This is a genomic window from Arthrobacter sp. SLBN-100, from assembly GCF_006715305.1.
Classification (GTDB): domain Bacteria; phylum Actinomycetota; class Actinomycetes; order Actinomycetales; family Micrococcaceae; genus Arthrobacter.
The window spans coordinates 3944586-4058106 of sequence record NZ_VFMY01000001.1 but is presented as its reverse complement, the minus strand read 5'-3'; the positions used below and the strand labels follow the sequence as shown (position 1 = coordinate 4058106).

Below are 113521 nucleotides of genomic sequence, written 5' to 3'. Positions count from 1 at the left end.
TGCCCGGTCAAAGGAAATCTCCTCGAGAAGCTTTCCCACGATTGAACTGGACGCGGTGGTTGAAGCATCCAATTAGGTTCTGCCTATTTGTGGCGAGCCTCGGGCGGTTCTGAGGCGCGATCAAGATTCTCGCAGTTTTGTCCAAGGAACCGGATTTCTGACATTTTCCCAGAACATAATTGCTTCTATCACGCTATTGGGGAAAGCGAAGATGCTGGTGTCTGTCGACTGGGTCGGTGTACCGAACCTGAAGTCCGCGCTCCACGCTGGATTTCCTCCAAACGCGTCCATCACCGCACCCCGCACGCTTGGCATCGCACCTCGGTCAGGTGTCCTATGGAAGGACTCTCATGAGCCAGCAACCCTACACCGCCCCCTATCCCCCAAACTACGGCTATGGCCAGCCGCCGATAAGCAACAAATCGTTCCTAACGGCCTGGCTGCTCTCACTGCTCGTCGGAGTCTTCGGCGTGGACCGCTTTTACCTGGGCAAAGTGGGGACCGGCATCCTGAAACTGGTCACCCTTGGTGGCTTCGGTATCTGGGCCCTAGTTGACCTCATCCTGATTCTCACGAACAAAATGAGGGATAAGCAGGGTCTTCCGCTGGAAGGCTACGACAGGCACAGGAAGACCGCCCTGATTGTCACCGGCGTCGTCATTCTCCTGAGCGTCGTCGTCAACTCGGCCCGGGCGGGCTCTACCCCTTCGTCTGCTCCCGCTGCCTCCACTCCCAAGGTCGCCACTGCAGCTCAGACCGCATCTGCCACACCAACACCAACCAAAGATCCGGCCGTCGTTGCTGCTGAAGCTGAAGCCTCTGCAAAAGCCAAAGCCGAAGCTGATGCTGCAGCTAAAGCAAAAGCGGAAGCTGACGCAGCTGCTAAGGCTGAGGCCGATGCGGCGGCTAAGGCAAAAGCAGAAGCTGAGACGGCTGCCAAGGCCAAGGCTGAGGCGGACGCCGCAGCAGCTAAAGCTGCTGCGGAGGCTGAGGCTGAGGCTGCTGCCAAGAAGGGGACGATCAGCCAGCAGAACGCTCTGCGCAAAGCTGCGAGTTACCTCGATTTCACGGCCTTCTCCCGCACTAGCCTGATCCATCAACTGGAGTTCGAGAAGTTTTCAACAGATGACGCTACGTGGGCGTCGGACCGCGTCAGCGTCGACTGGAACGAGCAGGCAGCCAAGAAAGCCAAGAGCTACCTTGAATTCACTTCCTTCTCACGTTCCGGCTTGGTCGAGCAACTGCTCTATGAGGGCTTCACCCCGGAACAGGCCGAGTATGGCGTGAGCACGACCGGCCTCTAGTGGTCGGCCCGGACCTGACGGAGCAAGCACACCGCTGCATTCAAGGCCATTAGACCCCTGGGCGCTGTCCAGGAGCCCATAACCGACTTGCGAATTCCATCTCCGGCTAAGTCTCGAGCTCAAAAGCCCCCGGCATGGGGCATCAATTTTTCGAAACCATCAAGGGGGAATCAGTTTGAAACTCACTACAATCTTTGCCAGCGGCGCGCTCCTGTGCTTGACCCTTTCCAGCTGCGCTGCGGGGTCGCCGCAGGCAGCCCCTGCCGTCACCCATACAGTGACGCAAACGGCCACAGCAACGGTCACAGCAACTGCAACAGTTACGGCCACTGCGACAGTTACAGCTGAACCCGCAGCACCCGCCGCTGTAGCGGCCCCAGCGCCTGCTGCGGCCATTCCGGCAACCGCTGTTATCCCAGCCAACGTCGCCGGGATGAATGCGGAAGCACTCGACGATGAACTTACAGCCCTCGGCTTCAAGAAAGTTATCTACAACTCTGACACCGGAAAGACAGTCCTGCTGCTCAGCAATTGGACGGTTACGGGAATCGACAACGCCGGGGCAGAACAGGCATTGGAAAAGGCAGTAGTAGTCCACGTAACGAAGTAGTTGCAAGTGAAAAACTCGCAACTACCACCACAGCTTTGGGGGAACCATGAGCAATGAATACCAACTCGCCGACGGCTCGCCACGCTACGGGCACCGGACCGCGGCAACGGCAGGCGAGCACACAACGCCAGCCATTACTGCATCCATCGAAGAAGCAGCAGGTGGCGCTGCAAAACTAAGCCTGGATGCTTTGGCCGCCGCCATGGATCGCCGCCTGAGAAGCGCCTGGGCGGACATACCGGCCCCGGCCGTGGAGGCACTGCGGGACGACAACCCGGAGGAACTGGCCGCCGCGCGCGCCCTCGTGCGGATTCACCTCGGCTCGCAGCGGCAATGGCGCATCAAAGCACAGGCTGTCCGGGATAAACAGTTGGCTGGAACAATGGCCAGGCGTAAGGCGGCGGGCCGTGCCCAGGAAATCCTGGCACTTCGGTTAGGGCTGATGGCTGCACTGATTGGCCCGCCCGCGTTCATCGTAGCCACAAATCCGGACGACATTCTGAAGCTCCTCATCGTCGGCGCTGTTTGCATCGCCACCGCCCTTGTAGGCGGGCATTTCCTGACCTGCCGGGCCCGGGTGCCGGTCATGCCGAACATCCGTGGTCCCTGGCTGAAAGAGCTCCGGGAAGACGTTGTGAACGCGACCCTCGTGGCCATTCTGCAGAACAAGGGGACCCCCGTGGATCCTGACGCTGCAGCGGCTGCCCGTCGGGGCTGGGCAAGCATCAAGGCCGCGTCCGGGGCCGCGGACCTGGTGCATTCCTAATTCCCCGGCGCCGCCTCCGCTGTCGCACCAAGTCATTAGGCATTCAGGGAGGCAACCCTGCCGCACCAAGCCAGCGGACCGCCGTCGTACCTTACGACGGCGGCCGCTGGCTCAGGTGCCTAACTCCCCTACTGCCCCGGGGCGCGGTAGGACGGCGTCTTCTTGGCGGCTTCGTCGAGGTCTTCCACGGTCAGAAGCGGCTTCAGGCGGACGTTGACGTTTCCGGTCGAATTGATCAGCAGTGACAGTGCTGCAGCACTTGCATCGTCCGGCGCCTCAAAAACGCCAAGGACGTCGTAATAACCAAAAGCGTAATAGAAGCTCTCCAGCGTTCCCCCTACGGAACTGAGCGCCTCCTTCAAAGCCTCGCGCCGCTTGGTGCCACCTTCCTGCATAAGCCCCTTGACGCCCTGGCCCACGTACGTCGCTTCAAACAGATACTTCGGCATGGTCTTTCCTTCCCTGGATCCCTAACACGGGGTTCCGCGGCCATCCGGAAGGCACCCGCGGCGCCGGGGTACGTTTGCTGCAGGATGACGTCCACCAGAATCCTCCTCACCTGGCTCCCTGGCCGTGCAGGAGCGGCCCAGATCCGGCCCCTATCCCGTGGAAACGGGGTGATCACCCCGCTACCGCAGACGTTATTCCTCGGGCACCAGGCAGTCAATAAGCGGGGATACCGGGGGCAGCCCCCTTCAGAGCACCGCACATTCAGACTGCATGCCTGATGACGTCCGAACATGTCGAGCAGCAGCTACCCCTCGCAGGCCACTCCGTCCCCATCGCCGTCGAGCCCCAAGCGGTACCCGGCGGAACCGGCGTACAGCGGCGCAGCTCCGGCGGCCACCACCTCCGCACAGTTGGCGTAGTAGAGGGGCGCAGGGGCTGCCGGCTCCGCGGCAGCCGGCGCCAACCGGCCCGGGCAGCCGGCGAGGCTGCCGGCGATCGCGTCGTGCTCAGCCTGCGTCACCCACAGGCTTTACCGCACTTTCACGGACACCTGCCGCGCGACGTACTCGCACCGGAAGCCCTTGTTCGGCGGCAGCCAGGTGGCGGCGTCGCCGTCGCCCTTTTTCTGGTTGGTGGGACCATCGGTCGCCTGCAGGTTCAGCGGGTCGTTCGCGAGCGCCGTCCGCTGCTCGGTGGACAGCTGCTGGGCGCCCTTCTGCCAGGCGTCACTCAGGGGCCACAACATGGTCGATCTGCACGGCACTGCTGGTGGTGGTGCCGCGGACGAAGTTGATGGTGGTGCCCGTGTAGGGATCCGCCAGGACGCCTGTCTTGACTGTGCACGGGACACTGTTGGCGTACATCACCTCGGTGAGGTCCCGTACCCCGTCTTGGGTGCGCGGCCCTTGACCAGGAGGGCGGCCAGCAGGTCCCCCGCCTCTGTAGCCACGGCAGGGTGGGCGACCATCGCCGTTTCTTCCAGGGTTTCAGAAGCAACTGCCGGCACACGCCCGCCGAAAAGGGCCAGCACAGCGGACAGGACGACGGCGGCCGCCCCGCCTCTCGCAGGCGGGGTGCGGTGTTGCTCCGGACAAGGACGTGTAGTTGGACATGCAGTTCCCCAGGTTGTGTGCACCATGTTTTGAGGGCGTCAGTGAACAATGTCTGTTCACGCCGGGGTAGAGCCTATTGCCCGGCATCGGCAAAAAGTGCCACTTTTGGCGGAACTAGGTTGATTCTTCCCGACTCCTGCGCTGATCCTGCGCCGCGCAGGAGGACAACCTGCACCTGCCCGGCTGCTGCCGGCGCGGCGGACCCCGGCCGCGCTTGCGCCGGCTGATGCAGCTGCCAGGCTCCGGCAGGAAGTTTCAGCCGGCCGGCTCAGCCCCGACGCTGCGGACACCGTGCTCGTGGCGGCCGGCCAGCAGCCCCACCACCCACCTGCCCCTCCGGCCGGGCTCTCACGCCCAGGGAAGTGGAAATCCTCTGCGTGCCGTGCCGTGGAACGACTCCGGCCGAGATTCTGGAGCAGCTGCAGGTGGCCGTTCCCGCGGGTTCCCCCACGCCGCGTCCTAAGATGAGGCATGGACTTCGCGGACACGCTGTGGACGGTTTTGGGGGCCGGGCTGATTCTGTTGATGCTCGCCGATGTCTTCCACACGCTTCTCTATCCGCACGGTTCCGGCCCTGCGGGACGCGCGATCATGCGTGGAGTTTGGCTCCTGACGAAAAAACTGCGCGGCCGGGCATCCTCCGTTGCGGCGCCGCTGGCAATGGCTGCTGTCATCGCCGCCTGGGCAAGCCTGGCTGCCATCGGCTGGGCGCTGCTGTACCTGCCCCACCTGCCGGACGGTTTTGTGTACGGACCCGGAGTTCCCCGGCGGGGGGACTTTGCCGAAGCGCTCTACGTCTCGGTTGTCACTCTTTCCACCGTGGGGTTCGGCGAGATCGTGGCCGCCGGTCCGCTGCTCAGGCTGGTCTCCGGCTTTCAGGCCATCACCGGATTCGGGCTGCTGACCGCGACGGTCACCTGGATCCTGCAGACATATCCTGCCCTTAACCGCCGCCGGGCTCTCGCCCACCAGCTGAACCTGTTCCGGGAGGCGGCAGGACCCGAGGGCCTGTCCGCTTTGGAACCCGGCCATGCCGCTGGGCTGCTGGAGTCGATGGCCGCGAACGTGGCCACCGCCAGCATAGATCTGCTGGCGTTCCACGAAACCTATTACTTCCGCGAAGTGGATCAGCGGGGTTCCCTGCCCGCCACTGTCGCCTACGCCCAGGAGCTGGCATCCCAGGCCGAGCAGAGCCAAAACCAGGAGCTCAGGTTTGCCGGACGGATGCTGCACGCGGCGCTGGACGGACTCGCGGACGTCCTTCGCGGCAGATTCGGACATTCCGGAACAACCTCTTCGGACGTGTTCGGCAGCTACGAGCTGCACCACCGGAACCGGCGGGCGGGGGAACCGGACGCGTGACGCCATCGCATGTTTTCTGTTGTGCCTCCTGGTTGTCGGCGTGCAGCGCCCGGTCCTACCTGGCTAACGTGGTAGGAATGGCGTCATCGCGCCCTCGCCGGCAGGAAGGCGGCTATCCCCCCTCCGGCCCACCCTCCGGATGAGCCTTCGCGGCGTTCTATTGCTGCCGTCAGCGTTGCTTCAGGGCTGGACGGTAGGCACGAGCTTGTAGGCGAAGCGGGCCTCCACACCATCGGGCGGGCTCATTCCCAGGTCTGCCCCCTCAGCAGGCAGCAGCACCGGCGCCTTGAAAACCTGCCCATCGCAAGGGACCTGCGTCGAGGCGAGAACTTCAGCACCTGCCGTGGTGGATACTGACAACTCTGCGGCGGGTGGTCCTTCGCAAAGGAATAGCAGTTCGTACTGGCCCGGTCCGGCGAGGAGTGTTCCGATGGTGGTGTTCGCCCTGTTGGCGCCGCTCAACTCGCCGGGCAAATGCGGCTGCAACTGCTTCGAGGACCACTCTGAGAAGTCGGCCATCTCCGATGCCCTGCGGTCCTGATTGGGCTGGACCCTGACCCCGGTGGCGGCCGGCCTGCCCGTCGGCGGGACAACGCTGATGGTGACGGGGCCTCCGCCGTGCCGCATGAACCGCTCCAAGCTGGAGTCGCACTCAAAGCTCGACGCTTCCGGTATCCCTTCGCTCTTTACGATGGTGAGCTTTGCCCCGTAGACGCCGGCACACGCGCCCGTGACCATATAGTCACCGCCAGGACAACGAAAAGCTCCCCGGCGGGCTCCGCCTCCGACGGCATGCCGGGATCCGACAAGGGGGCCCCGAGCATCCGCGCCACTTCTTCGGCGTTTTGCTCGAAGGACCGGGGCTGCAGTGTTGCTGACGCCGAAGAAAGCTGCGGCTGTGCCCCTCATCCGGGCCGGTGTATTCGCACCCCGCGAGCGCCAGAACAACGGCGGCCACAACAAACAGGACCCTGACACACCGAGCCCGCATCCCCCCATGAGCTGACATAGCCCCGAGTCTATGGCCTCCCGATCCGAGCATTGCCAGACGTTGAGCGTCAGGTTCCCAACAGGCGCCCCCAGGAGAGTTCTGGAGCTCAGGAGGCGGACTCTTTGGCCGTCAGCCGCTCAGTCGCATACTTGTTGACGCGAGAACCCTGGCCACAAACTCTTGGTCGTCCGGCGCCCAATGAACCGAGTAACGGTACGGCACCACCGGGACAGGGCGGCAGCTGCTTTTCGAGTGGACATCTGCTCCTCCTCGCTGCTCTCAACGTGCATCATGGGCGCGCAGCAAGACATCAGGTGCCGCAGTTAGTGTGCGATGGCATCGTCGACCAATCGCGTCCGTAAGCCGATCCTTCACCGGGCACTGCGGGCAGCCGCCTCCAGCTTGCGGAAAATGACGGTTGAATCGAGTCATCATGGCGGTTCCTCGGTCTCGTTTGAGGAACCTTTTGCGGGGCATCTCACCACGCTCTGGGAGTGGTTTTTCAGCCACATGGGGGTTGGAGCCCTGGCGAACCGGCGGGGATGACCACAGTTGCCGGCGGCGGGTATTCCGGTCCGTTCCGGTTGCACCTGAAAGCGCGTTCATGGCCTTAGTGCCTACTCCTTGTGTCCGCTGATGGCTGGGCGTAACGTGCCCACCACAACCGTTGGAGGCCCGCATGTCAGTGCTGCTACGCCGCGCTGTAGCCTCGGCATCGATCTTGTCGCTCGGACTACTCGGGCCCGTCGGCCTCTCGGCGTGCACCTACGACGAGCCCTCCCCCGCACCAACTACGGAGGCTGGCACGGTCGCACCGCTGCAGGAGGGTGTCGACACCCACGCCGGCACGTACCTCGTCACCAGCTTCACTGAGCCTTTCGAGATCACCGTCCCAGACGGCTGGCATCCTGGCGACGGCGGGGTCTACAGCCCGCCCAATGACGACCCGGATCACCCGGATGAAGGTGCGGTCTTCGTGGCTTGGTGGCCCGCCAACTATGTGGCGACGGACGCATGTGCGTGGCAGGGCGCGCTCGTCAAGCTGGATCCGTCGGCTGAGGCCTTCGTCGAGGCGATGACGGCGCAGACGTCAACGGCGAGCACCCCTCCCGTCAAGGTCGTGGTGGGTGATTACTCCGGCTTCGAGTTCGACCACTCCGTCGAGGGCGACGTGGACATCGCAGCCTGCGACGGGGGCAAGTTTTGCGTCCACTCAAAAGACGCATACGGATGCTCACGCTGGTACTCGACTCAGAATGAACGCGAAACCTATCGGGTGGTCGACCTGAATGGCCAGCGCGCTGTGATCTGGGTGGCCCAATTCCGCCCACCCATGAATCCGGAGCTGATGAGAGAGGCACTCGCCGTCTTCGACTCGATTGTGTTTAAGTCCGACAAGTGAACGGCTGATGCGATAGACAATCCCGCCAGCGGGCGCCGCCCCCTCCTCTTGTCATTTTCAGAAGCCGACTGCACACAAAATCCCGCTGAATTCCGGAGTTTGTTCAGACGGGCTGTGATCAGTGACCGGGGGCTCCTGTCCACAAGTGCCCGTTTGGTCAGCACTCCTTGTCACAATCCGCGACATCAATTTGTCTCGAAACCTTGACGTTTCGAGACGTGGAGGTTTCGAGCCAACGAGCCAGGTGGGGAACCCTTTGCAGCACCGTGCCCTCAGGGGATCGTTTACCGGGCAGCGACTGTCGCGGTGCACTCTCGTCTCGTCTCCTTGCCCGATCGGCATCAGCGATCGCAGAAGGGTCGAACGAGCGCGAGGTCGGCGTCGACTCGCCACAGCCCGTCGAAGCCCCAGCTATTGATGCCCTCCAAGTCAACCTCATTAACGATGCGGACCGCGAGGTCGCGTAGGGAGCGGGCCAGCCGGGCGTACTCCAGATGGGTGAGGTTAAGCCCCTTGGAGCCATAAGCGTGTAGGAAGCGCACCGCCTCGGTCCCGCACAAGGCGGCGAACAGGTCGTGCTCGCGCGGCGCCAGCATCGCGTGGCCCCAGTCAAGCAGTGCCGCGACGCGTCCGCCGCCATCGACTAGAACATTGTGTGGGAGTACATCGTGATGACAGACGACGTGGAGCACCTCAATGGTGCGTGCCCGTTCGATCGCTGCTTCGAGCCTGTCGACGTTGGCCATGACCTCGTCGCGGCGATCGCCGATCCAGGGATGGTCTCGTCGGTCGCGCAGTGCCTCGATGCACCACTCGTCCATATCGGTCTTGGGCAGGTCGAGGTCGGTGATCTCGTGTACGGCACGCATCGCACGTGCGATCGATTCAGCATCGCCCCACGTTGCTTGCCGGCCGTCAATGAAAGGGAACAGCGCGTAGTGCCGGCCATCGTGCGCGGCGGTGTAGGAGTTATCCAGCGCTTGCTGCGCCGCGGGTACAGGTATGCCTCGCGCCGCCAGCTCAGCGGTTTTAGACCTGTGACTGTTAACGTCGTTTGGCGGTTATTTCGCAGCCTAAAGTGGCGGTTCTCCGGCAGTTGATGCGCTGGCCGGACGCCATACCTTGGTGCCATTCTCCTCCGTTGTCCTGAAAGTGCGCTCCGACCAGCGGATCAGCACATGTTGCCGAGGGTGATTTGCGCGATATCCACGATTTCCGCGTCCAACCGGTTTTCTCCACCTTCGACGTACGGGGCGGGCGGATAGGTGATGGCTATGCTCACTTGGCGATTGCCGTCGGCGCTGGTCATGGAGGCGGTGCCGTACCCGAGGATGTCGCCCGGGTGGCCGAAGGCGAAGCCGTTCGTGCAGGCGTCGTTCCAGCGCCACAGGCCCAGTCCGTAGAAGGAAGCGTCAGCTCCTTTCATCTCGTCAACGGTGGCTGGCTTCAGGAGTTCGCCCCGCATTAGTGCCCTGTAGAACGTGTTCAGGTCCGAAACGGTGGAAACGATACCGCCCGACGGTGAGCCAATTTGGTACGCGGGGTATGTAACATCCACTTGCTTGGCGTCTATGAGTAGGTAACCGTGGGCCATGTTCGGGGGTGGCGGTCCAGCCACTGTCATGGACGTCCCCTTCAATCCCAGTGGCTCACTGATATCCGTCTTTATGACGTCGCCGATGGGTCGCCCCCGAAGCTTTTCCACCAGCATTCCCAGCGCAACGTAGTTCGAGTGTAGCAAAAGCCAAGGGCCGGCTCCGAGGGAAACAACCGAAGCTCTCGAAAGCCCAGGAAGCGCACCTCGTTAGCCTCCACCAGGGCAGGGTGCACACCACGACCGAGATCGCCGAACTATTCCGCATCGCCCGTTCTACGGTCTACCGCGCCATCCAACGAGCAACGGCAACGCCGGCGAAATGACAAATAGCGCCGCAAAAAGACCGCCATTTATCGCCGAAAATCACACCGGTGAAGGTTCCTCAAACGCGGCATAGTAGCGTCGCGGTCGGCTACCGGCTAACGGGACAGGTTGCGGGCGGGCCCCTTTCGGGATGTGATCATGCCCGTCCCTCCGCCCCATCGCAGTTTTCCGCGGTGCGTAGGATCCGCTGCGAAGGGCGCGAGGAAACCATTTACAGTCTCCAGGAGGTAACGTTCTTTGGCTAACTCCTTGCGGAAGACGGGCTGTGCTGTTTGTCTGATACTCATCTGATTGATGGATGGGGGTCCAAGGTGGAAGCGTCAAAATTGTCAACGACGACGATGCGTACCGGGATAGCCCTGGCTGTAATCGCTGCCATATTGGTAGTGATGAGCCCGCTCATCATTGGTAATTTCGGCACCCCTACATTCGTAGGGGACGCACCCGTGGCAATACTGGTCACGACGATCTACCTGCTAGCCCCAGTCGTGTGCGTCCTATTCTCTGCGGTCTTGATTGCAGCTTCTCTCATCATGCGCCACGCTGAAGCGCTGAAAATAGATTCTCTGACTGGACGCTAGAGGCGCGGTGAGGGATCATCACCGGTTGCAGCAGTGGAGCCGCGTTAGCAATTTACGGCGCCGTGACCGGGTCCCCTCGTGGTACGTACTAAGAGTCCTAATCGTTCTATTCGGCGCGATCGCGTTGTGGGTGACTCAGGCATCTCTCCACTCGCGATCGCCGCGGACGCCGGCTTAGGTGAAGCGCATTTTTCGGCCGTACTCGCTGGCCGGACTACCCTGGACTTCCTTCGGGAGCTCTCAAGAACCGACTAGCCGACGCGACCGGGGCCAAGAGCGTGAATATGTTCTGTTTCGCTAAAGGTTCCCCATAAGCGGCAGGCGGCTACCTTGTTCAGCGTGCGTAGATGCCCGGGTGAACATCGGAGTGGTGAACAACAAGCGTTTCCAAGCGGGGATCATCTAGGAGTGCCGAAATGCATTCTTGGGAACCAGCGACGTAGACCGAATCAGCATCAGGAACATTTCCCGCTCGGGAGGAAGGACTACCACCGGGGCACGGGTGAGCTCCTCCCGAATGTCCGAGTAACCGGTCCAGACGGCGAAGAGGCATCTATCGGGTGACGTCGTATGGCGACCGAGAACGTCTGCCAAAGCCGTCGCAACCTCGTAGTCGAGGGTTCCGAAATCGACGTTGATCTTCTCACCGGTTTTGGCTGCGTAGTCCAGGCATAGGCGATCCCCGGTGGCGGTGGCGTCCAGGGGAATGCCCAACCCCTGGGCAGCGGTGGCCCATGAAAGTTTCCGTCCGGCGGCGCCGACCAAAGGGTTTAGAACACGAACAACTGCAGGAAAAGTCTCTGGCACAAAGGTGCCCACGAGAAGCGGAGGGCCCGGAAAACCTCGGGCAAGCCAATCGGCAAAAGATCCCGAGCCGGCAGGAGCCAAACGTGCTTGCATGTACCTGCTCCCAATCGGTCTGAGACGTCCTTGGTCGATCAGGGATCACCATAGCGGTTGAACCCCGCCGCTGCTTGGGAGTTTCCCGCTGGAGGTTCCTCAAAAGGGGCGCAGAAGCGTCGCGGCAACCCTCTCTCTAACGGGCCGCGATTCCGCCAGCTCCTCATTTAGCTAGCGGCGACAGGAAGCTGCTGGAGATGCTCAACTCCTGGCTGGCTAGGGGACTAATCCGGAATTCACGGCACCGGGACTCACACTTAATGAAAGGGAAGCTGTGCGCCCTGCTGGAAAGGCAAGACTCCTTGGGTGGGCGTGATGGTGAACCAGTCACCGCCCTGCTCGGCCGCAAAGATGATGACTCTCTGATTGGGATCGAGCGGATCGCCCTCCGGGTAGGTCTCGCCTACAGTGCAGGTCGGGGGCATGGAGGAGATCCGGAGGTTCCCGTCTCCGGGGTCCCCTTTGAGTACCTGCTCGACTTCAACAAGGTGGGTCGTGGCCTTGTAACCGTAAATGCTGGTCTCACCAGCCCGGCTTACAGACTTTCCGATGAGCACCATGCCGGCGTTGTCGTATTGGTCTTGAGGGGTCTCGAACCGGACCCAGTCAACGCACGTTATGGGGCCACTGCTTGATACGGGCCCACCACTCGCTACGGGACCACTACTCGGTACCGGGCCACCACTTGGAACGTCGCCGCACCCGCTTCCAAGAAGAGACACCAAAAGCCCTACCTGCGCTACCGCTACAAGCTTCCCCATGACATCAAGCTACGCGCAGCCGAAAATTCGCACTACTTACTCCTTCCAATTGGAATCGAAACGAGACCGCCTATCCCTGAAAGCCAGGGTGTTCCCTGTGATTGAGCCCGCCCGAGACCACCCGGTGAACGAAGACTATGCTCACACCATGAAGCCACGTGGCGTATTCCTGCTTGCCATAGCCGTGATTGCCACTGCGGGTGCATTCGCTGGAATGCTCGGCAGCGTCCCCCGGGCCTGCCCCGCAATCGGCTACGCCTACGTCGGTGATGTGGAGCTGTCATTTTCCATTCCACCGGCGTCGGTGGCGGCTTGCATGGGCGAGGGATGCATTCCCGAGCAGGTGAGAAAAAACCCGGAGGGAAAATGGCTCGTTCCGCAGTCCCCGCCATACCTGTACCCGCCCGTTAGCGTCACTTCTATTCACGTGGAAGCCCTGGCCACTGCAGGTGACCACATAGCCCGCACTCTGCCGATAGAAACGGAATCAACCGGAGAGCACCCCTTCGGGACCGGGTGCGGCGGACCCTTCAAGTTCAAGCCTGTACAAGTGAGCTTTAGCTGACATCACCGACCTCGCGGAAGTGACGAGCGTGGGAACGCGATTACCTCCCGCGGCGCTGCCGCGCCTCTGGGAACGAGGGCACTGCAGCTGGTCCGAGTAGGGCATTTCTCCCCTGTGCACCGCCCGACGCCGGGACTATCGTGATCGGCATCAGCGTCTACCGCCGTCAAGGAGCCGTCATGGCCGGGTTTGTGCAGATCATCGAATTCAAGACCTCCCGCATCAAGGAGATCGAAGAGCTGGGCCGTCCCTCAAGAACCGAGGGAAGCACTCCGGCCACCTTCCGCCGCATTATTGCCACGGCGGACAGGGACCACCCCGGGACCTTTTTCACCATCGTCGACTTCGATTCCTTCGACTCGGCGATGGAGAATTCCGGCCGGCCGGAAACGTCGGAGTTCGCGGCCAAGATGGCGGCGCTGTGCGACGGACCCGTGATCTTCCACAATCTGGATGTTATGTGGGAGGACACCGGAGACGGTGCGGCCAACGGCTAGGAGCAGGACATGGCCTCGGAAAATCCGGAGCCGGACGGCGCCGGTTCGGGCCTCGTTGTTGATCTCAGCCAGCTGGCATCAGCGTCGCTGGCCACCGTAGGCGGCAAGGCCCTCAACCTCGGCCGGCTTGCCGCTGCTGGCTTCCCGGTTCCGCCTGGTTTCTGCCTGACCACAGCCGGCTACGGCAAGGCCGCGCCCAAAGAAATGGACGTCGCCGCCGCCCGCCTGGACGGGGTTGAACTGGACGGGGTTGAACTGGACGGGGCGGAAGGCCTGGACGCGGCGGAAAGGTCCGACGGCGGACGCGGACTACCGGACGAAGACCGGAACCACCTCGCGCGGCGGGCACGTGAGGCTGTGTTGGCAGCGCCGGTGCCGCCCGACGTAGAGGCCGCCGTCCGCGATGCCTACGCCGCGATGGGCAGCGGGCCGGTGGCGGTGCGGTCCTCCGCCACCGCCGAAGACCTGCCCTTTGCCAGCTTCGCCGGGCAGCAGGACTCCTTCATGGACGTGGCGGGAGGTGACGCCGTCGTCGAAGCCGTCCGGCGCTGCTGGGCCTCCCTCTGGACCGACCGGGCGGTGGCCTACCGAACAACGAACGGGATCAGCCACCGCGAGGTGGGGCTCGCCGTCGTCATTCAACGCATGGTGGACGCCGCCACGGCCGGGGTGCTGTTCACCGCCAACCCGGTGACCGGCACCCGGACCGAGTCAGCCATTGATGCCAGTCCCGGCCCGGGACAGGAGGTGGTGTCCGGCGCCGTGAACCCGGACCATTTCGTGGTGGAGACGGCACGGGGCCGAGTCCTGCAGCAGCCAAAGGGCCGGGCACCCAGCCTGACTGGGGCGCAGCTTCGCGAGCTGACCTCCCTCGGTGACGCCGCCCAGCGGCTTTTCGGCGCGCCCCAGGACGTGGAATGGGTGATCGACGGCGGCGGCAAGGCCTGGCTGACCCAGTCGCGGCCCATCACCACGCTGTACCCGCTGCCGGATGACGACCCGTTCAACGGGCAGACCGGCACGGACGGGACGGCCGGTGCAGCCAGCGGCGCGGATACCCGCATCTATCTGTGCGGCACCCTGCTGCAGGGCCTCACCCGCCCCATCACACCAATGGGACTCTCCGTCCTGAGCCGCATGCGGGGCAACAACAAGGGGCCGTGGAAATACGCGAACCCGGGACTGCGCATGTACGTGGAGCTGACCCCGATTCTCCGCAACAAGTCCGGCCGGCGGGCGCTGGCGAGAATGCTGCCGCTCGCGGACGGACGGTCAGCCGCCCTCCTCCCCGCCCTCCTGGACGACCCGCGGTTCAGCGTTGTCCGGCCTCCCCGTAAGAAATCCGGCCGAAAGGGCAACACCGCCTCCGCCGGCAAGGGATCCAAGGGCGCCGAAGGCACCCAGAGCCTGGGCCTGTTCTTAGGGCTCCTGCCCGCCATGGTCCGGGCCCTGCTGTGGCCGGACCGGGAACTGCGGAGGGCGCGGCGGTACCAGGACCGGCTGGCAGCCCGGCTGGTCCTCCCCCTGCCGGCAACTGCCGCCGGTCGGCTCCAGCACACTGAAGAGATCCTGGCCACCACGGTCAACGGGCTGATCCAGTCCACGCTGCCGGCTCCGTCCGTGGGATACCTGATGCTGGCCGCGGCCCGCAGGCTGCTGCGCGGAATCGCCGAGCCGCGTGAACTTGAAGCTGTCCTTCGCGGGCTTCCCCACAACGTGACCACCATGATGGACCTGGAGTTGTGGCCCCTGGCGGTGTCCCTGGGCAGTGATGAGGAGGCCCGCCGGGCGTTTATGGAACTAAAGCCAGGAGAGCTGGCTGCCCGCTACCGGGCGGGCACGCTGCCCGCCAGCGCCCAATCCGGGCTGCAGGCGTTCCTGTCGGAATACGGCCACCGGGCCGTGGCGGAGATCGACCTGGGCATGCCGAGGTGGTCCGAGGAGCCGGACCACATCCTGGGAATGATCTCGAACTATCTCCGGGTGGAGGATCCCGGACAGGCGCCGGACCGCCAGTTCGCCAGGGCGGCAGAGCATGCGGAGGCCCGGATCGGCGAGCTGGTGGAGCGTGCCGGGACAAAGAGCCGGCTGCGGGGGCGCCTGGTGGCGCTGTGCCTGCGCCGGACACGGCAGCTCGCCGGCCTGCGGGAACTGCCCAAGTTCTGCATCGTGCTCGTGATGGCGGAGATGCACCGGCAGCTGACGGAGGTCGGCGCCGAACTGGTGCAGAACGGAACCATCGACGCCGCCGGTGACGTGTTCTTCCTCGACTTCGACGAACTGCGTGTGGGACTGCGCGGGGCGGACCTGAAGGGAATCGTCTCCCGCCGCCGTCGGCTGTACGACGTCGAACTCCGCCGGCGGCGCGTACCGCGCCTTCTGCTCTCGGACGGCACGGACGTCGAGGCTGCCGTCATGGCGGCGGCGGCCGCCCTGCCCCAACAGACTGCCGCAGACAGCCTGACAGGGACGCCGGCTTCCGCGGGCACCGCCACCGGGAAGGCCAGGGTGATCATGGATCCGGTGGGCGCCCACCTGGAACCCGGGGAAATCCTGGTGGCCCCCTCCAGTGATCCCGGCTGGACGCCGCTGTTCATGACGGCAGGCGCCCTGGTGATGGAGATGGGTGGAGTGATATCGCACGGAGCGGTGGTGGCCCGCGAGTACGGCATCCCTGCAGTGGTGGGGGTTGCGGACGCCACCACGCGGCTGCGCGATGGCCAGAGCATCACGGTGGACGGGGCCGCCGGAACCGTCACGTGGTGACGGCCCTGCGTTCGGCTTTGCCGCCCGGCCTTCCACTAATCGAACAGGAAAGCCGGACCTGGCATCCGACGCGAACACCGGCTCCCTAAGAGCTACTCCTGCATTCCGGGCTGCACTGGAACAAAATCAAGCTTGTTGCCGGAGTTCGTCCGGCCCGCAGGCGTCCTGGAGTATCCGCGCGCATCAAGATCATTCTTCGCGCGGAATTCGGCGAGGGCTGCATCGTAGGCCTTGTTCAGGGCCAGGCCTGAGAACTCGCCGCTGCTGCCGTCAGTGAAGTTGATCCTGATGCGGACGCTGTTGGGGAAGTGCCGGTTCATCCGGATAAAGCCTTCTGCGTCCTGCTGGAGGGTAATCAAGGAACTCTGCTTTCGTTGGGGACCAACCTCCAGTTTGACGCACAGTGCGGCGTTTTCCACAAATTCGGCAGTACGTTTTCCCAGCCACCAATGAGACGGCCAAGTGGACTAACACCAGCGCTTTGTGCGACACTTCACAGGTTTTGGTGTGGTGTGCGCCACTATGTCCACCCGACGGCGCGCATCACCAAACCGCATCACCCACGCTCTTCATGGAGGGAACCCACACTTATGAGCGATGCTTTATCAGCCATCAACAGCGTGATCTGGAGCGACTGGCTCGTCTATCTCTGCCTCGCCACCGGCGTCTACTTCTCCGTCCGTACCCGCTTCCTGCAGGTCCGGCACGTCAAGGGGATGTTCCAGCAGCTGGTCCACGGTGAGAAGTCCGCGTCGGGCGTCTCCTCGTTCCAGGCCCTGGCCATGTCCCTGTCCGGCCGCGTCGGCACCGGCAACGTCGCCGGCGTCGCCACCGCGATCGCCTTTGGAGGGCCGGGCGCCCTGTTCTGGATGTGGGCCGTCGCCTTCCTGGGCGCGTCCACGTCGTTTATCGAGTCGACCCTCGGCCAGATCTACAAGACCCGTGACCCGCTGAGCGGCGAGTACCGCGGCGGCCCGGCCTACTACTTCTCCCGCGCCTTCGCCCACACCAAGGGCGCCGGCTTCTTCAAGGTCTACGGCTACGTCTTCGCAGCCGTGACCGTGCTGGCCTGCGGCGTCCTGATGCCGGGCGTCCAGACCAACTCCATGGCCACCGCGATCAGCGGCGCCTGGACCCTCCCGCCGTGGGCCGTGGCCGTCGGCTCCGTCATCGTCCTGGCGCTCGTCGTCATGGGCGGTGTGAAGCGCATCGCCAGCGTTGCGGCGTTCGTCGTGCCGTTCATGGCCGCCGGCTACATCATCCTCGCCCTGATCGTCGTCGTCATCAACGCCGCCCAGCTGCCGGGGATCCTCGCGCTGGTGTTGCGGAGCGCCTTCGGCATGGACTCGGCCCTCGGTGCCATCATCGGCCTGGCCGTGATGTGGGGCGTCAAGCGCGGCGTCTACTCGAACGAGGCAGGCCAGGGAACGGGCCCGCACGCCGCGGCCGCCGCGGAAGTTTCACACCCGGCCAAGCAGGGCCTGGTCCAGGCCTTCGCGGTCTACATCGACACCCTGTTCGTGTGCTCGGCCACCGGCTTCCTGATCCTCTCCACGGGCGCCTACCGCGTCTTCTCGGGCGGCAGCGAAGACGGCGAGGTCCTCGCCGAGGGCGGCCTGCTGTCCGCGTCCGCCGTGGTCGGGCCCCAGTATGTGCAGACCGGATTCGACTCCGTCTTCCCCGGCGTCGGGGCCGCGTTCATTGCGATCACGCTGGTCTTCTTTTGCCTGACTACTGTCATCGCGTACTACTACATGGCGGAGACCAACCTGCGCTTCCTGGTCGGCAACTCGTCGAGCAAGATGATCCCCGGTGTCCGGACCAGCGTCGGCCGCGCAACCACTATCGCCCTGCAGGTGGCGATCCTGGTCGCCGCTGCGTATGGCTGCGTGAACACGGCCACCGACGCGTGGGTGATGGGCGATATCGGCGTCGGTCTCATGGCGTGGCTGAACATTGTCGGCATCCTCATCCTGCAGAAGCCCGCCTTCAAGGCGCTCAAGGACTTCGAGCGGCAGCAGAAGCTCGGCCTCGACCCGGTCTTCGACCCCAGGCCCCTCGGCATCACCGGGGCCACCTTCTGGGAGTCCTACAAGCCGGCCGAGCGCGAGAAGGAATCCGCCCGCGTCTAGTGCCGCCGGCCACCGTGCGCCGCGCCGTTCACGCGGCGCACGGTGGCACCCGCTCCGGACGTGCGAAGGTGGGCTGCTGTAGCCAAGTAAGCCGACGGCGTAGGACGATTTCAGGGACCGCCCGGCCGGGAACCATAGTGCTCGGCCAGCCTTGCCAGTCCCTCATCAAGCGAGACGGCGGGTGCCCAGTTGAGGAGTTCCCGGGTCTCGCGCTGGTCGAACCAGTGGGCGGTGGAGAGCTGCTCGGCGAGGAACCTGGTCATCGGCGGCTCCTCTTTCCGCCCGGCCAAGCTCCAGAGCTTCTGCGCCACCGCTCCCGCCGCCCGCGCCACCCGGCCCGGCACGGACCACGACGGCGCGGGGACGCCTCCCGCGGCGCAGATGCCTGCCAGCAGCTCACCCACCGGGCGGGGCTCGCCGTTGCTCACAACGAGGGCCCTGCCATGTACGTGTTCCATCCGGTGCAGCGCGGCGACGATGGCCGCGGCGGCATTGTCCACGTAGGTGGTGTCGATGAGGGCAGCGCCGGCGTCGAGCAGCGGCAGGCGGCCCAGGCTGGCACGTGCCAGTACCCGTTCCACCAGCTGGGTGTCCCCCGGGCCCCAGACAATGTGAGGGCGTACCGCTGCGACCCGGAAGTCCGGAACATCCGCGGCCAATGCCAGCAGCTCCGCCTCGGCCTTGGTGCGCGAGTATTCGCCGTGCGCGTGCTCCGGGTCAGCCGGCTCCGCACCCAGTCCGGCGATGGCGGCGCCGGAATTGGCCACGGACGGGGAGGACACGAACACCACGTCCCGTACCCCGGCCGCCCAGGCGGCCTGGAGCAGGCCGCGCGTCCCTTCGACGTTCACCTCATCGAACTCCGCGGCCCGGCCCGTGAAAGAAACTTTCGCGGCCAGGTGGATGATTCCTTCTGCGCCTTCGACTGCCCGCCGGAGCGCTTCACCGTCCGAGAGGGACCCGCAGAAGTCCGTGGCGCCGTCGACTCCTGACGGACGGCGCTGGAAAGTCGCCACATCGTGGCCCTGGCCTACCAGCAGCCGGGCCACTTCTCCCCCGAGCAGGCCGCTGGCGCCGGTGACGAGGACCCTCATGGCTTTCCTGGGCGGCCGCCGGCCAGCACCCGTGAAGCCCAGCGGGACAGCCGGCTCCTGTCGATCTTGGCGTTGTGCCGGATGTCCGTGGGCTGTACGGGGACCATGAGCACGGCGGAGACATGAACCCCTGCCTTCAGGGCCGCCTTGCGGACATCGCCGGCCAGCTGCGGCGCGGCAGGGCCGGCTTTGCGGGCGGGAGGGACTGTCTCGACGACGGCGACCACAGCCTGGGTGCCAGCCGGTCCGACCCCGGCGATCGCCGCCAGCCGGACACTGTCCAAACGTTCGATGGCCTGTTCGGCGCCAACCGGCGTCACCACCGCGCCAGGCGTCGTGACCACGTGGGCCAGGCGCCCCTCCACCCAGAGCCGGCCGGCAGCGTCGAAATGCCCCACATCACCGGTGCGGTGCCAGCCGGGCAGGCTGGTGCTCTCCCACTGGAGCAGCCAGAGCCTGTCGTACGCTTCCTTGACGTGGGGGGCGCTGACCAGGATCTCGCCGGTAACACCCGCCTCCGTCACGGGCTGGGACCCGGGCGCGGTGCCGTCCGCAGCCATAGGAACGACGGCCACGCGGGCGCCGTGCACCGGCCACCCGACACACACGCCGTTGCCTGCTCCCGGCACGGTGCCGGCGGCAGCATCGGCGCCGGCGGCCTGGATTTGTTCGAGGCTGATGTCGGTGACCGGCAGCGCCTCAGTCATCCCGTACGGGGTGTGCAGCGACGCCCGGGGCAGCAGCCGCTGCACTTCCGCCAGCAGCGGTTCCGGCACGGGCGCGCCGGCGGACAGCAGCAGCTCGACGCTTCCCAAGGCTTGGTGCCCCACAGCGCTCAAGCCATCCCTGGTGGCAAGCACGTTCCGCAGCGCCGCCGGCGAGGCGAAGACCACCGTGGCGTCTATCGCCGCCGCCGCGTTGGCGAGCGCGCTGGCCGTCAAGGTACGGGGCGCCGTGACGTCCATGGCCGGCGTCACCGAAACCGCTCCGAGCGCCGGTCCCAGCAAGGCGAACGGGGCGAAGCCTGCCACCAGCCTGGCGCCGGGACGGATCCCGAAGGTTTCGGCCACCGTGTCCCGCATCGCCGCCAGCTGCCGGTGCGTATAGAGCACGCCCTTGGCCGGGCCGGTGGAACCGGATGTGAAGAGTACGGCGGCCGGGGCCTCCGGATCCGCTCTGTCCGGCTGCTGTCCTAGGCTGCGGCCCGCACCGGAACGGGCCAGGGCGGCGAGGGAGGTCTCAACTCCCAGCATTCGACGGCGGGCGGCCGGCAGGTCCCGCACGCTGATCCGCCGTCCCGGCCAGCCCAGCACCGAGGCGGCCGCCAGCGCCTTGTCGATTCCGATCAGGAAATCGGGCGTGGCGCCTTTCACGGCGCGGCTCAAGCCCCTGGTTCCCAGTCCGGCGTCGGCCACGACCACCACGGCGCCCAGCCGCAGGCAGGCATAGAGGGCAACGGTGAGGTCCACGCCGGGCGGAACCATCAGGCTCACCCGGCTGCCGCTTCCCACTCCGGCGTCCCGCAGCCCCGCGGCGAGGTCCAGGATGTTCCGGTCCAACTGCTGCCAGCTGAGCGAGCGGGCGGTTGTGCCGTCCGGCGCCATTTCCGCGACGGCAATATCCCCGCCCTCCGGCCCTGCCGCCTGCTCGCGGAGCAGGTCCCACAGGGGCCGGAATTCCGCCGGCTGTGGTTCGGCCGGATGATTCATCCCCTGGCCACCGGTGGCTTCCGCTTTCGGGGATTCGCCTTGGCTGGCATCCACGTTTCCGGCGAGCCACTGGAAGACCGGTGCGGCAATGTTCCGGTCTTCCGCCACGAGATGGCCGGCGCCTTCGAAGCGGTGCACCTCGGCATGCGGAAGCCGGGCGATGAGGTCCTTGAGGTACCGGTCCGAAAAGATGGGATCCCGGGGGCCCCAGAGCATCAGCGCCGGGACCCGCAGCCCGCGCAGCCCTTCCGCCACGCCGCTGAGCGCCGGGAAGCTGGGGTGGGACGCGTCCACGGGAATGTCCGCCACAAAGTTCCCCACCCCGGCCCGGCGGTCGGCTCCGCGGTAGGGGGCCATGTAGGCCTTGCGGATCTCGGCGGGCAGGGGCGGCTTTGCCAGCGAGTGCGTCACCCGCAGAAAGCCGTCCGACGTCGTGGTTCCCCACCGGTGCACGGCGGGGTGCAGGGCAAGCCGGAGGGCCGGCGGGATTCCCGACCCGGAGGGCTGGTGGACGGCTGTGTTCGTCAGGACCACCCCGGCAAGGTGCTGCGGGTGCGCCAGCGCCCAGCCCAGGCTGATCACGCCGCCCCAGTCGTGGCCCACCGTAACCACCGGCCCGTCCAGGCCGAGTGTATCTGTCAGGTCACCCAGGTCGTTGATCCGGTCCGCCAGGCGGCGCAAGGTGCCGGTCCGCTCCGAGTAGCCCATGTCCAGCTGGTCCACGGCGACGACGCGCCACGGGTGGGCCGGATCCGATCCGGCTGCCAGCAGCGTCCGCCACAGGTAGGACCAGGTGGGGTTGCCGTGCACGCATAGCAGGGTACCGGCGGGAGCCAGGCCGAGGCGGGTGAGCTGGGCACCGTTGTCCAGGAGGTGCCAGCGGCGCACTGTTCCTGGCGCATCGGCGTCGGAGGTGGAAGGCACATCGATTTCGCGCGACCATTCCGGATCGACGCCGGCCCAGTCGCCGATCACCAAACGATTTCCAGCATGGCGGTGTTCAGCCCGGATCCCACGCCCATGCAGAGGACCCGGTCCCCCGTTTCAAGGGATTGTGCTTCGGCCGCGAGGGTCATGGGGAGGGAGGCCGGGCCTACATTGCCCCAGTGCGGGAACGTGATGGGCACCTTGGCTGGGTCAAGGTCGATGGCGTCGATGATGGCCTGCGTGTAGGCATTGCTCACTTGGTGTGTGACGTAACGGTCCATGGCGGCCCAGTCCCACTCCGGCCGGGCTTCGTGCCAGGCGTCGACGACGAGCTGGAGGCCGCCGTCGAGCAGGCCTTTTGTGTCGGTGGCCATGCCGTCAATGCCGCCCACGCACAACTCATGGTGTTCGGTGCCGGCGCGCATCACACCTCCCACGATCCGGTGCGCACCGGGGTGCTGGTCCGCCGGGCCCAGGACGGCGGCGGCAGCTCCGGAACCCAGGGTGAGGGTGGCGAACTCCCGGTTGAAGTCCTCGCGCGTGGTCTCGGGCCGCTGGAGACGGGCCAGCGTGGCCTCCTGCGTGGCCTCGGCATCCTCGGCGTTGACGATCACCGCGTACCTGATCTGGCCGGAGTCGATCATGCTGGCCGCCAACGTCAGGCCGTTCACGAATCCCAGGCAGGCGTTGGCCAGGTCGAAGTTCATGGCCGACGACGGCAGGCCGAGTCCGTGGTGGATCTTCACCGCGACGGACGGTTCAAGGTTCCGCCGTGTCACAGAGGTGTTGATCAGCAGGCCGACGTCTGACGCTTCGATGCCGGCTTCGGCCAGGGCCTTTGCGCCTGCTTCGGCGGCAGCATCATCGAACGACGTCCCGGCCGCCCACCAGCGGCGGTGCGTTACGCCGGCGACGCGCTCGAGCAGCCGGGGCGGGAACTTGAGCCGCTGCAGGGTCGAAGCCAACCTGCGGTCGAAGTCCGTAGAACTCACGATCCTCGGAGCCTCGACACTGCTCACCGAAAGCAGCGCAGTGTTGCTATGCCGGAAAGTTGCGTTTCCTGCCAATTCAAGCCCCTGTTCGTTTCCGTCCTGCATTCATGCGGTGACTGTACCCATAAGCACAAGTTCAAAGCTTAACTATGCTGGTGCGCACCCCGTATCCTGCATATTTCCCTCGCCAAGGTCCGCGCCCGCCTGACCAGCCGGTAGCCAACAGACTGAAACACCAATGGTAAGCATGCTTAGGATGATATAGCCGCTTCGGTGGGCCACCAACCGGAAGCCAATAATGAAGAAAGCCCCTCGGGAGGGGCTTTCGACGGATAGGGCAGCAGTGCTGATAGGCGGAGCGGGAAGCAGCGCTACACACGGGCAGGCTCTCAATGGTGGACACCCGGCCTATGGCCTCAAAGGCGAAGTCCACGCCGCCGTAGTTTCCTGCAGGTAGGAGGGCACATCCATCTGGTCAGCGCCGAGCGTCACGGTGGCACCAAGTTCTGCTGCTTTGGCGAGTTTCTCGTCGTGAATCCGCTACACCATCACCCGCGGCGCCCTGAGTCATGTTGCACAAAAGAGTGCCCCCACCCTTGAGGATGGGGGCACTGCATTGGGCTTGGGGTGGTTGGTCCTTCAGCCGACCAGGGTGGTGATGAGCCGAATGGAGGAGGCGATGATGGCGATGAGGCCGATGGCGGCGAAGAGGTTGTGCCACCACTTGTTGCGGAGCTCCCCCATGACGGCGGTCTTATTGGCCATGATGACGATCAGGACGCCCAGCAGGGGTGCGATGAGGACTGTGAGGGATTGGGCGATGACGATCAGTCCGACCGGTGAGGACTGGAAGGACAGGGTGATGATGAGGCCGAAGGCCAGGATCATTGCGGTGACGATGCGGGCTGCGGGTGATCCAGCTTTGGCCCCCCGACCCATGGCGTCTGAAAGCATGGTGCCGCCGGCGGTGGCGTTGGCGATCATGGACGAGAAGGCGGCGCCGGAGAGGCCGAGGGCGAACACCGTCGCACCAATGGGGCCTGCCAGGGGCGTGAAGATGGAGGCGAGGGCGTTGATGGTTCCGGCTTCGGCCCCGGTTTTGCCGAGGACGGCGGCGGCGACCATGATGACGAGGGCGGTCATGATGCCGGGGGCGACAATGCCGGGGATCGTGTCGACGAGGGTGATGTCGCGGTAGTCGGCGCGGGTGCGGCGGTGTTCCTTGACGCCGTAGGAGGTGTAAAAGGCGGCGTTGATGGAGAAGTTGGTGCCCACGAGTGCCACAATGAGGATTTCGCTGCCGGCGGGCAGTTGCGGGACCAAGCCTTCCATCGACCGGTACCAGTCCGGCTGGGCGACGACGGTGCTGGCAATGAAGGCCACGCCCATGAGGACGACGATAACCAGGAGTGCTTTTTCGACGATTCCGTAGACGTTCTTGAAGGCCAGGACAAAACCGACGGCGGCGGTGCAGACGACGGTCCACAGCACCGGGGAGCCCCCGAAGATCAGTGACAGCCCCAGCCCTGATCCGACGGCGTTGCCCACGGAGAACATGAGTGTGATGCCGAAGACGCCGAACCCGGCAAGGATGCCGACAGGTTTGCCGAGGTGTTCCTTGATCGAGGTGATCAGGGAGGTGGGTGTGGCGATCCCGAGGCGGACGCTCATGTCGGTGAAGAAGATCATGAGGATCGTTGATACTGCGATGACCCAGACCAGGGTGTAGTCGAACCGGCTTCCGGCCTGCACGGCGGTGGTCAGGTTTCCGGGACCGAACTGCCAGGCACCGACCACGAACGCCGGGCCCATGAGGGCAAGGTAGCCCAGGAAGGTGCGGTGCTTTTTCGTGCTGCCTTCGGCCGGGTGTCCTTGATGGGTTGCCATCTGCTCCTCCCTGGTTCCGGGGTGGGTGATGGTCTTATTCTGCTGCTCGCGCATCGGCGAGTCCTCCTTATACAGCGACATTGCTGGGCCGTCTATGACCGGGGTGGAGAGTAAAGAGTTGGGCACGGGTGGCGGGCGGTGGCCCGCCACCCGTGAGGATCCGGGGAAGCAGGGATCAGGCGCTGACGGTGACCTTGCCGATGTTTGCGGCGGCGAAGGCTTCCGCAATTTCGGTATCGGCGCCCTCTGGCAGGGGCAGGAGCGGGGTGCGCACCGTGGCGTGGTCCAGAATGCCGCGGTTCACGAGGCCCCACTTCAAGGCGACGGTGCCCTCCATGTGGGACCCGCGGTGGTAGACGTTCTTGGTCACCGGGAGCAGCCGCTCGTGAATGGCGTGGGCACGCGGGTAGTCCTGCGCCTTGCCGGCTTCGATCAGTTCGACGAGGAGTTCGGGGGCGATGTTGCCGTAGCCGACGAGCAGACCGTCGACATCGAACATCGTCGGCAGGAGGTACTCGTCATGGCAGGACAGCACCTGCAGCTCGGGGTACGCGGCGCGCAGCGCGGGGATCTCGGTGTACCACCGGCGCATGTTCCGGACACCGTTCTTCGTGGCAAAGACGCCCTCCTGGCCAGCGATCTCCAGCTGAGTGTCGAGGTCGTAGGTCGCCTTGGTGTTGTCGGGGTACTGGAACAGGATCAGCGGCAGACCGGACTCTTCATAGATCTCCTTGTAGCGCGACTGCGGCGCGCCATTCTGGTATCCGAAGCGCAGCCACCCGTGCGAGGGGTAGACGAGACCAGCTGACGCGCCGGCCTCGACGGCCTTCTTTGCCTCGAGGGCCGCGGTCTTGTTGCCCTCCTTCGTGATGCCCGCCACGACCGGCACACGGCCGTCGGTCGACGCCACGAACGCGCGAATAACGTCCAGCTGTTCCTCTTCGGTAAGGAACGTGCCTTCGCCGGCGTGCCCCAGGACGACGAGGCTCTTCACGCCCTCAATCGATCCCAGCCACGAACCCAGACGCTGGATCGCAGCGAAGTCGACAGCGCCATCTTCGGTGAACGGGGTGACAGGTGCGGGGCTGAGTCCGCGGAGATCGATGGTCATTGGAGCTACCTCATGTCTTCTTTGATGGTGGGTAGTCCCGCTATGATGAGAACGTTTGCGGGAACGTTTTCAATATTGCAACGTGTCCCACCTCACTGTCAAGGGAACGTTTGCAAAAAGGAGGAATAGAGTGTCTGTTACGCCCCTTTTGAAGAGGAGAACCGCCATGGAACCGGCCGTCCCCGGCACTATCGTCACACTCAAGGACGTTGCCGCCGCCAGCGGAGTGAGCATCTCTACCGCCAGCCGTGCCCTGGATGAACGCACGACGTCGCGTTCCGCCGCCGCAGCCCACGTCAGGAAAGTGGCCGAGGAACTCGGCTACCGCCGGAACTCCTTCGCCTCAAGCCTGCGCCGGGGCGAGACGCGGACCCTTGGCGTGCTCGTGCCGCGGCTCAGTGACACCGTCATGGCGCTGATGTTCGAAGAACTTGAACGTGCCGCAGCGGACCGCGGCTACTTCGCGATGGTTGCCACCAGCGGCGATGACCCGGAGGACGAACGCCGCGCAGCGGAGACCCTGCTGGACCGCAACGTGGACGGGCTGATCCTGGCCACGGCCCGGCTCGACGACGAACTTCCGAACATGCTGCGCCAGCGCAATGTGGCGCACGCCCTGGTGCTGCGCACCGATGGGGTCAGCCCGTCCGCACTTGGTGATGACGAGGTGGGCGGCTATCTTGCCGTGCGCCACCTCATTGATCTTGGCCACCGGGACATCGCCGTGGTGACCGGCCCGTCCTTCACCTCCACCGGGACCACCCGCCTTGCCGGCGCCCTCAGGGCCATGGAGGAAGCGGACATCAAGCCCCCGGAAGAATGGCTCATCGTCGCCGGCTACGGCATCGAGAACGGGTTCTCCGCGGGGGAAACCTTGCTGGCGCAGGACGAACGGCGCCCCACCGCCGTGTTCGCAGCCAACGACAACCTGGCCATGGGCATCATCGCCGCAGCACACCGATTCCACGTCAGTGTGGGCGAAGAGTTGGCACTGGTCGGCTATAACGACATACCACTATCCTCCCGGCTCTCAACCCCGCTGTCGTCCGTCCACGTCCCGCTGGACCAGATCGCCGGCAACGCGATCGACCTCATCGTGAACCCTGGCAGGGAACCAAAAATCCGGAGATCCATGCCCACCCTCATACCCCGCGAATCGAGTGGTTCACCGAGGCACGCGGCATCACGCGTGCTCAAGTAATCCAGACGCAACCAGATCTGGGAAGAACTGCGGACCTAAACCTGTGGCCGGCTGATCCAGGCAGTGCCACTATGTTGGAACCAGTTCACTCCAGGCGCCCCTTCCCGGGCAGCGAGGACGCGCGGTCATGACCTTTGTCGAAGAATTACGCAATGTGGGACCGAGCGACGTTTCCGCGGCCGGGGGCAAGGCCGTCGGGCTGGGCGGGCTCATCCGGGCGGGGCTGCCGGTCCCGCCGGGGTTTGTGCTGACCACCGGCGCGTATGCGGATTTCGTTACTGAAAACCATCTCGGAGCGGCGATCCAGGACCTGGCCACGCTGCCACCACAGGCGGCGCCGCAGGACTACGAGGACGCCTCCCATCGGATCCGCGCGCTGTTCCACGGCGGCACCTTGCCCGACGGGATCGCCGCCGAACTGCAGGCCGCCTACGGGCGCCTCGGCAGCAGTGATGCAGCAGTCGCAGTGCGATCCTCCGCCACGGCCGAGGACCTCGCCTCCGCCAGTTTCGCCGGGCAACAGGAAACCTACCTGAACGTCCGAGGGGCGGAAGCATTATCCTCCGCCGTGATCGACTGCTGGGCCTCCCTGTGGACGGCGCGCGCCATGGCCTACCGGGCGCGCGAAGGGGTGGGACCGGATGAGGTGCGGCTCGCCGTCGTCATCCAGCTGATGGTGGAAGCAGACGCGGCCGGGGTGATGTTCACCGCCAACCCCTCCAACGGCCGGCGGGACCAGACGGTGATCAGCGCCGCATGGGGTCTGGGCGAGTCCGTGGTCAGCGGGACGGTGACCACCGATGACGTGATCGTCGACGCCGGGACCGGCTCCGTGGTGTCGCGGCAGACAGCGGACAAGGACGTCATGACGGTCTACGCGGAGAACGGGACGCGGGAGCAGCCGGTGGCGGCAGCGCGCCGTCGTGCGCCCGTGCTTGATGACCGGGCGGCGGCCGAGCTCGCCGGCTACGGACAGCGGATCGCGGTTCATTTCGGTACGCCTCAGGACATCGAGTGGGCGCGCGCCGGCGGCCAGTTCTTCATCCTGCAGTCCCGGCCCATCACGGCGCTGCCTGAACCGGCCGCCGACATCCCGGACAGCTGGCCCCTGCCGTACCCGAAGGGATTCTACTTCCGGGCGAGCATTGTGGAACAGCTGCCGAACCCGCTCTCACCTCTGTTTGCCGACCTGATCGATGGCTCCGTGGCGCGCTCGCTGACAGCCTTAATGGCCGAGGCCGTGGGCAAGAACGTCATCCGCGACGGCGACATCGGGCTGCCCACCATCAACGGCTACGCCTACTACTATTACCGCAGCTCCGGGATGTGGCGGATAATGGGCAGGTCACTGACGGCGGTGCGTTCGCTGGTTCGCGGCAAGGCACACATGGGCGTGGCGGGCTGGCGCGAGTTTTCGCATCCCCGCTACGAACGGGTGATCAAGGACTGGCAGGCCAAGCCCCCGGCGGAGCTCACCGGGGAAGAACTGCTTGCTGGGGTGCGCGCCCTGCTGGATGCCGGCACGGTGTACTACACGGCCGTGCAGTCGATCATTCCGCTCGCCGCCACCAGCGAACTTTCGTTCCGGGCGTTCTACGACAAGCTGGTCCGGCGCGACGGTGATCCCCCCGCGCAAACGTTCCTCCTCGGTTACGACAGCGAACCCATCCGGGCGGAGAAGTCACTGTACGATCTGGCCGGCTGGGCCCGCAGCGATCCCGGGCTGACAGCCGCTTTGCTGAAGGAGCCGACGGCGGAGCTTGCCGAGTGCCAGCGCACCGGTTCCCCACCGGCGGGTGTGGACGACGTCCTGTGGCAGGAATGGCGCTTTACCTTCCAGGAGCACCTGGACCTCTTTGGCCACGCGGTCTACAACCTGGACTTCGCCACTCCGGTGGCGGCCGACGATCCGTCCGCCCTGCTGGAGACGGTGAAGTTCTACCTGCGCGGGCAGGGCACCGACCCTCACGAGCGGCAGCGGCTGCTGACCGAACGCCGGGAGGACCTCACCGCCCAGATGGCCGCCCCGCTGGGGCCTCGCCGCCGGGCCGTATTCCTCCGCCTGCTCCGGTGGGCCCAGGAGACCGCACCGATCCGGGAGGATGCGCTGGCTGACGTCGGCCTTGCCTGGCCGCTGCTGCGGCGGATGCTGCTCGAACTCGGGCAGCGGCTGGTGCACTCCGGGATCATCGCGGAGCCCGGCGATGTGTTCTGGCTGCGCATCCAGGAGCTCCGCACCGCCGTCGAGTTCGGCCTCGCCCCGCCGGGAGCCGGTGCCGCCGCCATTACCGGGACTGAGCGGCCCGTCCGCGCGGCCGCCGTCGAGGAGCGCAAGATGCTGTGGCGGGGCCAGGCGAAGGCCGCCGCCCCGCAGATGCTACCCGAGAGCCGGTGGATGGAGCCGGCCTTCGGGTCCATGATGCCGGCCGGTTTGCAGCGCCAGAGTGGCGACGTTATTAAGGGCGTCGGTGCCAGTTCAGGGCGGGTCAGCGCTCCCGCCCGCGTTCTGGCAGGGCCGCAGGACTTCGGCCACATGGAGCCCGGAGACGTCCTGGTGGCCCGCATCACCACTCCCGCCTGGACATCGTTGTTCGCGATGGCCTCCGCCGTGGTGACCGACGTGGGCGGCCCGCTGAGCCACAGCTCCATCGTGGCCCGCGAGTACGGGATCCCCGCCGTCCTCGGCACCGGCGTGGCCACCCAGCGGCTCGCCAGCGGCCAGCAGATCCTTGTGGACGGCGACGCCGGGACAGTCACCATCGAACGGCCCGCCACTGGGGACGATGCTTCCGCGGACCTGGCCGCCGCCGGGAACACCTCGGGCGGCTACTTAGCGAATGGCACTCCAGGCCCGGAACGGCGCCATGGGTCCGGGCGTTGAAGTGGTATGAGAAAGCGCGTTGTCATCCCGGCTGCGCTGCTCATTGCTGCCATCGTGGTTGCTGTGGGCCTATACCTGTTCCAGCCCTGGCGGATCTTCACCAGCTCAACGCTGATCGAGGATCTTCCGGCCGCCCCCACGCCGGCCCTTCAGTCCCAGGGGCCGCCGGCAGCGCCCTCCGCCGTCGCCGCTCCGCGTGAACTGGCAACAGGCCAACTCATCAGTCATGAACACGCCAGCTCGGGAACGGTGAAGATCCTCGAGCTCCCCGACGGGAGCCGGATTCTCCGGCTCGAAGGCCTTGATACATCCGACGGTCCCGACCTTCGGGTATGGCTGAGCGACGCACCAGTGGTCGAGGGAGCGGCAGGCTGGTATGTCTTCGATGACGGCGCATATCTCGACCTGGGCGCGCTTAAGGCCAACAAGGGCGATCAGAATTATGAAATCCCGGCCGCGGCGGCGCTGGCCGACTACACCTCTGTCAGCATCTGGTGCGCCCGGTTCTCCGTGTCCTTCGCCGCCGCCGAGCTGAACACATAATCCGCAATCGGAAATCTGTTGGGCGCCGGCCACTCCCCCACCCAGGGATGAACTGGAACAAAATTGATTTGGTTCCCGGAGTTTTTCCGGCCCCAGGCGTCTGGGAGAATCCACGCGCGTCGAGTCCGTTCTTCGTCCGGAATTCCGCGAGCGGGCGCCGTAGGCGTTGTTAACGGTAAGGCCTGAGAAATTCCCCGGTACTGCAGTCGGTGAAAGCGATCCTGATGCGGATTCTGGACGGGTAATGCCACCACCGTCCAGGCATGGGGATTGTTGGCCGTTGAATTATTTAGGTATAGGGGTTATCGCCCATTCCTCGAAATTAGGTACAGAGGATCGTTGTGCCTTCTTCCGCTCCAGGCCTACCTTTACGTATCTGGAATTGCCATGCTAGAACATTGGCCGCTCGGACTCTGGGGTCGAGGTCCTCCATCGGTCGATGCCCTCCACCGACACAACTCCGAGGACACCATTATGCGTCTGCTACGCCTTTTCATTGCTCTGCTACTCGCGTCGTCCATCACTGTCGCGCTCCCCCTCCCCGCCCAAGCAGCCGATGTCGGAGTGCCGGGGCCGTCATTCGCGGGCGACGGCGTTAAAACCCCGACTGCGGACAAAGCGCAGAGCAAGCTCTGGTACCAGGATGGGAGCTGGTGGGGGTTGCTGTGGAGCGCGTCCGCAAACGCGACGACGATCCACCGGCTCGACGGCGCAACGCAGGCGTGGCAGGAGACGGAAACGGTTGTTGACGCACGTCCGAATGCGCGCGGTGACGCGCTCTGGGACGCAAACAACGGCAAGCTCTACGTCGTGTCGGGCACGACCGTGCTCTCCGAGTGGAACTCGCCACCATCCAATGAGGCGGTGAACTCCGGTTCCGCAAAGCTTCACCGCTTCAGCTACAACGCGTCGACGAAGACCTACTCACGAGACACCGGATTCCCCGTCACCCTTCACCGTGGGAGCACGGAATCGATTACGGTGGCCAAAGACTCCCTCGGTAAGCTATGGGTCACCTACACCCGCGTCTCGTCCGACAACAGCACCCGTGTCTACGTCAACCACTCGAGGACGAGCGACACGGAGTGGGGAACTCCGTTCGTCCTACCGACAACCAACGCCCAGGTGCACCACGACGATATCTCCGCAGTCACGTCGTTCCAGGGCGACAAGATCGGAATCATGTGGAGCAATCAGCGGCCGGGGCATAAGAGGTTTTACTTTGCCGTCCACCAGGACGGTCAGCCGGACAAGTCGTGGCAGACAGAGGTCGCCTTCGGAGGGGGAAACAACTGCACCGGGGGCTGCGCGAACGACCATCTGAACCTCAGGCAATTGACAAGCGACGGCAGCGGCCGCCTCTACGCAGCGATCAAGACAGCCAATCGACAAGTCGGTCAAACGTTGGTGGCGCTCCTGGTGCGCGATGGTAAGGGCCAATGGACCACCGCACAGTTCGGCGCTGTCGAGGACGTCCACACCCGGCCCATGGTCATGATCGACGAGGAGCACCGCCAGGTCTGGATGTTTGCGATCGCGCCGGAGGAGGGCGGCACCCTCTATTACAAGAAGGCGCCGCTTGACAACGTTTCCTTCGCGCCCGGCGCCGGCACGCCCATCATCAGCAGCAGTACCGACACGGACATCAACGACCCCACAACAACGAAGCAAAACGTCAACGGTCAGACAGGTCTGGTGGTGTTGGCCTCCGCGAGAAACAACGCTCGGTACTGGCACGCCTACATAGATCTTTCGGCACCCTGAACCCGAACGCGGATCTGGCTGCCTCCACGGCCTACACCGCATCCATTGGCACCGAAGTGAAGGACGCCAACAGGAATGCGCTGGCCACGGCCAAGACGTGGAGCTTCACCGCCGCCGCCGCTGCCGCCGTTGCCGGCGGCGGCGGCGGCGGTCGTGGTGGCGGCGGTGGTGGAACGAGCGAGACGATCACCGTGGAGGCACCCTGGCCGCCAGCCGGCGTCGTAATTTCCCGACGACGGCTGGTGGCATAGTGGCGGCCGGACCTACCCGGGGAGGCGGGCATCGGCGGCTGCGTATGGCGTAGGCCTTCCTCCTGGGGAGCACAACACCTCATGCAAAGTGAGCAATCAGGGCTCAGGCGCCGGATGTCCCGGGAGCAGCGTTGGGATCCTTCACGTCCTGCACCACCTCGTTGCGGCGGAGGAACCAGGGCTTGAACGGTGGATCAAAGCCGGCGAAACGCGGGGCGCCCACGGCTTCCAGCCCCGCCAGGGCCAAGGCAGCCTGCAGGCCGGTGTTGCGCCGTTCAAAGGCTGCTGCAGTTCCCCTGCCCAGGAATCGGAGCGCCGCGGTAAGCGAGCCCTGGACCTGCCTGATCTGTACCCGGGGATCTGTCGGGACAGGAGCGGTCTCCGCCGTCAGGCCGGCCGGGAGCACGAAGGCCACCACGACGTCTGCGGGCTCATCGCTTCCCCACAACGGACCGCTTTGCAGCACTGGCGCGGTCATCGCCAGCTTCTGCGATGGCCCGGTGGCCCGGATGACAGGGGCGGTCATGGCCAGCTTTTGACGGGCCACGTTGCTGCCGCTGATGTAGTTGAACAGATACCGGAACGCCGCACTTCCGGCGCGATCGAACGATGCATTGACGTGCACTTCGGCAACGACGTGCGCGGGGTAGCGGCGGAGCTCGAAGTGCGGGTAGCGGTGGACCAGCTCGTAGGGTTGTTGTTCGGTCATGGTCCCTCAGACCCTACGCCCCTCCGGCGGCAGTGGACAGGCCTGCCAGGCCGGACGCACCCAGGGCGGCGGGCCGCCGTCGTACTGCCCCGGTCTGTGATCCCGGGGGCGCCGCGGCAGCGGAAACACAGCCAGCTCAGGCTGCTTTTCCGCGACACGCCACTGCGCTGAAGCCCTTCGTTCATCAGGTAAATTTAATGGAGGAATTGTGAGGCAGCAGCGCCCGGTTCCACTCCCCTCCCCCTTGAATGGAATTCCCCTTAATGTCCTCCGCGATTTCCGCGCCGGCGGTCCAGCGTTTCCCGCTGGCCGCCATGATGGTCCTGGCCACCATCGCCTTCACCGCCATCACCACCGAACTGCTCCCGTCCGGCCTGCTCCCGCAGATCAGCACCGGCCTGAACGTGTCCGAGCCGGTGGCGGGCTACCTCGCCGCCGCGTATGCCGCCGTCATCGTGGTCACGGTGGTGCCCGCGGCCCGGCTGCTGGGCAACATACCCAAGCGGCCCCTGCTTGTGGCGCTGGTCCTGACGTTCGCGCTCAGCAACGCCTTGGTGGGCCTGGCCCCCGACTTCACGTTCGCGATGGTGGCACGGCTGGTGGGCGGCCTGGCCCATGGACTGCTCTGGACCACGATGGCACCGTATGTTGCCCGCGTGGTCCCGGCTGACAAGGTGGGCAAGGCCCTGGCCATCGTCTTCAGCGGCAACAGCCTTGGCCTGGCCATCGGCGCGCCCGTCGGCACCGCGCTTGGAACGGTCCTCGGCTGGCGTGCGGCGTTCCTTGCCCTCGCCGGATTCGGCGTGCTCCTGGCTGTCCTGGGGTTTTTGTTCCTCCCGTCCGTGCGGCGCGGCGCGGGCGAGGTCCGCCCCTCCATGCGCGCGGCCATCGCCCAGCCCGGCGTGAAGCCGGTCGCCATCGCCTGGCCGCTGCTGGTGCTGGCCCACTTCGCGCTTTTCACGTACATCGCCCCGTACATCCGCGAGGCCGGCCTGCCCGATTACGCCATCAGCCTCTCCCTCACCGTGCTGGGCGTCTCCGGACTGCTCGGCATCTGGATCGCCGGGCTCACCGTCGATTCCCACCCGCGGCGTTCGCTTTTGATCACGACGGCGGCAATCGCCGTTTCGATGCTGGCGTTGCCGTTCGTGGGCGGCAGCCTTTTCTTCGCGCTTGCTCTGATGACGGTGTGGGGTGCCGGCCTGGGTGCCATTGGCATCTACAACCAGTCGGCCATCCTCCGGGCGGGTGGCGAGAACAAGGACGCTGCCAACGGGCTCACGGTCCTCACCATCCAGCTGGGCATAACCATCGGCGCCCTCTATGGCTCCGCAGCCCTGGTGGTGGCCGGGCCTTTACTGGTTCCGGCGGCTGCGGCCCTGCCGGTGATCGCCGCCCTGGTTATTACGTACGCCGGCCGGAAGGCGGCGTACCCGCCGGGCCCGCGCGAGTCCAGGTGGAAGCGGCCCCGGCCGGTCGGCGAGCGCGAAAGCACCCACTAATCCGGTGAAACGGTTCCTCACCCGGTAGCGATACTGCAACGGCTGTGCCAGCACGATCTCACGTCGACAAAAGTCCTTAACTCCACCGTTTCGAACATCCTGGGTAGTCCGGACACCAGTATTCGGGTACTCATTACTCGTGTGCCACGACGGCTTTGCTCCCTATTGTTATGCACATAGCCGGCGGCGAGAATATGCGTTAGAGACCGCGTGTATTCACCCCCCAGCCGCCGCCGGCTACCTCATTCACAAACATCCCTGGCTTCGGCCATGGCCTCGCCTCATCGAGGCTGGTCGGTATTTGTTACCGGCAGGCGGATCAACGGCGGCCCGGCACCCGGCTACCGCGGCAGCCGCCGCCCTGATCGCCTTGGCGAACCCCTCCGTCGCCGCCCCTTACGAGAGGCCAGCACACCGTCGTCGAACGCTGCGGAGGGGTAAGCCAGACGGGGTCCAGCTCCACAGGAATGAACTAGCGAACGTAGCCGCTAGGCGGACACACGCTCCTCTTCGAGCCAGCCGAGGACCGCTTCGGTGTCCGCGCCGACAGCGGGAACGGGTTCCAGCCTGGGTGTCCAACCCGCTGATTCGACGACGGGGAGAAAGGCGTTCACGGTTCCCGCCTCCGTTTCCACGGTTCCGATGCGGTTCCGCGCCAAAAGCTGGGGATGCTGATCCAGGTCCGCCACTTCGTTCATCCTGCCTTGGGCTATTCCCGCTTCGTCCAAAGCCTCTGCCACCTCCTGGACAGGCCGCGTCCCAAGCTGTTCATCAATGAGCCGGTCAAGGTCGACGCGGTTGGCGATCCGGTTGCTTACACTGTCGAAGCGCGGATCCGTTGCGAGCTCGGGGTTAGCCAGCACCGAGGTGCAGAAGCGAGCCCACTCCCGTTCGTTCTGGACCGCGATCAGGAGGGACCCGTCCAGACAGGACACTGGACCGTAAGGGGCGATAGATGCGTGGTGTGCCCCTGCACGGACCGGACGGCTTCCCCCGTATCGCGCATAGTAGTACGGGAAACCCATCCACTCCGCGAGGGAGTCCAGGAGGGATACCGACAGCTGGCGGCCCTTTCCTGTGACTTCCCGTTCGTAAAGAGCGCTGAGGATCCCGCTGTAGGTGTACATGCCCGCGGCGATGTCAGCGATGGATATGCCCGCTTTGGCGGGTTCATCCTCGGTACCCGTGACAGAGAGGAAACCGGCTTCGGCCTGGATCAGCAGGTCGTACGCCTTCTTGTCGCCAAGCGGGCCGCCCCTGCCGTATCCGCTGAGGCTGCATGTGATCAGTTGCGGGAACTCCTCACACAGCTCTTCGGGAAGAAATCCCAGCCGTTCAAGCGCTCCGGGTGCGAGGTTCTGGACGAAGACATCGGCTTTGGAGATCAGGCGGCGCAGCGTCTCCTGGCCGCTTCCTGTCTTGAGGTCCAGGACGATGGACTTCTTGTTCCGGTTCAGCCAGACAAAGTGGCTGGACAAGCCATCGACGGTCTCGTCATAGTCCCTGGCAAAATCCCCTCTTCCCGGCCGTTCGACTTTGATGACGGTGGCGCCGAGGTCGGCCAGTTGGCGCGTGGCGAAAGGCACCGCCACGGCCTGTTCGAGGGCAACGACTGTGATTCCTGTCAGTGGCAGCGTCATCGGACCGGGCTTTCGTCGTGGTGGTACCTTCCTTCGGCGTCTGTGGTGGCGCCAGGGACGGGGATGCCCCAGAACTTCGAGCGCAGGTCCTGGTGGACGGCCGGGGTATTCACCGCAAAGATCTCGAAGTCTTCCTCGTTTTCGGCCGGGTTGAACACTTCATGCCGGACTCCGGTCCTCTGGTGGAAGGTGTCCAGGGGGCCGGCGTCGTAAAGCTCCCCATCAATCCGGACCTTGCCGTGGCCGGAGATGACGAGGTAGATCTCATCCCCGTAGCCGTGCACGTGTTCTGGGAAGCCATGGCCGGGCTTGATCCGGATCAGGCAGTAATCCATCTGCCGGTTGGGCAGGGCAAGGAAATTGATGGGCAGGTCCGTGGGGCAGCCGGGGAATTCTGCGGTGATGACAGGTTCGCGCAGGTTGCCTTTGGGGGAGAATCCCGCGTCGTTGCGGGCCTTTTCGAGGGTGGCGTCGAACTCCCGCGCTTTTTCGGCCAGGGGCCCGGTCAGCCGGGAGAATCCGTTGCCGGTGAAGAAATCTATGGCGTCGCTCATGACATGGTCCTTTCGGGTTCTTCGGCGAGTAGGAAGGCGCCTTCTGTTAACGCGCCAGCGGCGGGTTCCACGAGGGTCCGTCCGGGTATGCGGCCAGATGCCCCGAACGTGGCGAGGGCTTGGTCGACGTCGTCGAGGCCGATGACCTGCCCGATCATGGTGTCGACGTCGATGAGGCCGCGGCTCATGAAGCCAAGCACGTCTTCAATCTCGTTCTTGTCGAAGGCGTAGGAGCCCATGACCGTTTTTTCCTCACGGACCATGGTGCTTCCGTCCGCCGTGTTCCAGGAGTTGGGGCTGTGGCCGACCACCACCACCCGGCCTCCGCGGTCGACTGCATGGGTGGCCGCCTGGACGGTCTCAGGACGGCCGACGAAGTCGAAAGCGTGGATAGGGCTTCCGGCCGCGGCCCAGGCCGGATGGTTCTCGTCCCCCATTGCGCTGGCGGGAATGCTGTGGGTCGCTCCCAGGCTCATTGCCAGTTCAAGTGCTTTCGCATCTGCGTCCACGGCGATGATGGGGTAGGCGCCGCGGATTTTCAGCAGTTGCACGGCGCTCAGACCCAGGCCACCCACCCCGACCACAATGCAGCCCTCTCCCGCCTGCACCTGGGCGCGTTTGGAGATTGCGTGGAGGGACGTGGCGAAGGCGTCAGTAGCGAGGGCTGCATGGCGGAAGGGAACTGCGCCCGGAATGTGGATGAGGTTCCGGGCAGGCACCACCATGTACTCCGCGAACCCGCCGTCGCGTACGACGCCGAGCCCCTCCCTGCTGAGGCACAGGGAGGTCCGGCCTGAGACGCAGTACCGGCACTGTCCACACGTGATCAGGAAGTTCACCGCGACGCGGGCACCGACCTCCACCCCGGCGGCGCTTGGCCCCGTTTCGCAAACAGTTCCGGCTACCTCGTGGCCGAGGATCCGCGGATAGTCCGGCAGCGGCGTCCGGCCGTTGATGATGTGGGCATCGGAACCGCACAGGCCGGCGGCCTCGACGCGTAGCAGTACGTCCTCACTGGTTGGCCGGGGGACGGGGACCTCATCCACTTGGACGCCACTGCCGACCCGGTGCAGGCGAACAGCTTTCATTTCCGGGTTGCTCCTTCGCGCGCTTCAGCATCGAGGTCCACGGCGAGGGTGGGCCCTGCCTGGAGGGAAACTGCGGAACCCGTGACGTTCAGGAGGAAACGGTCCGGGATAGCCCGGGCGATATCCATGATCGCCTCCATGCCGGTGCAGTGGCTGGGTGCAATCACCTCGACATCAAGGTCCTTCAGCGCCTGAATGGTCTTTTCCGTCTTGGCTTTCGGTGAACCGGGGAAGCCCAGGTGGAACCCGCCGAAGGCGCCAATCACCCGCTCGATGCCGGTGATCCGCTTCGCATAATTGATCGTGTTGATGATGCCTGCGTGGCTGCACCCGGCGAGGACGATGATGCCGTCACCCAACTGGATGACGAGGGCCTGGTCATCTGGAACGATGTCCGCCTCCACCTTGCCCTCCCGGACGTGCAGTAGCGCATTGGGGGCGGAAAGGTCCGTGGGAGGAACTTCGAAGTCGGTCTCCCGGGGAATCGGGCCGGTTGCGATGAGCCCGGGCCCAATTTCCAGCGGCTGGGTGTGCTCCACCAGCATTCCGCCGCGGGAAGCCACGGATTGCTTGGTCAGCCCGTAGTTGAAGTACGGGGCCACCTGGCCAGAGGCGAGCCGAAGGTAGCGGGGGGCGAACGCGTCAGGGTGGACGGAGATCGGCAACGGCGCTTCCCGCGCATCGAGCAGTCCTTCCAGTCCCCCGTAGTGGTCCGGGTGCCCATGGCTGAGGACCACGTGGTCCAGCTCGTTGGCTGCGAGGTGAAGCGTCGAGAGGTTGTGGAGCAGGACGTTTGCGGACATGCCGGTATCGAACAGTGCCCGGTAGGTGTACCTGCCCCAGCTGACCTCCACGTGCAGCGCAATGCCATTCTCACCCAGCACGCACTGTGTCTTGGGATCGAAGTGGTGGGCCAGTCCCGTGCGGGTGACGTTGGGAAGGTCCGCAAGCAGCATGTCGACGTGGTTATCGGTCACCATCGTCAGCTTTACCCGGTCAACTCCAGGCATATTCAACTCCTAGTCATGTATGTGAACTCGTAGCGGCACGTGGCGCTGGTCCCCCAGTCATCCCTTTCCCTGCCTTACAGCTGGAGAAGGGATGACTGGAGTTTGTTGGCTTGCGTTTACTGTGCGGGGACTGACTGCACAGCGGACCTGCGGGAGTTGGGGCCTTGGCCCTCGGTGTTTTCGTTGAAACGCTCGTCGCTGCCCTGATGTGCATCAGAACGGAAGTACTTGGAGTAGTAGACCGCCGTGAGGCTGACCAGGGCCATAACCACCATGAACGTCGCGATGGGCCACCAGTGTCCTGACCAGGCGAAGAGTGCCGTGGCGAGCAGTGGCGCGGTGCCGCCAAGCAGCGCACCGCTGACTTCGCGGGCGAAAGCGACGCCTGAGTAGCGGATGGCCGGAGGAAACAGTTCGGTCAGGAAGGCGGCCTGGGCGGCCATGGAGGTGGCCACCGCTCCAACGAAGCAGACAACCAGTGCGAGCAGGATCAGAACAGGCTGGCGGGTATCGATGAGCATGAACATGGGGAAGGCCCACGCTGCACCGAAGGCAGCTCCGAAGAGGAACAGCTTCCGGCGTCCCACCTTGTCCCCAAGGCGGCCGAACAGCGGCATGAATGACGCGCCGCCAAGCAGGAGCGCAGCGTTGATGCCAAGGGCAAGGACGGCGGCGAGACCCAGGTTGTTGGTCAGGTAGCTCAGCGCCCAGACCTGGGGAATGTAAGCGAAGCCTGACAGGACAAAGTTCGATCCCAGGGCAACCAGCAGCCGGCGCTTCTCGGTGCGGAACAGGCGGACTAGGGGAATCCGCTCAATCTCTTTGCCCTGCTTTGCCTTCTCGAAGGACCGGGTTTCGTTGACCTTGCGCCGGATGTACATGCTGATGAGCAGCATCACGAGGCTGAGGATGAACGGAATCCGCCAGCCCCAGGTGTAGAAAGCATCGCCGGTAATGGCGAGCACCGCCTGGAAGGACAGGAGCCCGAGGGCCGAGCCGATCCACACTCCGGCGCCGGACCAGGATGCATAGAAGCCGCGGCGGGTGGACGGTGCCGACTCCGAGGAGAGGATGACCGCTCCGGCATATTCCGCTCCGGCTCCGAGACCCTGGACAATGCGAAGCAGCACCAGCAGCAGGGGAGCTCCCAGTCCGAGGGTGGCGTGGCCGGGCAGGAGTCCGATCAGCGCGGTGCTGATTCCCATGATGGTCAACGTGGCGATCATCACCGGTTTACGGCCGATCTTGTCACCGAGATGCCCGAACACCATGCCACCGAACGGGCGGGCAAAATAGCCCACGGCGAATGTTGCGAAAGCGGCCAACAGTCCGGCTGCGGGGTCGGTGGTCCCGAAGAAGTAGGTCTTGAAAATCAGGGCCGCTGCGGCGCCGTAGAGGGCGAAGTCATACCATTCGACAAGGCTGCCGACGGCCGAGGCTGCGGCGGCGCGCCGCGCCTCGCGCTCAGCTGCTGGGGACTGGACTTTCGAATCCATTGTTGCTCCTTTGCACGTGGATTTGATCTTGCCGGCCATCTTTCTGACCGGCGAGGTTTGCCGCGTCTTTCCAGTGCTGGACTTCTTGGCGCTGGTCGCAACGCGAACGGGGGGTGCCGGCAGGGGAACTTGAGTGATCCTTGCTTTCGGCTATGAGTCTCACCAGGGAACCAGGGAAGACCTACCGCTGTGCCGCGGAACCCCGTCGGCCGCCCCTTGTTGACTCCTGCCAACTACGTTCGCAAAGAAAATGCACAGCGTCAAGAGAAAATCGATAATCTTTCAAAAGAATGCATTCTTTGCTAACCTGAGGCATAGTTCAGGCTAGTCCGGGGCATAGGTCCAGTCGGCAAGTGAAGGAGCAGCAGCGTGGCAACCAAGAGGGATCTCATCGCGGCCGAATTGCGCCGGCAGATCAGCACCGGTGAACTCGCCCGGGGGGCGCGGGTACCCCAGAGCCAGTTGGCTTCGAAATTTTCTACGAGCATCACTCCCGTGCGTGAAGCGTTAGGACTTCTCGAGGCAGAGGGCGTTCTGGTCGCAGAACCACATCATGGTGTCCGTGTGGCAACTGCGAACCTCGCCCAGGTCAAGACGGTGTACCTCATGCGGCAACTGGCCGAGCCGTATGCCATGCAACGGGCCGTGTGGAATATGAGCCGGAGGGATCTTCAAGTGGCCACAGAGCTCTTCGAAGACATGGAGCAATCAGAAAACGCCGGGGACAAGCTGGCGTTCAATGAGGCCAACAGGAAGTTCCACTTCGCCTTTTACGACCGCTGCGGGGATGACGGGCTCCGGACGGAGATCGCCCTGCTGTGGCAGCGGTACCCTTGGGACCTGCTGCAGGTTATCGAACACCGTGCCCCTGATTCGCACGGGGAACACCGCCGCATTCTTGATGCCGCACGGGCCGGAAACCTCGAACAGGTAGCCACAGCTACACGCGACCATCTCAAGCATGGCTACCTGGCCCTCGCGTCCCGGTTGTCCGATGAACCCCAGCTGGACCCTTTCCCGGTAAACGATGATTGAAACAGCCACGAGCAAGGCCTCATTCCTCTACGTTCCTGCAGACCAACCCAGACTCGTAGCCAAAGCAAGAAGTCGCCCCGGAGCCATCATTCTGGACCTGGAGGACAGCGTTGCCCCCTCCCGCAAAGGGGAAGCACTTGCCGCAGCTGTCGCCTTCCTGCAAGACGACGCGAGCCACGACGAGGCTTGGGTCCGGATCAATCCGGGCGCAGCGGGATTGTACGAGGCGGAACTCCTCACTGAATGCCCCAACCTCGCCGGGCTCTGGATCCCCAAAGCCGAGGAGCCCGCCCACGTTCAGGACATTGCCAGCAGAGTCAGCGATACACCCGGTGATGGCCCCGCTCTGGGTCTTTTAATCGAAAGCGCCCGCGGAGTGCTCGCTTTGGCCGAGCTGCTGAGGCTGCCCGAAACCCAACAGGTACAGCTGGGCGAAATCGATCTGGCCGCTGATCTACGGCACGCCGCTTCCGATTCCGAAAACATGACCTGGTTCCGTCACTGGCTCATTACCCACGCCGCTGCAGCGGGCCTTCCCCAGCCGGTCGGTCCTGTGGACGCCGACTACACAAACCTTGCCGGTTTTAGGGCCTCCTGCCTCAGTCTTAGGGACATCGGGTTTGGAAGCCGGGCCTGCATCCACCCCGCACAGGCCGATATCGCGGAGCAGGTTTTTGGCACGAGCGCCGAAGACCTCGTCGCGGCACACGCCCTTCTCGACCGGTATGAAGCCGCGCTCAGGGAAAACCGCGGAGCCCTGGGCGATGGCAGCGGGTCAATGATCGACGCCGCAAGCGTCCGGTCGGCCCGCCGCCTCACCGGACGCTAAATCGTCCACTGGGCCTGGGAACCATTGTGCCAGCTGTTCCCGGGCCGCACTGCGCTACCGGTCCAGCTTCACCGCCGTGAACAGCACCGCCGAATCCTCCTCCGCCTCCAAACTGTGCATCCCGTCCGGGACGATCAGCAGGTCCCCGGTCTTGCCCTGCCACGCCTCACCGCCGGACTTCAGCCAGACCGAGCCCTTGATCACGAAGACCGTGGCCTCGCCCGGGTTGAGGTGTTCGCTGAGCTGTGTGCCTGCCCGGAAGGCCATGACAGTCTGGCGCAGCCTCTTCTCGTGGCCGCCGAACACTGTATCTGAAGCACGCCCGCTGGATCCGGATACGGCTGCTTCGAGCTGCTGACGGGCCAGGGCATCAATCGATATCTTCTGCATGAGGACACCGTACCCACGTTTGCCCGCGGTGCCGATAGCCAGTCGTCCGCCGGTCACCAGCGGCGGGCCACAGCGCGGTAGTGTCTGATCATGGACAGCGCCACCCTGGTCAATTTCCTGTTGGTCCTCTTCTTTGTGCTGCTGGGCGGAGTCTTCTCCGGCACCGAAATGGCGCTGGTGTCCCTCCGCGAAAGCCAGGTGCGACGGATGGAGAAGGCAGGAAAAAGCGGCGCGCGTATCGCCGCGCTGGCCGGGAACCCTAACCGTTTCCTCTCAACAGTCCAGATCGGCGTGACCCTGTCCGGCTTCTTTTCGGCGGCCTATGGCGCCTCTACTATCGCACCCGACGTCGAGCCTCTCCTGCGAGGCATCGGATTCGGTGCCGCGGCCGAACCCGTCGCCTTCATTGGCATGACGCTCCTGGTGGCCTATCTCTCCCTGGTGCTGGGTGAACTGGTGCCCAAGAGACTCGCCATGCAAAGCGCCGTCGGCTTCACCAAAGTCCTCGGCCCTCCCCTGCATGTCCTTTCCGAGATCATGCGGCCCGCCGTCTGGCTGCTGTCCGTATCAACGGACGCGGTGGTTCGACTCTTCGGCGGCGATCCAAACGCCAAGCAGGAGAGCGTCAGCTCTGAGGAGCTGTGGGACATGGTGGCTGAAAGCGAGTCGCTGGAAGAACACAGCCGCAACATCCTCTCGGATGTTTTCGGCGCCCGGGACCGGTCGCTGCAGGAGGTCATGCGCCCCCGTACTGAGGTGGCCTTCATCAACGGCAACCTCACCATCGCGGCAGCCCGCAGCCTTGTCCTCGACGGCCCCTATTCGCGCTATCCCGTCATCGACAAGAGGCCCGACGATGTCCTGGGCTTCATCCACATCCGTGACCTGATGCCGAGGGACGGCAGGTACGACGACGGCCTGGTGCGGGACATCGTCCGCGAGATCCTCCCGCTGCCGGGAACCAACAAGGTGGTCCCGTCACTTTCCCGCATGCGCAGGCTGGGCCAGCAGATCGCACTGGTAGTGGACGAATACGGAGGCACCGACGGCATCGTCACGCTGGAGGACCTGGTGGAGGAGCTCGTGGGCGAGATTTACGACGAGTACGACGCCGGTGCGGACCCCGAGGACCGCGTCACCAAGGCCAACGGGTCAGTGGATGTCGACGGCGGGCTGATCCTTCAGGAGTTCGCTTCGGCGTCCGGGATTGAACTGCCTGAAGGGCACTATGAGACAGTGGCCGGGTTCGTCATCGACCGGCTGGGCCGGTTGCCCCGGATCGGCGACTGCGTGGAGGTGGCAGGACACCTGCTGACCGTCACCGCGATGGACAGGCTGCGGATCGCACGGATCCACGTGGCGCCCGCGGACGGACAGCCGGGCGTAGACTGAGCCCCACCCACTCGAGGCGGAGGCAACAAGCCATGAAAAGCATCCGGGAACAGGTCCTTGAAGCCGAACAGCATGCCGAACTTGGGCCCGGAGACGATGAGCAGTTTTCGGGGTACGGCGTGATGGGAGTGACCTTCAGTTCCGGCCACGTCCTCGCGATGCGGCGGTTCCCCGTGATCAGCGTCGGCCCCGGCTACACCTCAGTCTGGCTGCGCCGGCCCTCCGGTTCCTGGAGCATCTACGCCGACGCGCCGCCGGAGCTTTCCTGCGCCCGTTACTTTGGCGCAGCCCTGGAGAAAACAGTTCAATGTCCCGTGGCCGTCACCTGGACGGCCGACAACAGCTTCAGGGTCGAAGTCGGCGGGGAGGTGGACCTGGTGTGGGAGCTTGAGCTGGAGGCAACTCCCATGACGCAGGCCATGACGGCAGCCCTCAGCTCAATGCCCGGCTCCCTCCTGGCGAGCAAGTCATTCCTGAAAGCCATGGGTGCCGCGGCAGGACCTGCGTTGCGGGCGGGCCGGCTGGGACTGACGGGCACTGTGCCGAACCGGCAGGGGTTTCGCGCCAAACCTCGCCGGATGTGGTTCATCTCCCGAACCTCGGCCACCCTCGGCGGCGAGGACCTGGGGAGCCGGCAGCCCTTGCGCGTCCAGACCCGGCTGGGCGATTTCTGGATCCCCCAGCGCGGCATCTTCCTGATCGGCTCGTCGTCCTTTGACCGGTTCGATCCGGCCCGCCACCTTGCTGCCAGCACTCGTCCAACCTGAAAAGGCCCGTCCTAGGAGCTTGAGCGCGGGTGCATGATCCGCATCTGGTCCCAGGTCCGTTCGGACGCGGCGATGTTCTTGTTTGAACGCTCCCGGTCCAGGGAAGCAAGTTCGACGGCGATCGCCTGGACTGCCGCGACGGCTCCCGTCAGTGACGGGAAAAAACCCGCGCCTTCGGTGGGGACAACTATCCGCTGCCCTGCGTGTTCGGCAACGGGAGAACCGGCACTGTCCGTGATTGAAGCGATGGTGGAGCCTACGCTGTGGGCGATCTCCATGGCCCGCATGGTGCTGTCGTAAACCCGCCACAGGCTGATCACTATCACCAGGTCCTCGGAGGTCACCCGCGCGAGGGTATTCGTCAATGCAGCGACGTCAGCGTCGAGCAGCCGGACGTTGTAGCCCGCAATGACGGCGTTGTGCTCTAGCGCCTTTCCCGGGATTGCGTAGCTTCCGGCGGCAACAATCAGGGTCTGCCGAGCGCCCGCAATCGCTTCCGCGATGGCGCGGACAGTGCCCGGATCGAGTGTCCGCTCCAGATGCGCCAGGTTGGCCCTGTCCGTGGAGACCGCGGCCTGGGCCGGACTGCTGACGTGGCCGTTATGTTCGGCTGCGACTTCGAGGGCGCTCAACGACGCCAGGAACCGTGACCGGAGCTCGAACTGGAAGTCCGCCCAGCCCTTGAATTCCAGAGCCTGGGCGGTCCTGGTCACGGTGGAAGCATTCGACGATGCGGCTGCCGCGATGTCGCTGACGGAGCCGTAGGAGGCAAGCCGGGGCTGTGACCGGAGAACGCCAATAACCTGCATCTGCCGGGCGGCCAACTTCCGTCCGTGCACACGGCTGTCCAGCCACTCAGTAACCGACGAAGAGTTAATTTCTTGTTGCACCTATTGACCTACCTCACACTCGGGCCGTAACTTCGATACATCCCATCTGCACGGATCTGTGCATATTCCTCAAAATGTACAACTTGGCCCACTCTGGCAGGAACCCCACATGTCTCTCACCGCACGCTTGGACCGCCTGGCTCTCAGTCGTCCACACTACAAGCTTCTCCTCATCGGAGGCCTCGGCTACTCGTTCGACGGCATGGACGGGGCAGTGGTCGCATTCCTGCTCCCGCGCATCCAGGAACTCTGGGGCCTCAGCAACGCAAGCCTTGGCCTGGTGGGTTCGGCCGCCCCGCTGGGCTTCTTCTTTGGAGCCATCCTGTCCGGATGGATGGGCGACCGGTTCGGCCGCAAGAAGGTGATGCTCTGGGCGCTTGCCTTCTACTGCCTCATGTCTGTGGTGGCCGCCATGGCGCCGAACTTCGAGGTCTTCCTGATTGCACGGATCTTTGCAGGATTGGGTGCGGGTGCTGAGAGCGTCATCATCGCGCCGTTCCTGTCCGAGTTCATCCCGCCCAAGCGCCGCGGCTGGTTCATTGGAACGCTGGCCGGATTCTTCTCCTTTGGCTTCGTGGGTGCGGCACTGATTGGCCGCTTTGTCGTCCCTCTGGGCGAGGACGGCTGGCGCTGGGCCCAGGTGATAACCGCCGTCCCGATCCTCCTCCTGCTCTGGTGGCGGCGAAGCCTGCCCGAATCCCCCCGCTTCCTGATTAGCCGTGGCCGCATTGCTGAAGCAACCGAAGTGGTGGAGCGCTTTGAGCAGAGCGTCATGAAGGCAACCGGCAAGAACCTCGCCACGCTCCCGCCCGCCAGCGAAGAGATCATCAAGCACGAGCAGAAAATCAGCATCTGGAACGCCCTGAAGTTCATGTGGTCCAAGGCCATGCGGCGCCGGACCGCTGTAATCTGGCTGATCTGGTTCGTGATCACGTTCTCCTACTACGGCTTCTTCTCCTGGATCCCCACCCTGCTGGTGGGCCGCGGCATCACCGTCACCAAGAGCTTCGAGTACTCGATCATCATTTACCTCGCACAGATTCCAGGCTATTTCTCCGCCGCGTGGCTCAACGACCGGATCGACCGGAAGAACACCATCGCCCTGTACCTCGCGGGCTCGGCGCTCAGCGCCTTCTGGCTGAGCCAGTCCAACGACTCCGGCATGATCCTGGTGGCGGCGGCAACCTTGTCCTTCTTCCTGAACGGCACCTACGCCGGCGTTTACGCCTACACACCTGAGCTGTTTCCCCACCTGGATGCGAGCCACCGGTGTGGGCCTGGCCAGCGCGGTGGGACGCATCGGCAGCATCCTGGCGCCGTCCATCATCGGTATCTTCTCGGTGGCCCTTGGTTTCGGCGGCGTGTTCGTGATGACCACGGTGGTACTGACCGTCGGCGTCCTTGGCGTGGTCATCTTCGGTGCATCCACTGCCGGCAAATCCCTCGAGGACATCAATGCCCGCGCCGAGCATGATCCGGCACCCGCGGGAACGGCACAGAAATGAGCGGAACATCAATGACAACAGACACAGTGTTCCAACAGACCTTCGATGCCATGCGGGAGGATCCCGGCGTCATCCTCTTCACCGCGCTGCAATGGATCCCGGAACGGTCAAGCCTTCGCCGGCTCTTCACCAGCCACCCGGCAGACTACCCCGTGGGCGGCGAGAAAACCGTCGAGATCTCCCCGGGCTGGCTGGGAACGGTCATCGAAGACAAGAAACCATTCCTGGCCGCCGACCTGAACGCGCTGCGTGAGGTCTTCGCCGATTCCGAACTCATCCAGCGGCTCGGGTGCGGCGCGGTCATCAACGTTCCTGTCCTCGACGGCGGCAACGTGGTGGGCGTCCTCGCCATGCTGGACGCGGAAGGCCGCTACACGCAGCACAGCGTGGAAGCCGCCGTCGACGTCGTCAACCGGAACCTGGCCGGCCTCACCGAAGCCTTTGCAGCCCATCCCCACGAAGTCCCCGGGAAGGACACCATCTAAATGAGCACCGCCCCGAACACCCAGGCCTCCACTGAAGACACAACCGGCAGCGCTGCCCTGGTGATCCGCCACGCCAGCGTGCTGGACGTGAGCGCAGGCACTTACTCCGTTGCCGACGTCGTCAGTAGTGACGGAAAGATCAGCAGCGTCGGCCCGGATGCCGAAGCGCCCCCGGGAGCGCACGAGGTCGATGGCACCGGAAAGTTCATCATTCCGGGGCTCATCGACTGCCACGTCCATGTGGTCGCCTCCAGCGCCGACTTCCGGTCGCTGACGTGGACACCGGCCTCGTACGTTTATGCGCAGACGGCCCGGATCATGGGCCAGATGCTGCGCCGCGGCTTCACCACCGTCCGGGACCTCTCCGGTGCGGACTTCGGCCTGGCGATGGCACAGCAGGAAGGCCTGCTGGACGGCCCGAAGATCCACTTCTGCGGGCACGCGCTGAGCCAGACCGGCGGGCATGGCGACATGCGGCTTCCGGGTGAAGACCATGACCCCAACGGGCGTGGATGCTGCGGCATTGGCCGCGTGGCCGACGGTGTCGACGCCGTGCGGGCCGCCGCACGCGACGAGCTCCGCAAGGGCGCCCACCACATCAAGATCATGGCCTCCGGCGGTGTTTCATCGCCCACGGACCGCATCGACTCCACCCAGTATTCGATGGAGGAAATGCGTGCGGCCGTGGAGGAGGCCGAAGCCGCCAACCGCTACGTCGCTGCCCATGCCTACACTGCCCGTGCCATCAACCGTGCCCTTGAGGCCGGCGTCCGTTCCATCGAGCACGGCAACCTGCTCGACGACGAAAGCCTCCGCCTGTTCCTCGAAAAGGACGCCTTCCTGGTTCCCACCCTGGTGACGTACTGGGCCCTTAAAGAGGAAGGCAGGAGCTTCGGCCTCACCGAGGACATGTGGGCCAAGGTGGACTCCGTACTCACCAGCGGCCTCGAGGCAATCGCCCGCGCGCACGAAGCCGGAGTCAAGATGGCGTACGGAACCGACCTCCTTGGCGGCATGCACCGCCATCAGAACGAACAGTTCCGGCTTCTGGGGAAGGTCCAGCCGGCAATCGATGCCATCCGCTCGGCAACCACGACGGCGGCCCAGCTGCTGGGACGCGAAGGCCAGATCGGCGTCGTGGCACCAGGCGCGGACGCCGACATGCTGGTGCTGTCCGCCGACCCGCTTGCGGACATCTCGGTGCTGGCCGACATTGCCGACCACTTGGACGTACTGATCCAGGACGGGCGGGTAGTCAGCCCCTGATCCGAAAGCTGGGTGGCCAGGTCGCGTGTGGGGGCTGGCTCCGCTGGTCGCGCTGCCGTTCTGAAGGGGTAGCACGGCTCATTGACAGCCATCCGGGGCGGGCGTGGAATTTGATTGGCTCCGACAATCAGCCGAAGCCAAATTCACGAAGCGGCCTCCGCTTCCGTGAGGCCGCCCAAAAATTGGAGGTCCACCATGGGTCAGGCACGCGAGGTCATGGATCGCTTAAACAGGGCCATGGAATCAAAAGACAAAGAGACACTGTCCAGCAGCTACGCCGCTGAGGCCGTGGCCTACACTCCGGACCAAGGGGAGATCCGCGGGCGTGACGCCATCATCAGCTACCTCTTCGACATGTGGGAAGCAATGCCGGACGTCCGGTACGAGCAGACGGGGCGGCATGAGTCCGGCAATGTGGCGATCGATGAGGGCATCGTCATCGGCACCAACACCGGGCCGCTGCGCATGCCCACAGGCGAGTCCCTTAAGCCCACTGGCAAGGAACTCAGGCTCCATAGCTGCGACGTGGCCACAGTTGAAAACGGTGAGATCACGTCTCACCACTTCTACTTTGACCAGGTGGAGTTCCTCTCACAGCTCGGACTGATGCGGGAACTGACCGCGCATTGATCAGGGGCTTAAAACACGGAGGGGGGGCGCCCAGACAGCTGCCCCCCCTCCGTGGTTTTCCAGGTTTACGGGTCTGTGAAGATCCAGAGCCCGCTATCCCTGTCACTGCCGAGGATGTAGGTCCTGCCGTCCTCACCAATGAACGTTTCCACACCCCAGAAGTCGTTGCCCGCGGCGTCCAGGTAGCCGCCGACTTCCACGAGTTCACACGTGGCAGTGTCTTCGGGGTTGTCGCACTGGATCTGGACCGCCCTCAGGCCGCCGGAGTAGTACGACAGGTACGCCAGCGATGGATCCTGCGGGTCCACGGCCACTTCGTGGACGCTCAGGTCCCCGAAGCCGAAGGCGTATGCCGGGTCATGGGCTTCCGGAATGGCGTACGTGTCCAGTTCCTCCAGCGTGGTGGCGTCCAGGAGGTGGACATAACCCCAACCGTCAAAGATCGAACCGACTTCGATTTCCGCTCCAATGGTTCCCACCGCCAGAGCTTCCGGGTAGGTCCACGGTGCATCCAGTGGTGCCAGGTCGAAGAGGCGGTGGAACGCCGCATGGGTGGTGCAGACGGCAACAATCTCGTCGACGAAAGCGCCGGAGCCGCAGAACGGTTCCGCGCCGGGCACCTCACCTGTGTGATGGTTCACGAATAGCACCGCGTCCCAGCCGGCAAGGGCTGCTTCATGTGCCTTTTCCCCTGGGAAGCAGGCTTCTTCCGGGGCACTCGGGTCCCCCACGGGTCCCCTTTGGAGCACAAGGGTGGTTTCCTCGCCAGGGGTGAGGGATTCCACGTATCCCGGGATGCTCTCGGGGGTGGGAATGGCGGTTGAATCCGGGCAGGCGTAGCCGCCATAGACTACGGGACCGTTCAAGGTCAGATCGTCCAGGATCGCCGGGGCCTGGCCGCCGCCAACGATGACGGACGGGTACGTGCCCTGGTGGGCGCCACTGGTGATCTTGAAATCATCGGTGCGGTAGGGCGCAAAATCCTCGTCCGTGCTGATGATGAACCGGTTGTCCGTCGTGAATTCGGCCTGGTGACCGTTTCCCTCAGGAGTCAGGGACACTCCCAGGGATTCCAGCAGCTGGGGATCAACCGGGGCGAAATCGGAATCACCAAGGAACTCGGCGGCGGCGGGGTCATCAACGTTCAGGAGAACGTAGCCGCCGTCCCAGTAGGAGAGCAGCATGATGAATTCGCCGTTGATTTCCTTGACCACCATGTCGTGCAGGAAGGAGTCGGTGAGTCCCAGATCAGACTGGTCCACACCGAACTCGTTCAGGTCATACTCGGCAACCAGACGGGGGCGGTGCGGGTTGGTGATGTCGAAGATGTCCACGTCCGTGGCTTCTTCGTTATCCGTCACCACCACATAGGCGTTGTCGCCCGCGTCCCAGGCGAAAGCGCTGTGGATCTCGTTGGCATCACTGCTTCCCGGTTCGCGGTCACCGAAATTCTCAGACAGCTTCTTTGGCTTGAGGGGGTCGGTAACGTCGAAGAGGGATACACCGCCCTTGGCGTTCTTGCCGCAGGCTTCGTTGTTCACCACCAGTACTTCACCGCTGAAATGTGCGGTGGTGACTTCAATGACCTGCAGGCCCTCACCCGGCCGGGTGTCCTGGTGCGACGGGATGAATCCCACCTGCTGCGGTTCCCAGTCGTCCGGGTCAGTAACCTGGTCCACCCTGGAAATGTCGACGATGTAGACGCCGGCATCCGGGCTGGTCTGTCCGCCGGTTTCCGGCCCAGCGCAGTCCGGCTCGCCCCAGTTAGCGAGGAAGGCGGTGTTCCCGTCCGGTGAAACGCTGACGTCTGCGATGAGGTCGGGGGTGTCAGTCAGATCGACGACATCCACGAGATTTATCTTTCCGTATTCTCCGGTTCCGACGAGATGGCCCTCGTCACCGGCGTGTTGGCCGTCCGGATCCGCGATGGCGCCTGTCAGCCCCAGTGCTGACAACGCCAAAGTGCTTAATGCTGCAAAAACAACCGATCTACTGCGTTGTGGCATGCTTTGCTCCCCAGCTTTGTTTTTTGTGAGCCCCCAATGGCGCTCAGCCTAAACCTGGGGTTAGTCCACTGTCTAGGGAATTGTCAGGTTCCTTTCAGGTGCGGCACATCCATCTCAGGTAGTGCCTGCTGGATGGACCAAAAAGCCGTGGATACCTTCGAAAGTGAAGGTATCCACGGCTCACTTGTGGGCGTTACTGGCTACTCGCAGGCGACGCCGTCATTGTCGCGATCAAGTGCCCCCCGGTAACCAGGCTGTCCGGCATAGAGCGGAGCCGCCCCGGCGTTTCTGGCATCCGTGCAGTTGGCGTAATAGGCCGACGCCGGCGCTTTAGCGGGTGCCGGAGCGGGGGCTGGTGCCGGAGCCGGGGCTGGTGCCGGTGCCGGTGCCGGCTTCGCGGCCTGCTGGGCAGCTGCCTGCTGCGCCGCCTGGTCGGCAGCCAATTTCGCCGCAGCGGCATCGGCAGCTGCCTTTTCCGCAGCAGCGGCATCTGCCGCAGCCTTCTCCGCAGCCGCTTTCTCAGCCGCCTCCTTCTCTGCCGCAGCCTTCTCCTCCGCCAGCTTTTCAAGGGACTTGACGCCAAGGTGCACGGTGGATCCCTTTGCCGCCTTGGTACCGTTTGTCGGGTCTTGGGAAATCACCTGCCAGTTCTTCTCCACAAGAATCGACTTGCCCTCGGCGGTGTCCTTGGCCTCGACCTCAAACCCGAGACCTTCCAGCTGATCGGTGGCTTTATCCAAGGTCAGGCCAACTACGCCCGCGACCATGACCATGTCTACAATCGCCGCAACAGCGGCAGCAGTGTCTGCCGGCTGCACCGCCGCCTGCTTGCCGCTGCAGCCGGTCAGCATGAGCCCGGCCAGGACAACCAATGTGAGCGTCTTTTTCATAATTCCCCCTAGGAATGCTTCTGATGGTGATTCACATGGGGCACCAGTGCCCCAAGAAAATGGGTCAGCTTTCGCAGGCGATGCCGTCCAAATCGCGGTCCAGCCCCGCCCGGTAGCCGGCCTCCCCTGCCTGGATCGGCGCCGCACCGGCAGCTTTTGCCGCCGCACAGTTCGCGTAGAAAACACCAGCGGCTGCGGGAACGGCCGGTGCCGGGGAAGCAACAACAGGCGCGGGCTCCGCTGCGGGTGCCGGTGCTGATGCAGCAGCCGGCGCCTGCTGGTTCGTGGGTGCCAGCTGCCCGCCGCATCCGGCGAGGATGTTGGCCATCGCGTCGTGCTCAGCCTGGGTGACCCACAGGCTGTAGCTTGCCTTCACCGAAATCTGCCGCGCAACGTACTCGCACCGGAAGCCCTTGTTCGGCGGCAGCCAGGTGGCGGCGTCGCCGTCGCCCTTTTGCTGGTTGGTGGGGCCGTCCGTCGCCTGCAGGTTAAGCGGGTCGTTGGCGAAGGCCGTCCGCTGCTCAGTGGTTAACTGCTGCGCGCCTTTTTGCCAGGCGTCGCTGAGGGCCACAACATGGTCGATCTGGACGGCGACGCTGGTCCCGCTCCCCCGCAGGAAGCTGATGCTGGCGCCCGTGTACGGGTCCGCCAGCGTTCCGGTCTGCACCTTGCAGGGAACGCTGTTGGTGTAGGTGATGCCCGTCAGGTCGCGTTTGAGAATGTCATTCCGGGTGTCGCAGCCGTTGCGGTCAACGTCGGCCCACGCCTGCCCGAACAGCGCCCGGTCATAGCCTGTCTTGGGCGCGCGGCCCTTGATGGGAAGCGTGGCCAGCAGGTCCATCGCCCTGGTCGCGAAGTCCGGCTGCGCTTTCGACGCCGCGGCGGCGGCCTCCGGCGCCGTTGCGTTGGAAGTTTCGGGGTCCAGTGGCACCCCCGTCTCCTGGACGGCAGGAGACGGCGACGTCGCCGGCGCAGCTTGGGCAGTTGCGGCCGTCTGGGCTGGGGCTGCTGTAGCCGTGCTGGCTGACGCGGCAGCTTCCAGATCCGCGGACAGGACACGAGGCAAGGCGACAGCACCGGCGATAAACAGTGCCAACGAAACCCCAAGGGCGATCGCCCCCGACTTCCGTGGCGGCCGTTTTCCCGGCGCTGACTCCGGCAGCTTCCCAAACTTTGACAATGTTCCCCCATAAAAAAGGCCCGGCAATGAGCCGGGCCTTTTGCTTAAGCCGCTGTGGTTATGGCTGGGAGCCTATTCGCCAACAGGAGGGTAGAAACCGAAATTCGGACAAACCTGAGGCAACTTTGATGTTCCCTTGATCCAATCCTGATGATGCCTGTCGCACAGCAGAATGTGCCTGTAACAATTCCTGCAAAGCCCGCGCGGTCAGAGTGCTCGCGCGGGCTTTGGCAAGGGCTACTTCCGTTGTGAGATGTTGAGGATGTTCCCCTCGCTGTCCAGGAACCAGGCGGACCTTCCCCAGGCGTTATCGGCAACGCCGTTTTCCGTTTTCAACCCCGGGAAATCGTAATCTTCAAACGTGACACCACGGCCGCGCATTTCTTCCATCTCGCGGTCAAGGTTGTTCACTTCCCAGCCCATCTGGGTGTTCTTGGCCGAGCCGGCATTCTCTGTCTGGTAAACCAAAAAGGATGTTCCGTTGCCACAGTGGTACATCAGGCCTTCTTCCTCCAGGGTCTCGGGGGATTCCAATCCCAGCTTGTCCCGGTAGAAGTCTTTTGCCCTGTCCAGGTCCTTCGCGGGAAGGACAGCCATGATTGCTGAATCCTTGAGCATTTGAATTCCTTTGCGCATTCTTATCGCGGTGATGGCGATGCTCTCCCCGATGGCAGTCCCGGAATGCCTCTCTCCGCGCCTGCGTGGCCGTCCACTCCGCCTTGCCGTGGGCGGCTACCTGGGACTCTGCAACGCCGCGCCAGCCATCACCGGCGCGAGGGTCCCCGAAGCCTATGTGGCCATTATGGAACTGAATTGCCGCTTCGGACATAGGAAACTTATTCTCCTGGCGTCCGGTGCAGGCCCTTCGCGTACGCCGCCTGCCCTGCATGCTGGAGGCAGTCCGCTATGGTGCTGACCAGCCGCACCCCCAAGGTGACCGGTGGGTTCCATCGGGTGTCGACGACGCGGTCCAAGTCCTCATCAACGAGTGTCCGCACAAATTCAACTGTCTGCCGGTGAACCGCGTCATAGTACTCCAGCAGCAGTTCCGCCGGGGCCCGCACTGCGTCCACTTGGTCGCTTGAGTGCCCATAGCCGGTGTCCCGGGGCCGGAGCGGCAGGCCAAAGCGGCCCAGGAAATCCTGGGCAAACCACACCTCGTCTGTACCTGCAGCATCTGAAACCTGAACATCTTCCACCCTCGCCAGGTGCCAGACCATCCACGCGATCGAGTTGCCGGTGCCCGCCGGCCGCAGGGCCAGGGTCCCGTCGTCGAGCCCGTCAAGCGTTGCTTCCACCGTCTCCCGAATCCTGCCGAAGGCATCCAGCAGCAATTCGTTTGATTTCATAATTTGCCCCCTCTGCATACAGCCGCCTCCGGATTTCCGTCCGGCCCTGAAGGAATGCGTGCAGCTGGACCGGCGGGCCCGGATGGCTGACTAGTCCTGCTCCTGCTGCCCGCCGCTTTCCGTTTCTGGCTTGTCGCGGGCCTCCCGCAGGTGCTGCTCCAGTTTTGCCTCGGCGTCCCTGCGGCGGTAGCCCATGGATCGGGCCTGCGCCGCGGTGGGATGGCGGTGCTCCCGCTCCCATGCGTGGTCATTCACCCCGGTAGTGGGCACTGCGTCGTCGTCCACTTGGTTGTTTTCACCCATACCGGATGATCTCATACACGGGTGGGCAGCAAGGCAATCGGCACGGCTAGGGCTGGATCTCCGCCATCCGCAGGCGGACCATCTCCGCCACCACATCATCGGGAACGGGATGGTCCGATGTGAACCGGACTGTTCCTTTGGACAGCGAGTAGCCGTCGAGCTTGGGGGCGACGGCGTCCACCACGGCCGGCGAGAACGGAAAGATGGACAGGTGCCTGGCCGCCGCCACCACACCGATAAGGGGTTTGCCGTTCAGCTTCAGGGCCGGCATGCCGTAGCTCATCCCCTCGACGGCCTCTGGCGCGAGGCCGCGCGCAATATCGATGACGCGCTGCAGGCAGCCGCGGTCAAGCTCCGACATGGCGGCGAGGGAATCGTCAACGGCACCCATGCGGTCATCTTAGCCCTGCAAAGACGCACGACGGCGGGACGCAGCTTCCAACGCCGGCCACCTCTTTCCCTCTCAGTTAGAACGGGGAACCATAGGCGTGAAGGCGCCGACGTTCGAAGGAGTGCACCGATGAGCTACGAGAAGGACCCTCGCGTTGACCAATACATCGACCCCCTCCCGCCCTGGCAGCAGGCCATCTGCCGGCAGGTGCGGGACCTCGTCCATGCCGCTGATCCCGAGGTCGAGGAAACTATCAAACGGACCGTCCAGCCCTACTTCGTCCTGCAGGGCAACATCTGCGCGCTGCTCGCGGCGAAGGACCACGTCAACGTCTTCCTGTACGACGGCGGCCTCACCCCGGACCCCCATCACATCATCACCGGCGGACACGGCAACAAGACCGGCCGGATGATTTCCTACTACGAGGGCGACCCCATCCAAGCGGAAGCCCTGGTCGAGATGTTCCGAGCGATCATCGCCAACAACCGCGCTGGCGGCTGGCGCAAGATCAAGGCCGGTTCCGGCGATTGAGCCGAGGCGCTGACGGTCCCCTAGCGGCCGCCCACACCCAAATGCATGAGCCTGGCGAACCCGTTGGTGATTCAGGCACGGGCAAACTGCAATGGCTCGGGACGCCTAGCCGAAGGCGCGCAGGAACCGTTCGAGTCCTTCTTCGCCTGGGGAACTTCCGATGTAGACGAAGTCCGGCGGATCGCCGGTCGCCGACTGTAGTTGGTGTGGCCAGTGCGGTGGTTCCCAGTCGTGGTGTTCGGCTTTGTAGTGTCGGCCGGTGGGTGAGGTCCAGCCGGGTGAATCAGTTTTGGTGGCCGTTGTGGGTTCCCAGCCGGTGGCGTGTTTCAGGCGGTGATGTTTTGGGCAGAGTTGGGCCAGGTTACTGATCCCCGTATGTCCGCCCTGTTGCCAGGCTTGAAGGTGGTCTGCCTCGTTGTCCAGGGATGGGTTGTTGCAGCCGGGGAAGGTGCATCTGCCGTCCCGGAGCTGCAGTGCCTTTTTCATGGCCTTGGTAAGGCGGTAGCTGGTGCGTCCAATTTCCAGCGGGGCGCCGTCGCGGGGATCGACCAGGACGCGGTAGAACGAGGTGGCACCGCCTTCCACGAGTTCGCGCGCCATCGACGGCGGGATCGGCCCGAACCCGTCCAGCATCGCCGGTTCCTCCGTCAACCCCAACAGGGAAAATACCGGCACGGTGACCAGCACCTGCGCCTGGATCGGCGACGGTCCGCCTGGCCCTGTTCCTTCCTGACCACCGACACTGACCGCCTCGCCGTTACCGGCACTGTTCCCGGCGCTTCTGCCCGCCCCGCTGTTCAGGAGCCCGTCTGCGAGATTGTCGGCCCGGAGCTGGGGCATGGTGCGGTGCTCGTCGGGTCCCTGCATCCCCCGGGCGAGGGCCGTGAGCCGGTTCCAGCCCGCTAACGCCTGGTCGGCGGGCAGGTAGGCGGCGAGCCACGCCATGCCGTCCTGCTCCGGCCGGTATTCCACCCGCCGGTCCGCCACACCCTTGGCGTGGCGTTTCTCGATGGATTCGGCGTGATGGCGTTCCCGCCAGTTCCTGGCCTTGGCTTTGAACCGGTACGCCGGTATCTCCCCGATCGGGGCGGCCGTAGGCGGCCTGGGCACATCCGGGTCCAGGAAGTACGCCTCCAGTGCCGCCGCGCCGGCGGAGTCAAGGCCGGCCGTTTCCTCCACCACGACCAAGGCATGCGGCCAGGAGATCGCCCCTGACTGCAAGGCCGAGAGTGTTAGCGGCAACTCCTTGGACAGGGCGTGGGACGCGGCAAGGAAAGCACCCGCTGCCCGTGAACCAAGGGCCAGGAGGGCGCCGATTTCCGCGGCGACCGCCATTTCCACCGCCTGCACCGGCGCGTCCGGCGGCGCGATAGCCTGGGCAGCGTCCGCATACTTCACGGCAGCCCGCGCCTTGAAACCCGCGACCCCCGCCTCCACCACCCGCGCCCCGGCAAGAATGTCCAGGCACCCATCCGCCACACCTGCCAACGGATCAGCATCCGAGAACGCCTCCGAACCATAGCCATCCACCTCGGCATTGAGCACAGCAAGAGCGGCATTGATGTCCTCAAACGCCTTCGCCACCGCTGCCTGTCCCATAAACCAATCATGACAACGGGGTCTGACAATCCTTGCGGTACCGTGGGGGACACCGAGATCCGGAGCGCAAAGTTATTCGGCAGGAGCCCCGGCCAAAGTTAGGCGTCCCGCACCCACCCAACCTTCCCCAACCACGCGCTCAGGATCGGCAGGACCACGGAACTGTGCATCGCGCTGAGGTGGTCCAACCCGGGCAGGACCTGCACATCCCATCCAGCGGCGGTCAGCGCATCACGGTGCGTGGCAAGCGGCTCAGCGATACTTACGCGGACCCCGCCCCACTGCTCGCTGTAGTCGATCTCGTCGTGGGCCCCGGCGAACGCGAGGCGGGACAGGCCGGGCGGCACTGCAGCACCGACGTCGTCGAAATCCTGCAGCGCCTCATAGAGGGTGACGAACTGGCGGGTTTGGGCCTCGGTGGTCTGCACTGTCACTGAGTCCCAGTCCCCCGGCTCCGCCTCGGCAAGCCGAACGGCGGACGGATCAGGCGCCTGAGTGGACGCGGCATGCGCGGCGCGCGTGACCGCAAGCATGCTCCGGTAGGGCCCGTCCCACGGTGGGAAGCCACCCATCACCAGCGCCCGCAGGCGGTTCGTGTGGAGGGCCAGTTGAAGCCCGGCGAGCGCGAGCCAGGAGTAACCGTAGTAGCCAAAATCATCCGCCCCGCCGGCGTCGGCGATGGCGAGGAGGTCAGCAGCAAGGTTGTCCGGGGTTAGGGTCTGCGCGGCAGGGTGGGCCATCCGATGCCCTTCGTAGTCCGCCACGACCAGCCGGTTCGGTCCCGAAAGTCCGGCCACCAGGGCTGGTCCCAGGTCCGGGTCCCCGCCCCATTTCCGCATCATATCGGCGTCATCCGGCGGATAGGGTTCGAGCCTGACCGGAAGCAGCATGGCGGGGCCGTCACCGGTGATGGTGACGGGAATGGTCGAGCCGTCGTGGAGGACAGCTTCAGAGGTAGCGGCCATCGCCAGCCTCCTCGGCGGAAGTGGCATCCCGCCCAGGCCGGACCATCCGCAGTTCCGGCAGGGCCTCCCACTCAGGAGGAAGCAGGCCGCGCTTGCCGTCCGGCTGGAAGCCATGCCTGCGGTAGAAAGCCTGCGCCCTCAGGTTTTCCTCCAGCACCCACAGGTACGCCGGAGACTCCCCGATCGCGGCGCCCAGCAGAGCGGCCCCCAGGCCGGTGCCTTGCGCCCGGCTAAGGAGGTAGATCGAATACAACTCCAGCGGAACGGGGCCATCCCGGTCACGTCCGGGACCGGCGTCGGCAAATCCCACCATCTCGTTATTGGCATCCACGGCGATGACCCGCGGGTCAGGGACATCAAGATGCTTCCGACGGCGGGTCACCCGTTCCGGAATCGCCTTACGGCGGGCGGCGAAAAAGGCCGGAGACAGCAGGTGCGGATAGCACTCCTCGTGCGCCAGCGTGTGCATCAGCACCACGGCTTCGGCATCCTCAGGAGCGGCCTGGCGAAGTACATAGTCCATGCCCCAGCGTAACCAGTGATGCACATCAACCCCTTCAACCCTTGCCCTTCGTGCGCGGCAACAGCATACTTATTAGCAGGACTAATTAGCATTGCTAAGCATTTTCAGGAGGCGCAACGCCGCAGTGACCACAACCAACACCGAGAACGGGCAGGCCACAGGTTCCATCACCCCTGACAACCTGGCCATCGAACTCCGCACCGCCGTGATGCGCACATCCCGCCGCCTCCGCGTGGAGGCAACCGGCGACGTCATCACGCCAGGGCAATACACGGTTCTGGCCCAGCTGAACGGAAGCGGGCCTGCTACTCTCCGCGAACTGGCCGAACGGGAGCACGTGCAGGCCCCCTCCATGACCCGCATCGTCAACGCCCTCGCCGACCAAGGCTTTGTCTCCAGGGCCGCGAATCCCGACGACGGCCGCCAGGTCCGCGTGGACGTCACCGATGCCGGGCGGGCCGTCCTGGCAGAGGCCCGCAACCAGCGCACCGCCTGGCTCGCCCGGCGCGTCGCGGGGCTGAGCGAAGAGGACCGGCTGGTCCTGAGCCGCGCCGCGCACATCATGCAGGAGATGAGCGGCAAATGAGCGCCATGTTCCGAGCGCTGGAAAACCGCAACTACCGAATCTGGGCCGGCGGGGCACTCGTGTCCAATATCGGCACCTGGATGCAGCGGGTGGCGCAGGACTGGCTGGTGCTGACCGTCCTCACCAACCACTCCGGCGCCGCCCTCGGCATCACCACCGGCCTGCAGTTCCTGCCCATGCTGCTGCTCGGCCCCTACGGCGGAGTGCTGGCGGACCGCTACCGCAAGCGCATCATCCTGCTGTGGACGCAGGTGGCCATGGGCGTAACCGGGCTGGTGCTTGGACTCCTGGTGGTGACAGGCACCGCCCAGCTCTGGCACGCCTACCTGGCCGCACTCTGCCTTGGGATCGCCGGCGCCATTGACGCGCCGTCCCGCCAGGCGTTCGTTTCCGAGCTGGTGGGGCAGGACAATATCTCCAATGCCGTGGCATTGAACTCCGCGTCCTTCAACACCGCAAGGCTCACCGGGCCGGCCATCGCGGGTGTGCTGATCGCCTGGGTGGGCACCGGGCCGGTGTTCCTGCTCAATGCGGCCAGCTTTGCCGCCGTCATCATCTCGCTGTTCCGGATCCGGACCTCCGGACTGGCTCCGGCCGTCCAGGGATCACGCGGCAAGCACCAGGTGGCGGAAGGCGTGCGCTACGTCCGCCGGAGGCCCGATCTGGTGCTGATCCTCTTTATGGTGGGCATCCTGGGCGCCTTCGGCATGAACTTCCCCATCACGAATGCCCTGATGACCACCACCGAGTTCGGGGTGGGACCCGGCGAATTCGGGCTCCTCGGCTCCATCATGGCGGTGGGTACGCTGGCCGGAGCCCTGCTCGCGGCGCGCCGGGCCGGCCCGCGGCTGCGGTACCTCCTCGGCGGGGCGCTGGGCCTGGGCGCGTTCACGCTCCTCGGGAGCGTGTCGCCGTCGTTCTGGCTCTATGCCGCCGTCCTGATCCCGGTCGGCCTGGCGTCCATCACGTTCCTGAACAGCTGCAACACCAGCATCCAGCTCTCGGTGGAACCCCAGTTCCGCGGACGGGTGCTGGCCCTGTACCTGGCGATCCTGCAGGGCGGAACAGCCCTTGGCGCACCCCTGATGGGGTGGATCGGCTCCGAGTTCGGCGCACGCTGGTCCGTGGCGGCCGGCGGGGCGGTTGTCCTGGTGACCGCGCTGTTCGCCGTCATCCTGGTCAGCCGCAGGAGCCCACTCAGCTTCCGAGACAACCTACGGATGGTGCTCGGAAGACGGCGCGAGCCAGCCGTGTAATTAGAGGGGGCGGGGGTCAGCTGGTTGGAGCCGCTACGGAGGCTTGGCGCGACCCGCCGCCCAGCACCACGTTCACCGGCTCCCTGCCCTCCAGCATCAGGCCGATCTGCTTCTTGACCAGCCGGACCATCCTCGGGAACATCGCCGAACTCGCCCCGCCTACATGCGGAGTGACCAGCACACCGGGGTTGGTCCACAGCGGATGGTCGGCCGGCAGGGGCTCCGGATCCGTCACGTCCAAAGCCGCCCGCAAACGGCCCGACGACGTCTCCGCCACCAGCGCAGCAGTGTCCGCCACCGGGCCGCGGGCCACGTTCACCAGCAGCGCCCCGTCCGGCATCGCGGCCAGGAACTTTGCATCCACCAGCTGACGGGTCTCCTCGCTGAGCGGAACGCTCACCACCACGATGTCGTGCAGCGGCAGCTGCTCATACAGTGAGTCGATCCCGAAGATCTTTCCGCCCGCGTCCTGGCGTTCGCGGCTGGCCATCCTGGTCACCTGCGTTTCGAAGGGCAGCAGACGGGCCTCGATGGCCTTCCCCACTCCCCCGTAACCCACCAGCAGCACACGGCGGTCCGCGAGGCTGGGCCGCTGGCTGTTGTCCCACGTCCCGCTGGCCTGGTTGCGTACAAAGTCGGCCATGCCGCGCTGGCTGGCGATCATCATCCCCAGGGCGAGCTCCGCCGTCGACGTCTCATGGACTCCTGCCGCATTCGCGAAAAGGCAGCCTTCGGGCAGGACGTCAGCGACGCCGTCGTACCCGATGGACTGGCTTTGGACCAGGCCGATATCCACGGACTCCAGCGCCGCCAGCACCTCCGGCCCGCGCATGTACGGCGGGACCACGATGTCGAACCGCTCAGAGGGAGCGGGCCCGGAAAAGTCCCAGACAAAAAACTCGACGCCGGCAGTCGCCTCCAGCGCATCCATGAGTTTCTGATCGGGCAGGGCCACCCGCAGTGGCGCTTTCATCCCCGCACCACCGGCTTGACGTCGTGCAGCCATCACTACCTGCTCAGCTCGTTCCATAGGGAGGATCTTAGTACCGAGGGTGCGCTGCCCTCCCTCGCGTAGGCGGAAGCACCGGTTTCGAATGGCCGTATGACAAATCTGTCAAAATACTTTGGCGCAACCCGTAACCTTTGTGACCCATATTTCGATCCAATAGGTGCCGGGGAAAAACCGCACAGTTGATCGCAATCCATAAAATTCGTCAACGGAGGGTCTCATGTCCTACTTCACTTTTTCCGGCAACAAACTCGCAGTAACCTTGCTCGCCGCCGGCGCCCTGGCCGTCGGCGGGACCGGTGTGGCGGCGGTGGCAGGTTCGCTGCCCGGCGGTCCGGCGGCACTGGTTGCGGAGACGGAATCCCCGTCGCCCAACCCGACCGCTACTGAAACGGAATCCCCGGAACCCACTCCCACAGAAACCGAAACCGAGTCGCCGGAACCGACACCCACAGAAACCGAAACCGAGTCGCCGGAACCGGCACCAACGGAAACCGAAGCCGAGTCGCCGGAACCGGCACCAACGGAAACGGAGGAGCCCGAATCACCGCCGGCATCCACACCGGTGGGACCTGACGCCGCTGGCCCGGCAGCGGTTGGCCTCTGCAACGCGTACGACCACGGAGGCCTGAACTCCAGGTCCACCGCCTACCAGGCACTGGTGAATGCCGCGGGCGGGGAAAGCAGCATCGGCACCTACTGCAGCACCATTCCGGCGCCGGAGGATGAGGCGGACGATGAGACGGCCGGGGCACCGGCCGCCGGCTCCGGTGAGGAGCAGGTGGAGCAGCAGGGCCAGGGCCAGGCACCTGCCCAGAAGGGCAATGCCGGCAACCAGTCAAATAATGGAAACAAGCAGTCCAGCCGCGGACAGCGGTAATCTATCAGCAGGAGCGGTGGCCGCGCCTGGAAGGGCTTTTCGTCTTGGCGCGGCGCCATCCACGGGATGTCCCGCAGGGGCATCTGCCGCAGGGGGGCGGATGCAAAGGCTCACGGATGAGGCAGCGACGCCAGGTCAGACTGACGTTGGCGTCTTCTGTGCTGTGTACCGCGAGTTCTCACCCGCGGTGCTGAGCTATCTTCGTGCACGTGATGTAGAAGACCCCGAAGGGATGACGCAGGAGGTTTTCCTGTCCCTTTACGCGCAGCTTGAAGGAGTGAACGGCGGGGTACAGGGAGCCAAGTCCCTGGTCTTTTCCATTGCCCACGCACGCTACGTGGACGAGCACCGCCGCCGCATCAGGGCCCCCGCAAGTACTGGTTACGATGCCCAAGCAGACCCGCGCTGCAGCGCTTCAGCCGAGGAGCAACTGCTGGCAGCGGAGAGCTCAGAGACGGTAAAAAGCCTCCTCGGGACGCTCCAGCAGGACCAGCAGGAGGTCATCACCCTGAGGATCATCGCTGACCTGTCCCTGGAGACAACGGCAGAAATTATGGGCAAGACTCCCGGGGCGGTCAAGCAACTGCAACGCAGGGCTCTGTGCCGGCTCAGGAAACTGCGTTCCTCACTGACAGAAGGTGAGTCATGACCGCCAACCACAGGGCGCAGGACGAGCGCCGCTTCGACGACGAGCGAAGCGTAGACGCATTGCTCGCCGAGGGCGGCTTCCCCGGGGACACCGAGCTGCGGAATCTGTTGCTCGAGTTCAGGGCCTTCCGCTCTGCCGAAGTCCCGCAGCCATCGCCCGAGCTCGCCGCGCTCATGGGTTTCCCGCCGGCTGAGGCGCCCTCGCCGGTTGAGGGTCTGGTCCGGCTGGAGGACTGGAACCGCAAGCACCCGAAGACGAAACGCGTTGCCTTCACCACGCTTGCTGTGGCGGTTTCGCTAGGCATCGCGGGCGGCGCTGCCGCCGGGAATGACGCTTTGCGCCGCCAGGCGGAAGGAACCATCAGCAATATTGTCCGGTCGTTCTCCCCGCCGGCAAGGCCAACCCCAGCACCCCCTGCGCAGTCGGAGGCACCCACGCCTCTGCCCGCCGTCGTTCCCCCGCTCTCCGAGGCGCCGCCGGCGGCAGGCCTTCCCACCTCCCAGCCCCCGGCCCCTGTCCAGGTTCACGGCCCCGGACTGTCCGCTGGTGAACGGACGGAGACCGCGGAGGCTCCCGACGCCGGACCCCAGGAGTTCCCAGGCTCCGGACGAAGGCCCCCTTCGACGATCAGCGGGACTGGAGGAAACCCCGCTGAGGCACCCGCTGGGCCCGCCGTGGTGCCTTCAAAGGCGGGCCAGCCGCCGGCCGGCAAACCTGATTCCCCCGGTAGCGGCAGGGCAAACGGCAAGGCGGATGTCAGCAGACAAGATGCCGGCAGTTCACCCCACCCGGCAGATGTGCCGCCGCGCGGACGATAGCGGGAACGTACGCACCACGCCGGGGCCGGCACCGATTTCATTCCCTCCACCGGAAGTTGGTAGAGGTTAATGGATGCAAGACCTACTGAATCCCGCCATGCCATTCATTGCCGTCACGCTTGCAGTGGCTGCAGGACTGGTCCTGTCCTGGCTGCTGCGCAAGCTCGTTTTGCGCCTCAACCGCAAGCGCCAGGAACTCCAGGCCACCTCCCGGGTGGCCCGTCAGCCGCTGCGGCTGGCACTGTGCCTCATCGGCGTCCGGACGGCGCTGGGACTGACGGCCGAGAGCGAGAGCTGGCTGCCCGCCGTCGACCATTTGCTCCTGATTGCCCTCATCGGCTCCCTGGCCTGGCTGGGGGTGGCCGTGCTGCTGATCGTCGAAGCGGTGGTGCTGGGCCGGTACAGCGTTGACGTTGCGGACAACCGGCGCGCGCGGCGGCTCCGGACGCAAATGATCCTGGCCCGGCGGATCGGCGTTGCCCTGGTGGTGGTCCTGGCCGTGGGCTCGGTGATGCTGACCTTCCCGGCCATCCAGGCCCTCGGCGCCGGGCTGCTGGCGTCCGCCGGCGTCATCTCCATCGTCGCCGGCCTCGCCGCCCAGACCTCCCTGGTGAACGTCTTCGCCGGCATGCAGCTGGCCTTCACGGACGCCATCCGGGTGGACGACGTTGTGGTGGTCCAGAAGGAATGGGGCCGCATCGAGGAAATCACGCTCACCTACGTGGTGGTCCACATCTGGGACGACCGCCGCCTCATCCTGCCCTCCACCTACTTCACCACCACACCGTTCGAAAACTGGACACGCCGCCAGTCCGAGGTGATGGGCACCGTGGAGTTCGACCTCGACTGGCGTGCCCCCGTGGAGGACATGCGCACCGAACTGCGCAGCGTCCTCGCCGGAACCGACCTGTGGGACCAGCGCGTGGGCGTCCTGCAGATCACCGACGCCACCGGCGGATTCGTCCGGGTCCGCATCCTGGTCAGCGCCGCGGACAGCGCCGCGCTTTTCGACCTGCGCTGCCTCATCCGCGAGGCCATGGTCGCCTTCCTGCAGCACAGCCATCCGGAAGCACTCCCCCAGCAGCGCTGGACCGAGGCAACGTCCGACGGCGGCACCTCCTCCCGCCGCCAGCAGCCGCTGCGGGGGCTCGGTTCGAACACCGCCGGAGGCGCCCGTCCTCCTGCAGACCCTCACGAATCCCAACTGTTCACCGGATCGATCGAGGCGGTCCAGCGTTCACGCGCCTTTACCGGCCCTGGCGAAGACGTGTTCGAGGACCGGGACAAGAACTTGGCCTCGAGGAACTGAAATACGGATCGGGACTATAGCCGGTCAAAGCCTGCGTGAAGTTCCCGGACAATGACTGTACCTCCACCCAGCAGCTCCGCTTTTTTCCTCAACTGGAGCAGCAGTTCCTCGTCCGGCGCGCCGAAGATTTCGATCGTCTTCAGTGTGACGTAGCGGGCGAACGGTGCGAACCGGGGACCTGCCACCTTCAGGTGGAAGTCAAGGGACGCCTCGTCAGGGTGCAGGTGAACCACGCTGAGCAGGGATCCGTTCCCGCTCAAGTAGGCGTTGTAGGCGATGATCCGGGGCTCATTGGCCTCCACGAAGCGCGCCAGCTCCTCCAAGCCGGCCTTGAGTGCCCCGAGCGCACCCGGCCGAACGTCTGAAGTGTCGATGTAGAGAACGAGGCCGCTCATATGTTCCTCCCCGGCATGCTTCCAGCCCTGTCATCCACGCTTCTCCCGGGACCAGCCGAAGTCAAGGACCGGGAATTTGCTCTCCGCAACCCTTGATATGTGACCAAATGGTCACCTATCATTGATCCTGTGGATGAGGTGTTCAAGGCGCTCTCCGATCCCACCCGCCGGGACCTGCTCGATGAGCTGTTCCGCGAGGACGGCCAGACCCTGAGTGCGCTCGAGGCACGCTTCGACATGACCCGGTTCGGGATCGCCAAGCACCTCAAGCTCCTGGAGGATGCAGGCCTGGTGGTGACCCGCCGCCGGGGGCGGGAAAAACTGCACTTCCTGAATCCGGTACCCATCCGGCTGGTCCACGACCGCTGGGTGAGCAAATACGCCGAACCATGGGCCGCTGGCCTCAGCGACCTCAAATCCAGATTGGAAAGTCCCATGGAAAAAATCTTCGAAATTTACATCAAGACCACGCCCGAGCGGCTCTGGGAAGCCATCACCGACAGCGACATCCGCAGTAAATACCAGTTCGGCAACACGCTCGAGGCCGACTGGACGCCCGGCGGCCGTTTCGTCATGAACAACGTCAAAGCCGGAGCGCCCTTGGGCGAAGGCGAGAACCTGGAGGTCGATCCGCCCCGCCGGCTGGTCCAGACGATGCGCGCCCTCTGGGGCGAGGACGTCAAGGCCGAGGGAACCTCGAAGATCACGTGGGACATCGAACCCGTGGGAGATTCCTGCCGCCTCACCGTCACCCATAGCGACCTCCGCGAAGGCGCCAACGAACAACTCTACGGCGGCTGGCCCATGATCCTTTCCGGCCTGAAGACCTGGCTGGAAACCGGCGAGAAGCTCACCACGCCCGGCTCGCTGATGTACACCTGAGGAACGGCCGACGGCGGGCGCGTCCCGCCGTCGGCAGCTCCCCTCCCGTTGGCTGTTGCCAGTGCCCTGGCCGAAGAGTAGGTTTCGTCTACGCGCGCTTCTTCCTACCGCCGCTTCACCCAGTCATGGTCTCCTCAACTTAATCGGCATCACTGGTACAAAGTGGAAGGTGCGTTGCCATGAGGAGCTCAACTCGTGCTGCGGTGGGTCTGGGATTCGCTGCCATTCTGGCCGGGGCAGCGTGCACCCCACCGACAGCCAGCCCACAGCCCATAGCCCAGTCGCGCACTCTGCGGGTCGCCACCGACGATGAACCCGGCAGGCCTGCCGCAGGCCAGATTGAAGAGTTCGCCCGCCAGGTCAAAGAACTCTCCGGGGGCACACTCCTCATTGAACCCGCGTGGAAAGCCGTCGGGGAGGACAAGGACGACTGGGACCAGGCGGTGGCGCGTGGAGTGATGGCTGGCGACTTCGACATGGGTCTCGTTCCAGCCCGGGCGTGGGACACCGAAGGGGTCAATTCGTTCGCCGCGCTTCATGCCCCGTTTCTGGTGACGAGCAATGGACTCCTGGCCAAGGTGGTTGAACCAAGCGTTGCTGACGAGATGTTGTCAGGCCTGGACAAGCTGGGGGTTTCCGGGCTGGCTCTGTTCCCCGAAAGCACACGAACACTGTTTGCCTTCGGCAACCCGGTGCTGAAGCCGGCCGATCTCGCCGGCAAGACCGTACGCGCCCCGAGATCCGATACAACCTATGCTCTTCTCACAGCACTTGGAGCCATGCCTGACGACCTCGCCGGCGAAGTCTTTCCCGACGGCGTTGCAACCGGACAAGTTGTCGCTGCCGAATCGTCGTTCAGCGCTGCCAGCGGCTTGCCAGGGCCCACAACGGCCGCCGCCAACCTGGTCCTGTTCCCGAAGGTGAGCTCCCTGATTGCTAACAGCAAGGTCTTCCAGGATCTAAGTGAGGCACAGCGCCAGCAGCTTACAGAGGCAGCCGCAGCCACGCGCGCCTGGGCAGTTCAGGCCATGACAAGCGTGGCAGACGACGCCGCCGAATTCTGCCGAAACGGCGGAACGGTGATCATGGCGACAGAAGCAGAGGTTGCAGCCTTCAAGGACGCAGGCGCAGCTGTCTACAGCAAGCTCGAGGCGGACCCGGTAACAAAAGCGCGCATTACGGAGATCAGGGACTTGGCTGCCGCCACGGAATCAGTTCCCAGTGAAATCCAACCCTGCAGTCCTGAACAATAGCTGTTCGGACGACGGCGGAACCTGGCACGCGGAGGAAAGGGATGGGACGCTACCCGGCTGGCGGCCGGTTGGTCCCGTCCCACCTGCGTCCGCGAAGCTTACGGGTGGCCATGAGCGACCCGCCGATAAACAGCACGCCCAGGACCACGGTGGCCACGCCCACGTAGAACCATGCACCGCGGCCGAAGATCATCAAGGCCGCGCCCAGGATGCACAGGCCTTTCGCGGTGATGTCGAGGTACAGCTGCGCCTTTGGAGAAGCCATAGCTTCACGATAAACCCGCTTTCCGGGATGGCCCGCTTAGTCCGTCCGCTGCCTCCACAGCAGGAACACCCCGAACGTCACCCCGCACAGGACCAGCATGGCCAGGACCATCCGGGCCCAGTTTTCCTGGTGCACGCCGTCGGCTGCGAAGACGCCGATCATCACGGTGGCAGTGATGGCGCCAACGTAGCGGCAAGTCTGGTAAATGCCCGCCGCGACCCCCCGCTCCTGTGGCCGGGTGGAGACGAACATACCTTGGTTTGTGGCGATGCTCACCGTTCCGTACGGGACGCCCATCAGTGCTGTCAGCACCACCACCAGCGGGATCACCAGGGTGCCGGTCAGCAGCCACATCAGCGCGGCCACCGCCGTGAGGAGGACGACGCCGGCAATCAGCACGCGGCGCACGCCGAACCTTCCCATGGCCCTGACTGCCCAGGGGGTCGCCACCACGGACATCGCGGCGAGCGGCAGCATCAGCAGGCCGACGACGCCGGGATCGTACCCGCCTGCCTCCTGCAGCAGCTGGGGCAGGCCGAAGAAAACGAAATAGTAGACGCTGCTGAACACCGCGAAGCCCATGTACACCAGCATCAGCGGCCGGTTGCGGCCCAGCAGCCTCAGGTCCAGGAACGGCCGGTTGAAGCGCAGCTCACGCCAGGCGAACACGGCGGCGATCACGGTGCCTGCGCCCAGCATCCACCAGCGGTAGCCGGGCGCCGCATTCAGCGCCGCCATCATCACCAGCAGCAGGGCGGAGACGAAAGCCAGGATCCCGGGGATGTCCGAGTCCCTGACGAGCTCGCTGACGCTGCCGTGCTCCCGGGCCTCGTCCTTCGGGGCTGCCTGCCGCACAATCAACAGCGCTGCCAGCGCGAGCGGAACATTGATCAGGAACAATGCTTCCCAGCCCACCAGGCCCACCAGCAAGCCGCCGACCACAGGCCCCACGGCCGCGGCGGAGGTGTTGGCCATCTGCAGCCGGCCCAGCGGCCGGGCGGGGTCAACCTTCGCACGGTGGGCTATCGCTCCCACCATCACCACTGCGCTGGGATAGGCCGTGGCCGTGCCCAACGCCATCACGGCTCTGGCCACGCAGAGCAGGGCGAAATTCGGGGCGAGCGGCGCCATGGCGCAGGTGACGGCGACCAGTGCCATGCCCAGCATAAACATCTGCCGTGGACCAAACCTGTCGGCCAGCCGGCCCATCACCGGCTGGCCGGCGGCCGAGGCCAGGTAGAAGGAGGTGACCACCCAGGTGACGGCGGCGACGTCGAGCCCGAAGTCGCCACGGAGCACCACCAATGCCACGGCAATCATGGAGGAGTTGAGGGGGTTCAGTGCCGTGCCCAGGCTGAGGCCGGCGACGGCCAGGGCAGTCCGGGGATTGTTGCTCACGGAAACAGTCTTACCCAACCATCCGCGCGATATCGACTTTGATGACCCTAGGATGCCTTGTTGCCTGCCTGGACAGGAGGAAAGAGGGCCTTTTCGACAACGCCGGTGAGCTCCCTGATGACCTCTGCCTGTCCTGCATCTTCCGTGCCGTCAGCATTCTCGGTGTAGATCACCAGTACAAAGGTGGAGCCACGGTAGGCCAGGACTGCGGCGTCGTGGAGTTCCCCGTCGATTTCGCCGTATTTGTGGAACACCTCAATCCCGGCTTGGGAGCCGGCGGGGATGAGTTCCTCATTGTTCGTGTCCTGCATGTAGCTCAGCAGCTGTGCGGTGTTGTCCGGGTTCAGCAGGTCGCCGGCGTATAACTGCTTCAGGACCAGGGCCATCTCGGCAGCGGTCAGGAGGTTCTCCTCCGGGTCGTAGGCCACGCCGATGGATGCCGCGTATTCAGTCAGCCGGGGATAGCCCACGGCATCCATCAGCAGCAACCACGAATCGTTGTTGCTCTCGTTGACCATGGCTTCGAGCTGGAACGCCGCGTCATAGTCCCCCAGCGGATCGTCCAGGCCTGCCTCCCCGGTTTCCACCAGGTGGTAGTACGCGGCGGCCGTGATGATCTTCGCCGTGCTGGCGGCGGTAAAGGCCTCCTGGTCGCCGAAGGTGCGCGCGGCGTCACCGGAAATGTCGGCCATGGCCAGCCCGATCCGGTACTCCGAATTATCGTCAAGGACGGACTGGATGCTGTCCTGGAGGGAATCCGGGGCTACAGCCACTGGAGCCTCGGGAGCAGCTGCCGGGACCGGGCCGGTTGTGCCATCGAGCGGCCCTGACCGCACCACGGCCAGAACAACGACGGCAACGATCACCAGCGCCACGGCGGTGAACAGCAGCGCCAGCCTCTTCCGGGCATGCCGGGGCGCAGGGACACGCAGCCGCGCCGCACGCATCTCTTGGTCCACCGGCATAGGGGCTCCTGTCCCGACTCGACAATCTGATCCGCATCCTGCGGGCCCCAGTGCACCCGATGCGATGCTGATTAGATCATTGAAGTTTGGGAGCTGCCTGTAAGGCTCGCGGAACCCGGAATCTGCCGCCGGCAATCCGCACCCGCTTGTGGTCTTTGCACCCCCGGGCCCGGGGCTGGGTTGACCGTTAGCGGGTGCGGGCAGCCAGTGCCGAGTCCAGGAACTCCAGGTGTGCCGGGGCTACGCGGACCGTGCTGTCCGCGTATTCCGGGTGCTTGGTGAGAAACTTCCTGATGAAGGGGCAGACCGGAACGATGCCCAGCCCGGCGCCGACCGTTTCGTCCAGGGCCGCCGTGGCCAGCTGGCCCGCCAAACCCTGCCCGCCGTATTCCTCGTTGATCACCGTATGGTAGAAAATCCGCTGCGGTGAGCCGCCGCCGTCGTACTCCTTGTACGCTGCCTTGCCGATCACGTTCCCGGAGTCCAGGATCTCGAAGCGCTCGCGGCCGGGGTTGTGGCGGACGGTGATGTCACTCAAGGGAACTCCTTCGATGCGGTCGTGTTGCTGCCCTTGCAAAGCCTAACCCGGCCCGGGCTGCCCCTATTTCCGCATCTCGTTTCCCTTGAAGAACCACCGTCCGCGATGCGCCTGCCCCTTAGCTCAAATACCCGTTCGGATTGAGGACGTACTTGGTGGCGGCACCGGCATCGAACTCGGCGTAGCCCTGGGGCGCTTCTTCAAGGGTGATCGCCTTGGCGTTCACGTTCTTGGCGATGTTCACCTTGTCGTTCAGGATGGCCATCATCAACTGCCTGTTGTACTTCATCACGGGGCACTGGCCAGTGGTGAAGCTCAAGGACTTGGCCCAGCCGGTGCCCAGGCTCAGGCTCAGCGCGCCCTTCTTGGCGGCTTCGTCAATGCCGCCGGGATCACCGGTCACGTAGAGGCCGGGGATTCCGAGCGCGCCGCCGGCCGCCGTGATCTCCATCAGCGAGTTCAGCACTGTGGCGGGGGCTTCTTCGGCGTCCTTTCCGTGCCCGTGTCCGCGCGCCTCGAAGCCCACCGCGTCCACGCCGCAATCCACCTCAGGCACCCCAAGGATCTGTTCGATCTGCTCCGCCGGGCCGCCCTTGGTGAGGTCCACCGTTTCGCAGCCAAAGCTGCGCGCCCGCGCCAGCCGGTCCTCGTTGAGGTCCCCCACAATCACGACGGCGGCACCCAGCAGATGCGCGCTCGTCGCCGCCGCCAGGCCCACAGGACCGGCGCCGGCCACGTATACCGTGGAGCCCACACCCACGCCGGCACTCACGGCGCCGTGGAAACCGGTGGGGAAGATGTCCGAGAGCATGGCCAAGTCCAGGATCTTCTCCATGGCCCGGTCCTTGTCCGGGAACTTCAGCAGGTTCCAGTCCGCGTAGGGCACCAGCACGTAGTTGGCCTGGCCGCCTACCCAGCCACCCATGTCCACGTACCCATAGGCGCTGCCCGGCCGGTCCGGATTCACGTTCAGGCAGATGCCGGTCTTGCGCTCCTTGCAGTTCCGGCAGCGGCCGCAGGCGATGTTGAACGGCACCGAACAGAGGTCGCCGACTTTGATGAACTCGACGTCACGGCCCACCTCCACTACCTCCCCGGTGATCTCATGGCCGAGCACCAGGTTGGGCGGTGCGGTGGTGCGGCCGCGCACCATGTGCTGGTCCGAGCCGCAGATGTTGGTGGCCACGGTCTTGAGGATCACGCCGTGGTTGACTGCACGGCCCACGTTCGCCGGGTTGACGCCCGGTCCGTCCTTGAGTTCGAAGCTGGGATAGTCGATGTCAATCAGTTCGACCTTCCCGGGCGCTTTGTAGGCAACGGCTTTGTTCCCTGTCATCTCTCTCCTCTGTTATCCCCCGGTCCGGACGTCTGCGTCCGGCCTCGCAGGGCACTTGATCCATGAGTGGTGATGCGTTCCCGGACAGTCTGCCGTCCTGCAACTTAACTGGTGCCTTGGCCGGGGTGTGCCCAGTCTAGGCATGGCCTTGGGTCGAATCCAGAGCCAGGGCGCCTTTAGACCACCTTTTAGTTATTTATCATTCGATACGGCCATGAAATTCCTGACTTTCGTTGCGAAGCCTTGTAGTGTCGGCACCGGAAAGCAGCCGCGCAGCTGTTGGCACGATATTTACGGAGGAGCGAACCATGGCAGTCAGTGACGAAGAAGCCCGGGTACTGGACCAGTGGAGCAACCGGCTTGCCCAGGCGCTGCAGATCCTGGACCTGGACGTGGACAACGAGCTGCTCCTGGACCTGGCCCGCAGGTCCGCCGACTCCGTGATCCATCCGGCCGCGCCGGTCACCACGTTCCTGGTGGGCTATGCCGCGGGCCTGGAGGCCGGGACCGGGAGCGCCGGGTCAAGGGAAGCGTCCAGCGCGGCGGTGGCTCGGGCAGCGGGCATTGCCTTCGGCCTCTGTGAAGACGGGCACAACGGCGGCCCCGCCAGCCAGGGCTGGGCTGATACGGCCCAGTAACAGCGGGCCCGGTGATTGAGCCTGCCGGAGCCCGGTGATTGAGCCTGTCGAAATCGAGCTTGAGAGTACGCAGGTTTCCGCAGGCTCACCTACCGGCTATCCTGCGGCCGTTGGCTCCTCTTCGAGTACCAGGACCGGCTCGAGCTTCACGATCACGGCTTTGGACACGGGCGTCTGGCTGCCCTCTGCCACACTTTCCAGCGGAACCAGGACGTTCGCCTCCGGATAGTAGGCGGCCGCGCAGCCGCGGGCCGTGGGGTACGACACGACCCGGTAGTTCCGCAGGACGCGCTCGGCGTTGTCCGGGTAGATGCCCCAAATGTCCACGTGCTGCCCGTCCTCAAGCCCGAGTTCGGTGAGGTCTGCCGGGTTCACGAACACCACTTCGCGGCCCTTCTTGATGCCGCGGTACCGGTCGTTGTGGCCGTAGATGGTGGTGTTGAACTGGTCATGCGAGCGGATGGTCTGCAGGATCAGGGTACCGGCAGGCCGCTCCACATGTTCGAGTTCATTAACAGTAAGTATGGCCTTGCCGGTGGGGGTGTTGAACGTTCGCGAGTCCCGGGGCCCGTTGGGCAGCACGAAGCCGCCTTCCTGCCGGATCTTCCGGTTGTAGTCCTCGCAGCCCACCACCACGTGGGAAATGTGTTCCCGGATGAGGTCGTAGTCCTTTTCGAATCCCGCCCAGTCGGCGGCGATCCGGTTCCCCAGCACGCGCCGCGCCAGCCGGCAGATGATCGCCACCTCGGAGAGCAGCCCCGGAGCCACCGGATCTACGGTGCCGTGCGAAGCGTGCACGGCGCAGACGGTGTCCTCCACCGAAACGAACTGCGGGCCGGACTCCTGCCGGTCGATCTCGGTGCGCCCGAGCGTTGGCAGGATCAAAGCCTCGGCGCCGGTCACGGCGTGGGAGTGGTTGAGCTTAGTGGAGACCTGGACGGAAAGCTCAGTGCCTTCCATCGCCGCCTCGGCGGCGCGGGTATCCGACATGGCTCCTACAAAGTTTCCGCCAACGGCGACGAAAACCTTGATGCCGCCGTCGCGCATCTGCCGGATGGTTTCCACCGCGTCTGCCCCATGGTCCCGCGGTGGATCAAAGCTGAATTCCTTCCCCAGCGCATCCAGGAAAGCGGGCGGCATCTGCTCCCAAATGCCCATGGTCCGGTCGCCCTGGACGTTACTGTGCCCACGGATCGGGGAGGCGCCGGCACCGGGTTTGCCGATGTTGCCGCGGAGCAGCAGCAGGTTGATGATCTCCTTGATGGTGGCCACGGCCTTTTTGTGCTGTGTGATGCCCATTGCCCAGGTGACAATCACCTTTTCCGCACGGAGGTAGCGGTCAGCCAGTTCATCGATCTCCTCTGAGAGCAGCCCGGTGGCCTCCAGGACGGCAGCTTCGTCCAGCAAGGCGAGATGCGCCTTGAGCTCCTCAAGCCCCTGGCAGTGTTCCTCCAGGAACTGATGGTCCAGCACCGTTCCCGGGGCCGCGGCCTCGGCGTCCAGCACCCGCTTGGACACCGCCTGCAGCAGCGCCATGTCGCCGCCGAGCCGGATCTGCAGGAACTGATCGGCCAAGTCGGTACCGTGCCCGATGATGCCCTTCACCCGCTGCGGGTTCTTGTAGCGCATGAGGCCCGCCTCGGGCAGTGGGTTGACCGCCACTATCCGGGCGCCCGCCTCCTTGGCTTCCTCCAGGGCGGTGAGCATCCGCGGATGGTTGGTGCCCGGGTTCTGGCCCAGGATGATGATCAGGTCCGCCTTTTCAAAGTCGTTGTACGAGACCGTGGCCTTGCCGACGCCGATGGTCTGCCCCATCGCCCAGCCGGAGGACTCGTGGCACATGTTCGAGCAGTCCGGCAGGTTGTTGGTGCCGTATCCACGGATGAACAGCTGGTAAAGGAACGCGGCCTCGTTGGAAGTGCGGCCGCTGGTGTAGAAGGCTGCCTGGTCCGGGCTCGGCAGGGAGTTGAGCTTGTCCGCGATGATGCCGAACGCTTCGTCCCAGCCCACCGGGCGGTAATGGTCCTCGCCGGCGGGCTTGTACACGGGTTCGGTGAGGCGGCCCTGCATGCCCAGCCAGTACTCTGACCGCTCCCGGAGTTCGCTGACGGGATGCTCGGCCCAGAACTCGGAAGAAATGACTACCGGCGTGGCTTCCCAAGTGACTGCCTTCGCCCCGTTTTCGCAGAACTCGAAGGTCTTGCGGTGGCCCGGGTCCGGCCACGCACAGCTCATGCAGTCAAACCCGTCCTTCTGGTTCAGCGCCAGCAGGGTTTTCCGTGACCGTTCCAGGCCCATGTGCTCCAGCGCAGGCTTCATGGAGTGATAGACGCCGGGAACGCCGGCGGCCCAGGTCTTGGGGTGTCCGGTTACTTCAAGCTCGGTTTCGTCGGCCTCTTCGACCTTCGGATTCTTGCGCGCCACGCTGCATCCTCCTTGCTTGGCTGGTCCCGAAATACGGTGCATGTGCCGTGGGACCAGTTGCTTCCACACTTATTCAGGGTGGCCGGGAAGTCAAGGAAAGCAACGCCGGATGTGCAGAACACGAGCGGAAAGTTGTCCACATAGCCGTGGACACCGACGACGTCCGTGTCCCGGCCGCGCTAGGCTGGTTACCTCGGCTGAAGCAAGCGGCCGCAGGATCCACTGTGCGGAGCCGCCCCTATGTCCGACGATCGTGCCCTCGCCGCCCTCGCGGCGTCGTCCTTTTCCCTGCCCCACCTCCGGGACGGCCAATTGGCCGGCATGACCGCCCTTGCCGGCGGCCGTGACGTCCTGGCGGTGATGCCCACCGGCTACGGCAAGTCCGCCATCTACCAGGTCGTCGCCCTGCACCTGAAAAACACAACCGGACGCCCCGCCGTCGTGGTTTCACCGCTTATTGCCCTGCAGGAGGATCAGCAGGACGGGCTGGCCGGGGAGCTGGGTGACGAAGCCGCCGTCGCCATCAACTCCTCCCACAGCGACTCCGAGCTGGAAGCCAGCTGGCAGGCAGCCGAGACCGGCAAGGCGGCCTTCCTGTTCCTCGCGCCCGAACAGCTCGCCAAGCAGGAAACCGTGGACCGGATTGCCAAGCTGGACATCTCCGTGTTCGTGGTGGATGAGGCCCACTGCGTCTCCTCCTGGGGCCACGATTTCCGCCCCGACTACCTCAATCTGGGCAGCGTCCGTGAGCGCCTGGGCAACCCGCCGGTGGCCGCACTGACCGCCACCGCATCTCCTCCCGTGCGCGATGAGATCGTGGAGCGGCTGGGCATGAAGGACCCGCTGGTCCTGGTCCGCGGGTTCGACCGGCCCAACATCAGCCTCGATGTGGTCAGGCACCAGGAGGACAAGGGCAAGCGGAAGGCCGTTCTGGGACAGGTGGCGGCGCTGGCCAGGGAACAAGGGCAGGGCCTGCTGTATGCCGCCACCCGCAAGGACACCGAGAAGTACGCGGCCAAACTGGCCAAGGAGGGACTCCGGGCGGAGGCATATCACGCCGGCCGGTCAGCCGCTGACCGGGAGCGCATTCACGAGCTGTTCCTGGACGACAAGCTGGATGTGGTGGTCGCCACCACCGCTTTTGGAATGGGCATCGACAAGCCGAATGTGCGGTTTGTGGTGCACGCGGACATCCCTGAGTCGCTGGACGCGTACTACCAGGAGATCGGCCGCGCGGGGCGCGACGGGGAGCCTGCCTCAGCCGTGCTGCATTACCGCGCCGAGGACCTGGGGCTGCGGAAGTTCTTCACCACGAGTTCCCCCGATCCGGAGCGGCTGCTGGCGGTGCTGAAAGTCCTCAAGGCCGCGGCCGCGCCCACGCCCAAAACCTCCCTGGCGGAGCTGACGGGTTTCCCGGCCCGTAGGGTCACGGGACTGGTCAACCAGCTGGAGGAGGCGGGCGCCGTCGCCACAGGCAAGCGCGGCATCCGCATCGCCTCCAAAGCCAAGCTGCCCGCACTGGTGGGGCGCGCCGTCGAACTCGCTGAGGCCCGCCAGCGGGTGGAGCAGTCCCGCCTCACCATGATGCGCGCCTACGCCGAGACGGACGGCTGCAGGCGGCAGTTCCTGCTGGCCTACTTCGGCGAGGACCTGCCTGAGCCGTGCGGCAACTGCGATGGGTGTGCCGCCGCGGCGCAGGAGGGACCGCCGGTTCAGGAAACGCACGTTGTGGCTCTCAAGCGCCCTGCTGACGAGCCGTTCCCGCTCCAGTCCGCCGTTGTCCACAAAGAATGGGGTCCAGGCCTGGTGATGCGGCACGAGGACGACGTCATCACGGTGTTGTTCGAGCAGGAGGGGTACAAGACCCTGTCGCGGACCGCCGTCGTGGAGCATGAACTCCTGCGGCCTGCTTAGGTAAGCCTGCTTTCGGTAGGCTGGGAGCACACCCCGACGAAAGGCCCGCCGCGTGGAAGTACCTTCTTATGTCTGGACGCTGACCGTCGCAGGGATCGTGGGCCTGCTGGCTTTCGATTTCTTCTTCCATGTCCGGAAGGCCCACACGCCCTCGCTTAAGGAATCCGCCACCTGGTCCGCTATCTACGTGGGCATCGCGCTGGTCTTCGGGCTGGGTGTGCTGATGTTCGGGGGCCATACGATGGGCACTGAATACTTCGCCGGGTATGTCACGGAGAAGGCCCTCTCCGTGGACAACCTCTTTGTGTTCCTTATCATCATGGCCAGTTTCCGGGTTCCCCGCGCAGACCAACAGAAGGTGCTGCTGTTCGGGATCGTTTTCTCGCTCATAGCCCGCACCGCGTTTATCTTCCTGGGCGCCGCATTGATTAACAGCTTCGCCTGGGTGTTCTACATCTTCGGGCTGATCCTGCTCATCACCGCGGGCAACCTGCTGCGCCCCAACAGCCACGACGACGAGTCCGAGGGACTGGTGGTCCGGCTCGCCAAGAAGTTCCTGCCGGCCTCGGAACACTACGAGGGCGACAAGCTCTTCACCATGGAGAACGGCAAGCGGGTCCTCACTCCGATGCTCCTGGTGGTGGTGGCCATCGGCGGCACGGACATCCTTTTTGCGCTGGACTCGATTCCGGCCATCTTCGGCCTGACCCAGAACGTCTTTATCGTCTTCACCGCCACCGCGTTCTCCCTCATGGGCCTGCGGCAGCTGTTCTTCCTGATCGACGGGCTGCTGGACCGGCTGATCTTCCTTTCGTACGGTCTGGCCGTCATCCTGGGCTTCATCGGCGTCAAGCTCATCCTGCACGCACTGCACGAGAACACGCTGCCGTTCATCAACGACGGCGAACACGTCAATGTGGTGGAAGTCAGTACCGAAGCCTCCCTGGCCGTGATCCTCGGCGTCCTGCTGGTCACCATCCTGGCTTCCATTTTCAGCCCGAAGGGCAAGGCCAAGAACGCCGTATCCGGTGCCCGGCGCCACGCCGTGGAGTACCTGGACCTCAACTACGAGACGGACATGGTGGAGCGGGACAAGATCTTCGCCGCCATGTGCCGCGAGGAGGGCCAGATCCGCAAGCTGCCCGAGAAGTACAAGAAGCTCATCCGCAACGAAACCGAGTTCATGGACCTGCTGCGGAAGGCCCACATCGAGCACGACAAAGCCCAGGTGCGCGCCGCGGCCGCGGAGAGTTGACCTCTGTCCGCTGGCTTGTTGGTCCCGGGCGGGATTGTCGGGGCCCCTTGATAGGTTGGATTCAAGGCCAGGGGAACCCTCCTCCGGGCCGGCTGTCGATGGGGAGGCCCCGTGTTTTTGCTCGAAGCTGGAGTTGCCGGCGCGCCGGCGGACCTGGTGTTTTCCGCCAGCGATCTGGTGGCTGCCAGCGAGTGTGAGTACCGCACGCTCCGGATCCTGGACGAAAAACTGGGCCGCTCGCCCAAGGCCGAATTTGAAGCCGACGAGATGCAGGTCCGCGCCGGCGAACTGGGTGACAAGCACGAACAGGCGGTCCTGGCCGGCCTGATCGCCAAGTACGGCGAATGGGACGCCAACCGTGGCGCGGGGGTGTACTCGCTGGAGCGCGGGCAGAACCTGCGCGGGGAGCTCCAGGCCAAGCATGCTGAAACCCAGCTCGCCCTGCGCTCCGGTGCCGACGTCGTTTTCCAGGCCACGTTCTTCGACGGCGAATTCCTGGGCTACGCGGACTTCCTCGTCAACGAGGGCGCCGGAACGGGCAGTCTCCGGCGTTACGAAGTCTGGGATACCAAGCTGGCCCGGCACGCCAAAGTGGGTGCCCTCCTGCAACTCGCCGCGTACGGGGACCAGCTCCTCGGGATGGGCCTGGAACCCTCCCCCACCGTGACCCTGGTGCTCGGAACCCGTATAGCTGACGACTGGCTCCGCAGCAGCCACTCCCTTCCGGACCTGCTGCCTGTTTTCCGCGAACGACGGCGGCGCTTCCGCCAGCTGACAGCGGAGCACCGGGCGGCTGATACCGCCGTCCGTTGGCAGCAGCCAGGCATCGTCCACTGCGGCCGCTGCGACTACTGCGTGGAACAGGTGCACGAGCACCGGGACCTGCTGATGGTGGCCGGGATGTCCGTGGTGCAGCGCAGGAAACTGCGCGCTGCCGGCATCACCACCATCGACCAGCTCGCAGCCATGCCTGCAGAAGACGCCCGAAACTCGGTGGTCCGGCTCCGGGCGCAGGCGCGGATGCAGCTGGGTTTGGATGCAGCCGCCGGATCCAGGACGTTCACCAAAGACGGCCGGCCGCACACGGTTTCCTTCACGGTCCTGCCGGAGAACAGCATTGGGGCGCTCCCGGTACCGAGTCCGGGTGACATCTTCTTCGACTTCGAAGGCGATCCACTCTGGCAGGACCCGGCCACAGGGGCATGGGGTATCGAGTACCTGTTCGGGGTAATCGAGGCACCTGTTGCCGGCGCTGCCGGCGATCCCGTTTTCCGCCCCTTCTGGGCGCACTCCCGCTCGGAAGAACGCCGGGCCTTCCTCGAATTCCTGGACTACGTGGAGCAGCGCCGGGCCCGCTATCCGGACATGCACGTCTACCACTACGCTCCCTACGAAAAGACGGCCCTGCGGAACCTTTCCCTCGCGCACCAGGCCGGTGAGGACACCGTGGACACCTGGCTCCGCCAAGGCCTGCTCGTGGACCTCTACGCCACGGTCCGGCAATCCCTGCGCATTTCCGAAGCGTCGTACTCCATCAAGAAGATCGAACCGCTGTACATGGGAGACAACCTCCGCTCCGGGGACGTCAAGGACGCCGGCGCCTCCGTGGTCGCCTACGCCGCGTACTGCGCGGCCCGGGATGCGGAGAACGAGGCGGAGGCGGCGACGATCCTGGCGTCCATCTCGGACTACAACCGGTACGACTGCCTCTCCACACTTCGTTTGCGGGACTGGCTGCTGGAGATCGCCGGGCCAGCCGGGACGGCACCTGCCGAAGCGGTTGTCCCGGGAGCGCGGGCAGGATTGTCCACCGTGGCTGAATCGGATGAACGCCCGGGAGTGCCAGGCGAGACTGCCGGGACTCCTGAAACTCCCGAGGAGCGCCGGTTGCGCGAATACCTGGCGGGCCTGCCGGACAGCCGCCCCTGGACTGATGACGAACGCGCCATCGCCATGGTCGCCGCGGCCACCGGCTACCACCGGCGCGAACGCAAGCAGTTCTGGTGGCAGCACTTCGACCGGGTGGAAGCACCTATCGAGAACTGGTCGGAGCAACGGAACGTTTTTGTCGTCTCTTCGGCCGAAGTTACCTCGGAATGGGCGCTGACCAAGCCGCGGGAACGCATGCGGACCCGTGTCCTTCGGCTTGAGGGCACCATGACGGAGGGGTCCGATTTCCGGGCCGACTCCAGCTGGTGCCGGCTCTACGATGCTCCTCCCCCGGAAGGCATGGCAGATCCCGCTGCCGCTCCGGGCGCCAGGGCGTTCACGTTCGGAACCAGGATCAGCGAGATCAGCCCCGCGCCGGACAATCCCGAACTCACCGTCATCACCATCGCCGAGCGCGAGTCCAGGAAAGTCGCAGCCTACCCGCATCTCCCTGTTGCGCTCACTGAGGACCAGCCCCTCGCTACCTCCAGCATTGAAGCCGCTATCGCCGAAATTGCCGCCAGCGTCGGAGCATCCGTGCCCTCGCTGCCGGCACAGCCGGGACTGGACATCCTGCGCAAACAGCCCCCGCGCTTCCGGATCCTCCGGCAGCCCGTGGACGTCCCGCACTGCCCTGACGGTTCTGCCGATTACGCCGCGGCGATCACTGCGTCTGTCCGCGACCTCGACTGCTCCTACCTCGCTGTCCAGGGCCCTCCCGGCACCGGTAAGACCTACGTCGGTGCCCACGTGATCGGGCGGCTGGTCTCTGAAGGCTGGAAGGTCGGCGTTGTGGGCCAGTCGCACAACGTGGTCGAGAACCTGGTCTGCTGCGCTATTGCCACCGGTGGGGTGGATCCGAGTGTCGTGGCGAAGAAGCTCGCGTCACCGCACGACGTCCCTTGGAAGTCGACAGCTGAGGGGGATGTCAGCAGGTTGTTGGCTTCTCCCCGCGGCTGCCTGGTGGGTGGCACCGCCTGGACCATGACGGGCAAGGAGGTCCCGGCCGGCTCGCTGGACCTGCTGGTCATCGACGAGGCCGGGCAGTTCTCGCTGGCCAACACACTGGCTGTTTCCCGTGCGGCCAAGCGGCTCCTCCTGCTCGGTGATCCCCAGCAACTGCCGCAGGTCACACAGGGCGCACACCCGGAGCCCGTGGACGAATCAGCGTTGGGGTGGCTTGCCGCGGGTCATGCCACGCTGCCGGCCAACCTCGGCTACTTCCTGGCGGACAGCTGGCGAATGCAACCGGAACTGTGCCGCGCCGTCTCACAGCTAAGCTACGAGGGAAAGCTCCACGCTGCACCGGCGGCCTCGCTGCGCCAGCTGGAACAACTGCCGCCAGGGGTGGAAACAGTCTTCGTCAACCACAGCGGCAACGCCACGGCGTCCAAGGAGGAAGCCGCCGAGGTGGTTCGCCAGGTGCGGCGCCACCTGGGGCTGAAGTGGACGCCGGGCGGGGACAGCGGGTCCCGTCCGCTGGGGCAGGAAGACCTGCTGGTAGTGGCCGCATACAACGCCCAGGTCCACCTCATCCGGAAAGCCCTCGAGGAGGACGGCCTGCCCGACGTACGCGTAGGCACCGTGGACAAGTTCCAGGGCCAGGAGGCACCGGTGGTGCTTGTCTCGATGGCCTGCTCTGCGGTCAGCGAGGCACCCCGCGGTGCTGAGTTCCTGCTGAACAGGAACCGGATCAACGTGGCGGTCTCGCGCGGCCAGTGGCGGGCGGTGATCATCCGCTCTCCCGACCTCACCAGCTACATGCCGCATCGGCCCTCAGCCTTGGAGGAGTTGGGCGCCTTCATTGGGCTTAGCCCGAGGGAGTGAAGCGGTCCGGCATAAACAGGCGAAGTCAGCGTGCGTTGAAGCCGCGGAAGGTGCCCTTAGCTTCGGAAATGTTGTCCTCCACCCGTTCCACCCGCCCGGGTGTTCGGTTTGAGTTCAGCCATTCCCGGAGTTCGTGGACCTTCCACTGCGGCCCTTCAGCCACCAAGGCAACCGAACCGTCGTCGAGGTTTTTCACCTCGCCGCTGAGGCCCAGCTCTTCCGCCTTGCCCATCGTCCAGAAGCGGAATCCCACCCCCTGCACCACGCCAAAAACACGGGCAGTCAACCGGACCGAATCCGTGTCAGACGAATCAGGCACCCCTGATGATGGACCTGCGTGCCTCGCCATGGTGCCTCCCCTCCGTCCAGCGTTGTCCCCGCCCAACCAGCTCGCATTTAAAGCTCCAAAAACGGCTTTTCAGGGCCTTAAATGCGACCCGGTTGGGCAAGGGGCGCGGCTAGTTGATGGTGATGTCGCGGGTGCTGTGGTTATAGCGGATGGTGACCCTGCCACCGTCGTGGTACAGCTCGTGGTTGGGACCATCGAAGGTGCCGAACGCACCGTAGTTTTCGTCCCAGGACCGGTTCAGGGCGATCTTGAAGGTGTAGTGACCGGCCGGAAGTTCCACGCTCTTCTTCCAGAGCTGGTCCAGGAAGTCGAACTCCATCTGCGCTTCATCGTACTGCGGCGCCCAGTTCTCGGGTGCACCAAGAATGGTGTTGAAGTCGCCCGCAACAGCCACTGCCTCCGGCTGCGGGTGCGTCTCAACGTCCGGACCCTCAAACGGCTCGGCAGCAGCGGTCTCATCCGTATTGGCCGGAGCCTTGCCCTTGCGCACTGCCTTCACCACCGGTTCGACAGCATCCTCGATCACCTTGGCAGCCTTGCCCACGGCCGCAGCGGCCTTCTTGGCAGGAGTCTTCCTGGTGGTCTTCTTGGCCTCCGCCTTGGCCGCTGCGGGCGCCGCGGTTTCAGGAACGGCGGTGGTCTTGCGGACGAACCCTGCGGGAGCCGTAGGAACCGGAGTGTCGGCAGGGACCGGGGTGCCGGCGTCGAGCGCGGCGGCGAAGGACACAGTGTCCGGGTAGGCAACCGTGGCGCGCATGCCGTCCTCGGTGATGGTCCAGCCGGAGCGGCCCTTGACCAGCCAGCCTGCCTTGGCCAGCTTGGCCGTGGCGGAAGTCAGCGTCTTGTGCCCGCGGGGAATCCCGCCGCTGAGCAGTTCGGCCTCGTGCTCGTTGAACGGCACGCGTGCCGTAGCCTCCGCGAGGACCTGCCCCGCGTTCAGTGCATCACCGGACCACACGCCTTCGGTCAGGACATCCAGCACGGTCTTGAGTCGAAGGAAGGTGTTTTCTGCGGTGGACTTGGCCATGGTTCCCCTTTTATAAAAGCGATCGGTCTTAGGCATCATGCCAACTGCCCGTTACATCGCGCGACTTAAATTGGTTAACTCTGCGTGTCGTGACCGACTATGAAGCGGGCTTTCCGACAAGTGAGTCTGGAGTATCGGGTGTAGGGCCGGCTGCATAACGCTGGAGTGCTTTCACAGCTACCGCCCTGCACCCCTCCGGACACGCCTGCGGCACCAAGTTTAGCTGCTTGTTGGCCCGGTTGTTGCCTGGGACACAGCTGGCGTCACCGAACCGCGTCGAGGCCGTTCAGTTCGGCCAGCAGTTCTGCCTTCCGCTCCTCGGATGCGAACGACGAATGAATGGAGTTGGCGGCGAGCCGGGCTTTGTCGAAATCGGAGAGTTCGAACACGGCCTCGAGCTGGCTGAAGTTGTCGTCCACGTAGCCGCCGAAGTACGCCGGGTCATCCGAATTGACGGAGACGTTCAGGCCCGCCGCGAGCATCGCGGGCAGTGGGTGGTCCGCAAGGGTGTCCACCGCGCGCAGCCGGACATTCGACAACGGGCAGACGGTCAGCGGGATCCGGGCGTCCACCAGCCGTTCCACCAAAGCAGGATCTTCCATACAGCGGATGCCATGGTCGATCCGCTCCACCCCCAGGATGTCCAGCGCTTCAAGGATGTACGATGGCGGTCCCTCCTCCCCCGCGTGCGCGGTCAAGCGCAGGCCCGCTTCGCGGGCTTTGGCGAAGAGCCGCTCGAACTTCGACGGCGGATTGCCCACCTCCGCCGAGTCTAAGCCCACCGCTCCGAGTGGTGCGTTCATTGCCAGCAGGCCGTCGAAGACCTCCAACGCAGACTCCTCGGAAAGATCACGCAGGAAAGCTGCGATCAGCATGGTGGACATCCCAAAGTCTTCCTGGGACGTGGCCAGGACGGAGGCGACGCCATTGACGCAGGTCTCCAAAGGGATACCGCGCGAGGTGTGAGCCTGCGGATCCAGCATGATTTCGGCGTGCCGGACGCCGGCAGCAGCTGCTCGCTCCAGGTAGGCATACGTCATGTCCGCAAAGTCTTCCTCTGTCTGCAACACGGCCATGTTGGCGTAGTACAGGTCGAGGAAGGACTGCAGGTCGGTGAACTCGTACCGCGCCCGCAGCTCATCCAGCCCGGAATACGGCAGTGTGATGCCGTTGCGCTCGGCCAGTGCAAAGATCAGTTCCGGCTGCAGGGTCCCCTCGATATGAAGGTGCAGTTCGGCCACCGGGAGAGGCTTGGCGGGGACGTCAGGCTCAGCTGCGTCGGGTTCGGTTTCAGGCACGGCAGTACCGCCTGCATAGTTATCCATTCGGTCAGGATAGTGCCCCGGCCGCATTCGCGCCTCGCAGGAAGGACGGCATCCAGCAAACCACCAGCCTCTACCCAGAAAAGATCTCAGTTTGATAACGCCACTGCTATGTCCTAGCGTGAAATGCATGCCCGGACAGCGGGCGACATGAATGCCCGGTGCTGCCTCCACCAGAACTGCCCAGCAGGCAGACACCGAAATTGACCTCTATTCGTCAGGGGCGGGCAGTGGCGCGATGATCTCCGGGGACGGAACCAGCGCTGGTGGCCTTCAGGAGCATCACCACCATGAAAAACACCGGATTCCGTACTGCCGTGCGCCGTGGAGCCACCGTGGCCGCCATTTCCGCCGCAGGGCTCGCACTCTCGGCAACCGCGGCCAACGCCACCACCAGCGGCTCCACCTGGGATGCCCTGGCGCAATGCGAGAGCGGCGGCAACTGGGCCATCAACACCGGCAACGGCTTCAGCGGGGGCCTCCAGTTCAGCCCCAGCACCTGGGCAGCTTACGGCGGCGCAGGTTCGGCCTCAGACGCGAGCCGTGAACAGCAGATTGCGGTCGCCGAGCAGGTCCAGGCAGCACAAGGCTGGGGGGCCTGGCCCTCCTGTGCAGCGCAACTGGGCTTGAGCGGCGGCGCTACCGGCGCAGCACAGCAGAGTGCCCCGGTTCAGAGTGTTCCCGTTCAGGCGGCACCAGTCCAGGCGGCACCAGTCCAGGCTGCCCCGACTCAGAGCGCACCTGTCCAGGCAGCCCCCGTCACGGCTCCGGCTGCCAAGCACGTCACGGCGGTTGCCCTGAGCGGCGAGACCCACACGCTCCAGCCGGGCGACACGTTGAGCATCGTGGCCGAGAAGCTGGGTATCGAGGGCGGCTGGCAGCGCCTTGCCGACGCCAACCTCGACACCATTTCCGACCCGAACCTCGTCTTCGAGGGACAGGTCATCCAGCTTCCCGCGTAAATCACTGCCCGCGGAATAACGGCACGATAGTGAGTGCCTGAGGCCGTCACGGCCTCCCCAAACAGGTCGGCGATAGACAAATTCCGTTGACCAAAAACGACGCCGGCGCGCCCCCAGAAGGGGCGCGCCGGCGTCGTACCTTTGCTGCTGCTGAGGTGCGCCTTAGCTGCTGGCGGGAATCTCGCGAACGATCCGCACCTTCCAGGCAGAGTCGTCGCTCGTGTCCAGCAGGGCTACGGTGCCGTGGGCCAGGTTGAGGGCGACGCGCTTGACCGCCAGGAGCTCCAGGTACAGGTGCTCGTTCATGCGGCCGGGAGTGTCGATCATGTACTTCACGGCGTCGCGGACCTTGCGGTAATTGGCGCTCTTCTCCCGGTGCATGTGCAGCTCCAGAGCCGACTGCTGCTTGAGGCGCGGCTCGTGCCGGTTCAGCAACGTGACCGCAGTGTGCACACCGACGACGAGGGCGAGCGAAACGCCGTAAATCCACCATCCGCTGGAGAGCAGGAACAGTGGAAGATTGCCGATGGCCACGATCGCGATGATCACGCGAAGGGCTGCGATGCGGCGTACCATCCGGGCAACGGTGGCAATGCCGTCGCGGAAACGGTGCTGGTCCTTCCGTGCCGTCTCGGGATCAAGGGTAAATTCGTCAAGGACCAGGATGCCCTTAGCTTCCGGACTCAGCATCTGCCCGTAACGGGGCGCGAAGGAGTGAGGGATTCCGGCGGTTTTGTGAGGTGTTAATGTCATGATTGGGCTTCCAAAATGGTGGGTTGTTGCGGCGATCTTAGTGGCTTCGCCTACCCGCTGTATGCATGAGTCCACGATGTGAACACTTCGGCGAAGGACGTGTGGCGCCGGGCACTGCAATTGGCACATCCGTGAGCTGCCGTCAGACTGAAGGGATGCAAACCTTCCTCCCGTACCCTGATTTCCGGCAGAGCGCCGCCGCCCTGGACACTGCCCGCCTCGGCAAGCAGCGCGTCGAAGCGCTGCAGACACTGCGCGCCCTGGTGATTCCCGGATACGGCTGGCAGACCCACCCGGCGATCCGGATGTGGATGGGTTATGTGCCAGCCCTGACGATGTACGGGCTGGCGATGGTGGACGAATGGACCGGGCGCGGCCACCCGGATAAGACGCGTGAGAACATCACAGAGTTCGCGCCGCAGGCAGCCCACCCCGACTATGCGGCCAAGATTCCGATGCCGCCCTGGTTGGGAGACCCCGACTTCCACCTCAGCCACCGCTCCAAGCTGGTGCGCAAGGAACCCAAGTTCTACACCTCCGTTTTCGCGGACGCGGTACCGGACATGGACTACATCTGGCCGGAACCCAAGCACGAATTCCTGCCCCAGGAACCCGAGGGCGACATTCTGTGGATCCTCCGTTCCCCGCATCACGACGTCGATCCCCAGGCCTTGGACACCGTGGCTCTGCCGCCGGTGCATGGTTTCCCCGCCGCCGCGGCCGTCTCGGACGAGCCGGATGACGGCTACTCCCCTGTCTACATCGACGACGGCTCCCGCCGGCCCTCAAAGCAGCCCCGGAAGGCGCCACCGAAGCCGCAGCTGAAAAAGCCCACCCGCAAGCGCCTGGCGCAGGAGGAAGCCTTCGCTACCCTCCCCGGGAAAACTCCGGTCGCCGTCCCGTTCGAACACGGCCACAAGTTTGCCGTGGGACAGGTGGTGGGCCGGCCCATCACGCTGGAAGACGGCAGGTTCGGCAGGAACTTCACGGTCACGGAGATCATTGACCGGTCGGCCTTCACCTACCCGGCACTCCTGCAGGATCCCCGGGTGTTCTTCCCGGTGGAGGCACCGTAGCCATGACAATCCTCCTGGCCGGATGCGGCGACCTGGGCACCGAGGCGGGTTTGCGGTTCGCCGCCCAGGGGCACCGCGTCGTAGGCTGGCGCCGCTCCCCCGCGCAACTGCCTGCTGTCATTGAAGGCGTGGCGGCTGACCTGAGCGCAGCTAACCTTCCGCCGGTCCCGGCGGACACGATCGCCGTCGTTATAGCCGTCGCTGCCGATTCGCCGTCAGAGGATGCCTACAGGGCCGCGTATGTGCGCGGGGTGACCAATGTCCTGGACGCTTTGGAGCGCGACGGCGTGACGCCGGCCCGGGTCCTCTTTGTCTCCTCCACCGCGGTTTATGGCGACGCCGGAGGGGGCTGGGTGGATGAGGATACTCCACCTGCGCCCGGTGGCTTTTCCGGCAGGATCCTGATGGAGGCGGAGGAGCTGCTCCGAAAGAGGCTCGAGGGAACTCCGACAACTGCTGTGTCCCTTCGGCTGGGCGGAATCTATGGCCCGGGCCGCACCAGGTTGATCGAACAGGTGCGGAGCGGTTCCGCCGTCATTCCCGAGGACATCCGGTACACCAACCGTATCCATCGCGACGACGCCGCGGGGGCCATTGTCCACCTCGCCACCATGACGGCTGCGCCGGCTCCCGCCTACATCGGCGTGGACGATAACCCGGCCGACCTGGGCAGTGTGCTCCGATTCCTGGCCCAGGAAATGGGTCTGGTGGAACCGCCTGTTGGCGAGGCAGGACCGTCGCGCGGCGGCAACAAACGCTGCCGCAATGATTTGCTTCGGAGCACCGGATTTGGCTTCGCTTTTCCGTCCTTCAGTGAAGGGTACCGGGACGTCCTGGCTGGCAACGGCGTCCGCCACCCGTAGGCTGTCCCTTGAACGCAGCGTGACGCGGGATACGTAGGGCAGGAAACATGGATTTTCGGGAAGTTATTGAGGCTGCCGGGCAGTTTGTCGATTTCGCCGGAGTGGCTGTGATGGTGATTGGCGCCCTGGTGTCCGTCCCACTGGCGCTTCGCGGTCATCAGCCGCGGAACCTCCCTGCAGGCACTGGGAAACTCAGCTTCTACCGCTTATACCGCCAGCTCTTGGGCAGGTCCATCTTGCTGGGGCTTGAGCTGTTGGTTGCCGCCGACATCATCCGCACGGTCGCCGTCACGCCGACCTTCGAGACAGTCGGAGTCCTGGCCATCATCGTGCTGATCCGGACGTTCCTCAGTTTTTCCCTTGAGCTCGAAATCACCGGGCGCTGGCCGTGGCAGAAGGAGTCCCGGGAATCCGGCGCTCCTGCGGAGGCACCTGCAGACTAGGAACTCCGGGGGCGGGCACAGGAGGTTTCCTCACTCAGCGGCCGTCCGGACGCCAGTACCGCAGCCCGCCGCTGGTGGCGCCGTCTTGACCGACGTCGACCACGGCGTACGGGAACGCCCCGCGGTCCGCTTGGTCAGGCCCCCGACCGCGGACGTCAGAACACCACGTACCGGTGTTGACGTACCTGGTGGAGCCGGCCTCGAGCGCTGACTCGAGGGCCCGGTGGGTGTGGCCCGAGACGTACCAGGCAACCCCGGAACCATGCGCCTCGAGGGTGCGCGCAACCCGGCCTGCAGCAGCAGGAGTCTCCTCGCTGGCTATGCTGCGCCCGGCGGCCGCGAGCACCATGCGGGTGGCGGTGCGCGGGAGCACTGACACCGTCCGGAACCGGGACAGGCGCGCCAGGTCCCGAACGGCCGCCCCGTCGAGCTCCAGCCGCAGTGACTCGGCCTGCAACAGCTCGCCGTACTCGAGCTCCCGGACCCGGCGTTCCGCCCGTTCAGACGCAAGGCAGGCACGGGCAACGGCACCGGCGCGGCTCAGGCGCGAGTTCGACGGCTGGGCGTGCCACGCGGCGAGCGGTGGCAGGTCCAGCTCGTCGGTACCGCTGACCGCGGTGCGCAGCAGCTCGGGGATCCGGTGCAGCGCGTGGTGCTGGTGCCCGTGCTCCGCCACGAGTACGTGGGGCACGTGCAGGAACCAGGGATGCACCCGGACCTGCGCGGGCTTGACGGGTGACAGCAGCGATGACAGGCGGGCGGCGACCGAGGGCCGGGCCAGCTCCACGTCATGGTTTCCGCAGACGAAGTGCAACTGCACGCCGCGCGCCGCACACGCCTGGAGCGCCTGCAGCGTGTCGGGGTGGCGGGCGAGGATGGACTCCAGCCGGGCCAAGCTCTCGTCTTCGGGGAACCCGACCAACTCAAACGTGTCACCGACAAAGACGACGTGCTGCTGACCGGAGGCTCCAAGCACCTCGCGGTGCAGGAACTCGGGCAGCACCTTGCCGGGGCGTCGCGGGTCCTCGTCCGCCACGCCCAGGTGGAGGTCGCTGAGGAGCCACCACCTGGCTGCGCCACTCACGTGAGCAGTTCCAGCAGACGTGGAAGGAAGAGGAGCAGGCACATCATCCACATGAGGGCAATGGCCCCGCGGCTCACCGCCCGGCCGAAGAACCTCGGGGGTGCGGTCTGCCTGGGGTCTGGTCCGGCGTGTCGAACCTCGAGCGTGACGAGGGTGACGAGCAGGGCGGTAACCACCAGCAGTCCTGCCAGATCGATCATGACGCAGCCTCCTGCCGTGCGCGTGCAATACACGCGAGGATGGTGATGACGCCCATCGAGACGACGCATGCCTGCCACGACCAGACAGCAAGGTAGAACATCGCCGTGGACACCGCGGTGAGGGTGGCGAGGCCAAGCGCCAGGACGAGCAGCGCGGCGAGCGCGAGGTCGGTAACGGGCGTGAGCCGGGCCAGCGCCTGCCCCGGGAGCAGGATGAGGACAGCTGCCGCGGCGACCGCCTGCAGCGGTGTCGGCAGCCCCACAAGCGTTAGGAGCACCAGCGCGGCGGCGGCGAGGCCGAGCGCCATGGTGGGCCGCTTGACGATACTCATGGCACTCATGGCGCCACCCGATACACACGTGCGTCAACATTGTTGAACACGAGCTCCACACGGTCCTGCATGCTTAACCACTCCTCCAGCTCGGTAAACTCGCCCGCACCGTTGTCGCCCTGGAGCACGACACTCGCCTCCGACGAGCGCATGAAGATCATGTGGGCGCCGGCGGGGTTTTGCAGGGCGTAGTTGTAGACGATCGGACCGCACGTCTCAGCCGACAGGTTCTCCCGGCACAGGTCGTCCATTGTCCGGTAACGGTGTTCGAGGTAGGACTCGCTGCGCCATGGCGTCGGGTGGGCAGCCGAGATGATCGACGAGCTCCGGGGCGCCAGTTGCTCCGCTGCGGCAACCGCGTCAATCTCGTTGTCGGTGAAGACGTCATACTGGGCGTTTCCGAACCGGCCGGTCACGGTCAACACGGCCAGCAGGAAGCAGGTGATGACCAGGCCTCCCACGGCGCGGCTTGACGGGCGTTTGCTGCCGTCGCCGGGCAGCAGCACCGAGCAGGCCAGCAGGGCTATGAAGGGCAGTGCGAACAGCGAGACGCGGATGAGCATTTCACCGCCGTACGCCTGTGCGGGGAAGAGCAGCAATGGGGTGACGGCGAGGAGGACCACCCGGAGGTCGAGGCGCCTTCTGCGCCAGTCGCGCACCGCCCCGACAGTGGCGAGCGCCCACAGCAGGACGGTGAGGCCGACCCGGAGTTGCACCACGAGCAGGTGGCCAGGGGTCCCGCTCACGCGCTCGGCCACGTTGGCCTCGGCCGCAATCTGCAGTCCTGCGTCCTGCAGGAGCGGGTGCCCGGCGAGGTAAATACTCGCTGGGTAGACGAGCCAGAGCATCAGCACAAGACCGGCGATCAGGGGCAGTCTGCTGGGCCATACACGTCCGCTCAGGGTGAGGACGGTAATGACAATGAGCAAAATAAATGGCGTCAACTGATGGCTCGCGGTCATGACCGTAATGAGCAAGAGGGTCACGACGAGAGCGGCCAGCCGGTATGCCGGTCGGGGGTCGGCTGGCGTCCGTCCCCGCCACCACTCCGCCAGGTCCGAACGCCGGAAGCCGTGAAGCTTACCGGACCGCGCGGCCAACGGACCGAGGAGCATCGCAAGCACAACGAGATACAGGAAGAAGCCGAATGCCTGGGGAGACAGGTAGTCCTGGTCCTGCCAGTTGCCAAGGCAGAAGATCCAGAGCACGAGCCAGCGCCGTCGCGGATCCCGGGTCAGGTAACCGGTGAGCACGGCCACGGCAACGAGCCACAGACTCACGTTGAGCACTGGAGCCCACAGGGCAAGGGTGACAGGGTCGAGACCGGTCGCGCCGAGCACCGTTGCCAGGAGGGCGAAGAAACCCGGCCAGTTGAAGTAGGCGTCGATGTTCGGATCGATCCGCTGCATGTCCGAGAGGGCGTCGGCGATGCCGAGATGCCGGAAGGCGACCTCACCCCGCGGTACCTCTGTGACGAAGGCTGCGGTCCCGAAGAGCACGAGGACCAGCACAACGACGAGCCACATCATCACCGGGCGGCGCGCCGGGCCCGCCGCGTCCCCCCGTAGGGCCACGAAGAAGGCGGCGTTCAGAAGCAGGACCCCCATCCAGAACGGGTAGGGCAGGACGCCGACGAGCCCGATGTCGCTGTTGACGGGCACGGCCACTGTGGAAGCGGCCCCCGCGGCAAGCGCTAGCGACACGACTCCCGCGAGTGCGCACCACACGTCACGGGGCTTCCAGCGCCGGTCCAGGCGGCTGGGCGTATCAAGCGTGCTGGTCATAATACCTCCTGTTTGACGCGCCGGAGGATTGCGACCAGCCGAAGGCCGACCGCCAGGGCTCCGATGGAGAGCACCACCAGCCAGTTAAGGGCCATGGCGCTGGCGCCCTGTTCGGCGGCGGAGAGTGCTGAAACGCAGAGGGCGACGGCGAGCACCACGCCGACCACGATGGCTTCCGCGTAGCGACCGCGGGCCCGGCACACGGCGTTGTAGGCCTGCAGCACCGCATAGGCCACCACGCCGGCCGCCAACCACTGCAGAGCGCCTGCTGACGCTTCGGCGTACTGATCCCCCAGCAGGTGGAGCAGAGGGCGGGCGAAGACGATGAGGACGGCGGCACCCAGACCTCCTATGGCGAGAGACCACCGGAGAGTCGCCCAAGTGACCGACACGAGGCGGCCAGGCTCCCGGACACCCTCCGAGAACTGAACGATGCCCATCAACATCGGAGCAGTGTAGGCTGCCCAGGCCATCATCCAGGCGGGATACCAGTAGGCAGCAGCCTCCGGCGATACCATGTGCGCGAGCAGGAGCGGCAGCACCAGCCCGGGGGCGCGCTCGGTGAGGGTGAGGAGCTGGTTCGGAATTCCCAGCATCAGCAGCGGACGGCCGCCCGCCAGGCGCAAGGATGGCCGCGGCCGGTAGCCGACAAGTCTTCGCAACTGGACCACACCCACGATGCACGTCAAGGCGGTCCCGAGAGTCCAGCAGGCCATCAGCAAGTCCGCCGCGGCGGGGTGCGCCTGCCACGCCACGAGTGCTGCGGCCCCGAGTGAAACCCCGCCGCCCAACGTGTACCTCAAGGTCGCGCTGGCACCGCGTCCCAGTGCCACGAGCGCCTGGTCCAGAACGGTGCCCAGTGTCCCGGTGACCGCGGCCACGAGGAACATGAGCCAGAAGAGAACCGATACCGAGGCCGTGTCCGGGGCCACGGTCAGCTGCAGCACGAGGTACCCGAGGGCCAGCACGGTGCTGGCTAACGCCACGATTCCAAACGCCGCGTCCAGCACCCGCGCTGGCGGTTCGCCCCGCCCCACCGAAACGATCACGGCCGACCCTGCGCCCAGCACCGCGAGCTGCGCGCAGATCAACACCGCCGAGACCGCGGCCGTGGTGAGCCCGACCTCACGGTCGGACGCCGCGTGCGCGGCCACGACCCAGAAGGCGAAACCCGAGCCGGTCTGGGCGCCCTTGGCCAGGATGAGGCCGAGTGAGCTGCGCAGTGCGGAGTGCCGGACGGGCGAGGCGTCGACGGCCGGGTCCCCCCTCACAGTACTCACGACCCGAAACCCTTGACCAAACCCGCGTAGTTGTACCAGCAGAAGGCGACATAGTAGCGCAACCACCGGGGCTGGCCAGCCGCGAGGCTCAAGGCGCTGCCCCGGACTGCCGCGGCGGCTGGCAGCAGCGCCAACCTCGCACCGCGCCAGCCGTGTTTGCGGATCATCCGTCCCAGTCCCGTTCCATCCATGAGGAACTGGTCGAGCGCGAAGTCAAAGTCGTCCGCTGCGAAACGATGTTCGACGACGGTCCGGTGCGACACCCCCGTTCGCATCCCCGAATTCCGCATCCGCCAGCGCAGTTCGATGTCCTCCCCCGATTTGAACGTGTCGTCGAAGCCCACGCCCAGCATCAGGTCCCGGTTGACGATCGTCGCCACGAGCCCGAACCAGTTGCGGCTGCGGCCGGTGCGATGGTGATTTGCGAGCGCCTGGCCCCAGTAGCCCGGGCCGGCGACACTCTCCAGACCGGCCTGGAGGGCGTCGTAGCCGTCCTCCACCAGCTCAGTGAGCAGCTGGGCGACCCCCTCGGGCCCGAACACGACGTCTGAGTCGACGAGCAGGACCCAACGGGTAGTGCTGCTTTGCACCCCCAGCGTTCGGGCCCATGGCAGGCCGCGGCCCTCATCACTCAGGACCCGGGCACCGGCCGCGAGGGCGAGGTCGACGGTGCGGTCTGTGGACAATCCGTCCACCACTATGATCTCGGCCACACCGGACTGACGCAGGGCCTCCAGACAGCGCGGGAGCATATCCTCCGCGTTGCGGGCCGGAACGACGGCGGTAACTTCGGCAGGACTGTGGCTCATTGTGTCCCACCCCCCTCAGGCCTGGTCATCGAGGACTGACGGCAGCAGTTCCTCAAGATGCCGGACGATGTCATCCGACGCCTCGTCCGCCGAGTACGCGGACGGCACCTGCAGCAGGTGGCAGGGGCGTCCGTCGAGCGCTTTGCTCAGTACGAGCCCCTTGGCCGCGAAGTGCTCCCGCCACGGGACGACCGACGTGGCCGCCAGGCCGGTGACAACCTGCTGCGAGAAGCCCGCCATCTCGATGTGGAAGTTTCCGATCATGCGGTCGACCATCCAATCCTTGGTCCGCTCGACAATCCGGGTCCTCGTACCCTCGAAGCGCTCAACATAGATGGCGGCCGCGAGCGGGGCCGTGGTGGTCACTTCCTGCCCGGGGAACGCGGTGCCCGCGTCAACCATGCGGTGCTCGGGCGACCAGCGGCGGGAGAAGTCCGCGAGCCGCGGATAACGGATGACGTACGGGTGCACCAGCGTGGTGAGACGGCCGACGCTCTGCGAGAACCGTGGGGGGACGAGGGGCTTGCGGACACCTTCGAACAGGTGCGGGTAGATGGCCCGGTGGTGCGGCTTGATGAACATCGGCTTCGCATAGCCGAGCAACGTGGCATCCTCGGCAAGAAAGGCCCAGTCATCACCCATGAACGACCACCCCTCACGCCGCATCAGCTTGGCGGCGGTGCTCGTCTTACCGGTTCCTCCGGCCGCCGGAAGGGCGATCGCGTGGCCCCGGTAGGCCATCGTTGCCGCATGGATCATGGCAGCTCCTCGAGCGATCATGGCGGCATCGAGAACCGGGACCACCGAGGTCAACAGCTCGCCCGATCCGTGGACGCGCCATTGCTCTGCGTCCCTCACGATTTGGACCCGGTCGGCATTAAAGCGCACGCTGTTCTCCGTGTACGCCAGCTCGTGCTCGAGCAGACCCGCATCCGGCATTGCCTCCGGCCGGTCATCGACGATGATATCGGCTGGCCGTTCGGCATCGGTGGCGAAGCAGCCCAACATGGTCCGGAGCTGGTGCGCTGCCGGTGCCTGTGCGTCTACGCGGATCGAGAGGCGGCCGTGGATGTCGAAGTGAAGTGCCTTGGTTTGCCTGGTGCTCATGATCGTCCCCTGTCTGAGTGTTCTCGGTCGTATGGTGCTGCTGCTGTGGACGGTGTCGTCCGGGTTGGCCGTATCGACGCTGTCCGCGGTGGCGTCGCGGTGGTGGTGAGTGGGTCGGTGGCGACGCAACCATGCAGGTGTCTGCCCGTGACGATCCCAGGCCCCAAACTCCCGGTCACTTCACTTCCCGCCACGGACTGACTCCGGCCAGGGCCGGGTGGTTCAGGGGCCGTCCAGGCACACGCGCAAGCTGACGCCCACGGATGTAGCCTGCCGCCGTACATGCCACGACCGCCACTAAGGCAGCCGCGCGGCCAAGTCCATCAGGATCGCCACGCCTCCAGTCATTCATGCCCGAAAAGACGGCCCGCGGGATGATACTGCGGACGTACCGGCGTTCCGGACCGAGGGCCCGCTTGTGCCCGACGACCTGACTGACTTGGGCCTTCGAAATCCCTTCAGACCAGGACCTTGAGAGCATGTAGCGGATCGTTCCCCTGCTTGCAGGCACATGATGGCGGACCAGCGCGGCAGGTTCGTAAACAATCCGACACCAGGGGGCGCCCATCTTTGACCGGATGCAGATCTCGGTTTCCTCGCAGCCCAAGGGGGTGGAACCCTGACGGCCCAAGGAGATGTTGAAACCGCCCACCGTGCGTATAACGTCAAGCCGGAATGACATGTTGGCACCGATCACGTTCCTGACTTCGGATGCAACCCGTGGCAAGCCCCGATGGCTGCAGCCAACGATCCAGTCGAGCTCTTCAGCGAAGTAACCGGGACGCCCCGCCGCCCACACAGGTTCCACCCGACCCCCCACTCCGAGCACTTCAGAATCGTCATAGAGCGCCGTAAGGCGTTCAAGCCAGTCCGGCGCGGCTTCAGCATCATCATCGAGAAAGGCGACAACTTCTGAGTCCGCCAGCCCCACTCCAGTGTTGCGTGCCCCCGAGAGTCCGCGCGGGCCCGTGTTCTTGACGACGGTGACGTCAACTGCGGTCTTGGCCAACCGCTCGTAAAGTTCCTCGTTGTGGTCAATGACCACGATTACTTCTTTAGGTGCGCAGGTTTGCGTGCGGAGGGACTCGATGACGCCCAGCAGCAAGCCCCAGCGCTCAGATGTGTAGGCGCATACGATCACGGTCACACTTGGGGAAGGAACATACGTCATGTCATGCCACGCTTATTACGGGAAGAACGCTTTTCGGATCTGTGGGCGTTCGCGGGAAGCTCACGTTGGCGTAGGCGTACTTCACCCGGCGCAGCGCCTCGGGGCGTGCGCCGGCAGTAGGTGCCTCCCATAAAAGGCACTCATGCGCCATGGTTCCCAGCACTCGCCAGCCGTCCCGGAAAGTCTGGAGATTTGATGCCCCGGAGATGCGGTCCAGTTCCAAGCTGGGGACCTCGGCAATCCGGAGGCCTGCCTTCGCAGCCCTGACGATCAGTTCCGTCTCAATTTCAAACCCATCGGATTCGAGCTGCAGAATTTCCAGGCACTCCCGCCGGAAAGCGATGTAGCCATAGCACAGGTCCGAGTAGTTGCTGTGCAGAACCGTGTTGGCCAACCCGGTGAGCGCCCGGTTTCCCGTACGCCGCAGCCACGTCAGGTCCTCGGACCCCCCTCCTGTGACGTATCGGGAACCTTTGACGAAGTCATAGTCATGCTGGAGTGGAGAAACGAACCAGCCAATTTCCTGGGGATCCATGCTTCCATCGGCGTCCAGCATGACGATGATGTCGCCCGTTGCTGCGGCAAATCCTGACCGTAGCGCGACACCCTTGCCCTTGCGCTGCTCGTTCACCACCACGATGTCCCTGCGGATTGCCCGCGCCACGCCAACTGTATTGTCCGTGGAACGGCCATCAACAATCACCACCTCGTCCACGTATGCAGGCATACGCCGGAGGACCCACGGGACGTTTTTGGCCTCGTTTAGAGTTGGGATTACGACGCTTATGGAGGCCCTCTCCGGTGCTGCCGCCAGCTTGGAGAATGAAATTGGGGGCTGAATGGAAATAGACAAAATGCCTCACCGCTTCATGCGTGTGTATGGTCGATTGTGGCCTGGGGACTAATTCGGTGAATTGAGCGTATGGTAGGCCCGGCTATGTAAACATCAGTAGTGAGTACTTGCTTTTATATCCCGTGCTACGTGGGGAATTTCCCTTGCTGCCAGAACTAGGGGTGGAGGGAAAACGCCGATTGATCTATTAGGTACATGGGGGGTTACCCGCACCCTGTGGACCGAGGGTTCGTACAGAAAGCTGGACCAAAGGCTGCTTGATCACGCGGCTTATGCCTGCTGAGGCTGGGGTGGTGGGGTTACGGGTTCACAAAAAACATATCCAGGCCGTGTGAAGGAAACTTGGCTATGGATCAAAACTCGAACGCCGGATCCCTTTGGCCCGATCCGCCTAAACTGCCACTGCCTGCCATTATGGACCAGCACTGGACCGACGCCATATTCCTGCATTGGCGCGTCCCGGAAAACCTAGCTGCCCGTTTCATGCCGCCCGGAGTGCAACCGGACCTTTTCGACAGCAGTTCGTGGGTGGGGTTGATCGGTTTCCACATGAAGAACGCTGGGATCGGACGCGGCCCCGGCATTCCGTACCTGGGCAGCTTCAGTGAGGTCAACGTCCGTGTCTACTCGCGGGAACCTGATGGAACGAGGGGCGTGGTCTTCCTGAGCTTGGATGCCAACCGGCTGCCGGTCGTCCTGGCAGCGCGGGCGGCGGAAATTCCCTACGTCTGGTCGCGAATCCGCTATTCCCAACCGCGGCCGGACTCGCCAGGCGTTGAGGCCATCGGCTACTCGGTCCGGCGTTTCAGGCAGGGAGCAAGGAGCAGCTTCGCCGTCGTACCCCAATTAGGGGGCACCCTCGACGACCCGTTATCGGTCTTTCTCACTGCGAGGTATGGAATGCACAGCATGTTCAGGGGACGGAGCATCTATGTTCCAAACACCCATAAACCGTGGCCGCTGTTCTCTGCCAAGCTCCACCACCTGAAGGATGAACTGCTCGCGTCCGCCGCCATCACCGCGGGCGGACCTCCTGAATCAGTCCTCTACTCCCCCGGAGTGCGGACCCAGTTCGGACCGCCAAGGCTGGTGAGCAGCCTCGGCGGACCACCGGTTGACCCTAGGCGTCCTGCCAGCCACGGCCTTCGCTGAAGGTGGCAACAAGCGTGCCCACGCCCGCTTGGAGGGAGTTGGACGGATCAAAATACAAGGACGCCTCGGATGCGCGGCTATGCGTGATCAGCTGTTCGGCTTCAAGCTTTGCTTCCGGTACGGTGGCCCCGATGATTCCTGTCCGTGCAGGAAGGTCCGGAGTGTGTACCACCTCCGCATCCGTCTCGCTCAAGGGAATAGTGGTGCCGGAGTTGATCTCGTCATGGGGAAATTCAAACTCGGCATCGGCGGAGGCGGCAGGAATGATGTACTCCAGGAAGTAGGTCATGGACCCCACTTTTGCAGAAAGCCACCGCCGTCGAAAGTCCGGCCGGGCCGTGGCGCAATAAATGGCCGCCTCCAGCCCTTACTCGAACGATGCAAAACTCACACCGCAGGAAAAATGGCTAACTGCGGAGGCCTGCCTTCCGCAGAGCCTCGGCCAGAGCGGTATCCACTGGCGCTGGACTGGGGGCGGCGTTACGTCCGTCCGTGGAGCGGCCTGGCTTCTTGGCGGACCGTTGCTGCTCCGGCCGTCCCGAACGGTCCGAAGTCTGCCTCCCCGCACCGGACCTTCCGGCACCCTGCCCGCCAGCGGACAGTTCGTCGTCGAGCCGCAAGGTCAGAGAAATCCTCTTCCGCTCCGGGTCTGCCTCCAGAACCTTCACCCGGACCACCTGCCCGGACTTCACCACCTCGCGGGGGTCCGAGACAAAGCGGTTCGCCAGCGCAGACACATGGACCAAGCCATCCTGGTGGACCCCCACGTCAATGAACGCACCGAAGGCCGCAACGTTGGTCACAGTCCCTTCCAGGATCATCCCCGGCTTGAGATCGGAGATTTTCTCAATCCCCTCGGAGAAGGTAGCCGCCGCAAACGCCGGGCGGGGGTCCCTGCCCGGCTTGTCCAGCTCCGCCAGGATGTCCTTGACGGTGGGCAGGCCGAAGGTGCCGTCCGCAAAATCTCGGGGATCCAAGGATGAAGCAGGCGCTGACCCGGCGGCAACCAGGATCTTGCGTGCCACTGAGTAGGACTCCGGGTGGACGCTCGATGCGTCAAGGGGTTCGGCCCCGCCGATAATCCGCAGGAAACCGGCGCATTGTTCGAATGCTTTCGCGCCGAGCCGCGGCACTTTCTTCAGGTCGGCGCGCTTGGCGAAGGGTCCGTGCTCGTTGCGGTAGGCCACGATGTTTTCGCTCAGCAAAGGGCCGACGCCGGCCACTCGGCTAAGGAGCGCAGGGGAAGCCGTGTTCACATCGACTCCCACGGCATTGACGCAGTCCTCCACAACGGCGTCAAGGCTCCGGTCCAGCTTCGACGCCGTCACGTCATGCTGGTACTGGCCCACGCCGATGGACTTCGGATCAATCTTCACCAACTCGGCCAGCGGGTCCTGCAGCCTGCGGGCGATGGACACAGCACCGCGCAGCGAGACATCCATCCCAGGGAGCTCCGCCGCGGCAAGGGCAGAAGCAGAGTAGACGGATGCTCCGGCTTCGGAAACCACAAGCTTCTGTGGTGTCCTGTCAACGTCCGGCAGCCGCTTGATGAGCTCAGCGGCGAGCTTGTCGGTCTCCCGGGAAGCAGTGCCGTTGCCAACTGCCACGAGTTCGACGGCGTGCTGCCGCGCCAGCCGCTCCAGCGTTGCCAGTGCTTCGTCCCACTTCCGGGCGGGAGCGTGAGGGTAGACGGTGTCGGTAGCCACGACCTTGCCGGTCCCATCCACCACAGCTACTTTGACGCCGGTTCGAAGCCCCGGATCCAGGCCCAGCGTTGCCCGGTTCCCGGCCGGCGCTGCGAGCAGGACATCCCGAAGGTTCGCAGCGAAAACGCGGACCGCCTCGTCCTCTGCTGCGGCGAACAGCTTGCCGCGCAGGTCAGCGGTGAGCCGGGCCAACACGCGGGACCGCCATGCCACCCGGGCCGTCTCCATCAACCATCCATCGGCGGGACGGCCGCGGTCGGCGACCCCGAGGCACCTGGCCACCGCTGACTCGTACCGGGAACGGGCGGCGGCGAGGGCGGCGTCGTCCGCGGGATTTGCTTCGGTGAGGTCCAGCTCAAGGACGCCGTCCTTCTCTCCGCGCAGCAACGCGAGCACCCGGTGGGACGGCATGCCAGCCGGAGCCTGTGCAAACTCAAAGTAGTCGGCAAACTTCTGCCCGTCCGCTTCCTTTCCCTTCTTCACGCGCGACACCATACGCCCCTGTGTCCACAGCCGCTCGCGCAGGGTGGCGGCCAGGTCAGGGTCCTGGGCGACGCGTTCAACGAGGATGGCGCGGGCTCCTGCGAGCGCAGCAGCGGCGTCACCAACAGCATGTTCCGGGTTCAGGTACTTGGCAGCCTCGTGCTCCGGCCGGAGCTCCGGACGCTTCAGCAGGGCCTCAGCCAGCGGTTCCAAACCGGCTTCGCGCGCGATCTGCGCCTTGGTCCGCCGCTTCGACTTGAACGGCAGGTAGATGTCCTCGAGGCGGGACTTTGTGTCGGCGGCAAGGATAGCTTTGTGCAGTTCTGCGGTCAGCTGGCCTTGGGCAGCAACAGATTCAAGTACGGTACGACGGCGGTCCTCCAGTTCGCGGAGGTAGCGCAGCCGCTCGTCGAGCTCACGGAGCTGGGTATCGTCGAGCGTGCCGGTGGCTTCCTTGCGGTACCGGGCGATGAAGGGCACGGTGGATCCGCCGTCGAGCAGTTCCACTGCCGCCTTCACCTGCCAGGCCTTGACTGCCAGTTCCGTGGCGATCTGGGCGAAGGTGCCGTCCTCCCGTTTCTGGGGCGTGGACGGAGCAAGGGAAGGGGCCTGCGGGAGTTGGGTCACCAGAACATCTTGCCCTAAGCGCCTGCGCGGCTCCACTGCCCTGGAAGGCGCAGCCCCCGCCGGCAGGGTATTCCGCTGCCGCCTGCAAAGTGCTGTAGTTGAAATGCCGTCACAGGCAACCCAGGGCTCGAGGAAGAGGGCATGATGCGGGAACTGCTCATTGTGTTTCAGGAAGGGTTCGAAGAGGCAAACATCACCGTGACGGTGAACGGCAAGCAGGCGCGGCGGGACCTGGATGTTACCACCAACCCGATCCTCGGCATCGCGAACGAGGTGTCCGTAGAGCTGCCGGCGAAGGGTGCGCATGTGGGAGTTGAGGTGACCAACCGTGGCTTGAAGGCAATCACGAAGGTCAGCGGAAAGCCTAAAAGCGTCCTTGTTAATATCCAGGACGGGAAGCTTGTCATGACAGAAGGAACCGGCCGGGAGGCGGTCCTTTAGCCTTTCGTGCAGTGGCCAGACCAGCCTCTGGTAAAACTCCATTTGCTGGAGTAGCATCTGATCACCGCCGGCTTCCCCGAGGAGCCCGGCGGGCCAACTTCACTAGCCAAAGGCCGTCGGATTCCTTTGGTGTCCGCTGCCGGGACAGCACCCCGAGCAGCAGAGGACGGCGGCACCCGAGCCGGGTGCCGCCGTCGTCTCTCTCAAGGGGTGGCCGTCAAAGGCGCCTCTAGCTTACGTACACCGGGTAATCCGTATAGCCCTCGGCGCCGTCGGCATAGAAGGTGGACGGGTCCGGCTCGTTCAGCGGCAGGCTCTCGTTCCAGCGGCGGGCCAGGTCCGGGTTGGCGATCGCAGGACGGCCCACCACCACAGCGTCCGCGTGACCGTCGGCCACCAGGGCCACAGCTTCCTCGCGGGTGGTCACAAGACCAAAGCCGGTATTGACCAGGAAGGTCCCGCCGAAGCGGGCGCGAAGGTCCTGGACCAGCTCCCCGGCGGGTTCATGGTGCAGGATGCTGAGGTAGGCGAGGTTCAGCGGGGCGATGCTGTCCACCAGCACCTCGTAGGTTGCGCGGACGTCTGCTGCGTCGACTTCGGCAATGCCCTGGACGTTGTGCTCTGGTGAGATGCGGATGCCAACGCGGCTGGCTCCGATGGCTGCCACCACAGCGTTGACCGTCTCGATGACGAACCGCGCCCGGTTTTCCGGGGAACCGCCGTAGCTGTCCGTACGGACATTGGAATTCGGCGCCAGGAATTCATGCAGGAGGTAGCCGTTGGCTGAGTGCAGCTCCACGCCGTCGAAGCCCGCTTCGATAGCGTTCAGCGAGGCGTCGACGATTTCCCGCATCACCAGCGGCAGTTCGTCGGTGGTCAGCGCGTGCGGCACGGGATACGGCTGCTTGCCTGACGGGGTGCGGACCTCGCCCTCGATGGCGATGGCGCTGGGGGCGACGATCGTGTGCCCATCCGTAATGTCCGGGTGCGAAACCCTGCCCCCGTGCATGATCTGGGCGAACATGCGTCCGCCGTCGGCGTGGACGGCGTCAGTGACTTTCTTCCAGCCGGCAATCTGCTCCTCGGTGACGATGCCGGGCTGGCCGGGGTAGGAGCGGCCCGCAGTGCTGGGGTAGGTTCCTTCGCTGACGATCAAGCCCAGGGAGGCCCGCTGGCGGTAATGCTCGGCGAGCAGAGGACCCGGAATACCTTCCTCGCCTGCACGCAGCCGCGTCAGGGGCGCCATCACAAGGCGGTTCGGGAGTTCAAGTTCACCAAGGGCCAGAGGGGAAAACAGCATGCGCGGTTCCTTTCGGTGTTTCCAACGTTCTGTTAGGCCCAACTGGAGGGCGTGTGCAACTATTCCGGATGCGGCCGGAATCACACAGCGTCTGACGGCGCGTGGCGCTGTGGGTGCCCGGGTTCGATCGTGGAGCCCTACGGTGCCCCAACTCCCGGGCAGCCCTGGCCCTGGGGGTTGGCGTTGCAGTCGTCGGCGTAGTTGCGGGTGAGGGACCGCCATACGCTGATGGTTTGTGGCGGTGCGTTGAATTGCCCTTGGCCCGGGATGGGCAATGGCGGGCCAGCGTTGACCGAGTACGTTCCCTGGAAAGACGTGGTCAGCACCACCTGAAAGTCCCCGGTGGATCCGTAGGCATGGCTTGTCCTGGTCTTTTCGCCCCAGCGGTCCTGCGGCAGGGGGCCTCCCATCGAGGGCTGGGGCCCAAAGACGGTGCCGTCGCCGTAGCTCCAGGTGTACTGGACGGGCGTGGCGACGATGTGCACCTGCTGCCCGAACATGGTGACGTCGAACTGCTGTTCCACCGATTCCGCATAGAAGTTGGTTTCGGCGCCCCTGAGTGTGTGCGGGCTGGGCTGTGCCACCACCGTTCCGGCGTTGACCGGCAAGCTTTGGAACTGCCGCTGAATGTCTGCGGCGATACGCGGCAGCAGGTCCTCCGGCTTGGCGTCGTAGAGGCAGGTAGGTCCCGAGTGGATTGCCCAAACGGCTCCAGGAACACCGCGCGGCCTCGAGTGCCAGATGACAGGAATTCCGTCTTCGCCATCCGGCCCGTCTTTGCACTCCAACTGCCGACCCAGGCAGGGAGTGTCAAAGTCTCCTCCGCCGAGATGGCATTGAAGTTCGTACTTGTACTCGTTGGGGTCGGTACTAATTGCTCCGGGTGAAAGTGGGGCAAAGTCACCTGTGACTGAGTCCCGAGCCCAGCCGATAATGTCCGTTCCGGTCGCTGACCATACACCTTTTGGTGGGGGTGCTTTGGGAGTTTCTGTTTTGTCATCACTGAAGTGCACAACTGACTGCACGCTAGCAAGCCCAGGGGCAAAAAATCCCATTCCGGAAAGGACGAGCGTTGCGGCTACGACTCCAAGCAGGCAGCGAAGCAAGACGCCTTCTTTCAGCCAGCGATCGGTTCGATGGTGTTTACATACCAAGCACCATCTCTAAAAACCGCGAGCATAAGGCTTCCCGCGTCTGCTGGTTTCGGGTCAGTGCTATCTAGTGACCCATCCGCGTTGTAGTAACTCATAGCTTCCTGAGACACCTGCACTGCTACTTGGTACTGGCCATCTGATGCTTTTTTAAATGAGGTGTTGACGACGGGCGTTGTCACCTGTCCACCCGCTAGCCATCGACCGTCTTCGTGCCACCCGGTCTGCACTTGCTTGCTGCGTTCGCACATAGCGCAGTTTGCGCTCGTGATTGCCGAAACCGCCTCCGTATCGCCTGTTTCATATCCGTAGCTCAGAAGCTCAAACCAATACTTGGCAAACGCCTCGAGTCCCTCCTTCGTCTCCGTCTTTGCCACCTCGGGCAGGACGGGAACGGGAACGTTTTGGGCCGGACCCGAAGCATCGGCGGGTTTGTAGACGGCGCTGGGGGTCGGCGTCGGGGTGGGTGTTGCACTCGGCGAAGTCGATCCCGCAGCAGTTGATAATGACGTGCCGGGATCTGCAGGTGCTTCGCCGGAGCAGCCGGCCAGCAGGAGTGAGCCTCCAACAACGAAGGCTAAAACGCCAAAGCGAATGCCATCAAGGGACGAACGACTGTTGTGCGATGTCATGGGCCGCTATTCCCCCAGTAGTTTTGGACGGCATGCTCCGGACAGTGACTCAAGGGTAGCCCACACCACATTTCAGCGATAAGAGTTATCCACAGGCTTTCGCCCTCGGTTCTACCAGTGCGGGATCCAAATAAAAAGTCAAAAAGAAGGCCGGCGCATTAGATGCGCCGGCCTCCCTAAGAACACATGCAGAAGCTAGGGTTTCGGAGGCAGTACCAACTCCCCCGTCTTATCCGTCGACAGGGCCAGGGATGAAACGTACTGGGGGCCGCCGTCGGGGGCGTCCTGCGCGGACCGGACCATGTCCGGCCGCTCGAACTCGATCCCCGTCACGTGGCAAAGGAGCCTGGCGTCGCTGGGGTTGCCATCGGCGTCGAACATGGGGAGGTCAATGCCGTCGTCGGTCCTGCGGAGGTAATACCGCCCCTTCGTGAGGAGAGCCAACACAGGCGGAAGAACCAGGGCCAACCCCACCGCGAAGATCGGTGAATACGGCTGGATCCCGGAACCAAAGGCCCCAAAGAACACAGCGATCGAGACCCCCGCGGAAACCAGCATCGAAACGAAGCCCACCGAATTCACCGCGTACAGCATTCCGCGGCGGAACTCGGGCACCTTAGGCGAGATCTTCAGGAGGTACTTGTTGATGGCGATATCGGACGCCACGGTGACAACCCACGCCATGGCGCAGTTGGCATAGAAGCCAAGAATGGTGTTGAGGAAGTCGAACATGTTGGCTTCCATCAGCACGAGCGCAATCAGCAGGTTGACCACCACAAAAACCATCCGGCCCGGGTACGTCTTGGTAATCCGTGTAAACGAATTCGTCCAGGCCAAGGAACCGGAATAGGCGTTGGTGACATTGATCTTGATCTGCGAAATGACCACCAGCACCACGGCAAGCGTCATGGCCAGCCATGCGGGCATCATCTCCCGATACACACCCAGGAACTGGTGCACCGGCTCGTTCGCTGTGGCAGAGGCAGCGGGATCCAGAGATGCAATCAGGTAGATGGCAATGAACAACCCAACGATCTGCTTCAGGGCCCCAAAAATCACCCAGCCAGGCCCGGCCAGGATCACGGCCCGCCACCACGCACCCTTGTTCGCGTCGGTACGCGGCGGCATAAACCGGAGGTAGTCGATCAGCTCGGCAATTTGCGCCATCAGTGACAGGCAGACGCCCGCAGCGAGCATCACGGACGCCAGATTCGGCCCGCCGCCGCCCGATTCGCCCGTGTACGCAAAGAAGCTGTTGATGCTCTCCGGATGCGAAACCAGCAGGTAACCCACCGGCACCACCATCAGGAGCAGCCACAGCGGGGTGGTCCACACCTGCAGCTTGGCCAGGGTGTTCATCCCGTAAATCACCAGCGGAATGATGATGACAGTGGACGCCGCATACCCCAGCCACTGCGGAACGCCCAGCCCCACCTCGAGCCCCTGCGCCATGATGGAGCCTTCCAGCGCAAAGAAGATAAAGGTGAAGGTGGCAAAAATAACGTTGGTGACCACGGAGCCGTAGTAGCCAAAGCCGGAGCCCCTCGTGATCAGGTCCAGATCGATGTTGTACCGGGCCGCGTAGTAGGCCAGCGGGAAACCTGTGGCAAAGATGATCACGGCGGCCACCAGGATGCCAAAGATGGCGTTCACGGTTCCATAGGCGACCCCGATGTTCGCGCCGATGGAGAAGTCGGCCAGGTACGCGATGCCGCCCAGCGCACTGGTGGCCACCACTCCCGCGCTCCACTTCCGGTATGACCGCGGGGCAAACCGGAGCGTGTAGTCCTCCAGGCTTTCCTTCGTGGCATTCAGTGCAGCGGTATTGCCCGCCGGAGAATGGCCGACGACGGCGCCAGCGGCTTGCGCCTCCGGCTCCAGTAAATTGGTGGTTTCCGTGTCATTACTCATCTATGTGCGTCGCTTTCGTTGCAGGATTTGCCTCCTGCGACGCTATCCAGCCCGAGCAACAAGGCTGTCACAGGGGTGTTTCGACGGGGTAAATCCGTGACTGACACTGTCAATAAAGTCCGGTAAGGAAACCGCCACTTACCCCTAGCGCATTTCTACCTGACGTAGAAGAATGACTGCATGATGTTTGAACATGCTGACGGGCAACCCGTACTGGAACTCAACGACGGGCAGTCCTGGCGCCTCCTGGAGGGCACCAGGCACGGGAGACTGGTGGTCTCCGTTGCCGGCGAGCCGGACATCTTCCCGGTCAACTACGTCACGGCGGACCGAAAGATCTACCTTCGGACCGCGCCGGGCAACAAGCTGGCGCAGCTGACCATCAACTCCGCGGTGCTCTTCGAAACGGACGGCATCCTCCCAGACGAAGCGTGGTCGGTGGTGTTGCGTGGAACCGCCCGGGTGCTGAGCAGTTCGTCGGAACTGGAAGCCGTGGAGGCGCTGGGATTGAAGACCTGGGTCCCCACCCTGAAGGACTTCTACGTGGAGATTGACCCCACATCCGTCAGCGGCAGGCACTTCCAGTTCGGTGAACAGCCGGAGCGGGAGATCTAGGAACTCCTAGACTGGTAGCATGGCGGACAAGCTCACCCCGGAGCGGCGCAGCTGGAACATGTCCCGGATCCGGGGCAAACACACCAAGCCTGAACTGCTGGTGCGCCGCCTCCTCCACGCCAAGGGATACCGGTACCGCCTGCACGGGCAGGCAGGCCGAACCCGGCTGCCCGGCAACCCCGACCTCGTGTTCGCCGGCCGCCGGAAGGTCATCTTTGTCAACGGCTGCTTCTGGCACTTCCACGACTGCCGCGTCGGTCAGCACGCCCCGAAGGCGAATGCCGAGTTTTGGGCGGCGAAGCGGGAACGCACCAAGGAGCGCGACGCCGGCCAGCGCCGCCAACTGGAGGACGCCGGCTGGGAGGTGCTCACCGTCTGGGAATGCGAGCTCAAGAATGGTTCAGCGCTCGAATCCCAGCTGGTGCGGTTCCTTGAAGCAACCAGCCCAGCGCAATAAACCTCTTCTCAGGAAAAGCATTCTTGAGGCAATCTTTGGGCTTTATCCCAGCCGTTCTTGATGCGCCTCCAGAAGGATGGATGCGCTGTCCCGGCTACGGACTGCTACAGCTGGAATTCCCGGACCAACGGCAATTGGTCAGTAATGCACTGGCTCAAGCATCAGGGGTAGAAACCCGCAGCCTCATCAAGAAACCCACAATTATGCCGCGAAACCATTATTAGCAAAAGGAACACACCTAATCTGAAGAAGAAGAAATTCCGTCCGTGACCGCCCCATTTCCGCGAAGGAAAACTCCAGCCGAAAGGACCGTAATGGCGCCGTCTGATGATGCCGGAAGGCCGCTTGTGGACCAGGCAGTCCTGAACCGGCTCCGTGACGAACTCGGGGAGGACGGGGGCTACTGTAAGGTCTTTGTGGGCAATTTCATCGAATATCTCCCCCATCGGATTGGGCGCCTGCAGCTGGCTCTCACCACGGGGGACCTGGATGGATCAGTGGACGCGGTCCTGAGTTTGAAAACGTCAAGCCAGATGGTGGGTGCCGAACGGCTGGCGCGCCTGGCCATGGCCTTGGAGGGTGAGATCCGCACCGAAGCGTACGACGCGGACGTCGCCGTCGTACTGCCCCGGCTTGCGGGCTCCTACCTGCGGCCTATTTACCAGTGCAGCCAGCAAACAATGCACCGGCTGCAGGCTCAGTGCTCGTCGGGAGCCAGCCGGTAGCCGACGCCGCGCACTGTCTGGAGCCACCGCGGCTTCTGCGGTGAATCACCCAGCTTTTTGCGCAGGTTGCCCATGTGGACCTCGACGGACCGTTCGTCCGCCTCGCTGATGTAGCCCCCGACGTCATAATCCTCGTCCCGCAGCCGGCGCACCAGGTCCGCTTTGGTCCGGACCGTGCGGCCTGCTTCGAGGAGGGCGTGCAGGAGCTCGAATTCCGTACGGGTCAGGCTCATTTCCGTGCCGTCCACGGTGACCGTGCGGGACGGGTAGCTCAGCTTCAGCCCGTTGTGGCTGTAGTTCCCGCGCTCGGGATGCGCGGCGGCATCAGCCGAGGCCTCCACGCCCGACGCTTCGGCGGGGCCGGGCGCAGAACGGGGACGGCGCATCATGGCGGCAATGCGGGCGCGGAGCTCCCGGGGACGGAACGGCTTGGTGAGGTAATCATCGGCGCCGGACTCAAGCCCGATCAGGGTGTCCAGTTCCTCGGTGCGGGCCGTGAGCATCACGATGTAGGCGTCCGAGAACTCGCGGATCTGCCGGGACACTTCAAAACCGTCGATGTCCGGCAGGCCAAGATCCAAGGTGATGACGTCCGGATTGAGGGTCTTGGCCGTCAGGACGCCCTCGGCGCCACTGCTGGCGACGGTCACCTCAAAGCCCGCCTGGGTCAGCACCGTACGAACCAGTTCGCGAATGTCATGGTCATCCTCGATGACCAGTCCCACCCGTGCATCACTCATAGCGCCCCCTCAGCAGCCGACGTCAGAAGTATAGCTGGCTGCGGATATCCTGCTGCTATGGCCCTGCACACCCTGCCCGACAAGTTTCCATGCCATGACTAACCCCGTGGCGTGGTCCTCGGGCCGGATAAGGTTCTTCCGGCGCCCCTTCCATGAGTACACCCTGACGGAGCGGGTGGCGATGAGCCAGATGCCGCTGTTCGTGACGACGATCCTGACAGCCTTCCTGATGTGGGGGTTTTTCCCCGCCAGCATGGACAACCCGCTGTTTATCGCCTTCCTTGTGTCGCAGCTGGCCATCATGGCCCTGTGCTACGTGGTTCCTTGGGAGCGTCTGCCATATACGAGCTTCCTGGTCATTCCGCTGCTGGATTTCATTTCCATCGCCGCCGGCAGGGAAGGCGGGCAGGAAAGCCTCACCGGTATCAGCCTGCTCGCGGTGTTCCCGGTGATCTGGCTATGCGCCTCCGGATACTACCCCCGGGCAGCTTTGTGGTTGTCCTTCCTGGCGCCGCTGGCCATTATTTGGGTACCGCTGCTGTCCAAGGGGACCTTTACGGCACAGGACCTGGCCCGGTCACTGCTACTGCCGGTGATGATGCTGGGCATCGGAGTTTCCGTCAGTGTCCTGACGCTGAGCATGATGCGGCAGCAGCGGGAGCTGGAAGACAAAGACGCCCAGCTGCAGGCCGGTCTGCGCAGCAGCCAGCGCCAGGAGTCGCTGTTGAATACGGTCCTGGACACCGTCCACTTGGGCGTCCTTGCGGTGGATGCCGACGGGCACGACGTGCTGATGAACCGGAAGCAGCGGACCAACCACGAACTGGCCCGGCCCAAGGACATCGCGGACCCGAACGAGTCCCAGCTCCTGGTCTTCGGGCCGGACCGGAAGTCGCTGGTCCCGGTCGAGGAACGTCCGGTCCGCCGCGCCGTACTGGGGGAAACCTTCACGGACTACCTCGTCTGGGTGGGCTCAGGCAACGACCAGCGGGCCTTCGTGACCACCGCCCGGGCAATGAAGGACGACGACGGCAATTTCGCCGGCTCCGTGATTGTCTTCAGCGACGTGACAGACCTCGTTAACGCGCTCGCGGCGAAGGACGACTTCGTCTCCAGCGTCTCGCACGAATTCCGGACGCCCCTGACCTCGATCCTCGGGTATGTGGAAATCCTGCTCGATGGCGAGCCGGAGGAGTCGCAGCGGCGCATGCTGGAGATCATCCGCCGGAACTCGGAGCGGCTCCTGACCTTGGTCTCGGACCTGCTGGCCAGCCGCAATGGACAGTTGATCGTCACACCCCATGCCGTTGACGTGGCCGAGCTTGTGCGCACCAGCGTTTCCTCGGCAATGCCCAAAGCGGCCGCCTCGGGTGTGGTGCTGTCCGCTGAGACTCCGGACCGGCTGGAAGCACACGTGGATGGGCCCCGAATCTCCCAGGTCCTGGACAACCTGGTGTCCAACGCCATCAAGTACTCCCCCGACGGCGGCAATGTACTGGTTTCGCTGGCGGAGGAGGACGGCCGCCTGGCCTGCCGGGTCAGAGACACCGGCATGGGCATGACCCCCGAGGACGCGTCAGAGGTTTTCGCCAAGTTCTTCCGCACCAGCAACGTCCGCAGGACCGCCATCCCCGGGGTCGGCCTGGGCCTGCCCATCAGCAAGGCAATTGTGGAAGCGCACGGGGGGACCATCGACGTTGAAAGCACCCTGGGCGAAGGAACCACGTTTACGTTCCAGGTTCCGGTCTGATTTCGACAGGCTCAATCACCGGACGGGCCGGACTTCGACAGGCTCAATCACCGGCCGCGCTCCTGGCCTGCCTGGGCCCACGCCCGCCGGGTTCCCTGGCCGAGCTTGCGAGGTTAGGGAGCGGGTGGGGAACCACTTCGCCCCACGACTGCCGGGCGAGTTCCTGGATGGCGGCGAGGATTTCCGACGGCGGCCGGGACAGGTCCAGCGGGAACTCCACAATGTCAATGTCGGTATTCAGGATGCGCCGCAGTTTGACCTCCCCCGCACCCGCGTAGACCAGCCAGGCCGTGGGGACTGCCAGCGCAGTGCAGTGCGCCAGCATCTGGTAGTGGTCTGCGGTCAGTGAGCCCCCGAGATCCGAGGCGGCCTTGTACTTGGTGTTGTACACCACCACTGGCCGCCCGCCCAGCAGGTGCACGGCGTCCGGCCGCACGGACAGCCGGTCCGCGTCCCGCACGGCCTCGCTCAGGAGCGCGTTGTACTGGAACCGGAGCTCCCCCGGGTACTCCCCCATCGCCTCGCGCAGCGCCTTGCCCACGAAGTCCTCAAACACCTGCGCCATATCCACCACAAAGGACGCTGTCCGCTGGTTGCCTTCGCCGGCTTCGGCGGAGGCGTTCCGCAGGATAAGCTCCGCCAGGCGGAGGACGGCGTGGTAGCGGACATTCATCCGGGTGGCCGTCCACGGCGGCAGCGGAGAGCCCGCTGGAAGGCGGGTGGCGGCGTCGAGCTTTCCCTTGAGCTGGCGCAGCCGGCTCAGCACGTCGGGGCGGACCCGCGGCACCTGGCCCATCCGCTCCAGCGCTGCCCGCAGGATCCGGTTTTCGGCGATGTCCTCGCTGAACTCGTCGTAGGACACTTCCAGGGGCACCAGCATGCCAGGCCGGCGGGAAATCTGGTCCGAAATCCGGATTCGACCCTTGACCGTGCGGAGGGACTCGTCCACGGTGCGGTAGCCCTGCAGGACACCGCGCCCCAGTGCCCGCTCGGCCAGTTGGGCCAGGGACTCAGCCAGCGCGCTCCACAGCTCCCGTTCCTCGACGGCCGCCACAGAGTCGGGGCGGAACCCCTGTTCGCCCGCATAGCTGAGCAGGAACAGGAGCCGGCTGAGCCCCAGCCGGTCCTTGGGCCGGACGTCCAGCTGCACTGTGGCAGTCCGCACCGAGCCCACCTTGCCCACCGGCTCGATCCGGTAGAGCCCCATGCCCATCGGTGACGCTTTGGCCAGGCCGCTGGAGTTCAGGAAGGAGGCACTGGCCGGGTCCAGCCGTTCCACGATGCCCCGGGACAGTTCGTCCAGCACCAGGTGCCGGACGGAAGCACGTGGATCAGCGGCCTGCAAGGCGTTCCAGCAGCCGGTCCAGCCCGAAGCGCTCTTCGAGCTGCGCCCGGGTCAGCTGGCCGTGGTAGTGCTCCTCAAGCAGGGGCATCAGCTCGTACTTCCAGATCCGGCGCAGCCCGGCCGGGGTCTGGGCAGCCGGT

General features: G+C 64.8%; 109 protein-coding genes and 3 pseudogenes (1 of these 112 running past the window's edge). 49 read left to right on the top strand and 63 right to left on the bottom strand.

Translation table 11 applies throughout. The annotated features are described in order from the left end of the window. Positions 1 to 308 precede the first annotated feature (308 nt). The 3 genes from FBY31_RS18730 (at position 309) to FBY31_RS18720 (ending at position 2680) form a co-directional block, all read left to right on the top strand. Positions 309 to 1304 carry an Ltp family lipoprotein gene (locus FBY31_RS18730; RefSeq protein ID WP_235013122.1) on the top strand — a complete coding sequence of 332 codons (996 nt, stop codon included), beginning with the start codon at positions 309 to 311 and terminating at the stop codon, positions 1302 to 1304. A gap of 175 nt (positions 1305 to 1479) precedes the next feature. Beyond that, positions 1480 to 1914, top strand: a complete 435-nt coding sequence (locus tag FBY31_RS18725) for a hypothetical protein (RefSeq protein ID WP_142044055.1) — start codon at positions 1480 to 1482, stop codon at positions 1912 to 1914. Positions 1915 to 1960: 46 nt separating this feature from the next. Next, complete coding sequence (locus tag FBY31_RS18720) at positions 1961 to 2680, top strand: hypothetical protein (protein WP_142044053.1); 720 nt, start codon at positions 1961 to 1963, stop codon at positions 2678 to 2680. 128 nt (positions 2681 to 2808) lie between these two features. Here the strand turns inward: FBY31_RS18720 and FBY31_RS18715 are convergent, their stop codons facing one another. From FBY31_RS18715 to FBY31_RS23825, 4 genes are all read right to left on the bottom strand, one after another. Then, positions 2809 to 3129 (bottom strand): GYD domain-containing protein, encoded by a 321-nt coding sequence (locus FBY31_RS18715; protein WP_142044051.1) that lies wholly within the window; start codon positions 3127 to 3129, stop codon positions 2809 to 2811. Between the two features lie 305 nt (positions 3130 to 3434). Beyond that, positions 3435 to 3650, bottom strand: a complete 216-nt coding sequence (locus tag FBY31_RS23835; RefSeq protein WP_442858194.1) for an excalibur calcium-binding domain-containing protein — start codon at positions 3648 to 3650, stop codon at positions 3435 to 3437. A 9-nt stretch (positions 3651 to 3659) separates the two neighbouring features. Then, complete coding sequence (locus tag FBY31_RS23830; RefSeq protein WP_442858193.1) at positions 3660 to 3875, bottom strand: HNH endonuclease family protein; 216 nt, start codon at positions 3873 to 3875, stop codon at positions 3660 to 3662. After that, positions 3856 to 3993: a hypothetical protein gene (locus tag FBY31_RS23825; protein WP_442858192.1), complete on the bottom strand. Its 138-nt coding sequence runs from the start codon at positions 3991 to 3993 to the stop codon at positions 3856 to 3858. Before FBY31_RS23825 ends, FBY31_RS23830 begins: the two co-directional genes overlap by 20 nt. 720 nt (positions 3994 to 4713) lie before the next feature. Between FBY31_RS23825 and FBY31_RS18700 the strand changes: the two genes are divergently transcribed. Further along, complete coding sequence (locus tag FBY31_RS18700; RefSeq protein WP_142044049.1) at positions 4714 to 5604, top strand: potassium channel family protein; 891 nt, start codon at positions 4714 to 4716, stop codon at positions 5602 to 5604. Between the two features lie 180 nt (positions 5605 to 5784). Here the strand turns inward: FBY31_RS18700 and FBY31_RS18695 are convergent, their stop codons facing one another. Then, positions 5785 to 6342 carry a hypothetical protein gene (locus tag FBY31_RS18695; protein ID WP_142044047.1) on the bottom strand — a complete coding sequence of 186 codons (558 nt, stop codon included), beginning with the start codon at positions 6340 to 6342 and terminating at the stop codon, positions 5785 to 5787. A gap of 932 nt (positions 6343 to 7274) precedes the next feature. Here FBY31_RS18695 and FBY31_RS18690 point away from each other — a divergent pair. Continuing rightward, positions 7275 to 7997, top strand: coding sequence for a hypothetical protein (locus FBY31_RS18690; protein WP_142044045.1), 723 nt, complete (start codon positions 7275 to 7277; stop codon positions 7995 to 7997). A gap of 341 nt (positions 7998 to 8338) precedes the next feature. Here the strand turns inward: FBY31_RS18690 and FBY31_RS18685 are convergent, their stop codons facing one another. Then, entirely contained in the window at positions 8339 to 9016 is a 678-nt protein-coding gene (locus FBY31_RS18685; RefSeq protein ID WP_142044043.1) for a phosphotransferase enzyme family protein, read from the bottom strand. Between the two features lie 152 nt (positions 9017 to 9168). After that, positions 9169 to 9738, bottom strand: coding sequence for a serine hydrolase domain-containing protein (locus tag FBY31_RS18680; RefSeq protein ID WP_142044041.1), 570 nt, complete (start codon positions 9736 to 9738; stop codon positions 9169 to 9171). On the opposite strand from FBY31_RS18680, the pseudogene FBY31_RS18675 reads away from it, so the two are divergent. After that, a pseudogene (locus tag FBY31_RS18675) lies at positions 9732 to 9917 on the top strand (helix-turn-helix domain-containing protein); the annotation flags it as partial. The gene FBY31_RS18680 and the pseudogene FBY31_RS18675 overlap by 7 nt on opposite strands. 984 nt (positions 9918 to 10901) lie before the next feature. Here the strand turns inward: FBY31_RS18675 and FBY31_RS18670 are convergent. Together FBY31_RS18670 and FBY31_RS18665 are read right to left on the bottom strand one after the other, a co-directional pair. After that, positions 10902 to 11213: a hypothetical protein gene (locus tag FBY31_RS18670; RefSeq protein ID WP_142044039.1), complete on the bottom strand. Its 312-nt coding sequence runs from the start codon at positions 11211 to 11213 to the stop codon at positions 10902 to 10904. Positions 11214 to 11656: 443 nt separating this feature from the next. After that, a complete protein-coding gene (locus tag FBY31_RS18665; RefSeq protein ID WP_142044037.1) occupies positions 11657 to 11959 on the bottom strand; it encodes a hypothetical protein in 303 nt (100 codons plus the stop codon). 298 nt (positions 11960 to 12257) lie between these two features. Here FBY31_RS18665 and FBY31_RS18660 point away from each other — a divergent pair, with 298 nt between their 5' ends. The 3 genes from FBY31_RS18660 (at position 12258) to FBY31_RS18650 (ending at position 15988) form a co-directional block, all read left to right on the top strand. Next, positions 12258 to 12725, top strand: a complete 468-nt coding sequence (locus FBY31_RS18660; RefSeq protein WP_142044035.1) for a hypothetical protein — start codon at positions 12258 to 12260, stop codon at positions 12723 to 12725. 179 nt (positions 12726 to 12904) lie between these two features. After that, positions 12905 to 13222, top strand: coding sequence for a hypothetical protein (locus FBY31_RS18655; RefSeq protein ID WP_142044033.1), 318 nt, complete (start codon positions 12905 to 12907; stop codon positions 13220 to 13222). Between the two features lie 9 nt (positions 13223 to 13231). After that, positions 13232 to 15988, top strand: coding sequence for a PEP/pyruvate-binding domain-containing protein (locus tag FBY31_RS18650; protein ID WP_142044031.1), 2757 nt, complete (start codon positions 13232 to 13234; stop codon positions 15986 to 15988). A gap of 92 nt (positions 15989 to 16080) precedes the next feature. Here the strand turns inward: FBY31_RS18650 and FBY31_RS18645 are convergent, their stop codons facing one another. Beyond that, on the bottom strand, positions 16081 to 16347 hold the full coding sequence (locus FBY31_RS18645) for a hypothetical protein (protein ID WP_142044029.1): 267 nt from the start codon (positions 16345 to 16347) through the stop codon (positions 16081 to 16083). A gap of 231 nt (positions 16348 to 16578) precedes the next feature. Here FBY31_RS18645 and FBY31_RS18640 point away from each other — a divergent pair, with 231 nt between their 5' ends. Continuing rightward, complete coding sequence (locus tag FBY31_RS18640; protein ID WP_142044027.1) at positions 16579 to 18120, top strand: alanine/glycine:cation symporter family protein; 1542 nt, start codon at positions 16579 to 16581, stop codon at positions 18118 to 18120. A 110-nt stretch (positions 18121 to 18230) separates the two neighbouring features. On the opposite strand, the gene FBY31_RS18635 is transcribed toward FBY31_RS18640, so the two are convergent. From FBY31_RS18635 to FBY31_RS18615, 5 genes are all read right to left on the bottom strand, one after another. Then, positions 18231 to 19214, bottom strand: coding sequence for an NAD-dependent epimerase/dehydratase family protein (locus tag FBY31_RS18635; RefSeq protein WP_142044025.1), 984 nt, complete (start codon positions 19212 to 19214; stop codon positions 18231 to 18233). Further along, on the bottom strand, positions 19211 to 21901 hold the full coding sequence (locus FBY31_RS18630; protein ID WP_142044023.1) for an alpha/beta fold hydrolase: 2691 nt from the start codon (positions 21899 to 21901) through the stop codon (positions 19211 to 19213). The genes FBY31_RS18635 and FBY31_RS18630 overlap by 4 nt, the downstream gene beginning before the upstream one ends. Continuing rightward, a complete protein-coding gene (locus FBY31_RS18625; protein ID WP_200833401.1) occupies positions 21895 to 22917 on the bottom strand; it encodes a 3-oxoacyl-ACP synthase III in 1023 nt (340 codons plus the stop codon). Before FBY31_RS18625 ends, FBY31_RS18630 begins: the two co-directional genes overlap by 7 nt. Positions 22918 to 23481: 564 nt before the next feature. Next, positions 23482 to 24783: an Nramp family divalent metal transporter gene (locus FBY31_RS18620; protein ID WP_200833400.1), complete on the bottom strand. Its 1302-nt coding sequence runs from the start codon at positions 24781 to 24783 to the stop codon at positions 23482 to 23484. 121 nt (positions 24784 to 24904) lie between these two features. Next, complete coding sequence (locus FBY31_RS18615; protein ID WP_142044019.1) at positions 24905 to 25840, bottom strand: dihydrodipicolinate synthase family protein; 936 nt, start codon at positions 25838 to 25840, stop codon at positions 24905 to 24907. A gap of 166 nt (positions 25841 to 26006) precedes the next feature. On the opposite strand from FBY31_RS18615, the gene FBY31_RS18610 reads away from it, so the two are divergent. The 6 genes and pseudogenes from FBY31_RS18610 (at position 26007) to FBY31_RS18585 (ending at position 32480) form a co-directional block, all read left to right on the top strand. Beyond that, positions 26007 to 27041 carry a LacI family DNA-binding transcriptional regulator gene (locus FBY31_RS18610; RefSeq protein ID WP_142044017.1) on the top strand — a complete coding sequence of 345 codons (1035 nt, stop codon included), beginning with the start codon at positions 26007 to 26009 and terminating at the stop codon, positions 27039 to 27041. A gap of 127 nt (positions 27042 to 27168) precedes the next feature. Further along, positions 27169 to 29922, top strand: coding sequence for a PEP/pyruvate-binding domain-containing protein (locus FBY31_RS18605; protein WP_142044015.1), 2754 nt, complete (start codon positions 27169 to 27171; stop codon positions 29920 to 29922). Positions 29923 to 29928: 6 nt separating this feature from the next. Further along, positions 29929 to 30465, top strand: a complete 537-nt coding sequence (locus tag FBY31_RS18600; protein ID WP_142044013.1) for a DM13 domain-containing protein — start codon at positions 29929 to 29931, stop codon at positions 30463 to 30465. A gap of 474 nt (positions 30466 to 30939) precedes the next feature. Then, positions 30940 to 32229, top strand: a complete 1290-nt coding sequence (locus tag FBY31_RS18590) for a hypothetical protein (protein WP_142044011.1) — start codon at positions 30940 to 30942, stop codon at positions 32227 to 32229. Continuing rightward, a pseudogene (locus tag FBY31_RS23820) lies at positions 32196 to 32285 on the top strand (hypothetical protein); the annotation flags it as partial. The gene FBY31_RS18590 and the pseudogene FBY31_RS23820, both read left to right, overlap by 34 nt. Next, positions 32286 to 32480 carry a hypothetical protein gene (locus FBY31_RS18585; RefSeq protein ID WP_235013121.1) on the top strand — a complete coding sequence of 65 codons (195 nt, stop codon included), beginning with the start codon at positions 32286 to 32288 and terminating at the stop codon, positions 32478 to 32480. A 103-nt stretch (positions 32481 to 32583) separates the two neighbouring features. Here FBY31_RS18585 and FBY31_RS18580 read toward each other — a convergent pair whose 3' ends face one another. Further along, entirely contained in the window at positions 32584 to 33189 is a 606-nt protein-coding gene (locus FBY31_RS18580) for an SOUL family heme-binding protein (RefSeq protein WP_142044007.1), read from the bottom strand. A 263-nt stretch (positions 33190 to 33452) separates the two neighbouring features. Here FBY31_RS18580 and FBY31_RS18575 point away from each other — a divergent pair, with 263 nt between their 5' ends. Then, entirely contained in the window at positions 33453 to 34691 is a 1239-nt protein-coding gene (locus FBY31_RS18575) for an MFS transporter (protein ID WP_142044005.1), read from the top strand. Positions 34692 to 35179: 488 nt separating this feature from the next. Here FBY31_RS18575 and FBY31_RS18570 read toward each other — a convergent pair whose 3' ends face one another. The 5 genes from FBY31_RS18570 to FBY31_RS18550 all read right to left on the bottom strand — a co-directional run bounded on the left by FBY31_RS18570 (position 35180) and on the right by FBY31_RS18550 (position 40479). After that, on the bottom strand, positions 35180 to 36331 hold the full coding sequence (locus FBY31_RS18570) for a CaiB/BaiF CoA transferase family protein (RefSeq protein ID WP_142044003.1): 1152 nt from the start codon (positions 36329 to 36331) through the stop codon (positions 35180 to 35182). After that, positions 36328 to 36885, bottom strand: a complete 558-nt coding sequence (locus FBY31_RS18565) for a cupin domain-containing protein (RefSeq protein ID WP_142044001.1) — start codon at positions 36883 to 36885, stop codon at positions 36328 to 36330. The genes FBY31_RS18570 and FBY31_RS18565 overlap by 4 nt, the downstream gene beginning before the upstream one ends. Next, a complete protein-coding gene (locus tag FBY31_RS18560; protein WP_142044000.1) occupies positions 36882 to 37973 on the bottom strand; it encodes an alcohol dehydrogenase catalytic domain-containing protein in 1092 nt (363 codons plus the stop codon). The genes FBY31_RS18565 and FBY31_RS18560 overlap by 4 nt, the downstream gene beginning before the upstream one ends. Further along, positions 37970 to 38983, bottom strand: a complete 1014-nt coding sequence (locus FBY31_RS18555) for an MBL fold metallo-hydrolase (RefSeq protein ID WP_142043998.1) — start codon at positions 38981 to 38983, stop codon at positions 37970 to 37972. The genes FBY31_RS18560 and FBY31_RS18555 overlap by 4 nt, the downstream gene beginning before the upstream one ends. 116 nt (positions 38984 to 39099) lie before the next feature. Beyond that, the gene (locus FBY31_RS18550) at positions 39100 to 40479 is read right to left on the bottom strand and encodes an MFS transporter (RefSeq protein WP_160142483.1); all 1380 of its coding nucleotides are present in this window, start codon (positions 40477 to 40479) and stop codon (positions 39100 to 39102) included. A gap of 369 nt (positions 40480 to 40848) precedes the next feature. Here FBY31_RS18550 and FBY31_RS18545 point away from each other — a divergent pair, with 369 nt between their 5' ends. Next, positions 40849 to 41514: a GntR family transcriptional regulator gene (locus FBY31_RS18545; RefSeq protein WP_142043994.1), complete on the top strand. Its 666-nt coding sequence runs from the start codon at positions 40849 to 40851 to the stop codon at positions 41512 to 41514. Beyond that, positions 41507 to 42343: an HpcH/HpaI aldolase/citrate lyase family protein gene (locus FBY31_RS18540; protein WP_142043992.1), complete on the top strand. Its 837-nt coding sequence runs from the start codon at positions 41507 to 41509 to the stop codon at positions 42341 to 42343. The genes FBY31_RS18545 and FBY31_RS18540 overlap by 8 nt, the downstream gene beginning before the upstream one ends. A 54-nt stretch (positions 42344 to 42397) precedes the next feature. Here the strand turns inward: FBY31_RS18540 and FBY31_RS18535 are convergent, their stop codons facing one another. Further along, positions 42398 to 42733, bottom strand: a complete 336-nt coding sequence (locus tag FBY31_RS18535; protein ID WP_142043990.1) for a cupin domain-containing protein — start codon at positions 42731 to 42733, stop codon at positions 42398 to 42400. A 90-nt stretch (positions 42734 to 42823) separates the two neighbouring features. Between FBY31_RS18535 and FBY31_RS18530 the strand changes: the two genes are divergently transcribed. Together FBY31_RS18530 and FBY31_RS18525 are read left to right on the top strand one after the other, a co-directional pair. Then, on the top strand, positions 42824 to 44125 hold the full coding sequence (locus FBY31_RS18530) for a hemolysin family protein (protein ID WP_142043988.1): 1302 nt from the start codon (positions 42824 to 42826) through the stop codon (positions 44123 to 44125). Positions 44126 to 44157: 32 nt separating this feature from the next. Then, a complete protein-coding gene (locus tag FBY31_RS18525) occupies positions 44158 to 44892 on the top strand; it encodes a hypothetical protein (RefSeq protein ID WP_142043986.1) in 735 nt (244 codons plus the stop codon). A gap of 11 nt (positions 44893 to 44903) precedes the next feature. On the opposite strand, the gene FBY31_RS18520 is transcribed toward FBY31_RS18525, so the two are convergent. Then, a complete protein-coding gene (locus FBY31_RS18520) occupies positions 44904 to 45782 on the bottom strand; it encodes a MurR/RpiR family transcriptional regulator (RefSeq protein WP_142043984.1) in 879 nt (292 codons plus the stop codon). Between the two features lie 109 nt (positions 45783 to 45891). Between FBY31_RS18520 and FBY31_RS18515 the strand changes: the two are divergent. The 5 genes and pseudogenes from FBY31_RS18515 to FBY31_RS18500 form a co-directional block, all read left to right on the top strand. Next, positions 45892 to 46974 (top strand): annotated as a pseudogene (locus FBY31_RS18515) (MFS transporter); the annotation flags it as partial. 64 nt (positions 46975 to 47038) lie between these two features. After that, positions 47039 to 47287: a hypothetical protein gene (locus tag FBY31_RS23680; protein ID WP_327436931.1), complete on the top strand. Its 249-nt coding sequence runs from the start codon at positions 47039 to 47041 to the stop codon at positions 47285 to 47287. 11 nt (positions 47288 to 47298) lie between these two features. Further along, entirely contained in the window at positions 47299 to 47772 is a 474-nt protein-coding gene (locus FBY31_RS18510; RefSeq protein ID WP_142043982.1) for a GAF domain-containing protein, read from the top strand. Next, a complete protein-coding gene (locus FBY31_RS18505) occupies positions 47773 to 49038 on the top strand; it encodes a metal-dependent hydrolase family protein (RefSeq protein WP_142043980.1) in 1266 nt (421 codons plus the stop codon). A gap of 195 nt (positions 49039 to 49233) precedes the next feature. Beyond that, a complete protein-coding gene (locus FBY31_RS18500) occupies positions 49234 to 49668 on the top strand; it encodes a nuclear transport factor 2 family protein (RefSeq protein ID WP_142043978.1) in 435 nt (144 codons plus the stop codon). Positions 49669 to 49733: 65 nt separating this feature from the next. On the opposite strand, the gene FBY31_RS18495 is transcribed toward FBY31_RS18500, so the two are convergent. The 7 genes from FBY31_RS18495 to FBY31_RS18465 form a co-directional block, all read right to left on the bottom strand. After that, positions 49734 to 51629: a hypothetical protein gene (locus tag FBY31_RS18495; RefSeq protein WP_142043976.1), complete on the bottom strand. Its 1896-nt coding sequence runs from the start codon at positions 51627 to 51629 to the stop codon at positions 49734 to 49736. A 245-nt stretch (positions 51630 to 51874) separates the two neighbouring features. Further along, on the bottom strand, positions 51875 to 52564 hold the full coding sequence (locus tag FBY31_RS18490) for an excalibur calcium-binding domain-containing protein (protein WP_142043974.1): 690 nt from the start codon (positions 52562 to 52564) through the stop codon (positions 51875 to 51877). Between the two features lie 64 nt (positions 52565 to 52628). Next, entirely contained in the window at positions 52629 to 53660 is a 1032-nt protein-coding gene (locus FBY31_RS18485; protein WP_200833399.1) for a GmrSD restriction endonuclease domain-containing protein, read from the bottom strand. Positions 53661 to 53981: 321 nt separating this feature from the next. Continuing rightward, positions 53982 to 54362, bottom strand: a complete 381-nt coding sequence (locus FBY31_RS18480) for a VOC family protein (RefSeq protein ID WP_142043972.1) — start codon at positions 54360 to 54362, stop codon at positions 53982 to 53984. Positions 54363 to 54580: 218 nt separating this feature from the next. Further along, positions 54581 to 55093, bottom strand: a complete 513-nt coding sequence (locus FBY31_RS18475) for a mycothiol transferase (RefSeq protein ID WP_142043970.1) — start codon at positions 55091 to 55093, stop codon at positions 54581 to 54583. A 90-nt stretch (positions 55094 to 55183) separates the two neighbouring features. Next, positions 55184 to 55396 carry a hypothetical protein gene (locus FBY31_RS18470; protein WP_142043968.1) on the bottom strand — a complete coding sequence of 71 codons (213 nt, stop codon included), beginning with the start codon at positions 55394 to 55396 and terminating at the stop codon, positions 55184 to 55186. Between the two features lie 46 nt (positions 55397 to 55442). After that, positions 55443 to 55787, bottom strand: a complete 345-nt coding sequence (locus FBY31_RS18465; RefSeq protein ID WP_142043966.1) for an iron chaperone — start codon at positions 55785 to 55787, stop codon at positions 55443 to 55445. 129 nt (positions 55788 to 55916) lie between these two features. On the opposite strand from FBY31_RS18465, the gene FBY31_RS18460 reads away from it, so the two are divergent. Further along, on the top strand, positions 55917 to 56318 hold the full coding sequence (locus FBY31_RS18460) for a DUF1801 domain-containing protein (protein WP_142043964.1): 402 nt from the start codon (positions 55917 to 55919) through the stop codon (positions 56316 to 56318). A gap of 105 nt (positions 56319 to 56423) precedes the next feature. On the opposite strand, the gene FBY31_RS18455 is transcribed toward FBY31_RS18460, so the two are convergent. From FBY31_RS18455 to FBY31_RS18445, 3 genes are all read right to left on the bottom strand, one after another. After that, positions 56424 to 57917, bottom strand: coding sequence for an HNH endonuclease signature motif containing protein (locus FBY31_RS18455; protein ID WP_142043962.1), 1494 nt, complete (start codon positions 57915 to 57917; stop codon positions 56424 to 56426). A gap of 98 nt (positions 57918 to 58015) precedes the next feature. Next, the gene (locus FBY31_RS18450) at positions 58016 to 58882 is read right to left on the bottom strand and encodes an alpha/beta hydrolase (RefSeq protein ID WP_142043960.1); all 867 of its coding nucleotides are present in this window, start codon (positions 58880 to 58882) and stop codon (positions 58016 to 58018) included. After that, positions 58866 to 59405 (bottom strand): GNAT family N-acetyltransferase, encoded by a 540-nt coding sequence (locus FBY31_RS18445; protein ID WP_142043958.1) that lies wholly within the window; start codon positions 59403 to 59405, stop codon positions 58866 to 58868. The genes FBY31_RS18450 and FBY31_RS18445 overlap by 17 nt, the downstream gene beginning before the upstream one ends. Before the next feature lie 124 nt (positions 59406 to 59529). On the opposite strand from FBY31_RS18445, the gene FBY31_RS18440 reads away from it, so the two are divergent. Next, positions 59530 to 59991: a MarR family winged helix-turn-helix transcriptional regulator gene (locus FBY31_RS18440; RefSeq protein WP_442858191.1), complete on the top strand. Its 462-nt coding sequence runs from the start codon at positions 59530 to 59532 to the stop codon at positions 59989 to 59991. After that, positions 59988 to 61247, top strand: a complete 1260-nt coding sequence (locus tag FBY31_RS18435) for an MFS transporter (protein ID WP_142043956.1) — start codon at positions 59988 to 59990, stop codon at positions 61245 to 61247. The genes FBY31_RS18440 and FBY31_RS18435 overlap by 4 nt, the downstream gene beginning before the upstream one ends. Positions 61248 to 61263: 16 nt before the next feature. Here the strand turns inward: FBY31_RS18435 and FBY31_RS18430 are convergent, their stop codons facing one another. Beyond that, complete coding sequence (locus FBY31_RS18430) at positions 61264 to 62220, bottom strand: 2-hydroxyacid dehydrogenase (protein WP_142045541.1); 957 nt, start codon at positions 62218 to 62220, stop codon at positions 61264 to 61266. A gap of 256 nt (positions 62221 to 62476) precedes the next feature. On the opposite strand from FBY31_RS18430, the gene FBY31_RS18425 reads away from it, so the two are divergent. The 4 genes from FBY31_RS18425 to FBY31_RS18410 all read left to right on the top strand — a co-directional run bounded on the left by FBY31_RS18425 (position 62477) and on the right by FBY31_RS18410 (position 65912). Further along, complete coding sequence (locus tag FBY31_RS18425) at positions 62477 to 63136, top strand: hypothetical protein (protein ID WP_142043954.1); 660 nt, start codon at positions 62477 to 62479, stop codon at positions 63134 to 63136. Positions 63137 to 63236: 100 nt separating this feature from the next. Next, positions 63237 to 63785, top strand: coding sequence for an RNA polymerase sigma factor (locus FBY31_RS18420; RefSeq protein ID WP_142043952.1), 549 nt, complete (start codon positions 63237 to 63239; stop codon positions 63783 to 63785). After that, the gene (locus FBY31_RS18415; protein ID WP_142043950.1) at positions 63782 to 64603 is read left to right on the top strand and encodes a hypothetical protein; all 822 of its coding nucleotides are present in this window, start codon (positions 63782 to 63784) and stop codon (positions 64601 to 64603) included. The genes FBY31_RS18420 and FBY31_RS18415 overlap by 4 nt, the downstream gene beginning before the upstream one ends. A gap of 73 nt (positions 64604 to 64676) precedes the next feature. Beyond that, complete coding sequence (locus FBY31_RS18410) at positions 64677 to 65912, top strand: mechanosensitive ion channel family protein (RefSeq protein WP_235013118.1); 1236 nt, start codon at positions 64677 to 64679, stop codon at positions 65910 to 65912. Positions 65913 to 65926: 14 nt separating this feature from the next. Here the strand turns inward: FBY31_RS18410 and FBY31_RS18405 are convergent, their stop codons facing one another. Then, entirely contained in the window at positions 65927 to 66307 is a 381-nt protein-coding gene (locus FBY31_RS18405; RefSeq protein ID WP_142043948.1) for a hypothetical protein, read from the bottom strand. A 129-nt stretch (positions 66308 to 66436) separates the two neighbouring features. Between FBY31_RS18405 and FBY31_RS18400 the strand changes: the two genes are divergently transcribed. Both FBY31_RS18400 and FBY31_RS18395 read left to right on the top strand, forming a co-directional pair. Further along, on the top strand, positions 66437 to 67189 hold the full coding sequence (locus FBY31_RS18400; protein WP_142045537.1) for an ArsR/SmtB family transcription factor: 753 nt from the start codon (positions 66437 to 66439) through the stop codon (positions 67187 to 67189). A 179-nt stretch (positions 67190 to 67368) separates the two neighbouring features. Continuing rightward, the gene (locus FBY31_RS18395; RefSeq protein ID WP_142043946.1) at positions 67369 to 68442 is read left to right on the top strand and encodes a TRAP transporter substrate-binding protein; all 1074 of its coding nucleotides are present in this window, start codon (positions 67369 to 67371) and stop codon (positions 68440 to 68442) included. 49 nt (positions 68443 to 68491) lie between these two features. Here the strand turns inward: FBY31_RS18395 and FBY31_RS18390 are convergent, their stop codons facing one another. The 5 genes from FBY31_RS18390 to fdhA form a co-directional block, all read right to left on the bottom strand. Beyond that, complete coding sequence (locus FBY31_RS18390) at positions 68492 to 68707, bottom strand: hypothetical protein (protein WP_142043944.1); 216 nt, start codon at positions 68705 to 68707, stop codon at positions 68492 to 68494. Positions 68708 to 68743: 36 nt separating this feature from the next. Further along, the gene (locus FBY31_RS18385; protein WP_142043942.1) at positions 68744 to 70105 is read right to left on the bottom strand and encodes an MFS transporter; all 1362 of its coding nucleotides are present in this window, start codon (positions 70103 to 70105) and stop codon (positions 68744 to 68746) included. 47 nt (positions 70106 to 70152) lie between these two features. Next, the gene (locus FBY31_RS18380) at positions 70153 to 71070 is read right to left on the bottom strand and encodes a serine hydrolase (RefSeq protein ID WP_142043940.1); all 918 of its coding nucleotides are present in this window, start codon (positions 71068 to 71070) and stop codon (positions 70153 to 70155) included. A gap of 187 nt (positions 71071 to 71257) precedes the next feature. Continuing rightward, positions 71258 to 71608, bottom strand: coding sequence for a GNAT family N-acetyltransferase (locus tag FBY31_RS18375; RefSeq protein ID WP_142043938.1), 351 nt, complete (start codon positions 71606 to 71608; stop codon positions 71258 to 71260). Positions 71609 to 71726: 118 nt separating this feature from the next. Continuing rightward, a complete protein-coding gene (gene fdhA / locus FBY31_RS18370) occupies positions 71727 to 72944 on the bottom strand; it encodes a formaldehyde dehydrogenase, glutathione-independent (RefSeq protein WP_142043936.1) in 1218 nt (405 codons plus the stop codon). Positions 72945 to 73252: 308 nt separating this feature from the next. On the opposite strand from fdhA, the gene FBY31_RS18365 reads away from it, so the two are divergent. Next, positions 73253 to 73582, top strand: coding sequence for a DUF6457 domain-containing protein (locus FBY31_RS18365; protein ID WP_142043934.1), 330 nt, complete (start codon positions 73253 to 73255; stop codon positions 73580 to 73582). Between the two features lie 96 nt (positions 73583 to 73678). Here the strand turns inward: FBY31_RS18365 and FBY31_RS18360 are convergent, their stop codons facing one another. Then, the gene (locus tag FBY31_RS18360) at positions 73679 to 76006 is read right to left on the bottom strand and encodes an FdhF/YdeP family oxidoreductase (RefSeq protein WP_142043933.1); all 2328 of its coding nucleotides are present in this window, start codon (positions 76004 to 76006) and stop codon (positions 73679 to 73681) included. Between the two features lie 240 nt (positions 76007 to 76246). Between FBY31_RS18360 and FBY31_RS18355 the strand changes: the two genes are divergently transcribed. From FBY31_RS18355 to FBY31_RS18345, 3 genes are all read left to right on the top strand, one after another. Beyond that, a complete protein-coding gene (locus tag FBY31_RS18355; RefSeq protein ID WP_142043931.1) occupies positions 76247 to 77920 on the top strand; it encodes a RecQ family ATP-dependent DNA helicase in 1674 nt (557 codons plus the stop codon). A 52-nt stretch (positions 77921 to 77972) separates the two neighbouring features. Continuing rightward, on the top strand, positions 77973 to 79175 hold the full coding sequence (locus FBY31_RS18350; RefSeq protein ID WP_142043929.1) for a TerC family protein: 1203 nt from the start codon (positions 77973 to 77975) through the stop codon (positions 79173 to 79175). A 111-nt stretch (positions 79176 to 79286) separates the two neighbouring features. Next, positions 79287 to 82931: a TM0106 family RecB-like putative nuclease gene (locus FBY31_RS18345; protein WP_142043927.1), complete on the top strand. Its 3645-nt coding sequence runs from the start codon at positions 79287 to 79289 to the stop codon at positions 82929 to 82931. Positions 82932 to 82956: 25 nt separating this feature from the next. Here the strand turns inward: FBY31_RS18345 and FBY31_RS18340 are convergent, their stop codons facing one another. The 3 genes from FBY31_RS18340 to FBY31_RS18330 form a co-directional block, all read right to left on the bottom strand. Further along, the gene (locus tag FBY31_RS18340) at positions 82957 to 83280 is read right to left on the bottom strand and encodes an acylphosphatase (RefSeq protein ID WP_142043925.1); all 324 of its coding nucleotides are present in this window, start codon (positions 83278 to 83280) and stop codon (positions 82957 to 82959) included. 109 nt (positions 83281 to 83389) lie between these two features. Then, positions 83390 to 84307: a pullulanase X25 domain-containing protein gene (locus tag FBY31_RS18335; protein WP_142043923.1), complete on the bottom strand. Its 918-nt coding sequence runs from the start codon at positions 84305 to 84307 to the stop codon at positions 83390 to 83392. Positions 84308 to 84570: 263 nt separating this feature from the next. Continuing rightward, the gene (locus tag FBY31_RS18330; RefSeq protein WP_142043921.1) at positions 84571 to 85632 is read right to left on the bottom strand and encodes an adenosine deaminase; all 1062 of its coding nucleotides are present in this window, start codon (positions 85630 to 85632) and stop codon (positions 84571 to 84573) included. Between the two features lie 287 nt (positions 85633 to 85919). Here FBY31_RS18330 and FBY31_RS18325 point away from each other — a divergent pair, with 287 nt between their 5' ends. Then, entirely contained in the window at positions 85920 to 86591 is a 672-nt protein-coding gene (locus FBY31_RS18325) for a LysM peptidoglycan-binding domain-containing protein (protein ID WP_142043919.1), read from the top strand. 162 nt (positions 86592 to 86753) lie between these two features. Here the strand turns inward: FBY31_RS18325 and FBY31_RS18320 are convergent, their stop codons facing one another. Further along, positions 86754 to 87344 carry a hypothetical protein gene (locus FBY31_RS18320; RefSeq protein WP_142043917.1) on the bottom strand — a complete coding sequence of 197 codons (591 nt, stop codon included), beginning with the start codon at positions 87342 to 87344 and terminating at the stop codon, positions 86754 to 86756. 155 nt (positions 87345 to 87499) lie between these two features. Here FBY31_RS18320 and FBY31_RS18315 point away from each other — a divergent pair, with 155 nt between their 5' ends. From FBY31_RS18315 to FBY31_RS18305, 3 genes are read left to right on the top strand one after another with little or no spacing between them, the layout of a single operon-like run. Then, the gene (locus FBY31_RS18315; protein WP_142043915.1) at positions 87500 to 88420 is read left to right on the top strand and encodes an MSMEG_6728 family protein; all 921 of its coding nucleotides are present in this window, start codon (positions 87500 to 87502) and stop codon (positions 88418 to 88420) included. A gap of 2 nt (positions 88421 to 88422) precedes the next feature. Further along, a complete protein-coding gene (locus tag FBY31_RS18310; RefSeq protein ID WP_142043913.1) occupies positions 88423 to 89283 on the top strand; it encodes an SDR family oxidoreductase in 861 nt (286 codons plus the stop codon). A gap of 47 nt (positions 89284 to 89330) precedes the next feature. After that, positions 89331 to 89726: a DUF1622 domain-containing protein gene (locus tag FBY31_RS18305; RefSeq protein WP_142043911.1), complete on the top strand. Its 396-nt coding sequence runs from the start codon at positions 89331 to 89333 to the stop codon at positions 89724 to 89726. Positions 89727 to 89760: 34 nt separating this feature from the next. Here FBY31_RS18305 and FBY31_RS18300 read toward each other — a convergent pair whose 3' ends face one another. The 9 genes from FBY31_RS18300 to FBY31_RS18260 form a co-directional block, all read right to left on the bottom strand. After that, complete coding sequence (locus tag FBY31_RS18300; RefSeq protein ID WP_142043909.1) at positions 89761 to 90810, bottom strand: metallophosphoesterase family protein; 1050 nt, start codon at positions 90808 to 90810, stop codon at positions 89761 to 89763. Beyond that, complete coding sequence (locus tag FBY31_RS18295) at positions 90807 to 91010, bottom strand: hypothetical protein (protein WP_142043907.1); 204 nt, start codon at positions 91008 to 91010, stop codon at positions 90807 to 90809. The genes FBY31_RS18300 and FBY31_RS18295 overlap by 4 nt, the downstream gene beginning before the upstream one ends. Next, positions 91007 to 91351 carry a hypothetical protein gene (locus tag FBY31_RS18290; protein WP_235013117.1) on the bottom strand — a complete coding sequence of 115 codons (345 nt, stop codon included), beginning with the start codon at positions 91349 to 91351 and terminating at the stop codon, positions 91007 to 91009. Before FBY31_RS18290 ends, FBY31_RS18295 begins: the two co-directional genes overlap by 4 nt. Then, the gene (locus FBY31_RS18285) at positions 91348 to 93126 is read right to left on the bottom strand and encodes a glycosyltransferase (protein ID WP_142043905.1); all 1779 of its coding nucleotides are present in this window, start codon (positions 93124 to 93126) and stop codon (positions 91348 to 91350) included. The genes FBY31_RS18290 and FBY31_RS18285 overlap by 4 nt, the downstream gene beginning before the upstream one ends. Continuing rightward, entirely contained in the window at positions 93123 to 94406 is a 1284-nt protein-coding gene (locus FBY31_RS18280; protein WP_142043903.1) for a lipopolysaccharide biosynthesis protein, read from the bottom strand. The genes FBY31_RS18285 and FBY31_RS18280 overlap by 4 nt, the downstream gene beginning before the upstream one ends. Then, a complete protein-coding gene (locus FBY31_RS18275) occupies positions 94403 to 95215 on the bottom strand; it encodes a glycosyltransferase family 2 protein (RefSeq protein WP_142043901.1) in 813 nt (270 codons plus the stop codon). The genes FBY31_RS18280 and FBY31_RS18275 overlap by 4 nt, the downstream gene beginning before the upstream one ends. A gap of 15 nt (positions 95216 to 95230) precedes the next feature. Next, on the bottom strand, positions 95231 to 96322 hold the full coding sequence (locus tag FBY31_RS18270) for a hypothetical protein (RefSeq protein WP_142043899.1): 1092 nt from the start codon (positions 96320 to 96322) through the stop codon (positions 95231 to 95233). A gap of 175 nt (positions 96323 to 96497) precedes the next feature. Continuing rightward, complete coding sequence (locus FBY31_RS18265) at positions 96498 to 97493, bottom strand: glycosyltransferase family 2 protein (protein WP_142043897.1); 996 nt, start codon at positions 97491 to 97493, stop codon at positions 96498 to 96500. A 1-nt stretch (position 97494) separates the two neighbouring features. After that, the gene (locus FBY31_RS18260) at positions 97495 to 98346 is read right to left on the bottom strand and encodes a glycosyltransferase family 2 protein (protein WP_142043895.1); all 852 of its coding nucleotides are present in this window, start codon (positions 98344 to 98346) and stop codon (positions 97495 to 97497) included. A gap of 348 nt (positions 98347 to 98694) precedes the next feature. Between FBY31_RS18260 and FBY31_RS18255 the strand changes: the two genes are divergently transcribed. After that, complete coding sequence (locus tag FBY31_RS18255) at positions 98695 to 99498, top strand: YqjF family protein (protein WP_142043893.1); 804 nt, start codon at positions 98695 to 98697, stop codon at positions 99496 to 99498. Here the strand turns inward: FBY31_RS18255 and FBY31_RS18250 are convergent. Further along, positions 99467 to 99787: a hypothetical protein gene (locus FBY31_RS18250; protein ID WP_142043891.1), complete on the bottom strand. Its 321-nt coding sequence runs from the start codon at positions 99785 to 99787 to the stop codon at positions 99467 to 99469. The two genes, FBY31_RS18255 and FBY31_RS18250, sit on opposite strands and share 32 nt — an antisense overlap. 118 nt (positions 99788 to 99905) lie before the next feature. Continuing rightward, a complete protein-coding gene (locus FBY31_RS18245) occupies positions 99906 to 102314 on the bottom strand; it encodes a Tex family protein (RefSeq protein ID WP_142043889.1) in 2409 nt (802 codons plus the stop codon). A 144-nt stretch (positions 102315 to 102458) separates the two neighbouring features. Between FBY31_RS18245 and FBY31_RS18240 the strand changes: the two genes are divergently transcribed. After that, a complete protein-coding gene (locus FBY31_RS18240; protein ID WP_142045533.1) occupies positions 102459 to 102755 on the top strand; it encodes a hypothetical protein in 297 nt (98 codons plus the stop codon). A 229-nt stretch (positions 102756 to 102984) separates the two neighbouring features. Here the strand turns inward: FBY31_RS18240 and FBY31_RS18235 are convergent, their stop codons facing one another. From FBY31_RS18235 to FBY31_RS18220, 4 genes are all read right to left on the bottom strand, one after another. Continuing rightward, positions 102985 to 104055, bottom strand: coding sequence for an alkene reductase (locus tag FBY31_RS18235; protein WP_142043887.1), 1071 nt, complete (start codon positions 104053 to 104055; stop codon positions 102985 to 102987). A 137-nt stretch (positions 104056 to 104192) separates the two neighbouring features. Continuing rightward, positions 104193 to 104843 carry a hypothetical protein gene (locus FBY31_RS18230; RefSeq protein ID WP_235013115.1) on the bottom strand — a complete coding sequence of 217 codons (651 nt, stop codon included), beginning with the start codon at positions 104841 to 104843 and terminating at the stop codon, positions 104193 to 104195. Between the two features lie 329 nt (positions 104844 to 105172). Continuing rightward, positions 105173 to 105838, bottom strand: a complete 666-nt coding sequence (locus FBY31_RS18225) for a DUF6318 family protein (RefSeq protein WP_142043885.1) — start codon at positions 105836 to 105838, stop codon at positions 105173 to 105175. 195 nt (positions 105839 to 106033) lie between these two features. Continuing rightward, on the bottom strand, positions 106034 to 107749 hold the full coding sequence (locus FBY31_RS18220; RefSeq protein ID WP_142043883.1) for a purine-cytosine permease family protein: 1716 nt from the start codon (positions 107747 to 107749) through the stop codon (positions 106034 to 106036). Positions 107750 to 107929: 180 nt separating this feature from the next. Between FBY31_RS18220 and FBY31_RS18215 the strand changes: the two genes are divergently transcribed. The 3 genes from FBY31_RS18215 to FBY31_RS18205 all read left to right on the top strand — a co-directional run bounded on the left by FBY31_RS18215 (position 107930) and on the right by FBY31_RS18205 (position 109546). Beyond that, complete coding sequence (locus FBY31_RS18215; protein ID WP_142043881.1) at positions 107930 to 108364, top strand: pyridoxamine 5'-phosphate oxidase family protein; 435 nt, start codon at positions 107930 to 107932, stop codon at positions 108362 to 108364. 19 nt (positions 108365 to 108383) lie between these two features. After that, positions 108384 to 108821, top strand: coding sequence for a very short patch repair endonuclease (locus FBY31_RS18210; RefSeq protein WP_142043879.1), 438 nt, complete (start codon positions 108384 to 108386; stop codon positions 108819 to 108821). Between the two features lie 314 nt (positions 108822 to 109135). Beyond that, positions 109136 to 109546 carry an Hpt domain-containing protein gene (locus FBY31_RS18205; protein WP_142043877.1) on the top strand — a complete coding sequence of 137 codons (411 nt, stop codon included), beginning with the start codon at positions 109136 to 109138 and terminating at the stop codon, positions 109544 to 109546. Here the strand turns inward: FBY31_RS18205 and FBY31_RS18200 are convergent. Beyond that, a complete protein-coding gene (locus FBY31_RS18200; protein ID WP_200833398.1) occupies positions 109519 to 110286 on the bottom strand; it encodes a response regulator transcription factor in 768 nt (255 codons plus the stop codon). The genes FBY31_RS18205 and FBY31_RS18200 overlap by 28 nt on opposite strands. Before the next feature lie 94 nt (positions 110287 to 110380). Between FBY31_RS18200 and FBY31_RS18195 the strand changes: the two genes are divergently transcribed. Beyond that, positions 110381 to 112036, top strand: a complete 1656-nt coding sequence (locus FBY31_RS18195) for a sensor histidine kinase (protein ID WP_142043875.1) — start codon at positions 110381 to 110383, stop codon at positions 112034 to 112036. Positions 112037 to 112079: 43 nt separating this feature from the next. On the opposite strand, the gene FBY31_RS18190 is transcribed toward FBY31_RS18195, so the two are convergent. Together FBY31_RS18190 and FBY31_RS18185 are read right to left on the bottom strand one after the other, a co-directional pair. After that, positions 112080 to 113381: an McrC family protein gene (locus tag FBY31_RS18190; RefSeq protein WP_235013114.1), complete on the bottom strand. Its 1302-nt coding sequence runs from the start codon at positions 113379 to 113381 to the stop codon at positions 112080 to 112082. After that, positions 113368 to 113521 carry the end of an McrB family protein gene (locus tag FBY31_RS18185; protein WP_142043873.1) on the bottom strand. The gene runs 2078 nt beyond the window's last position, so 154 of the gene's 2232 nt are visible here — the last part of the coding sequence; its start codon lies beyond the right edge, outside the window — the gene reads right to left on this strand; it ends in the stop codon at positions 113368 to 113370. Before FBY31_RS18185 ends, FBY31_RS18190 begins: the two co-directional genes overlap by 14 nt.

Coding starts and splice junctions, on each gene's coding strand:
- fdhA (WP_142043936.1), bottom strand. CDS start 72,944: ATGACAGGGAACAAAGCCGTTGCCTACAAAGCGCCCGGGAAGGTCGAA.
- FBY31_RS18285 (WP_142043905.1), bottom strand. CDS start 93,126: ATGACCAGCACGCTTGATACGCCCAGCCGCCTGGACCGGCGCTGGAAG.
- FBY31_RS18275 (WP_142043901.1), bottom strand. CDS start 95,215: ATGAGCCACAGTCCTGCCGAAGTTACCGCCGTCGTTCCGGCCCGCAAC.
- FBY31_RS18610 (WP_142044017.1), top strand. CDS start 26,007: ATGGAACCGGCCGTCCCCGGCACTATCGTCACACTCAAGGACGTTGCC.
- FBY31_RS18355 (WP_142043931.1), top strand. CDS start 76,247: ATGTCCGACGATCGTGCCCTCGCCGCCCTCGCGGCGTCGTCCTTTTCC.
- FBY31_RS18225 (WP_142043885.1), bottom strand. CDS start 105,838: ATGACATCGCACAACAGTCGTTCGTCCCTTGATGGCATTCGCTTTGGC.
- FBY31_RS18220 (WP_142043883.1), bottom strand. CDS start 107,749: ATGAGTAATGACACGGAAACCACCAATTTACTGGAGCCGGAGGCGCAA.
- FBY31_RS18590 (WP_142044011.1), top strand. CDS start 30,940: ATGCGTCTGCTACGCCTTTTCATTGCTCTGCTACTCGCGTCGTCCATC.
- FBY31_RS18465 (WP_142043966.1), bottom strand. CDS start 55,787: ATGGGTGCCGTTGACGATTCCCTCGCCGCCATGTCGGAGCTTGACCGC.
- FBY31_RS18305 (WP_142043911.1), top strand. CDS start 89,331: ATGGATTTTCGGGAAGTTATTGAGGCTGCCGGGCAGTTTGTCGATTTC.
- FBY31_RS18205 (WP_142043877.1), top strand. CDS start 109,136: ATGGCGCCGTCTGATGATGCCGGAAGGCCGCTTGTGGACCAGGCAGTC.
- FBY31_RS18665 (WP_142044037.1), bottom strand. CDS start 11,959: ATGGTGCTCATCGGAAAGTCTGTAAGCCGGGCTGGTGAGACCAGCATT.
- FBY31_RS18475 (WP_142043970.1), bottom strand. CDS start 55,093: ATGAAATCAAACGAATTGCTGCTGGATGCCTTCGGCAGGATTCGGGAG.
- FBY31_RS18480 (WP_142043972.1), bottom strand. CDS start 54,362: ATGCTCAAGGATTCAGCAATCATGGCTGTCCTTCCCGCGAAGGACCTG.
- FBY31_RS18210 (WP_142043879.1), top strand. CDS start 108,384: ATGGCGGACAAGCTCACCCCGGAGCGGCGCAGCTGGAACATGTCCCGG.
- FBY31_RS18415 (WP_142043950.1), top strand. CDS start 63,782: ATGACCGCCAACCACAGGGCGCAGGACGAGCGCCGCTTCGACGACGAG.
- FBY31_RS18640 (WP_142044027.1), top strand. CDS start 16,579: ATGAGCGATGCTTTATCAGCCATCAACAGCGTGATCTGGAGCGACTGG.
- FBY31_RS18655 (WP_142044033.1), top strand. CDS start 12,905: ATGGCCGGGTTTGTGCAGATCATCGAATTCAAGACCTCCCGCATCAAG.
- FBY31_RS18580 (WP_142044007.1), bottom strand. CDS start 33,189: ATGACCGAACAACAACCCTACGAGCTGGTCCACCGCTACCCGCACTTC.
- FBY31_RS18240 (WP_142045533.1), top strand. CDS start 102,459: ATGCGGGAACTGCTCATTGTGTTTCAGGAAGGGTTCGAAGAGGCAAAC.
- FBY31_RS18195 (WP_142043875.1), top strand. CDS start 110,381: ATGACTAACCCCGTGGCGTGGTCCTCGGGCCGGATAAGGTTCTTCCGG.
- FBY31_RS18500 (WP_142043978.1), top strand. CDS start 49,234: ATGGGTCAGGCACGCGAGGTCATGGATCGCTTAAACAGGGCCATGGAA.
- FBY31_RS23830 (WP_442858193.1), bottom strand. CDS start 3,875: ATGTTGTGGCCCCTGAGTGACGCCTGGCAGAAGGGCGCCCAGCAGCTG.
- FBY31_RS18425 (WP_142043954.1), top strand. CDS start 62,477: ATGTCCTACTTCACTTTTTCCGGCAACAAACTCGCAGTAACCTTGCTC.
- FBY31_RS18615 (WP_142044019.1), bottom strand. CDS start 25,840: ATGACCATCGATCTCCGCGGACTCAGCCCCGCACCTGTCACCCCGTTC.
- FBY31_RS18535 (WP_142043990.1), bottom strand. CDS start 42,733: ATGCAGAAGATATCGATTGATGCCCTGGCCCGTCAGCAGCTCGAAGCA.
- FBY31_RS18270 (WP_142043899.1), bottom strand. CDS start 96,322: ATGAGCACCAGGCAAACCAAGGCACTTCACTTCGACATCCACGGCCGC.
- FBY31_RS18395 (WP_142043946.1), top strand. CDS start 67,369: ATGAGGAGCTCAACTCGTGCTGCGGTGGGTCTGGGATTCGCTGCCATT.
- FBY31_RS18255 (WP_142043893.1), top strand. CDS start 98,695: ATGGATCAAAACTCGAACGCCGGATCCCTTTGGCCCGATCCGCCTAAA.
- FBY31_RS18560 (WP_142044000.1), bottom strand. CDS start 37,973: ATGAAAGCTGTTCGCCTGCACCGGGTCGGCAGTGGCGTCCAAGTGGAT.
- FBY31_RS18555 (WP_142043998.1), bottom strand. CDS start 38,983: ATGCCTGGAGTTGACCGGGTAAAGCTGACGATGGTGACCGATAACCAC.
- FBY31_RS18215 (WP_142043881.1), top strand. CDS start 107,930: ATGATGTTTGAACATGCTGACGGGCAACCCGTACTGGAACTCAACGAC.
- FBY31_RS18315 (WP_142043915.1), top strand. CDS start 87,500: ATGCAAACCTTCCTCCCGTACCCTGATTTCCGGCAGAGCGCCGCCGCC.
- FBY31_RS18460 (WP_142043964.1), top strand. CDS start 55,917: ATGAGCTACGAGAAGGACCCTCGCGTTGACCAATACATCGACCCCCTC.
- FBY31_RS18455 (WP_142043962.1), bottom strand. CDS start 57,917: ATGGGACAGGCAGCGGTGGCGAAGGCGTTTGAGGACATCAATGCCGCT.
- FBY31_RS18380 (WP_142043940.1), bottom strand. CDS start 71,070: ATGCCGGTGGACCAAGAGATGCGTGCGGCGCGGCTGCGTGTCCCTGCG.
- FBY31_RS18420 (WP_142043952.1), top strand. CDS start 63,237: ATGCAAAGGCTCACGGATGAGGCAGCGACGCCAGGTCAGACTGACGTT.
- FBY31_RS18365 (WP_142043934.1), top strand. CDS start 73,253: ATGGCAGTCAGTGACGAAGAAGCCCGGGTACTGGACCAGTGGAGCAAC.
- FBY31_RS18295 (WP_142043907.1), bottom strand. CDS start 91,010: ATGATCGATCTGGCAGGACTGCTGGTGGTTACCGCCCTGCTCGTCACC.
- FBY31_RS18635 (WP_142044025.1), bottom strand. CDS start 19,214: ATGAGGGTCCTCGTCACCGGCGCCAGCGGCCTGCTCGGGGGAGAAGTG.
- FBY31_RS18715 (WP_142044051.1), bottom strand. CDS start 3,129: ATGCCGAAGTATCTGTTTGAAGCGACGTACGTGGGCCAGGGCGTCAAG.
- FBY31_RS18405 (WP_142043948.1), bottom strand. CDS start 66,307: ATGAGCGGCCTCGTTCTCTACATCGACACTTCAGACGTTCGGCCGGGT.
- FBY31_RS18265 (WP_142043897.1), bottom strand. CDS start 97,493: ATGACGTATGTTCCTTCCCCAAGTGTGACCGTGATCGTATGCGCCTAC.
- FBY31_RS18565 (WP_142044001.1), bottom strand. CDS start 36,885: ATGAGCGACGCCATAGATTTCTTCACCGGCAACGGATTCTCCCGGCTG.
- FBY31_RS18290 (WP_235013117.1), bottom strand. CDS start 91,351: ATGAGTGCCATGAGTATCGTCAAGCGGCCCACCATGGCGCTCGGCCTC.
- FBY31_RS18335 (WP_142043923.1), bottom strand. CDS start 84,307: ATGGCCAAGTCCACCGCAGAAAACACCTTCCTTCGACTCAAGACCGTG.
- FBY31_RS23825 (WP_442858192.1), bottom strand. CDS start 3,993: ATGTACGCCAACAGTGTCCCGTGCACAGTCAAGACAGGCGTCCTGGCG.
- FBY31_RS18570 (WP_142044003.1), bottom strand. CDS start 36,331: ATGACGCTGCCACTGACAGGAATCACAGTCGTTGCCCTCGAACAGGCC.
- FBY31_RS18700 (WP_142044049.1), top strand. CDS start 4,714: ATGGACTTCGCGGACACGCTGTGGACGGTTTTGGGGGCCGGGCTGATT.
- FBY31_RS18410 (WP_235013118.1), top strand. CDS start 64,677: ATGCAAGACCTACTGAATCCCGCCATGCCATTCATTGCCGTCACGCTT.
- FBY31_RS18690 (WP_142044045.1), top strand. CDS start 7,275: ATGTCAGTGCTGCTACGCCGCGCTGTAGCCTCGGCATCGATCTTGTCG.
- FBY31_RS18340 (WP_142043925.1), bottom strand. CDS start 83,280: ATGGCGAGGCACGCAGGTCCATCATCAGGGGTGCCTGATTCGTCTGAC.
- FBY31_RS18435 (WP_142043956.1), top strand. CDS start 59,988: ATGAGCGCCATGTTCCGAGCGCTGGAAAACCGCAACTACCGAATCTGG.
- FBY31_RS18540 (WP_142043992.1), top strand. CDS start 41,507: ATGATTGAAACAGCCACGAGCAAGGCCTCATTCCTCTACGTTCCTGCA.
- FBY31_RS18550 (WP_160142483.1), bottom strand. CDS start 40,479: ATGGATTCGAAAGTCCAGTCCCCAGCAGCTGAGCGCGAGGCGCGGCGC.
- FBY31_RS18470 (WP_142043968.1), bottom strand. CDS start 55,396: ATGGGTGAAAACAACCAAGTGGACGACGACGCAGTGCCCACTACCGGG.
- FBY31_RS18330 (WP_142043921.1), bottom strand. CDS start 85,632: ATGGATAACTATGCAGGCGGTACTGCCGTGCCTGAAACCGAACCCGAC.
- FBY31_RS18600 (WP_142044013.1), top strand. CDS start 29,929: ATGAGAAAGCGCGTTGTCATCCCGGCTGCGCTGCTCATTGCTGCCATC.
- FBY31_RS18430 (WP_142045541.1), bottom strand. CDS start 62,220: ATGAAAGCGCCACTGCGGGTGGCCCTGCCCGATCAGAAACTCATGGAT.
- FBY31_RS18250 (WP_142043891.1), bottom strand. CDS start 99,787: ATGACCTACTTCCTGGAGTACATCATTCCTGCCGCCTCCGCCGATGCC.
- FBY31_RS18575 (WP_142044005.1), top strand. CDS start 33,453: ATGTCCTCCGCGATTTCCGCGCCGGCGGTCCAGCGTTTCCCGCTGGCC.
- FBY31_RS18325 (WP_142043919.1), top strand. CDS start 85,920: ATGAAAAACACCGGATTCCGTACTGCCGTGCGCCGTGGAGCCACCGTG.
- FBY31_RS23680 (WP_327436931.1), top strand. CDS start 47,039: ATGCGAGCCACCGGTGTGGGCCTGGCCAGCGCGGTGGGACGCATCGGC.
- FBY31_RS18720 (WP_142044053.1), top strand. CDS start 1,961: ATGAGCAATGAATACCAACTCGCCGACGGCTCGCCACGCTACGGGCAC.
- FBY31_RS18235 (WP_142043887.1), bottom strand. CDS start 104,055: ATGCTGTTTTCCCCTCTGGCCCTTGGTGAACTTGAACTCCCGAACCGC.
- FBY31_RS18450 (WP_142043960.1), bottom strand. CDS start 58,882: ATGGCCGCTACCTCTGAAGCTGTCCTCCACGACGGCTCGACCATTCCC.
- FBY31_RS18390 (WP_142043944.1), bottom strand. CDS start 68,707: ATGGCTTCTCCAAAGGCGCAGCTGTACCTCGACATCACCGCGAAAGGC.
- FBY31_RS18510 (WP_142043982.1), top strand. CDS start 47,299: ATGACAACAGACACAGTGTTCCAACAGACCTTCGATGCCATGCGGGAG.
- FBY31_RS18620 (WP_200833400.1), bottom strand. CDS start 24,783: ATGCGCGAGCAGCAGAATAAGACCATCACCCACCCCGGAACCAGGGAG.
- FBY31_RS18650 (WP_142044031.1), top strand. CDS start 13,232: ATGGCCTCGGAAAATCCGGAGCCGGACGGCGCCGGTTCGGGCCTCGTT.
- FBY31_RS18695 (WP_142044047.1), bottom strand. CDS start 6,342: ATGGTCACGGGCGCGTGTGCCGGCGTCTACGGGGCAAAGCTCACCATC.
- FBY31_RS18530 (WP_142043988.1), top strand. CDS start 42,824: ATGGACAGCGCCACCCTGGTCAATTTCCTGTTGGTCCTCTTCTTTGTG.
- FBY31_RS18310 (WP_142043913.1), top strand. CDS start 88,423: ATGACAATCCTCCTGGCCGGATGCGGCGACCTGGGCACCGAGGCGGGT.
- FBY31_RS18490 (WP_142043974.1), bottom strand. CDS start 52,564: ATGAAAAAGACGCTCACATTGGTTGTCCTGGCCGGGCTCATGCTGACC.
- FBY31_RS18320 (WP_142043917.1), bottom strand. CDS start 87,344: ATGACATTAACACCTCACAAAACCGCCGGAATCCCTCACTCCTTCGCG.
- FBY31_RS18505 (WP_142043980.1), top strand. CDS start 47,773: ATGAGCACCGCCCCGAACACCCAGGCCTCCACTGAAGACACAACCGGC.
- FBY31_RS18605 (WP_142044015.1), top strand. CDS start 27,169: ATGACCTTTGTCGAAGAATTACGCAATGTGGGACCGAGCGACGTTTCC.
- FBY31_RS18445 (WP_142043958.1), bottom strand. CDS start 59,405: ATGGACTATGTACTTCGCCAGGCCGCTCCTGAGGATGCCGAAGCCGTG.
- FBY31_RS18525 (WP_142043986.1), top strand. CDS start 44,158: ATGAAAAGCATCCGGGAACAGGTCCTTGAAGCCGAACAGCATGCCGAA.
- FBY31_RS18200 (WP_200833398.1), bottom strand. CDS start 110,286: ATGAGTGATGCACGGGTGGGACTGGTCATCGAGGATGACCATGACATT.